At 73.2% G+C, this 114,886-nt stretch carries 104 protein-coding genes, 1 tRNA gene and 1 pseudogene (2 of these 106 only partly in view); 71 read left to right on the top strand and 35 right to left on the bottom strand.

The features are described from left to right. The 3 genes from QK442_RS00785 to QK442_RS00775 all read left to right on the top strand — a co-directional run. Positions 1-91: the 3' portion of an ABC transporter ATP-binding protein gene (locus tag QK442_RS00785; protein WP_282691769.1), read on the top strand. The gene continues 893 nt to the left of window position 1, outside the view; the window shows 91 of its 984 coding nt (coding positions 894-984); its start codon lies beyond the left edge, outside the window; its stop codon occupies positions 89-91. 97 nt (positions 92-188) lie between these two features. Next, entirely contained in the window at positions 189-989 is an 801-nt protein-coding gene (locus QK442_RS00780; protein WP_282692038.1) for an ABC transporter permease, read from the top strand. Between the two features lie 34 nt (positions 990-1,023). After that, complete coding sequence (locus QK442_RS00775; protein WP_282691768.1) at positions 1,024-1,638, top strand: DUF2567 domain-containing protein; 615 nt, start codon at positions 1,024-1,026, stop codon at positions 1,636-1,638. Between the two features lie 51 nt (positions 1,639-1,689). Here QK442_RS00775 and ybaK read toward each other — a convergent pair whose 3' ends face one another. From ybaK to QK442_RS00755, 4 genes are all read right to left on the bottom strand, one after another. Then, positions 1,690-2,187: a Cys-tRNA(Pro) deacylase gene (gene ybaK / locus QK442_RS00770; RefSeq protein WP_282691767.1), complete on the bottom strand. Its 498-nt coding sequence runs from the start codon at positions 2,185-2,187 to the stop codon at positions 1,690-1,692. Positions 2,188-2,248: 61 nt separating this feature from the next. Next, entirely contained in the window at positions 2,249-2,986 is a 738-nt protein-coding gene (locus QK442_RS00765) for an LON peptidase substrate-binding domain-containing protein (protein ID WP_282691766.1), read from the bottom strand. Positions 2,987-2,997: 11 nt separating this feature from the next. After that, positions 2,998-4,065, bottom strand: coding sequence for a hypothetical protein (locus tag QK442_RS00760; RefSeq protein ID WP_282691765.1), 1,068 nt, complete (start codon positions 4,063-4,065; stop codon positions 2,998-3,000). Between the two features lie 122 nt (positions 4,066-4,187). Next, positions 4,188-5,783: an oxidoreductase gene (locus QK442_RS00755; protein WP_282691764.1), complete on the bottom strand. Its 1,596-nt coding sequence runs from the start codon at positions 5,781-5,783 to the stop codon at positions 4,188-4,190. A gap of 216 nt (positions 5,784-5,999) precedes the next feature. Between QK442_RS00755 and hisD the strand changes: the two genes are divergently transcribed. From hisD to QK442_RS00700, 11 genes are all read left to right on the top strand, one after another. Further along, positions 6,000-7,343 carry a histidinol dehydrogenase gene (gene hisD / locus QK442_RS00750; RefSeq protein ID WP_282691763.1) on the top strand — a complete coding sequence of 448 codons (1,344 nt, stop codon included), beginning with the start codon at positions 6,000-6,002 and terminating at the stop codon, positions 7,341-7,343. After that, a complete protein-coding gene (locus QK442_RS00745; RefSeq protein WP_282691762.1) occupies positions 7,340-8,464 on the top strand; it encodes a histidinol-phosphate transaminase in 1,125 nt (374 codons plus the stop codon). The genes hisD and QK442_RS00745 overlap by 4 nt, the downstream gene beginning before the upstream one ends. Then, a complete protein-coding gene (gene hisB, locus QK442_RS00740; RefSeq protein WP_030492957.1) occupies positions 8,461-9,054 on the top strand; it encodes an imidazoleglycerol-phosphate dehydratase HisB in 594 nt (197 codons plus the stop codon). Before QK442_RS00745 ends, hisB begins: the two co-directional genes overlap by 4 nt. A 2-nt stretch (positions 9,055-9,056) precedes the next feature. Further along, positions 9,057-9,221: a hypothetical protein gene (locus QK442_RS00735; protein ID WP_282691761.1), complete on the top strand. Its 165-nt coding sequence runs from the start codon at positions 9,057-9,059 to the stop codon at positions 9,219-9,221. Continuing rightward, a complete protein-coding gene (gene hisH, locus QK442_RS00730; protein WP_282691760.1) occupies positions 9,218-9,877 on the top strand; it encodes an imidazole glycerol phosphate synthase subunit HisH in 660 nt (219 codons plus the stop codon). Before QK442_RS00735 ends, hisH begins: the two co-directional genes overlap by 4 nt. After that, entirely contained in the window at positions 9,874-10,602 is a 729-nt protein-coding gene (priA, locus tag QK442_RS00725) for a bifunctional 1-(5-phosphoribosyl)-5-((5-phosphoribosylamino)methylideneamino)imidazole-4-carboxamide isomerase/phosphoribosylanthranilate isomerase PriA (RefSeq protein ID WP_282691759.1), read from the top strand. Before hisH ends, priA begins: the two co-directional genes overlap by 4 nt. Then, positions 10,599-10,997, top strand: coding sequence for a RidA family protein (locus QK442_RS00720; RefSeq protein WP_282691758.1), 399 nt, complete (start codon positions 10,599-10,601; stop codon positions 10,995-10,997). The genes priA and QK442_RS00720 overlap by 4 nt, the downstream gene beginning before the upstream one ends. Beyond that, positions 10,994-11,749: an imidazole glycerol phosphate synthase subunit HisF gene (hisF, locus tag QK442_RS00715; RefSeq protein ID WP_282691757.1), complete on the top strand. Its 756-nt coding sequence runs from the start codon at positions 10,994-10,996 to the stop codon at positions 11,747-11,749. Before QK442_RS00720 ends, hisF begins: the two co-directional genes overlap by 4 nt. Positions 11,750-11,827: 78 nt before the next feature. Beyond that, complete coding sequence (locus QK442_RS00710) at positions 11,828-12,046, top strand: type II toxin-antitoxin system VapB family antitoxin (RefSeq protein ID WP_282691756.1); 219 nt, start codon at positions 11,828-11,830, stop codon at positions 12,044-12,046. Continuing rightward, positions 12,043-12,453 carry a PIN domain-containing protein gene (locus tag QK442_RS00705; protein ID WP_282691755.1) on the top strand — a complete coding sequence of 137 codons (411 nt, stop codon included), beginning with the start codon at positions 12,043-12,045 and terminating at the stop codon, positions 12,451-12,453. The genes QK442_RS00710 and QK442_RS00705 overlap by 4 nt, the downstream gene beginning before the upstream one ends. Further along, on the top strand, positions 12,450-13,688 hold the full coding sequence (locus QK442_RS00700) for an MFS transporter (protein WP_282691754.1): 1,239 nt from the start codon (positions 12,450-12,452) through the stop codon (positions 13,686-13,688). Before QK442_RS00705 ends, QK442_RS00700 begins: the two co-directional genes overlap by 4 nt. Here QK442_RS00700 and QK442_RS00695 read toward each other — a convergent pair. After that, positions 13,685-14,320, bottom strand: coding sequence for a TIGR03085 family metal-binding protein (locus tag QK442_RS00695; protein ID WP_282691753.1), 636 nt, complete (start codon positions 14,318-14,320; stop codon positions 13,685-13,687). The genes QK442_RS00700 and QK442_RS00695 overlap by 4 nt on opposite strands. A gap of 84 nt (positions 14,321-14,404) precedes the next feature. Here QK442_RS00695 and hisI point away from each other — a divergent pair, with 84 nt between their 5' ends. From hisI to lgt, 11 genes are all read left to right on the top strand, one after another. Then, positions 14,405-14,776, top strand: coding sequence for a phosphoribosyl-AMP cyclohydrolase (gene hisI, locus QK442_RS00690; RefSeq protein WP_282691752.1), 372 nt, complete (start codon positions 14,405-14,407; stop codon positions 14,774-14,776). A gap of 11 nt (positions 14,777-14,787) precedes the next feature. After that, complete coding sequence (locus QK442_RS00685; protein WP_282691751.1) at positions 14,788-16,278, top strand: anthranilate synthase component I; 1,491 nt, start codon at positions 14,788-14,790, stop codon at positions 16,276-16,278. A 14-nt stretch (positions 16,279-16,292) separates the two neighbouring features. After that, positions 16,293-16,943 (top strand): TIGR02234 family membrane protein, encoded by a 651-nt coding sequence (locus QK442_RS00680; RefSeq protein ID WP_282691750.1) that lies wholly within the window; start codon positions 16,293-16,295, stop codon positions 16,941-16,943. Between the two features lie 89 nt (positions 16,944-17,032). Further along, positions 17,033-17,287 (top strand): HGxxPAAW family protein, encoded by a 255-nt coding sequence (locus tag QK442_RS00675; RefSeq protein WP_282692037.1) that lies wholly within the window; start codon positions 17,033-17,035, stop codon positions 17,285-17,287. Between the two features lie 278 nt (positions 17,288-17,565). Next, entirely contained in the window at positions 17,566-17,946 is a 381-nt protein-coding gene (locus QK442_RS00670) for a DUF2752 domain-containing protein (protein ID WP_282692036.1), read from the top strand. Between the two features lie 110 nt (positions 17,947-18,056). Beyond that, positions 18,057-18,866 carry an indole-3-glycerol phosphate synthase TrpC gene (gene trpC, locus QK442_RS00665; protein WP_282691749.1) on the top strand — a complete coding sequence of 270 codons (810 nt, stop codon included), beginning with the start codon at positions 18,057-18,059 and terminating at the stop codon, positions 18,864-18,866. A gap of 7 nt (positions 18,867-18,873) precedes the next feature. After that, positions 18,874-19,107 (top strand): hypothetical protein, encoded by a 234-nt coding sequence (locus QK442_RS00660; RefSeq protein WP_282691748.1) that lies wholly within the window; start codon positions 18,874-18,876, stop codon positions 19,105-19,107. 385 nt (positions 19,108-19,492) lie between these two features. Further along, positions 19,493-20,731, top strand: a complete 1,239-nt coding sequence (gene trpB / locus QK442_RS00655; protein ID WP_282691747.1) for a tryptophan synthase subunit beta — start codon at positions 19,493-19,495, stop codon at positions 20,729-20,731. Continuing rightward, entirely contained in the window at positions 20,728-21,549 is an 822-nt protein-coding gene (trpA, locus tag QK442_RS00650) for a tryptophan synthase subunit alpha (protein WP_282691746.1), read from the top strand. The genes trpB and trpA overlap by 4 nt, the downstream gene beginning before the upstream one ends. Positions 21,550-21,623: 74 nt before the next feature. Then, a complete protein-coding gene (locus tag QK442_RS00645) occupies positions 21,624-22,442 on the top strand; it encodes a thioredoxin domain-containing protein (protein ID WP_282691745.1) in 819 nt (272 codons plus the stop codon). Positions 22,443-22,530: 88 nt separating this feature from the next. Then, on the top strand, positions 22,531-23,514 hold the full coding sequence (gene lgt, locus QK442_RS00640; protein ID WP_282691744.1) for a prolipoprotein diacylglyceryl transferase: 984 nt from the start codon (positions 22,531-22,533) through the stop codon (positions 23,512-23,514). A gap of 66 nt (positions 23,515-23,580) precedes the next feature. On the opposite strand, the gene rbsK is transcribed toward lgt, so the two are convergent. Further along, positions 23,581-24,504, bottom strand: a complete 924-nt coding sequence (gene rbsK, locus QK442_RS00635) for a ribokinase (RefSeq protein ID WP_282691743.1) — start codon at positions 24,502-24,504, stop codon at positions 23,581-23,583. Positions 24,505-24,802: 298 nt separating this feature from the next. On the opposite strand from rbsK, the gene QK442_RS00630 reads away from it, so the two are divergent. From QK442_RS00630 to QK442_RS00605, 6 genes are all read left to right on the top strand, one after another. After that, complete coding sequence (locus tag QK442_RS00630) at positions 24,803-25,531, top strand: VIT1/CCC1 transporter family protein (protein ID WP_282691742.1); 729 nt, start codon at positions 24,803-24,805, stop codon at positions 25,529-25,531. A gap of 523 nt (positions 25,532-26,054) precedes the next feature. Beyond that, positions 26,055-30,632: a glutamate synthase large subunit gene (gene gltB / locus QK442_RS00625; protein ID WP_282691741.1), complete on the top strand. Its 4,578-nt coding sequence runs from the start codon at positions 26,055-26,057 to the stop codon at positions 30,630-30,632. Then, positions 30,625-32,085 (top strand): glutamate synthase subunit beta, encoded by a 1,461-nt coding sequence (locus QK442_RS00620; protein WP_282691740.1) that lies wholly within the window; start codon positions 30,625-30,627, stop codon positions 32,083-32,085. The genes gltB and QK442_RS00620 overlap by 8 nt, the downstream gene beginning before the upstream one ends. Positions 32,086-32,249: 164 nt before the next feature. Beyond that, on the top strand, positions 32,250-32,627 hold the full coding sequence (locus QK442_RS00615; RefSeq protein WP_282691739.1) for a VOC family protein: 378 nt from the start codon (positions 32,250-32,252) through the stop codon (positions 32,625-32,627). Between the two features lie 74 nt (positions 32,628-32,701). Continuing rightward, positions 32,702-33,214: a pyridoxamine 5'-phosphate oxidase family protein gene (locus QK442_RS00610; protein WP_282691738.1), complete on the top strand. Its 513-nt coding sequence runs from the start codon at positions 32,702-32,704 to the stop codon at positions 33,212-33,214. A 53-nt stretch (positions 33,215-33,267) separates the two neighbouring features. After that, positions 33,268-33,885 (top strand): TetR/AcrR family transcriptional regulator, encoded by a 618-nt coding sequence (locus tag QK442_RS00605; RefSeq protein ID WP_282691737.1) that lies wholly within the window; start codon positions 33,268-33,270, stop codon positions 33,883-33,885. Positions 33,886-33,942: 57 nt separating this feature from the next. On the opposite strand, the gene QK442_RS00600 is transcribed toward QK442_RS00605, so the two are convergent. The 3 genes from QK442_RS00600 to QK442_RS00590 form a co-directional block, all read right to left on the bottom strand. Next, complete coding sequence (locus QK442_RS00600; protein ID WP_282691736.1) at positions 33,943-34,842, bottom strand: tyrosine-protein phosphatase; 900 nt, start codon at positions 34,840-34,842, stop codon at positions 33,943-33,945. A gap of 151 nt (positions 34,843-34,993) precedes the next feature. Next, positions 34,994-36,463 carry an ankyrin repeat domain-containing protein gene (locus QK442_RS00595; protein WP_282691735.1) on the bottom strand — a complete coding sequence of 490 codons (1,470 nt, stop codon included), beginning with the start codon at positions 36,461-36,463 and terminating at the stop codon, positions 34,994-34,996. A gap of 212 nt (positions 36,464-36,675) precedes the next feature. Beyond that, positions 36,676-37,581 (bottom strand): hypothetical protein, encoded by a 906-nt coding sequence (locus QK442_RS00590; protein ID WP_282691734.1) that lies wholly within the window; start codon positions 37,579-37,581, stop codon positions 36,676-36,678. A 188-nt stretch (positions 37,582-37,769) separates the two neighbouring features. On the opposite strand from QK442_RS00590, the gene QK442_RS00585 reads away from it, so the two are divergent. Further along, complete coding sequence (locus QK442_RS00585; protein WP_282691733.1) at positions 37,770-38,564, top strand: serine protease; 795 nt, start codon at positions 37,770-37,772, stop codon at positions 38,562-38,564. A gap of 53 nt (positions 38,565-38,617) precedes the next feature. Here the strand turns inward: QK442_RS00585 and QK442_RS00580 are convergent. Then, positions 38,618-39,271: pseudogene (locus QK442_RS00580) on the bottom strand (beta-galactosidase). Between the two features lie 117 nt (positions 39,272-39,388). On the opposite strand from QK442_RS00580, the gene QK442_RS00575 reads away from it, so the two are divergent. From QK442_RS00575 to QK442_RS00550, 6 genes are all read left to right on the top strand, one after another. After that, complete coding sequence (locus QK442_RS00575) at positions 39,389-40,282, top strand: AraC family transcriptional regulator (RefSeq protein WP_282691732.1); 894 nt, start codon at positions 39,389-39,391, stop codon at positions 40,280-40,282. A gap of 11 nt (positions 40,283-40,293) precedes the next feature. Next, positions 40,294-40,650 (top strand): chorismate mutase, encoded by a 357-nt coding sequence (locus QK442_RS00570; protein WP_282691731.1) that lies wholly within the window; start codon positions 40,294-40,296, stop codon positions 40,648-40,650. Then, positions 40,650-41,639: an asparaginase domain-containing protein gene (locus QK442_RS00565; protein ID WP_282691730.1), complete on the top strand. Its 990-nt coding sequence runs from the start codon at positions 40,650-40,652 to the stop codon at positions 41,637-41,639. Before QK442_RS00570 ends, QK442_RS00565 begins: the two co-directional genes overlap by 1 nt. Positions 41,640-41,703: 64 nt before the next feature. Beyond that, positions 41,704-44,199 carry an aminopeptidase N gene (gene pepN, locus QK442_RS00560; RefSeq protein ID WP_282691729.1) on the top strand — a complete coding sequence of 832 codons (2,496 nt, stop codon included), beginning with the start codon at positions 41,704-41,706 and terminating at the stop codon, positions 44,197-44,199. A 132-nt stretch (positions 44,200-44,331) separates the two neighbouring features. Then, positions 44,332-45,714 (top strand): aminotransferase class V-fold PLP-dependent enzyme, encoded by a 1,383-nt coding sequence (locus QK442_RS00555; protein ID WP_282691728.1) that lies wholly within the window; start codon positions 44,332-44,334, stop codon positions 45,712-45,714. Beyond that, positions 45,711-47,123, top strand: a complete 1,413-nt coding sequence (locus QK442_RS00550) for a SidA/IucD/PvdA family monooxygenase (protein ID WP_282691727.1) — start codon at positions 45,711-45,713, stop codon at positions 47,121-47,123. The genes QK442_RS00555 and QK442_RS00550 overlap by 4 nt, the downstream gene beginning before the upstream one ends. Before the next feature lie 3 nt (positions 47,124-47,126). Here QK442_RS00550 and QK442_RS00545 read toward each other — a convergent pair whose 3' ends face one another. Continuing rightward, entirely contained in the window at positions 47,127-48,926 is a 1,800-nt protein-coding gene (locus QK442_RS00545) for a 5'-nucleotidase C-terminal domain-containing protein (RefSeq protein ID WP_282691726.1), read from the bottom strand. A gap of 115 nt (positions 48,927-49,041) precedes the next feature. Here QK442_RS00545 and QK442_RS00540 point away from each other — a divergent pair, with 115 nt between their 5' ends. Next, on the top strand, positions 49,042-49,758 hold the full coding sequence (locus QK442_RS00540; protein WP_282691725.1) for an SIMPL domain-containing protein: 717 nt from the start codon (positions 49,042-49,044) through the stop codon (positions 49,756-49,758). Positions 49,759-49,906: 148 nt separating this feature from the next. Further along, positions 49,907-51,337: a pyruvate kinase gene (gene pyk, locus QK442_RS00535; protein ID WP_282691724.1), complete on the top strand. Its 1,431-nt coding sequence runs from the start codon at positions 49,907-49,909 to the stop codon at positions 51,335-51,337. Positions 51,338-51,420: 83 nt separating this feature from the next. Here pyk and QK442_RS00530 read toward each other — a convergent pair. Then, positions 51,421-51,494, bottom strand: a tRNA-Leu gene (locus QK442_RS00530). A 102-nt stretch (positions 51,495-51,596) separates the two neighbouring features. On the opposite strand from QK442_RS00530, the gene QK442_RS00525 reads away from it, so the two are divergent. Next, positions 51,597-52,256 carry a response regulator gene (locus QK442_RS00525; protein ID WP_282691723.1) on the top strand — a complete coding sequence of 220 codons (660 nt, stop codon included), beginning with the start codon at positions 51,597-51,599 and terminating at the stop codon, positions 52,254-52,256. 83 nt (positions 52,257-52,339) lie between these two features. Here QK442_RS00525 and QK442_RS00520 read toward each other — a convergent pair whose 3' ends face one another. The 7 genes from QK442_RS00520 to QK442_RS00490 form a co-directional block, all read right to left on the bottom strand. Continuing rightward, positions 52,340-53,056: an ABC transporter ATP-binding protein gene (locus tag QK442_RS00520; RefSeq protein WP_282691722.1), complete on the bottom strand. Its 717-nt coding sequence runs from the start codon at positions 53,054-53,056 to the stop codon at positions 52,340-52,342. Beyond that, positions 53,053-54,258, bottom strand: a complete 1,206-nt coding sequence (locus QK442_RS00515) for an ABC transporter ATP-binding protein (RefSeq protein ID WP_282691721.1) — start codon at positions 54,256-54,258, stop codon at positions 53,053-53,055. Before QK442_RS00515 ends, QK442_RS00520 begins: the two co-directional genes overlap by 4 nt. A 3-nt stretch (positions 54,259-54,261) precedes the next feature. After that, positions 54,262-56,103 (bottom strand): branched-chain amino acid ABC transporter permease, encoded by a 1,842-nt coding sequence (locus QK442_RS00510; protein ID WP_282692035.1) that lies wholly within the window; start codon positions 56,101-56,103, stop codon positions 54,262-54,264. A 5-nt stretch (positions 56,104-56,108) separates the two neighbouring features. Next, entirely contained in the window at positions 56,109-57,038 is a 930-nt protein-coding gene (locus QK442_RS00505) for a branched-chain amino acid ABC transporter permease (RefSeq protein ID WP_282691720.1), read from the bottom strand. A gap of 103 nt (positions 57,039-57,141) precedes the next feature. Continuing rightward, entirely contained in the window at positions 57,142-58,377 is a 1,236-nt protein-coding gene (locus QK442_RS00500; protein WP_282691719.1) for a branched-chain amino acid ABC transporter substrate-binding protein, read from the bottom strand. Positions 58,378-59,226: 849 nt separating this feature from the next. Continuing rightward, entirely contained in the window at positions 59,227-59,730 is a 504-nt protein-coding gene (locus QK442_RS00495; RefSeq protein ID WP_282691718.1) for a hotdog fold thioesterase, read from the bottom strand. A gap of 63 nt (positions 59,731-59,793) precedes the next feature. After that, positions 59,794-62,082: an FdhF/YdeP family oxidoreductase gene (locus QK442_RS00490; protein WP_282691717.1), complete on the bottom strand. Its 2,289-nt coding sequence runs from the start codon at positions 62,080-62,082 to the stop codon at positions 59,794-59,796. Positions 62,083-62,217: 135 nt separating this feature from the next. Between QK442_RS00490 and polA the strand changes: the two genes are divergently transcribed. Further along, entirely contained in the window at positions 62,218-64,929 is a 2,712-nt protein-coding gene (polA, locus tag QK442_RS00485) for a DNA polymerase I (RefSeq protein ID WP_282691716.1), read from the top strand. 81 nt (positions 64,930-65,010) lie between these two features. Here polA and QK442_RS00480 read toward each other — a convergent pair whose 3' ends face one another. Beyond that, a complete protein-coding gene (locus tag QK442_RS00480) occupies positions 65,011-65,925 on the bottom strand; it encodes a DUF4184 family protein (protein WP_282691715.1) in 915 nt (304 codons plus the stop codon). A gap of 253 nt (positions 65,926-66,178) precedes the next feature. On the opposite strand from QK442_RS00480, the gene QK442_RS00475 reads away from it, so the two are divergent. The 3 genes from QK442_RS00475 to QK442_RS00465 all read left to right on the top strand — a co-directional run bounded on the left by QK442_RS00475 (position 66,179) and on the right by QK442_RS00465 (position 69,387). Then, a complete protein-coding gene (locus tag QK442_RS00475) occupies positions 66,179-68,077 on the top strand; it encodes a lytic transglycosylase (RefSeq protein WP_282691714.1) in 1,899 nt (632 codons plus the stop codon). Positions 68,078-68,241: 164 nt separating this feature from the next. Continuing rightward, positions 68,242-68,382 (top strand): SPW_0924 family protein, encoded by a 141-nt coding sequence (locus tag QK442_RS00470; RefSeq protein WP_107063131.1) that lies wholly within the window; start codon positions 68,242-68,244, stop codon positions 68,380-68,382. A 9-nt stretch (positions 68,383-68,391) separates the two neighbouring features. Next, positions 68,392-69,387 (top strand): DUF3068 domain-containing protein, encoded by a 996-nt coding sequence (locus QK442_RS00465; protein WP_282691713.1) that lies wholly within the window; start codon positions 68,392-68,394, stop codon positions 69,385-69,387. On the opposite strand, the gene hrpB is transcribed toward QK442_RS00465, so the two are convergent. Continuing rightward, positions 69,371-71,959 (bottom strand): ATP-dependent helicase HrpB, encoded by a 2,589-nt coding sequence (hrpB, locus tag QK442_RS00460; protein ID WP_282691712.1) that lies wholly within the window; start codon positions 71,957-71,959, stop codon positions 69,371-69,373. The two genes, QK442_RS00465 and hrpB, sit on opposite strands and share 17 nt — an antisense overlap. 91 nt (positions 71,960-72,050) lie before the next feature. Further along, entirely contained in the window at positions 72,051-72,890 is an 840-nt protein-coding gene (locus QK442_RS00455) for a class I SAM-dependent methyltransferase (RefSeq protein ID WP_282691711.1), read from the bottom strand. A 350-nt stretch (positions 72,891-73,240) separates the two neighbouring features. On the opposite strand from QK442_RS00455, the gene rpsA reads away from it, so the two are divergent. The 4 genes from rpsA to QK442_RS00435 all read left to right on the top strand — a co-directional run bounded on the left by rpsA (position 73,241) and on the right by QK442_RS00435 (position 76,914). After that, entirely contained in the window at positions 73,241-74,734 is a 1,494-nt protein-coding gene (gene rpsA / locus QK442_RS00450; RefSeq protein ID WP_282691710.1) for a 30S ribosomal protein S1, read from the top strand. Between the two features lie 178 nt (positions 74,735-74,912). After that, entirely contained in the window at positions 74,913-75,851 is a 939-nt protein-coding gene (locus QK442_RS00445; RefSeq protein WP_282691709.1) for a PAC2 family protein, read from the top strand. Positions 75,852-75,882: 31 nt separating this feature from the next. Further along, positions 75,883-76,488, top strand: a complete 606-nt coding sequence (gene coaE, locus QK442_RS00440; protein ID WP_282691708.1) for a dephospho-CoA kinase — start codon at positions 75,883-75,885, stop codon at positions 76,486-76,488. Positions 76,489-76,545: 57 nt separating this feature from the next. Then, on the top strand, positions 76,546-76,914 hold the full coding sequence (locus QK442_RS00435; RefSeq protein ID WP_282691707.1) for a tetratricopeptide repeat protein: 369 nt from the start codon (positions 76,546-76,548) through the stop codon (positions 76,912-76,914). Positions 76,915-76,970: 56 nt separating this feature from the next. Here the strand turns inward: QK442_RS00435 and QK442_RS00430 are convergent, their stop codons facing one another. After that, positions 76,971-77,330: a DUF6343 family protein gene (locus QK442_RS00430; RefSeq protein ID WP_282691706.1), complete on the bottom strand. Its 360-nt coding sequence runs from the start codon at positions 77,328-77,330 to the stop codon at positions 76,971-76,973. A gap of 88 nt (positions 77,331-77,418) precedes the next feature. Beyond that, on the bottom strand, positions 77,419-77,751 hold the full coding sequence (locus QK442_RS00425; protein WP_282691705.1) for a hypothetical protein: 333 nt from the start codon (positions 77,749-77,751) through the stop codon (positions 77,419-77,421). Positions 77,752-77,976: 225 nt separating this feature from the next. Here QK442_RS00425 and QK442_RS00420 point away from each other — a divergent pair, with 225 nt between their 5' ends. From QK442_RS00420 to QK442_RS00400, 5 genes are all read left to right on the top strand, one after another. Further along, positions 77,977-80,817 (top strand): DEAD/DEAH box helicase, encoded by a 2,841-nt coding sequence (locus QK442_RS00420; RefSeq protein ID WP_282691704.1) that lies wholly within the window; start codon positions 77,977-77,979, stop codon positions 80,815-80,817. Beyond that, positions 80,814-82,097, top strand: coding sequence for an SWIM zinc finger family protein (locus QK442_RS00415; protein WP_282691703.1), 1,284 nt, complete (start codon positions 80,814-80,816; stop codon positions 82,095-82,097). The genes QK442_RS00420 and QK442_RS00415 overlap by 4 nt, the downstream gene beginning before the upstream one ends. Before the next feature lie 58 nt (positions 82,098-82,155). Further along, a complete protein-coding gene (locus QK442_RS00410) occupies positions 82,156-82,695 on the top strand; it encodes a winged helix-turn-helix domain-containing protein (RefSeq protein ID WP_282691702.1) in 540 nt (179 codons plus the stop codon). Next, entirely contained in the window at positions 82,692-83,231 is a 540-nt protein-coding gene (locus QK442_RS00405) for a transposase (RefSeq protein WP_282692034.1), read from the top strand. Before QK442_RS00410 ends, QK442_RS00405 begins: the two co-directional genes overlap by 4 nt. Positions 83,232-83,381: 150 nt before the next feature. Then, positions 83,382-84,194 (top strand): chaplin, encoded by an 813-nt coding sequence (locus QK442_RS00400; RefSeq protein ID WP_282691701.1) that lies wholly within the window; start codon positions 83,382-83,384, stop codon positions 84,192-84,194. A 43-nt stretch (positions 84,195-84,237) separates the two neighbouring features. On the opposite strand, the gene QK442_RS00395 is transcribed toward QK442_RS00400, so the two are convergent. From QK442_RS00395 to QK442_RS00385, 3 genes are all read right to left on the bottom strand, one after another. Then, positions 84,238-84,996 carry a DUF2293 domain-containing protein gene (locus QK442_RS00395; RefSeq protein ID WP_282691700.1) on the bottom strand — a complete coding sequence of 253 codons (759 nt, stop codon included), beginning with the start codon at positions 84,994-84,996 and terminating at the stop codon, positions 84,238-84,240. A gap of 179 nt (positions 84,997-85,175) precedes the next feature. Next, the gene (locus tag QK442_RS00390) at positions 85,176-85,553 is read right to left on the bottom strand and encodes a MerR family transcriptional regulator (protein ID WP_282691699.1); all 378 of its coding nucleotides are present in this window, start codon (positions 85,551-85,553) and stop codon (positions 85,176-85,178) included. 13 nt (positions 85,554-85,566) lie between these two features. Continuing rightward, positions 85,567-86,346, bottom strand: coding sequence for an SDR family oxidoreductase (locus QK442_RS00385; RefSeq protein WP_282691698.1), 780 nt, complete (start codon positions 86,344-86,346; stop codon positions 85,567-85,569). A gap of 44 nt (positions 86,347-86,390) precedes the next feature. Here QK442_RS00385 and QK442_RS00380 point away from each other — a divergent pair, with 44 nt between their 5' ends. Both QK442_RS00380 and QK442_RS00375 read left to right on the top strand, forming a co-directional pair. Next, the gene (locus QK442_RS00380; protein ID WP_282691697.1) at positions 86,391-86,870 is read left to right on the top strand and encodes a hypothetical protein; all 480 of its coding nucleotides are present in this window, start codon (positions 86,391-86,393) and stop codon (positions 86,868-86,870) included. 28 nt (positions 86,871-86,898) lie between these two features. After that, on the top strand, positions 86,899-87,546 hold the full coding sequence (locus QK442_RS00375) for a uridine kinase (protein WP_282691696.1): 648 nt from the start codon (positions 86,899-86,901) through the stop codon (positions 87,544-87,546). Here the strand turns inward: QK442_RS00375 and QK442_RS00370 are convergent. Then, positions 87,538-88,464 (bottom strand): PfkB family carbohydrate kinase, encoded by a 927-nt coding sequence (locus QK442_RS00370; protein WP_282691695.1) that lies wholly within the window; start codon positions 88,462-88,464, stop codon positions 87,538-87,540. The genes QK442_RS00375 and QK442_RS00370 overlap by 9 nt on opposite strands. Next, positions 88,461-89,381, bottom strand: coding sequence for a pseudouridine-5'-phosphate glycosidase (locus tag QK442_RS00365; protein WP_282691694.1), 921 nt, complete (start codon positions 89,379-89,381; stop codon positions 88,461-88,463). The genes QK442_RS00370 and QK442_RS00365 overlap by 4 nt, the downstream gene beginning before the upstream one ends. A 287-nt stretch (positions 89,382-89,668) precedes the next feature. On the opposite strand from QK442_RS00365, the gene QK442_RS00360 reads away from it, so the two are divergent. Beyond that, the gene (locus QK442_RS00360) at positions 89,669-90,028 is read left to right on the top strand and encodes a cupin domain-containing protein (protein WP_282691693.1); all 360 of its coding nucleotides are present in this window, start codon (positions 89,669-89,671) and stop codon (positions 90,026-90,028) included. A gap of 12 nt (positions 90,029-90,040) precedes the next feature. Here QK442_RS00360 and QK442_RS00355 read toward each other — a convergent pair whose 3' ends face one another. Both QK442_RS00355 and QK442_RS00350 read right to left on the bottom strand, forming a co-directional pair. After that, positions 90,041-91,342, bottom strand: coding sequence for an MFS transporter (locus QK442_RS00355; protein ID WP_282691692.1), 1,302 nt, complete (start codon positions 91,340-91,342; stop codon positions 90,041-90,043). Between the two features lie 111 nt (positions 91,343-91,453). Then, positions 91,454-92,008 (bottom strand): methylated-DNA--[protein]-cysteine S-methyltransferase, encoded by a 555-nt coding sequence (locus tag QK442_RS00350; RefSeq protein ID WP_282691691.1) that lies wholly within the window; start codon positions 92,006-92,008, stop codon positions 91,454-91,456. Between the two features lie 271 nt (positions 92,009-92,279). Here QK442_RS00350 and QK442_RS00345 point away from each other — a divergent pair, with 271 nt between their 5' ends. The 5 genes from QK442_RS00345 to QK442_RS00325 all read left to right on the top strand — a co-directional run bounded on the left by QK442_RS00345 (position 92,280) and on the right by QK442_RS00325 (position 99,291). Then, positions 92,280-93,158 (top strand): MHYT domain-containing protein, encoded by an 879-nt coding sequence (locus tag QK442_RS00345; RefSeq protein ID WP_282691690.1) that lies wholly within the window; start codon positions 92,280-92,282, stop codon positions 93,156-93,158. Positions 93,159-93,228: 70 nt separating this feature from the next. Then, positions 93,229-95,367, top strand: a complete 2,139-nt coding sequence (gene uvrB / locus QK442_RS00340; RefSeq protein ID WP_282691689.1) for an excinuclease ABC subunit UvrB — start codon at positions 93,229-93,231, stop codon at positions 95,365-95,367. 127 nt (positions 95,368-95,494) lie between these two features. Continuing rightward, positions 95,495-96,073, top strand: coding sequence for a TerD family protein (locus QK442_RS00335; protein WP_282691688.1), 579 nt, complete (start codon positions 95,495-95,497; stop codon positions 96,071-96,073). Positions 96,074-96,188: 115 nt separating this feature from the next. Then, the gene (locus QK442_RS00330; protein WP_282691687.1) at positions 96,189-98,069 is read left to right on the top strand and encodes a TerD family protein; all 1,881 of its coding nucleotides are present in this window, start codon (positions 96,189-96,191) and stop codon (positions 98,067-98,069) included. Positions 98,070-98,298: 229 nt separating this feature from the next. Further along, positions 98,299-99,291 carry a TerC family protein gene (locus QK442_RS00325; RefSeq protein ID WP_282691686.1) on the top strand — a complete coding sequence of 331 codons (993 nt, stop codon included), beginning with the start codon at positions 98,299-98,301 and terminating at the stop codon, positions 99,289-99,291. 27 nt (positions 99,292-99,318) lie between these two features. Here the strand turns inward: QK442_RS00325 and QK442_RS00320 are convergent, their stop codons facing one another. The 3 genes from QK442_RS00320 to QK442_RS00310 form a co-directional block, all read right to left on the bottom strand. Continuing rightward, complete coding sequence (locus QK442_RS00320) at positions 99,319-100,605, bottom strand: MFS transporter (RefSeq protein ID WP_282692033.1); 1,287 nt, start codon at positions 100,603-100,605, stop codon at positions 99,319-99,321. Positions 100,606-100,745: 140 nt separating this feature from the next. Beyond that, positions 100,746-101,402, bottom strand: a complete 657-nt coding sequence (locus QK442_RS00315) for an MBL fold metallo-hydrolase (RefSeq protein WP_282691685.1) — start codon at positions 101,400-101,402, stop codon at positions 100,746-100,748. A gap of 49 nt (positions 101,403-101,451) precedes the next feature. After that, entirely contained in the window at positions 101,452-102,141 is a 690-nt protein-coding gene (locus QK442_RS00310) for a maleylpyruvate isomerase family mycothiol-dependent enzyme (RefSeq protein WP_282691684.1), read from the bottom strand. A gap of 197 nt (positions 102,142-102,338) precedes the next feature. Here QK442_RS00310 and uvrA point away from each other — a divergent pair, with 197 nt between their 5' ends. Together uvrA and QK442_RS00300 are read left to right on the top strand one after the other, a co-directional pair. Next, positions 102,339-105,365 (top strand): excinuclease ABC subunit UvrA, encoded by a 3,027-nt coding sequence (uvrA, locus tag QK442_RS00305; protein WP_282691683.1) that lies wholly within the window; start codon positions 102,339-102,341, stop codon positions 105,363-105,365. Between the two features lie 717 nt (positions 105,366-106,082). After that, entirely contained in the window at positions 106,083-106,520 is a 438-nt protein-coding gene (locus tag QK442_RS00300; RefSeq protein WP_282691682.1) for a Rieske (2Fe-2S) protein, read from the top strand. Between the two features lie 24 nt (positions 106,521-106,544). Here QK442_RS00300 and QK442_RS00295 read toward each other — a convergent pair whose 3' ends face one another. Continuing rightward, positions 106,545-107,474 (bottom strand): hypothetical protein, encoded by a 930-nt coding sequence (locus tag QK442_RS00295; RefSeq protein WP_282691681.1) that lies wholly within the window; start codon positions 107,472-107,474, stop codon positions 106,545-106,547. Positions 107,475-107,763: 289 nt separating this feature from the next. On the opposite strand from QK442_RS00295, the gene QK442_RS00290 reads away from it, so the two are divergent. From QK442_RS00290 to gap, 7 genes are all read left to right on the top strand, one after another. Next, complete coding sequence (locus tag QK442_RS00290) at positions 107,764-108,384, top strand: papain-like cysteine protease family protein (protein WP_282691680.1); 621 nt, start codon at positions 107,764-107,766, stop codon at positions 108,382-108,384. Between the two features lie 2 nt (positions 108,385-108,386). Further along, a complete protein-coding gene (locus tag QK442_RS00285; protein WP_282691679.1) occupies positions 108,387-109,232 on the top strand; it encodes a hypothetical protein in 846 nt (281 codons plus the stop codon). A gap of 221 nt (positions 109,233-109,453) precedes the next feature. After that, positions 109,454-111,436 (top strand): excinuclease ABC subunit UvrC, encoded by a 1,983-nt coding sequence (gene uvrC / locus QK442_RS00280; protein ID WP_282691678.1) that lies wholly within the window; start codon positions 109,454-109,456, stop codon positions 111,434-111,436. Further along, a complete protein-coding gene (gene rapZ / locus QK442_RS00275; protein ID WP_282691677.1) occupies positions 111,433-112,413 on the top strand; it encodes an RNase adapter RapZ in 981 nt (326 codons plus the stop codon). Before uvrC ends, rapZ begins: the two co-directional genes overlap by 4 nt. Then, positions 112,410-113,450, top strand: coding sequence for a uridine diphosphate-N-acetylglucosamine-binding protein YvcK (gene yvcK, locus QK442_RS00270; protein ID WP_282691676.1), 1,041 nt, complete (start codon positions 112,410-112,412; stop codon positions 113,448-113,450). The genes rapZ and yvcK overlap by 4 nt, the downstream gene beginning before the upstream one ends. Then, positions 113,441-114,430 (top strand): DNA-binding protein WhiA, encoded by a 990-nt coding sequence (gene whiA, locus QK442_RS00265; protein ID WP_282691675.1) that lies wholly within the window; start codon positions 113,441-113,443, stop codon positions 114,428-114,430. The genes yvcK and whiA overlap by 10 nt, the downstream gene beginning before the upstream one ends. Positions 114,431-114,811: 381 nt before the next feature. Further along, positions 114,812-114,886, top strand: partial view of a type I glyceraldehyde-3-phosphate dehydrogenase gene (gap, locus tag QK442_RS00260; RefSeq protein WP_282691674.1) — the beginning only. Its footprint extends 936 nt past the window's final position; only the first 75 of its 1,011 coding nucleotides appear in the window; its start codon is at positions 114,812-114,814; its stop codon lies beyond the right edge, outside the window.

The raw sequence follows: 114,886 nt of genomic DNA, 5'->3' as shown, positions 1-114,886 counted from the left end.
CCTCGACGACTTCACCCTCGCCACGCCCAGCCTGGAGGACGTCTACCTCGCCCTCGGCGGCGCCGCCCGCGAAGGGCTGGTGAAGGCATGAGCCTCGCTCTTTCCCCTCTCGCCCCCGGCGTGACCCCCCACGTACCGCACGTCACCCCCAGGAGCTGTCCGCGTTGAGCACCCTGCCCGCCGAGGTCCTGCCGGCCGGCGTGCCGGCCGCCCCGGCCCGGGACACCGGGGAGGCCGCCCCCCTCGCCCCGGCCGCCTGGCTGCTGCCCTCCCTCGCCGCCGTCTACAAGGCGCAGCTCAGCCGGGCCCGGGTCGCCCGCATCCCGCTGCTCTTCGTCGCGACCTTCCAGTCCATCGGGATCATGATCCTGATGCGCGGGGTCGTCGACGGCGGCTCCGAGGCCCGCGCCGTCGTCGCCGGTTCCACCGTCCTCGTCGTCGCCTTCGTCGCCCTCAACCTGCTCGCCCAGTACTTCGGGCAGCTCCGCGCCACCGGCGGCCTCGACCACTACGCCACCCTGCCCGTGCCGCCCGCCGCCGTGGTGCTCGGCGCCGCCGGCGCGTACGCCTCCTTCACCGTCCCCGGCACGGTCGTCACCGCCGTCACCGGCGCCGTCCTCTTCGGCCTGCCGCTCGGCCACCTGTGGCTGCTCGCCGCCGTCGTCCCGCTCGCCGGCGCCGCCCTCTCCGGACTCGGCGCCGCCCTCGGCCTGCTCGCCCCCCGCCAGGAGCTGGCCACCCTCCTCGGCCAGCTCGGCATGTCCGCCGCGCTGCTCCTCGGCGTGCTGCCGGCCGAGCGGATGCCGGAGCCGGTCGGCTGGGTGCGCGACCTGCTGCCCTCCACGTACGGCGTCGAGGCCCTGGCCCGCGCCTTCGACCCGCGCCCCGACTGGGCGGCCGTCGCCCTCGATCTGGCCGTCTGCGGGGTCGTCGGCGTCCTCTCGCTGGCCGCCGCCACCTGGGCCTACCGCAGGGCCGCGGTCCGCTGAGGCGGGACACCGGCGCACCTGGCACGATGGCGGGGTGACCGCACCCCTGACGCCTCCCCAGCAGCCGCCGCACGACCCCTCATGGCCCCCGCCGCCCCCGCCGTACCAGGGCCCGGAGGGTGACCCGATCACCGCGGCCGAGGTCCTCCAGGGCCTGGTGGTGACGGCCGCCTCCGCGGTCGCCGGAGCCGTGCTCGGCGCGCTCTGGGTGTGGCTCGCGCCGACGGTCCGGCTGATCTCCGACGGCAAGGGCGTCTATCTGAAGGACTCCGAGGGGGAGGCCGCGATCGGTGCCGACGGCACCTTCGTCCTCCTCGCCCTCGCCTTCGGCGCGATCGCCGGACTCGTCGTCTTCCTCGCCCGCCGCAAGGGCGGCGTCCCGCTCGTCCTCGGGCTCGCCGTCGGCGGCGTCCTCGGCTCGCTCCTCGCCTGGTGGCTGGGGACCGAGCTGGGGCCGACCTCCGACGTGATCGCCCACGCCAAGGCCGTCGGCCCCGAGGTCGCCTTCGACGCGCCCCTGAAGCTCCAGATGGGGGCGGCGGCGATGCTGGCCTGGCCGCTCGCCGCGACCGTCGTCCACCTGGTCCTGACGGGGATCTTCGGCCCCCGCGACCCGGAGCCCGGCCCCTGGGACGCCTACAAGCACTGAACGCCGAACGGCCAGGGGGCCGTCAGCCGCTGCGGGCCGGAGGGGCTTTCGTCAGCCGCGGCCGATCGGGGCCAGGACCGCCGAGGTGAGCGCGGCCAGGTCGGCGGGGGAGAGCTCGACCTCCAGGCCCCGCCGGCCGGCCGAGACGCAGATCGTTCCGTGCGCCGACGCCGAGGAGTCGAGCACGGTACGCAGCCGCTTGCGCTGGCCCAGCGGCGAGATCCCGCCCCGGACGTACCCGGTCGTCCGCTCGGCCGCCGCCGGGTCCGCCATCACCGCCCGCTTCCCGCCGACCGCCGACGCCAGCGCCTTCAGGTCCAGCTGGCCCGCGACCGGCACCACCGCCACCGTCAGCTCCCCGTCGACCTCGGCCACCAGCGTCTTGAAGACCCGGTCGGGCGTGACGCCGAGCGCCTCCGCCGCCTCCTCGCCGTACGACGGGGTCGCCGGGTCGTGCTCGTACGCGTGCAGGGTGTACGGCGTGCCCGCCGCGGCCAGGGCCACCGTCGCCGGGGTGCCCCCGCCGTTCTTCTGCTTCTTCTTCGCCACGCCGACTTCCTGGGTTCGCTCGGTCCGTCAGTTCGCTCGGTCCGTCAGTTCGCTCGGTCCGTCAGTTCGGGTAGGTGGGCGCCTGGGTCAGCTCCACCGCGGGCAGCGACGGCAGGTGCCGCAGCACCGCCGTCTCCGCGCGCAGCAGCGCCAGCTCCTCGCGCAGCCGGGCCGTGGTGTCCGGGGCCTCCAGGAGCCGCTGCTTCGTCGGCACGTCGATCGTCGTCGCCGCCGCGACCAGGTACGACACCACCGACGGGTCGTCGGGCAGCTCGGCCGTCGTCAGCGACCGCTCCCGCGCCCCCGCCAGCCGCTTCTGGTAGGCGCGGAAGGCCCGCAGCACGCCCTCGGCCAGCGCCTCCGCCTCCTTGCCCGGCTCCTCGGGAAGCTCCTCGGTCTCGGCCGTCAGGAACGGGCCGCTCGCGTCCACCGAGAGCAGCCGCACCCGCGTGGTGCCGGTGACCATCACCTCGTACGAGCCGTCCGCCCGCTCCCGGATGCTCGCCGCGTCCGCGACGCACCCCACAGGATGGAAGCTGCGGATCGGGTCGGGTCCGAAGCCCGCCGCAGGGCCCTTCTCCGGCAGCGCCGTCGGGTCCGGCATGCCGGGCGCGGTCCTGGCGACCTCGTACCCGTCCCGGATCGCGACCACGACGAAGCGCCGCGGCTCCGAGGCGTTGGTGGAGAGCAGCGCGCGCATCATGGCGCGATATCGCTCCTCGAAGACGTTGAGCGGCAGCACGAGGCCCGGGAACAGCACCGCGTTGAGCGGGAAGAGGGGCAGGCGAGCGGTGGTCACAGCGGCCAAGCCTAACGGCCGTGCGGCCCGCCCCGTCCGGCGATCGGGCGAGCCCGCCCGTACAACGGGGTCCGGCGCCCCAGCTCCGCCCGTGTCCGGTCCCGGGTGGCCAGGAAGCGACGCAGCGGATCGTGCCCGCCGGCCGCCCACGGGAAGGAGGTGGCGTACGGTCCCGCCCGGCCGAACTCGGCCAGCGCGTCCTCCCACCGCCCCCGCTCCACCAGGACGTACGCCAGCAGGTTCCGCGCCTCCGCCGGCCACGGGTCGCCTGCCGCGAACCGCGCCGACAGCGCCCGGCCCCGGTCCGCCGCCCGGTCGATCCGCGCCCCGTCAGGACCGCCCGCATCCGGCCTGCCCGCATCCGGCCCCGCCGCTGCCCGCCCGGTGCCCGGCAGCGGACGCAGCGCCTCGTAGGCGGCGCGCACCGGCAGGATCCGCGCCAGCGAGTCCGGTGCCGCGTCGTCCGCCGCCTGCTCCGCGAAGTCGAAGGCCGCCCGGTCCGAGCCGTACCACTGAGCCGACAGGTACTTCAGCGCGGCGACATGGCAGCCGTAATGGTGCGGGGAGCGGAGCAGGGCCTGCTCCCACAGCCCCTCGAAGACCGTGTGCCCCGCGTGCGCCCCGCGCGCGTGGTCAAGGGCGAGCCGCCACGGCACCGGATCGCGCCCGGACCCCTCCACGAGCGGTCGCAGCAGCGGGTCCAGCTCCCGCAGCCGCTCCGCCCGCGCCGGCGACTCCCACGCCCGGCCCACCGCGAGCTGCGCCGACACCAGGAGGGCGTCGGGGTCTCCGGGCGCGGCCTCCCGCCACCGGTCCAGCCACTCGCCCCGGCTGTACGCGAAGGTGGCGAGCCGTCCGACGTAACGGTCCCGGTCCTCCCACTCCCCGGCGTCCCGGGTGGTGGCGAGCAGCTTCGCCGCGGGCTCCGGATCGCCGAGCGCGGCCGCCACCAGGGCCGGGGCGAGCCGCCCGTCGGGGGCGTCGAGCAACACGTCGTCGTCCGGTGTCAGCCCCTCGGCGAGACGCGGGGCGTGCCGGGCCGAACGGGCGGCGCCGAGCAGGGCGCGGAGGAAGGACATGGCAGGACGTATCTTCCCACCGGGGGGTGCTCCGGACCCTTCGCCTTTCCCAACCCTTCACCCGGAGCGCACCCGGTCTCCCCCCCCCGCCGCCCCGCCCCTGCCCTGCGCGGGGCCGCCCGTCAGCCCCGCCGCAGCAGCCGGGTCGCGCCCGCCGCCACCGTCGTCGCCAGGATCCAGCCGAGCAGGATCAGGGCCGTCGCCACCCACTGCCAGCCGCCCTCCAGACGCCAGTAGCCCTCCTGGCCGAGCGCGATCACCGGCAGCAGCAGGTCGAGCGCGTACAGCGTGCCGTTCCACGCCGGGCCCTCGTCCTCCTTGAGCGGCACCGGCTCGTACCGCGTGAAGACCAGCGTGCCCGCCGCCCACAGCACCGCCATCCACAGCGCAGCCCGGCCCGGCCGGTAGCCGTACGCCACCGTCCAGTCCTGGACGTACCCCCACAGCTTCCCGGCGAGCGGCAGCGTCTCCCGTCTGCGCCGCTGCTTGGCGAGCAGCACCTCCCGGGCGTCCGCGTCCTCCCCGCTGTTGCGGAGCACGGTCGCCAGCCGTTCGTACGGCTCCGGCGCGTACTCCGGCGTCGCCGCCGCCACCCACTCGATGCGCCGCGCCAGCGGGAAGTGCCCGTACGGCACCAGGTTCTCGTAGACGAAACCGCTCAGCGCCAGGCCGCCCGGGCCCGGCCAGCTCGTCGACAGGTCGATCAGCGTCACCACCTTCGCGCCGTTCAGCACCACCCGGCCCTCCTCCGGACGCTCCCCGTTGAACCGCAGCTCCGGGGTGACGATCCGGCGCAGCGACAGCTCCTCCCGGCGCGCCCCGCTCAGCAGGAAACGGGCGTGGTTCAGGTCCACCGCGTCGCCGAACCGGCCGTCGTCCAGCCGCACCCCGCCGTGGAACTCGGCCGACTTGCGCCGCGCGCCCTGGACCGACGCCACCCCGTACGGCGGGGTGGCCATGGACCGCCCGCCGCCCTCGTACACCCAGGCCGCGTTCAGGTACAGCGTGCGCTCCACCGTCAGCTGCGGCGCGTTCAGCGCGCGGCGCTGCCGGTCCGCGCGGAGCACACTGCCCCGCAGGCTGAGCGAGACCCCGACCTTCGCCCCGCGCAGACTGAACTCGCCGTGCGTCTCGATCAGCTCGGCCTGGAGGTCCTGCGCCACCACCAGGCCGTCCGCCGTGATCGCCCGGCCGCGGCCGTCCGGCCACACCTGGATCTGGTTGATCAGCAGGTCGGTGCCGATCTGCGCGTCCGTCAGCCGGATGCCCCGCCGCACCCGGCAGCGCGGCAGGTGCAGATCGCCCTCGGTGTGCAGCCGGGCCGCCTCAAGCCGGGGGAGGGCGCAGCCGACCATCCGCAGCGTCCCGAACCGGGCCTCGGGCAGCACCACCTCGCCGTCGAAGCGGCAGCCGTGCAGCTCCACGTACGGCGCTATGGAGCCTCCCGCCAGATACAGCACGCCGGTGATGCGCACCCCGCGCAGCTTCAGCGCGGCCACCCGGCCCGGCCTGGCCGGCGGCCCGTCGAGCAGCAGCGCCGCCAGCACCTCGGCCCGCACGCTCCGCTCCGGCCCCCAGGGCCACTCCCCGAACGGGTCGTCCCGCTCCGCCACCCCCTCCGTCAGATCGCAGGTCCTGCCGATCCGGAACGCCTGCCACATGGCCCTCTCCGGCCCCGTGAGACCGTCCGGCATCCCGTCCTCGTGCGGCTCGGTCACTGCCGCCCCCTCGCTCTCCCCGATGCGCTCCCACCACTCCGCTCACCGGGAGTCGTGGATTCGTACAGTCGTTCTTCCCGCACTGTGACGGGGTGAACGCTAACGGTCAGGAGTGGCGAGGAGACGCCACAGTGGCGTGTATCGACGGGTAGCAAGCCGTGTATCAGCCAGTGATACGGACGTCCGGCGTTGTGGGGCGTCTGCGAGAATTGAGCCGTGATCTCTCGAATCGATCTGCGCGGCGCGTCCCTCCCCGAGGGTTCCGCCCTGCGCGACCTGCTGCCCCGTGCCGAGTTCGACGTGGAAGCCGCCCTGGAGACGGTGCGGCCGATCTGCGAGGACGTCCGGCATCATGGCGCGGCCGCGGTGATCGACTACGGGGAGAAATTCGACGGCGTGCGCGTCGAGAGCCTGCGCGTCCCCGCCGAGGCGATCGCCCGCGCCCTCGACGAGCTCGACCCGGCCGTCCGCGCCGCCCTGGAGGAGTCCATCCGGCGCGCCCGCACGGTCCACCGCGAGCAGCGCCGCACCACCCACACCACCCAGGTCGTGCCCGGCGGCACGGTCACCGAGAAGTGGATCCCGGTCGAGCGCGTCGGCCTGTACGTGCCGGGCGGCCGCGCCGTCTACCCGTCCTCCGTCGTGATGAACGTGGTGCCCGCCCAGGAGGCCGGCGTCGAGGGCATCGCCGTCTCCTCCCCGCCGCAGAAGGAGCACGGCGGACTGCCGCACCCGACGATCCTCGCCGCCTGCGCCCTCCTCGGCGTCGACGAGGTGTACGCCGCCGGCGGCGCCCAGGCCGTCGCCATGTTCGCGTACGGCACCGAGGCCCCCGGCGACGAGCCCGGCTGCGCCCCGGTCAACCTGGTCACCGGCCCCGGCAACATCTACGTCGCCGCCGCCAAGCGCCTCCTCAAGGGCCGCATCGGCATCGACGCCGAGGCCGGCCCGACCGAGATCGCGGTCCTCGCGGACTCCACCGCCGACCCCGTGCACGTCGCCGCCGACCTCATCAGCCAGGCCGAGCACGACCCGATGGCCGCCTCCGTCCTCGTCACCGACTCCGAGGAGCTGGCCGACGCGGTCGAGGCCGAGCTGAAGACCCAGGTGGCCGCCTCCAAGCACGTCGACGACCGGATCGTCCCCGCCCTGACCGGCAAGCAGTCCGCGATCGTCCTCGTCACCGGCCTGGACGACGGCCTGAAGGTCGTCGACGCCTACGGCGCCGAGCACCTGGAGATCCAGACCGCCGACGCCGCCGCCGTCGCCGACCGGGTCCGCAACGCGGGCGCGATCTTCATCGGCCCCTGGGCGCCGGTCTCCCTCGGCGACTACTGCGCCGGCTCCAACCACGTCCTGCCCACCGGCGGCTGCGCCTGCCACTCCTCGGGCCTCTCCGTGCAGTCCTTCCTGCGCGGCGTGCACATCGTGGACTACACGCGCGACGCGCTCGCCGACGTGGCCCACCACGTGGTCACCCTCGCCGAGGCCGAGGACCTCCCGGCCCACGGCGCGGCGATCAAGGCAAGGTTCGGCTGGAAGGTGCCCGAGAGCAAGTGAGCGACAAGAACGACACCATCGGGATCGACGACCTGCCGATCCGCGAGGAGCTGAAGGGCCAGTCGCCCTACGGCGCCCCCCAGCTCGACGTGCCCGTCCAGCTGAACACCAACGAGAACCCCTACCCGCTGCCCGAGCCCCTGGTGGCCCGGATCGCGGAGCGGGTCGCCGAGGCCGCCCGCGGCCTCAACCGCTACCCCGACCGGGACGCGGTGGAGCTCCGCACCGAGCTGGCCCGCTATCTGACCCGTACCGGCAAGCACCCGGTGGCCGCGGAGAACGTGTGGGCCGCCAACGGCTCCAACGAGGTCCTCCAGCAGCTGCTCCAGACCTTCGGCGGCCCCGGCCGCACCGCGATCGGCTTCGAGCCCTCGTACTCGATGCACTCCCTGATCGCCCGCGGCACCGGCACCGGCTGGATCCCGGGACCGCGCCGCGAGGACTTCACCATCGACGTCGAGGCCGCCGAGGAGGCGATCGCCGAGCACCGCCCGGACGTCGTCTTCGTCACCTCGCCCAACAACCCCACGGGCACCGCCGTCGAGGCGCGGGTCGTGGAGCGGCTGTACGCGGCGGCCCAGGCCGCCAGGCCCTCCCTGGTCGTGGTGGACGAGGCGTACGTGGAGTTCAGCCACCGCGACTCGCTGCTGCCCCTCCTGGAGGGCCGGCCGCACCTGGTGATCTCCCGGACCATGTCCAAGGCCTTCGGCGCCGCCGGGCTCCGCCTCGGCTACCTCGCCGCCCACCCGGCCGTGGTCGACGCCGTCCAGCTGGTGAGACTGCCGTACCACCTCTCCGCCGTCACCCAGGCCACCGCGCTCGCCGCCCTGGAGCACACCGACACCCTCCTCGGGTACGTCGAGCAGCTCAAGGCCGAGCGCGACCGGCTCGTCGCCGAACTGCGGGCGATCGGCTACGAGGTCACCGAGTCCGACGCCAACTTCGTCCAGTTCGGCCGCTTCCCCGACGCGCACGAGGCCTGGAAGAGCATCCTCGACCGGGGCGTCCTGGTCCGGGACAACGGCGTACCGGGCCGACTGCGGGTCACCGCCGGCACCCCCGAAGAGAACGACGCGTTCCTCGACGCGGTTCGTGAGCTGAAGAAGGAGCAGAACGCATGAGCCGCGTAGGCCGCGTGGAGCGCACCACCAAGGAGACGTCCGTCGTCGTCGAGATAGACCTCGACGGCACCGGGAAGGTCGACGTGTCGACCGGGGTCGGCTTCTACGACCACATGCTCGACCAGCTCGGCCGCCACGGTCTGTTCGACCTCACGGTCAAGACCGACGGCGACCTCCACATCGACTCGCACCACACCATCGAGGACACCGCCCTCGCCCTCGGCGCCGCCTTCAAGCAGGCCCTCGGCGACAAGGTCGGCATCTACCGCTTCGGCAACTGCACGGTCCCGCTGGACGAGTCCCTCGCCCAGGTCACCGTCGACCTCTCCGGCCGCCCCTACCTCGTGCACACCGAGCCCGAGAACATGGCGCCGATGATCGGCTCGTACGACACCACCATGACGCGCCACATCCTGGAGTCCTTCGTGGCCCAGGCGCAGATCGCGCTCCACGTCCACGTGCCGTACGGGCGCAACGCCCACCACATCGTGGAATGCCAGTTCAAGGCGCTCGCCCGCGCCCTGCGCTACGCCTCCGAGCGCGACCCGCGCGCCGCCGGAATCCTCCCCTCCACGAAGGGCGCGCTGTAACCGTGACCGGTCTCTCCACCATCCTGATCGTCGTCGGGCTCTTCCAGCTCGGCGGCATCTACTCCTTCGTCAAGCAGCAGATGCCCAAGGGCCTCATCGTGCTGCTCTCCATCGGCGCCGCCATGTGCCTCACCGCCGGCGTGCTGCGACTGGACGTGTGGTCATGACGGCGAACACCCCCACCGGCACGGGCAAGAAGGTCGTCGTCTTCGACTACGGCTTCGGCAACGTCCGCTCCGCCGAGCGCGCCCTCGCCCGGGTCGGCGCCGACGTCGAGATCACCCGCGACTACGAGAAGGCGATGAACGCCGACGGGCTCCTCGTCCCCGGCGTCGGTGCCTTCTCCGCCTGCATGCAGGGGCTCAAGGAGGCCCGCGGTGACTGGATCGTCGGCCGCCGGCTCTCCGGCGGCCGCCCCGTCATGGGCATCTGCGTCGGCATGCAGATCCTCTTCGAGCGGGGCATCGAGCACGGCGTCGAGACCGAGGGCCTCGACGAGTGGCCCGGCACGGTCGAGCCGCTGAACGCCCCCGTCGTCCCCCACATGGGCTGGAACACCGTCGAGGCGCCCGGGGACAGCGAGCTCTTCGCCGGCCTCGACGCCGACGCCCGCTTCTACTTCGTGCACTCCTACGCGGTGCGCGAGTGGACCCTGGAGGTCGGCAACAAGAACATCCGCGCCCCCAAGGTCACCTGGGCCACCCACGGAGAGCCCTTCGTGGCGGCCGTGGAGAACGGCGCCCTGTGGGCCACCCAGTTCCACCCCGAGAAGTCCGGCGACGCCGGAGCCCAGCTCCTCACCAACTGGATCGGAACCCTGTGAGCACTCTCGAACTCCTCCCCGCCGTCGATGTCCGCGACGGTCAGGCCGTCCGGCTCGTCCACGGCGAGTCCGGCACCGAGACCTCCTACGGCTCCCCCCTGGAGGCCGCCCTCTCCTGGCAGCGCTCCGGCGCCGAGTGGCTCCACCTCGTCGACCTGGACGCCGCCTTCGGCACCGGCGACAACCGCGACCTCGTCCGCCAGGTCACCGAGGCGATGGACATCAAGGTCGAGCTCTCCGGCGGCATCCGCGACGACGCCTCCCTCGCCGCCGCCCTCGCCACCGGCTGCACCCGCGTCAACCTCGGCACCGCCGCCCTGGAGACCCCCGAGTGGGTCGCCAAGGTCATCGCCGAGCACGGCGAGAAGATCGCCGTCGGCCTCGACGTGCGCGGCACCACCCTGAAGGGCCGCGGCTGGACCCGCGACGGCGGCGACCTCTACGAGACCCTGGCCCGCCTCGACTCCGAGGGCTGCGCCCGGTACGTCGTCACCGACATCGCCAAGGACGGCACCCTCCAGGGCCCCAACCTGGAGCTCCTGAAGAACGTCTGCGAGGCCACCGACAAGCCCGTCGTCGCCTCCGGGGGCGTCTCCTCCCTGGACGACCTGCGCGCCCTCGCCGGCCTCGTGCCGCTGGGCGTCGAGGGCGCGATCGTCGGCAAGGCGCTCTACGCCAAGGCGTTCACCCTGGAGGAGGCCCTGCGGACGGTGGCGTCCGCATGACCGCCCCCCTGCGCAAGGTCGTCACCGGCGCCCCCTGGGAGGAGCAGTTCGGCTACTCCCGCGCGGTCGAGCTGCCGAACGGCACCGTCCTCGTCGCCGGCTGTACGTCGGTGGTCGACGGCCAGATCGCCGACGGCGGCCCGTACGAGCAGACCGTCAACGCCTTCGACGTCGCCTTCGGCGCGCTGAAGCAGCTGGGCCTCGGCGCCGAGCACGTCGTCCGCACCCGCATGTACATCACCCACGCGCGGGACGTGGACGAGGTCGGCCGCGCCCACAAGGAACTGTTCGACGCGGTCCGCCCGGCCGCCTCGATGATCATCGTCTCGGGCTTCGTCGACCCCCGCCTGGTGGTCGAGGTCGAGGTCGAGGCGTACAGGAGTGATGCGGAATGAGCCTCGCCGTACGGGTGATCCCCTGCCTGGACGTGGACAACGGCCGGGTCGTCAAGGGCGTCAACTTCCAGAACCTGCGGGACGCGGGCGACCCCGTCGAGATGGCCAAGCTGTACGACGCCGAGGGCGCCGACGAGCTGACCTTCCTCGACATCACCGCCTCCTCCGGCAACCGGGAGACCACCTACGACGTGGTGCGCCGCACCGCCGAGCAGGTCTTCATCCCGCTCACCGTCGGCGGCGGCGTCCGCTCGGCGGAGGACGTCGACCGGCTGCTGCGGGCCGGCGCGGACAAGGTGGGCGTCAACACGGCCGCCATCGCCCGCCCCGAGCTGATCCAGGAGATCGCGGAGCGCTTCGGCCGCCAGGTCCTCGTCCTGTCCGTGGACGCGCGCCGCACCGCCACCGGCTCCTTCGAGGTGACCACGCACGGCGGCCGCAAGGGCACCGGCATCGACGCCGTCGAGTGGGCACACCGGGCCGCGGAGCTGGGCGCGGGCGAGATCCTGCTCAACTCGATGGACGCGGACGGCACCAAGGACGGCTACGACACCGAGATGATCGCGGCCGTACGCAAGCACGTGACCGTCCCGGTGATCGCGTCGGGCGGCGCGGGCAGGCTCGCCGACTTCCCCCCGGCCGTCGAGGCCGGCGCGGACGCGGTCCTCGCCGCCTCCGTCTTCCACTTCGGCGACCTGCGGATCGGGCAGGTCAAGGAGGTGCTGCGGGAGGCGGGCCACGAGGTCCGCTGAGAACCCGGACACCGATGTGTGCGGTTCGATATCCTGATACCAGGTCGTATATCAAACCGCACCCATCGGGAGGCCGGCATGGCCAGGACCGTGATCGACGTGGACGACCGCATGCTGGCGTTCGCGCAGCAGCAGCTCGGTACGACGACGAAGCGGGACACCGTCAACCGCGCGCTGACGATAGCGGCCGCGCTCAGCGCGGACGACCGGGCGCGCGCCCTGCGCTGGCTCCAGGACAACGCCGACGACTTCCTCGACTTCGAGGTCCTGGAGGACCGGGAGCGGTCGGGTCAGTGACGTACCTCGCCGACACCTCCGCCGTGTGGCGACTGCTGCGCCGACAGATCGGCGACCCGTGGCCGCGGCACGTCGCCCAGGGGCTCGTGGCGATCTGCCCGCCCGTCGAGTCCGAGCTGATGCCAGGTCTGCGGGCCGACCGGGACCACGAGCCGTTCTTCGGCATGCTCGGCCAGACCTTCGGGTGGGTGCCCGCCGTCGACGATCCCTGGCCGAAGGTCATCGCCGTGCAGCGGGACCTCGTCTCCATCGGCCACCACCGGGGCCCCTCCCCGATGGACATCCTCATCGCCCTCACGGCCCAGCAGCACCGGCTGACCCTGCTGCACGTCGACGACGACTTCACCTCGATCGCCAAGGTGCGCCCGGGCATCGCGATGATCCGACTCCAGCCGACCGGCCGTTGACCACCACCCTCGACCCCACCGCCACACCGACCCCCGCCCACCGCGACCCCCAGGTCCTGCGCTGGCTCGGTGCCTACACCGCCTCCACCCTCGGCGACAGCGTCTACTACCTCGCCCTCTCCTGGGCCGCCGTCAGCAGCGGCAGCCCCGCTCAGGCCGGGCTCGTCATGACCGTCTCCGCCGTTCCCCGCGCCCTGCTGCTGCTCGTCGGGGGAGTGGTCGCCGACCGGCTCGGGCCGCGCCGGGTCGTCATCGCCTCCGACGCCGTCCGCTGCCTCGTCACCCTCGGCCTCGCCGCGGCCCTGTTCCTCGCCTCGCCCGGCCTGTGGGTGCTCGCCGCCGTCGCCCTGGTCTTCGGCACCGTCGACGCGCTCTTCCTGCCCGCCGTCGGCGCCCTGCCGCCCCGGATCGCCGAGCGCGACCAGCTCGCCCGCGTCCAGGGCATGCGCGGTCTCGCGTACCGCCTGGGCGCCGTCCTCGGTGCTCCGCTCGGCGGTCTCGCCGTCGCCCTCGGCGGGTCCGCGTCCGCCTTCACCGTCGCCGGTGTGCTCTTCGCGCTCTCCCTGCCCCTGCTGTGCACGCTCAAGCTCCGGCCGCTCCCCACCGAGGAGAAGGCGGACAGCACCGCTCTGCGCGATCTCGCCGACGGACTGCGCTACCTCCGCCGCCACCGCGTCCTCGGCCCGCTGATGATCGTCGTCCTGCTCGCCGACCTCGGCTTCGTCGGCCCGCTCAACGTCGGCCTCGCGCTCCTCGCCCAACAGCGAGGCTGGGGCGCCTCCGGCATCGGCTGGATCCTCTTCGGGTTCGGCGCGGGCGCGGGCGCCGCCTCACTGCTCCTCACGGTGCGCGGGCGGGTGCCCCGCGCGGGCGCCGTGATGGGCTGGAGCATGGCCCTCGGCGCCCTGTCGATCGGCGCGCTCGCCTTCGTGCCGCAGCTGCCCCTCGCCGTACTCGTCGCGGTCCTGGTCGGGCTGCTCGCCGGGCTCAACGGCGTGTTGTGCGGCGCCCTCGTCCAGACCGAGGCGGACCCCGCGTACCTCGGCCGGGTCAGCGCCGTCTCCAGCCTCGGCAGTCTCGGCCTCGCGCCGCTCAGCTTCCCGCTCACCGGCGCGGCCATCGGCCTGTGGGGGCCCGGCCCGGTCTTCGTCGCCAGCGCCGCGGTCTGTGCCGCCTCGGGCGGGTACGCGCTGCTGGTGCCGGCCCTCCGCCGCGCCGAACTCCCGAACGCCTAGAGCCCCAGCTGCTTCGTCGTGTTCAGCAGCTCGATCGCCTCCGGCTCGCCCTCCAGGCCCACCTTCGCCACCTCCGTACGCCCGTACAGGTACATCGTCAGCTCGCCCGGCTCCCCGGAGGCCGTCACCACCGGGGTGCCGCGGTGGGCGACCACCGTCTGGCCGTTCGGGCGGCGCAGGACCAGGCCCACCGGCGCCTTCCGGCCGAGCAGGCGGGCGGCCTTCTCCAGGCGGGACCAGAGGGCGTCCGCGAAGACCGGGTCCAGCTCCCGCGCCGACCAGCCGGGCTGCGCCCGCCGGACGTCCTCCGCGTGGACGTAGAACTCGACGACGTTCGCACCCTCGTCCACCTGCTTGATCGTGAACGGGGAGAAACGCGGCGGGCCCGTACGGATGAGCTGGATCAGCTCCTCGTACGGCTTCCCCGCGAACTCCTCCTGCACCCGTTCCATCCGCTCCTTCAACACCGGGACGAGCGTCCCGGCCGCCGCGTCCGGGCGCCGCTCCCGCACCACCACGTGCGCCGCGAGGTCCCGGGTCCGCCAGCCCTCGCACAGCGTCGGCGCGTCCGGGCCGGCCGCCTCCAACAGATCCGCGAGCAGAAGCCGTTCACGTTTGGCATGGGTCGACATGTCCGCCAGCGTACGGCCGCGGCGCGCCGTCCGCCCAGTGGACACCGCGCCGGACACGCCCCCGCGCCACGGCACAATGGCGCCATGAGCAGCACGCCCCGGACCCCCAGCGACCTCGACCCGGCCATCGCCGCCCGGCTCAAGCGCAGCCCCGACGGGCTCGTCCCCGCCATCGCCCAGCAGTACGACACCGGCGAGGTGCTGATGCTCGGCTGGATGGACGACGAGGCCCTGCACCGCACCCTCACCACCGGCCGCTGCACCTACTGGTCCCGCAGCCGGAACGAGTACTGGGTCAAGGGCGACACCTCCGGGCACGTCCAGCACGTCACGTCGGTCGCCCTCGACTGCGACGCCGACACGATCCTCGTCAAGGTGGACCAGGTCGGCGCCGCCTGCCACACCGGCACCCGCACCTGCTTCGACACCGACGTGCTCCTCCCCGCGGCCGAGTAGGGTCTGGCGCCATGGATCTCGAGACCTTCCGCAAGCTGGCGGCGGACCGCCGCGTCATCCCCGTCAGCCGCAGGCTCCTCGCGGACGGCGACACCCCGGTCGGGCTCTACCGCAAGCTCGCCGCCGAACGCCCCGGCACCTTCCTCCTCGAATCCGCGGAGAACGGCCGCAGCTGGTCCCGCTACTCCTTCATCGGCGTCCGCAGCGACGCCACCCTGACCGTGAAGGACGGCGAAGCCCACTGGCTCGGCACCCCGCCCGTCGGCGTCCCCGTCGACGGCGACCCGCTCGCCGCCCTCCGCGCCACCGTCGAGACCCTGCACACCCCCCGCGACCTCGCGGGCGGGCTGCCCCCGTTCACCGGCGGGATGGTCGGCTACCTCGGCTACGACATCGTCCGGCGCCTGGAGAAGATCGGGGACTCCACCCGCGACGACCTGGAGCTCCCCGAGCTCACCATGCTGCTCACCAGCGACCTCGCCGTCCTCGACCACTGGGACGGCTCGGTCCTCCTGATCGCCAACGCGATCAACCACAACGACCTGGAGACCGGCGTCGACGAGGCGTACGCCCACGCCGTCGCCCGCCTCGACTCGATGGAGGCCGACCTGGCCCGGCCCGTCGCCTCCACCCCCGCCGCCCTGCCCGCCTCCGAGCTCCCCGAGTACTCCGCCCTCTGGGGCGGCCCCGCCTACCAGGAGGCCGTCGAGGACATCAAGGAGCGCATCCGGGCGGGCGAGGCCTTCCAGGTCGTGCCCTCGCAGCGCTTCGAGACCCCCTGCACCGCCTCCGCGCTCGACGTCTACCGGGTCCTGCGGGCCACCAACCCGTCCCCGTACATGTACCTCTTCCGCTTCGAGAACGGCTTCGACGTCGTCGGCTCCAGCCCCGAGGCCCTCGTCAAGGTCGAGGACGGGCAGGCGATGCTCCACCCCATCGCCGGCACCCGGCACCGCGGCGCCACCCCGCAGGAGGACCACGACCTCGCCGAGGAACTCCTCGCCGACCCCAAGGAGCGCGCCGAGCACCTCATGCTCGTCGACCTCGGCCGCAACGACCTGGGCCGGGTCTGCGCCCCCGGCTCCGTCGAGGTGGTCGACTTCATGTCGATCGAGCGGTACTCCCACGTCATGCACATCGTCTCCACCGTCACCGGCCGGATCGCCGAGGGGAAGACCGCCTTCGACGTCCTCACCGCCTGCTTCCCGGCCGGCACCCTCTCCGGCGCGCCCAAGCCCCGGGCGATGCAGATCATCGAGGATCTTGAGCCCTCCCGGCGCGGCCTGTACGGCGGCTGCGTCGGCTACCTCGACTTCGCCGGCGACTCCGACACCGCCATCGCCATCCGTACCGCGCTGCTCCGCGACGGGACGGCGTACGTGCAGGCCGGCGCCGGTGTCGTCGCCGACTCCGACCCGGCCGCCGAGGACAACGAGTGCCGGAACAAGGCCGCGGCCGTCCTCCGGGCCGTGCACACCGCCAACCGGATGAACATGTCCTGAAGCGGTAGGGGATAGTGGGGTACGTGAGCGCCGTACCCGTACCCCAGCCCCGAGCCGCCCGCGCGGCCGTCACCTCCGGCGGTCGGCGGAGCCTCGCCGTCGCCCTGCTCCTCGGTGCCCTCGGGGCCACCGTCGTACTGCTCTCCGCCGGTCAGATCTGGGCCGAGGGCACCGCGTCGGTCGCCGGGGGCACCGTGCCCGTCGAGGCCGACGGCGGCGCCGTCACCGGCGTCCCGACCGCCCTCGCGGTCGTCGGCCTCGCCGCCCTCGTCGCCGTCTTCGCGGTCCGCCGCACCGGCCGCACCCTGGTCGCCGCGCTCCTCGCGCTCAGCGGCGCCGGCGCCGCCCTCGCCGCGCTCCTCGGCGCCTCCGACAGCGCCGCCCTCGACGCCGAGGCCGCCCGGATCAGCGGCGACACCGCCGCCGCCGTCGCGGGCCTCACCCATACGGCCTGGCCGTACGTCGCCGCCGCCGGCGCCCTCCTCATCCTCCTCGCCGGCCTCGTCGCCCTCCGCTTCGGCAAGAGCTGGCCCGCGATGGGCGGCCGGTACGAGCGCTCCGGCACGCCCCGGACGGCCCGCCGCCCGGCCGCCGGGGACCCCGACCGCCCCGAGGACCTGTGGAAGGCGCTCGACCGCGGCGAGGACCCGACGCACGACGCGTGATCGCCCGGGACCCCCCGAGTCACCTCGGCGGGGCCATGTGCGGAAGAATGACGCCGTCACCACCGCGCAACATCTACGAGGAGCAACTCATGGCGGGCAGCGCCCACGGACACACCCCGGCCGCCTGGACCGGTGTCATCATCTCCTTCATCGGCTTCTGCGTCGCCGGAGTCTTCATGGTGGCGGCGAACGTGCCCGGTTTCTGGGCCGGTGTCGGCGTCATCCTCCTCGGCGGTGTCGTCGGCGGCGTGATGAAGGTCGCCGGCCTCGGCATGCCGAAGGAATCCCAGGCCGTCATCCAGGCCCGCGAGAACGCCACCGCCGCGATCAGGACCCGCTCCTGACCCGAGGCCCCGAGCCTCTCGCGGCACGCGAGCACGTACACGAACGGCGCAGCCCGGCACCCCCGGGCTGCGCCGTCGCGCGTCCGGGGCTGCGCGACCGGCTGTTCTCGGCCGCGCCGCCGTGCGTCGGGGCTGCGCCGCCCGGCGCGCCGGGCGAGAATCGGCGCGTGACCGCTGAGCCGACACCCCGGACCGCCCCGCCCGCCCCGTACGCCGGGCCGTACGCCGCCGACCTGCGGGAGGCCGAGGAGTTCCGGCGGCGGGGGCTCGGGCGGCGGCTGGTCGCGCCGGTCGTCACGCTTGCCGGGGTGGGGGCGGCCTTCGCGTACGTGGGGGTCGTCGACCCCAATGAGCCCGGGCACTATCCCGTCTGCCCGCTGCTCCGCTTCACCGGGCTGTACTGCCCCGGCTGCGGAGGTCTGCGCAGCGCCCACGCCGTCGCCCACGGTGAGCTCGTGACGGCCCTCGGTGCCAACGCCCTCGCCGTCGCCGGGTACGCCGTCTGCGCGGTCCTTCTGGTCGTGTGGCTGGTTCGCGCCGTCCGCGCCACGCCGACCAGGATCACCGTGACACCCGCCTGGGGGTGGGCCCTCGGCGCGCTGACCGCCCTTTTCACGGTGATCCGGAACCTTCCGTTCGGCTCCGCGCTGGCTCCCTGAAGTCCCAGCAGATGGGACGCCGGGCCGGTCGATGCGGATCAGGAGCCCCGCTGCGGATACCATCGACGTGGCCGAAAGAACCGTCACCGTCCCGGAAGGGGGCCTCTCGCGTGAGTGTGCTCGACGAGATCATCGAAGGCGTGCGCGCCGACCTCGCAGAGCGGCAGGCGCGGGTCTCCCTCGACGAGCTCAAGGACCGGGCCGCCAAGGCCCCGCAGGCCAAGGACGGGGTCGCCGCACTGCGCGGCGACGGCGTCAAGGTGATCTGCGAGGTCAAGCGGTCCAGCCCGTCCAAGGGAGCCCTCGCGGCCATCGCCGACCCGGCGGGACTCGCCGCCGACTACGAGGCGGGCGGCGCAGCCGTCATCTCCGTCCTCACCGAGCAGCGCCGCTTCGGCGGCTCGCTCGCCGACCTGGAAGCCGTGCGCGCCCGGGTCGACATCCCGGTCCTGCGCAAGGACTTCATCGTCACCGCCTACCAGCTCTGGGAGGCCCGGGCGTACGGAGCGGACCTCGCACTCCTCATCGTCGCCGCCCTGGAGCAGGAGGCCCTCGTCTCCCTCATCGAGCGCGCCGAGTCCATCGGGCTCACCCCGCTCGTCGAGGTCCACGACGAGGAGGAGGTCGAGCGCGCGGTCGACGCCGGCGCCCGGATCATCGGCGTCAACGCCCGCGACCTCAAGACCCTCCAGGTCGACCGCTCCACCTTCGAGCGCGTCGCCCCGGAGATCCCGGCCGGCATCGTCAAGGTCGCCGAGTCCGGCGTCCGCGGCCCGCACGACCTCATCGCGTACGCCAACGCCGGCGCCGACGCGGTCCTGGTCGGCGAGTCCCTGGTCACCGGCCGCGACCCGAAGACCGCCGTCGCGGACCTCGTCGCCGCCGGCGCCCACCCCGCCCTCCGGCACGGCCGGAGCTGACCCCGCCATGACCCCGCACCGCGCCGCGCCGACCGCCCCGGGCTCCGCAGCCCGTGGGCCCGTCGGCCTGTGCGCGGTCGCCGTCCCGGCCCACGCCCGCCTGGCCCGGGGTTGCCGGCCCCGGGGCTGCCGGGCGCCGGCGCGGCGGGTCCACGGCCGCCGGGTCCGCCACTGCATCGGCTCCGAACCGGGCCAGGTCAACGGCATGCGATGGCGCCCCCGCACCTCACGCGCGCACTGATGGCCCCGCCGTCCCGTGTGGGCATACGTCCCGCTTGGGGGTCCCCCCTGGACGTAGTCCTTGGGGGAGGAACGGGTGGGCACACGGGACGGCGCCCTCTGCCGGGCCTAGGCTTTCCGCGCCTGAACCCGCACCCCGTGTGCGGTGCGTTTCGGGCGCGGGTCCAGGCACCGGTGCGGAGGCACCCGCAGAGGGTGCCGTTCCGTTGTGCCCACCCGTTCCTCCCCCAAGGACTACGTCCAGGGGGGACCCCCAAGCGGAACGATTGCCCACAACGAAACGGCGCGGCAGCCCACAACGGCACCGTCGCAACCGCCACGCGCGCGTACGAAGCGAGTCACGTCCCTACACACGACCGCATCGCCCCGCGAGGAGCAGCATCCGTATGACCAGCGAGTTCTTCATTCCGGACCCGGAGGGTCAGGTCCCGTCGCCCGAGGGTTACTTCGGCGCCTTCGGCGGCAAGTTCATCCCCGAGGCCCTTGTCGCCGCCGTCGACGAGGTCGCCGTCGAGTACGAGAAGGCCAAGAACGACCCCGAGTTCGCCCGCGAGCTCGGCGACCTCATGGCCAACTACACCGGCCGCCCCAGCGCTCTCACCGAGGTGCCCCGGTTCGCCGAGCACGCCGGCGGCGCCCGGGTCTTCCTCAAGCGCGAGGACCTCAACCACACCGGCTCGCACAAGATCAACAACGTGCTCGGGCAGGCCCTGCTCACCAAGCGCATGGGCAAGACCCGGGTCATCGCCGAGACCGGCGCCGGGCAGCACGGCGTTGCCACCGCCACCGCCTGCGCCCTCTTCGGCCTCGACTGCACCATCTACATGGGCGAGGTCGACACCCGGCGGCAGGCGCTCAACGTGGCCCGGATGCGGATGCTCGGCGCCGAGGTCGTCGCGGTGACCTCCGGCAGCCGTACCCTCAAGGACGCCATCAACGAGGCGTTCCGCGACTGGGTCGCCAACGTGGACCGCACCCACTACCTCTTCGGCACGGTCGCCGGACCGCACCCCTTCCCCGCCATGGTCCGCGACTTCCACCGGGTCATCGGCGTCGAGGCCCGCCGCCAGATCCTGGAGCGCGCCGGGCGCCTCCCCGACGCGGCCGTCGCCTGCGTCGGCGGCGGCTCCAATGCCATCGGCCTCTTCCACGCCTTCCTGCCCGACACCTCGGTCCGGCTCATCGGCTGCGAGCCGGCCGGCCACGGCGTCGAGACCGGCGAGCACGCCGCCACCCTCACCGCCGGCGAGCCCGGCATCCTGCACGGCTCCCGCTCGTACGTCCTCCAGGACGACGAGGGCCAGATCACCGAGCCGTACTCCATCTCGGCGGGCCTCGACTACCCCGGGATCGGCCCGGAGCACGCGTACCTGAAGGACAGCGGCCGGGGCGAGTACCGGGCCGTCACCGACGACCAGGCCATGCAGGCGCTGCGGCTGCTCTCCCGTACCGAGGGCATCATCCCGGCCATCGAGTCGGCGCACGCCCTCGCCGGGGCTCTGGAGGTCGGCAAGGAGCTCGGCAAGGACGCGCTCCTCGTCGTCAACCTCTCCGGCCGGGGCGACAAGGACATGGACACGGCCGCCCGCTACTTCGGGCTCTACGACGAGGAGGGGTCGAAGTGACCACCGGCAACATTCAGCTGCTCGCCGACACCCTGGAGCGCGCCAAGGCCGAGGACCGGGCCGCGCTCATCGCCTACCTCCCGGCCGGCTTCCCGACCGTCGACGGCGGCATCAAGGCGATCAAGGCGGCCTTCGACGGCGGCGCCGACGTCGTCGAGGTCGGCCTCCCGCACAGCGACCCGGTCCTGGACGGCCCCGTCATCCAGACCGCCGACGACATCGCCCTGCGTGGCGGCGTCCGGATCGCCGACGTCATGCGGACGGTGAAGGAGGCCCACGAGGCCACCGGCAAGCCGGTCCTCGTCATGACCTACTGGAACCCGATCGACCGGTACGGCGTCGAGCGCTTCGCCGAGGAGCTCGCGGCGGCGGGCGGCGCGGGCTGCATCCTGCCCGACCTGCCGGTCCAGGAGTCCGCGGCCTGGCGGGAGCACGCGGAGCGGCACGGCCTCGCCACCGTCTTCGTCGTCGCCCCCAGCAGCAAGGACGAGCGGCTCGCCACCATCACCGCGGCCGGTTCCGGCTTCGTCTACGCCGCCTCCCTCATGGGCGTCACCGGCACCCGCGAGTCCGTCGGCGAGCAGGCAGCGGACCTGGTCCGCCGCACCCGCGTCACCGCGAAGATCCCGGTCTGCGTCGGTCTCGGCGTCTCCAACGCCGCCCAGGCCCGCGAGGTCGCGGCCTTCGCCGACGGCGTCATCGTCGGCTCCGCCTTCGTCCAGCGGATCCTCGACGCCGACGGCGACGAGGCCGCCGGACTCGCCGCCGTAAAGGAACTGGCGGCCGAACTCGCCGAGGGCGTGCGCCGCACCTCCTAGCAGGGAGTAGCCCGTTCGGGTGGATATCGGACCGGGGCGGCGCGGACGTGCCTCCCCGGTTCGTTGCTGTGAGCGTGAGCGAGAACCGTGACGGTAGTAACAGGAGCGCGCGGGAGCGCCTCCAGCAGCAGCGCGAGCGCGAGCAGGCCCGCGAGAAGCAGCGGCGGGTCCTGATCGTGACGGCGGCGGTGGTCGGTGTCCTCGGCCTCGCCGCCGTCGTCGGCGTGATCGCCGCCAACAGCGGCAAGGACGACGACTCCGGCAAGGCAGGGCCCGTCGTCGCCCCCACCGGCGCGATCGAGGGCGACAAGCCGGCCATCCCCACCGGCAGGCCGGACGCCCCCTCCACCCTCCAGATCTGGGAGGACTTCCGCTGCCCCGCCTGCGCCCAGTTCGAGATCGTCATGCGGGACACCATCCACGAGCTGGAGGCGGCCGGCGCGCTCAAGAGCGAGTACCACCTCGCCACCCTCATCGACGGCAACATGGGCGGCAGCGGCTCGCTGCGCGCGGCGAACGCGGCGGCCTGCGCCCAGGACGCCGGCAAGTTCACCGCGTACCACGACACGCTCTACACCAACCAGCCGCAGGAGACCGACGACGCCTTCGGGAACAACGCCAGACTGATCGAGCTGGCCGCCAAGGTCCCCGGCCTCGACACGCCGTCGTTCCGCTCCTGCGTCCAGGACGGCACGCACGACAGCTGGGTCGAGAAGTCGCACGAGGCCTTCCGGAGCGGAAACTTCCGCGGCACCCCCTCCGTCCTGCTCAACGGAGAATCGATCTTCCCGACCAAGGACGGCGAACAGATCTCGCCGGAGAACCTGAAGAAGTGGGTCGCCGAGGCCAACCAGGGCGAGAAGACCGCCACGGCCACCCCCTCCGCCCCCTGAGCGGGCCGGTCGCGGCGGGATCAGTTATCCAGAAGTTGCCGGGCGGGCTGCCGTCCCGCCCGTCCGGCAGGGTAGCGTCGGACCTGCCATGGACCTTGCCTACATTCCCAGCCCGTCGACCGGCGTCCTCCACCTCGGACCGATCCCGCTGCGCGGCTATGCCTTCTGCATCATCCTCGGTGTCTTCGTCGCCGTCTGGCTCGGCAACAAGCGCTGGATCGCCCGCGGCGGCACCGCCGGCACCGTCGCCGACATCGCCGTCTGGGCGGTGCCCTTCGGCCTCGTCGGCGGACGCCTCTACCACGTGATCACCGACTACCAGCTGTACTTCAGCGAGGGTGAGAACTGGGTCGACGCGTTCAAGATCTGGGAGGGCGGCCTCGGCATCTGGGGCGCCATCGCCTTCGGTGCCGTCGGCGCCTGGATCGGCTGCCGCCGCCGGGGCATCCCGCTCCCCGCGTACGCGGACGCCATCGCCCCCGGCATCGCCCTCGCCCAGGCCATCGGCCGCTGGGGCAACTGGTTCAACCAGGAGCTGTACGGCAGGCCGACCGACCTCCCGTGGGCGCTGAAGATCACCGAGAGCGCCAACCGCGAGGCCGGCCTCTACCACCCGACCTTCCTCTACGAGTCGCTGTGGTGCATCGGCGTCGCCCTCCTCGTCATCTGGGCCGACCGCCGCTTCCAGCTCGGCCACGGCCGCGCCTTCGCCCTGTACGTGGCCGCCTACTGCGCGGGCCGCGGCTGGATCGAGTACATGCGCGTCGACGAGGCCCACCACATCCTGGGCCTGCGCCTCAACGTGTGGACCGCGATCGTCGTCTTCCTGCTCGCCGTGGTCTACATGGTCGTCTCGGCACGGGTCCGCCCGGGCCGCGAGGAGATCGTGGAGCCGCGCGCCCGGAAGAAGGCGGAGAAGACCACCGAGGAGTCCGCAGAGGAGTCCGCCGGGAACGAGGACGCGGACTCCGGGAAGCCGGTGGACTTCGAGAAGCCCACCGACGACTCAGGGGACGCCGACGACGTGGAGAACGGCGCCGGGAACGGTGCCGGGTCGGCCGCCAAGGGCTGACCCCGCAGCACGGACACGAGGGCCGCCGGGACCGAGAGGGTCCCGGCGGCCCTTTCGCGTGCCCGGTTACGAGCCGGCCGACGCGGCCCGGTCGGCCTCGGCGCCGAAGGCCGTATCGATCTCGGTGCGGTACGGCATCGAGGTCGAGGCGCCCTCGCGGCGGACGGAGAGCGCTGCGGCCGTGCCCGCCCAGGCCAGGGCCTCCGGCATGGGGCGGCCCTCGCCGACGGCGACCGCGAGCGCGCCGGCGAAGGTGTCGCCGGCCGCGGTGGTGTCGACGGCCCGCACCCGCGGGGCGGGCACGGTGAGGGGTTCCGCGCCGCGGGCCGCGTAGAGGCAGCCGGCCGCGCCGAGGGTGACGACCACCTCGGGGACGGAGTCGAGGAGGGCGAGCGCGGCGGCGCGCGGATCGGCGCGGCCGGTGAGCGCGGCGGCCTCGTGCTCGTTGGGCACCAGCAGGTCGGTGGCGTCGAGGAGCTCGGGCGGCAGTTGTCGGGCGGGGGCCGGGGTGAGGACCGTGCGCACCCCGCGCCGGCGGGCGTGGACGGCGCCCTCGGTGACGACGGAGAGGGGGAGTTCGAGCTGGAGGAGAAGCAGGTCGGCGGCGGCGATCAGGGCCTCGTCGCCGTGGCCGAGGGAGGTGACGGCGGCGTTGGCGCCGGGGACGACGACGATCGCGTTGCCGCCCTCGTCGTCGACGACGATGTGCGCCGTGCCGGAGGGACCCTCGACGGTGCGGAGCAGGTCGGTGCCGACGCCGCAGTCCTCCAGGACGGTGCGGAGCCGCGGGCCGAAGTCGTCGGAGCCGACCGCGCCGATCATGGCGACCCGGCCGCCCGCCCGCGCGGCGGCGACCGCCTGGTTGGCGCCCTTGCCGCCGGGGATCGTGCGGAAGGAGCGGCCGGTGACGGTCTCGCCGCGCGCGGGGGCCCGCTCCACGTAGGCCACGAGGTCCATGTTGGTGCTCCCGAGCACCACGATGCCGGTCATGGGCGTACCGCCTCCAGGTGGGTCGGATCGGTGAGATCGGCGCGGGCGTCGAAGCCTACGCGGTCGAAGGACGGCCGCGAGGCCGCGAGCCGCTGGTGACCCACCGGCGGGGCGCTTCCCTCACCCGTCTGTCAGCAGGGCGAAGGGTGCTGACGGTGCGTCAAGTAAGTGTCCCCACACTGAGGCGCACCTTAGTAAGTACGGCCTGCCTTGCTGGCGAGCCCCTTACATCGGGCGTATTTTCGAGGGTGTTGGGGGCGGCGGGTGCGACCCGGCCCGCCGGAACGAGGGGAGAGGCATGTCCATCATCGAAGCTCAGGCGCCACTGCACGAGGCCCACCGCGACAACCACACCCACCGTGACGTGAACGGCGGTTGGCTGCGGCCCGCGGTCTTCGGCGCGATGGACGGACTCGTCTCCAACCTGGCCCTGATGACCGGTGTCGCGGGCGGTGCGGTCTCCTCGCGGACCATCGTCATCGCGGGGCTCGCCGGACTCGCGGCCGGAGCCTTCTCCATGGCCGCCGGCGAGTACACCTCCGTCGCCTCGCAGCGCGAGCTCGTCCAGGCCGAACTGGACGTGGAGCGGCGCCAGTTGCGCAAGCATCCGGTCGACGAGATGGAGGAGCTGGCCGCCCTCTACGTCTCCCGCGGCGTCGAGCCCGCCCTCGCCCGCGAGGTCGCCATGCAGCTGTCGAAGGACCCCGAGCAGGCGCTGGAGATCCACGCCCGCGAGGAGTTGGGCATCGACCCCGACGACCTGCCGTCGCCGACCGTCGCCGCCGTCTCGTCCTTCGGCTCCTTCGCGCTCGGCGCGCTGCTGCCCGTGCTGCCGTACCTGCTCGGCGCCACCGCGCTCTGGCCGGCCGTGCTCCTCGCGCTCCTCGGCCTCTTCGCCTGTGGCGCGCTCGTCGCCCGGGTCACCGCCCGCAGCTGGTGGTTCAGCGGCCTGCGCCAGCTGGTGCTCGGCGGTGCCGCGGCGGCCCTCACGTACGGGCTCGGCATGGCCTTCGGCGCCGCGCTCTAGCCGCGCCCCGGCGGAGTCCGGGGCCTGCCGCTCCCGCGTAACCGTCGGAACGGAATCCGTACCACCGCAGAAGCCCGAGAGGTCCCCGCAAGGGACCTTTCTGGCTTTTCGGGGTGACTTTTCGCCGCAGAAGCCGCATTCTCGCTGTGACGAATATCCCTGGTCGGAACCCCTGCGGCGGTGAGACACTATGCACGACGCCACATATCTAGCCGGTTACCCAGCGGTTTCGAACCCGTGACCCCAGGGAATGAGGCAGGAGCGTCACGGGGCAATGAAGCCCTCCCCGGACGGACCGGTGCGGTCCCGTCCCCTGCGAGGCGGTCACGGTGTGGTCACCGCCCCCGCATCCCGAGAAAACAGGTGAACGCACACCTCCACTCCGTGTCGGAGGTGTCCGCATGCTGGAACGAGCTATCCGCTAGGCGAGAAGCCCGTCATCATGTAACCTGCACGAACTTTCGCGGAGGGCCAACGTCGTCCCTCGGCTGCTCTATATGCCACGACGACGACGGGAGAGCCGATGCGTTCCGACGCCTGGTCGCCCATGGACGGTCGCCCCGCCCCCCAGGGCATGTACGACCCCCGTAACGAGCACGACGCCTGTGGCGTCGGGTTCGTGGCCACCCTCACCGGTGTGGCCGGCCACGAGCTGGTCGAGCAGGCGCTGACCGTACTGCGCAATCTCGAACACCGCGGCGCCACCGGCTCCGAGCCGGACTCCGGCGACGGCGCCGGCATCCTGCTCCAGGTCCCGGACGCCTTCTTCCGCGAGGTCACCGGCTTCGCTCTGCCCGAGGCCGGCGCGTACGCCGTGGGCACCGCCTTCCTGCCGGTGGACACCGCCGACGAGACCGCCGCCGCGATCGAGGCCATCGCCGCCGACGAGGGCCTCACCGTCCTCGGCTGGCGCGAGGTCCCCGTCGCCCCCGAGCTGCTCGGCGCCACCGCCCGCTCCACCATGCCGGTCTTCCGCCAGCTCTTCGTGGCGGACACCGAGGGCGGGTCCACCGGCATCGCGCTCGACCGCAAGGCGTTCGTGCTGCGCAAGCGCGCCGAGCGCGAGGCGGCCACGTACTTCCCGTCGCTCTCCGCCCGCACCATCGTCTACAAGGGGATGCTGACCACCGGGCAGCTGGAGCCCTTCTTCCCGGACCTGTCGGACCGGCGCCTGGCCTCGGCCGTCGCCCTCGTCCACTCCCGGTTCTCCACCAACACCTTCCCGAGCTGGCCGCTCGCCCACCCGTACCGCTTCGTCGCCCACAACGGCGAGATCAACACGGTCAAGGGCAACCGCAACTGGATGACCGCCCGCGAGGCCCAGCTCGCCACCGACGTCTTCGGCGAGAGCCGGGACGGCAAGGGCCTGGACCGGATCTTCCCGATCTGCACCCCGGACGCCTCCGACACCGCCTCCTTCGACGAGGTCCTGGAGCTCCTGCACCTCGGCGGCCGCTCGCTGCCGCACGCCGTCCTGATGATGGTCCCCGAGGCGTGGGAGAACCACGACTCCATGGACCCCGCGCGGCACGCCTTCTACCAGTACCACTCCACGATGATGGAGCCCTGGGACGGCCCCGCCTGCGTCACCTTCACCGACGGCGTCCAGGTCGGCGCGGTCCTCGACCGCAACGGCCTGCGCCCCGGCCGCTACTGGGTCACCGACGACGGCCTCGTCGTCCTCTCCTCCGAGGTCGGCGTCCTCGACATCGACCCCGCCAAGGTCGTCCGCAAGGGCCGCCTCCAGCCCGGCAAGATGTTCCTCGTCGACACCGCCGAGCACCGCATCATCGAGGACGACGAGATCAAGGCCGGCCTCGCCGCCGAGCAGCCGTACGCGGAGTGGCTGGAGACCGGCGAGATCGAGCTCTCCGACCTCCCCGAGCGCGAGCACATCGTGCACACCCACGCCTCGGTCACCCGCCGCCAGCAGACCTTCGGCTACACCGAGGAAGAACTCCGCGTCATCCTCGCCCCGATGGCCCGCACCGGCGCCGAGCCGATCGGCTCCATGGGCACCGACTCGCCGATCGCCGCCCTCTCCGAGCGCCCCCGGCTCCTCTTCGACTACTTCACCCAGCTGTTCGCGCAGGTCACCAACCCGCCGCTGGACGCCATCCGGGAAGAGCTCGTCACCAGCCTGCGCTCCTCCCTCGGCCCCCAGGGCAACCTGCTCGACCCGACCGCGGCCTCCTGCCGCTCGGTCACCCTGCCCTTCCCGGTGATCGACAACGACGAGCTGGCCAAGCTCATCCACATCAACCACGACGGCGACATGCCCGGCATGAAGGCCGTCACCCTCTCCGGTCTCTACCGGGTCTCCGGCGGAGGCGAGGCCCTCGCCGCCCGCATCGACGCCATCTGCGCCGAGGCCGACGCGGCGATCGAGGGCGGCGCCCGCCTGATCGTCCTCTCCGACCGGCACTCCGACGCCGAGCACGCGCCGATCCCCTCGCTGCTGCTCACCGCCGCCGTCCACCACCACCTCATCCGCACCAAGCAGCGCACCAAGGTGGGCCTCCTGGTCGAGGCCGGTGACGTCCGCGAGGTCCATCACGTCGCCCTGCTCATCGGCTACGGCGCCGCGGCGGTCAACCCGTACCTCGCCATGGAGTCCGTCGAGGACCTGCTCCGCGCCGGCACCTTCCTGAACGGCATCGAGCCCGAGCAGGCCATCCGCAACCTGATCTACGCCCTCGGCAAGGGCGTCCTCAAGGTCATGTCCAAGATGGGCATCTCCACCGTCGCCTCCTACCGCGGCGCCCAGGTCTTCGAAGCCGTCGGCCTCGACGAGGAGTTCGTCGCCCGGTACTTCAACGGCACCGCCACCAAGATCGGCGGCGCCGGCCTCGACGTCGTCGCCCAGGAGGTCGCCGCCCGCCACGCCAAGGCGTACCCGGCCACCGGCATCGCCTCCGCGCACCGCGCCCTGGAGATCGGCGGCGAGTACCAGTGGCGCCGCGAGGGCGAGCCGCACCTCTTCGACCCGGAGACCGTCTTCCGCCTCCAGCACGCCACGCGGAACAAGCGGTACGACATCTTCAAGAAGTACACGGACCGGGTGAACGAGCAGTCCGAGCGCCTGATGACGCTCCGCGGCCTGTTCGGCTTCTCCTCCGACCGCCCGTCGATCCCCCTCGACGAGGTCGAGCCGGTCTCCGAGATCGTCAAGCGCTTCTCCACCGGCGCCATGTCGTACGGCTCCATCTCCCAGGAGGCGCACGAGACCCTCGCCATCGCCATGAACCGGCTCGGCGGCAAGTCGAACACCGGTGAGGGCGGCGAGGACCCGGACCGCCTGTACGACCCGGCGCGCCGCTCCGCGATCAAGCAGGTCGCCTCCGGGCGCTTCGGCGTCACCTCCGAGTACCTGGTCAACGCCGACGACATCCAGATCAAGATGGCCCAGGGCGCCAAGCCCGGCGAGGGCGGCCAGCTGCCCGGCCACAAGGTCTACCCGTGGGTCGCCAAGACGCGTCACTCGACGCCCGGCGTCGGCCTCATCTCGCCGCCGCCGCACCACGACATCTACTCCATCGAGGACCTGGCCCAGCTGATCCACGACCTCAAGAACGCCAACCCGCAGGCCCGCATCCACGTGAAGCTGGTCTCCGAGGTCGGCGTCGGAACGGTCGCGGCCGGCGTGTCGAAGGCCCACGCGGACGTCGTCCTCATCTCCGGCCACGACGGCGGCACCGGCGCCTCCCCGCTGACCTCGCTGAAGCACGCGGGCGGCCCCTGGGAGCTCGGCCTCGCCGAGACCCAGCAGACCCTGCTCCTCAACGGCCTGCGCGACCGGATCGTCGTCCAGACCGACGGCCAGCTGAAGACCGGCCGCGACGTCGTCATCGCCGCGCTCCTCGGCGCCGAGGAGTTCGGCTTCGCCACCGCGCCGCTCGTCGTCTCCGGCTGCGTCATGATGCGCGTCTGCCACCTCGACACCTGCCCGGTCGGCATCGCCACCCAGAACCCGGTCCTCCGCGACCGCTTCTCCGGCAAGGCCGAGTACATCGTCAACTTCTTCGAGTTCATCGCCGAAGAGGTCCGCGAGCTCCTCGCCGAACTGGGCTTCCGCACCCTGGAGGAGGCCGTCGGCCACGCCGAGCTCCTCGACACCAGCCGCGCCGTCTCCCACTGGAAGGCGCAGGGCCTGGACCTGGAGCCCCTCTTCCACGTGCCCGAGCTGCCCGAGGGCGCGGTCCGCCACGCCCTGGTCGAGCAGGACCACGGCCTGGAGAAGGCGCTCGACAACGAGCTGATCCAGCTCGCCGCAGAGGCGCTGGGCGCCGCCTCCGCGGAGGAGGCCCAGCCGGTCCGCGCCCAGGTCCCGATCCGCAACATCAACCGCACGGTCGGCACCATGCTCGGCCACGAGGTGACGAAGAAGTTCGGCGGCGCGGGACTCCCGGCCGACACCATCGACCTCACCTTCACCGGCTCCGCCGGCCAGTCCTTCGGCGCCTTCCTGCCGGCCGGTGTCACCCTCCGACTGGAGGGCGACGCCAACGACTTCGTCGGCAAGGGCCTCTCCGGCGGCCGCGTGATCGTCCGCCCCGACCGGGGCGCCGACCACCTGGCCGAGTACTCCACCATCGCGGGCAACACCATCGCGTACGGTGCCACCGGCGGCGAGCTGTTCCTGCGCGGCCGCACCGGCGAGCGCTTCTGCGTCCGCAACTCCGGCGCGCTCGTCGTCTCCGAGGGCGTGGGCGACCACGGCTGCGAGTACATGACCGGCGGCACGGCGGTCGTGCTCGGCGAGACCGGCCGCAACTTCGCGGCCGGCATGTCCGGCGGCGTCGCCTACGTGATCGACCTCGACCGGAGCAACGTCAACTCCGGCAACCACGGGGCGATCGAGACCCTGTCGGAGACCGACAAGGCGTGGCTGCACGACGTCGTGCGCCGCCACCAGGAGGAGACCGGCTCCACCGTGGCCGAGAAGCTCCTGGCCGACTGGGACGCGGCGGCGAGCCGCTTCAGCAAGATCATCCCGACTACGTACAAGGCCGTGCTCGCCGCCAAGGACGCCGCTGAGCTCGCCGGTCTCTCCGAGCAGGAGACCACCGAGAAGATGATGGAGGCGGCGACCCATGGCTGACCCCAAGGGCTTCCTGACCACCGGCCGCGAGGTCGCCGAGACCCGCCCCGTCGCGGAGCGCGTCCGCGACTGGAACGAGGTCTACGTCCCCGGCTCCCTGCTGCCGATCATCAGCAAGCAGGCCGGCCGCTGCATGGACTGCGGCATCCCGTTCTGCCACAACGGCTGCCCGCTCGGGAACCTGATCCCCGAGTGGAACGACTACGCCTACCGCGAGGACTGGTCGGCGGCGTCCGAGCGCCTCCACGCCACCAACAACTTCCCGGAGTTCACCGGCCGCCTGTGCCCGGCTCCGTGCGAGTCGGCGTGCGTGCTCGGCATCAACCAGCCGGCCGTCACCATCAAGAACGTCGAGGTCTCGATCATCGACAAGGCGTGGGACGGCGGCGACGTCACCCCGCAGATCCCCGAGCGCCTCTCCGGCAAGACCGTCGCCGTCATCGGCTCAGGACCGTCGGGTCTCGCCGCCGCCCAGCAGCTCACCCGGGCCGGCCACACCGTGGTCGTGTACGAGCGCGCCGACCGCATCGGCGGTCTGCTGCGCTACGGCATCCCCGAGTTCAAGATGGAGAAGCGGCACATCAACCGCCGCATCGAGCAGATGCGCGCGGAGGGCACCAAGTTCCGCACCGGCATCGAGGTCGGCCGCGACATCACCGCCACCGACCTGCGCAAGCGGTTCGACGCGGTCGTGGTCGCCGCCGGCGCCACCACCGCCCGCGACCTGCCCGTGCCGGGGCGCGAGCTCAAGGGCATCCACCAGGCGATGGAGTACCTGCCGCTCGCCAACAAGGTCGTCGAGGGCGACTTCGTGACCCCGCCGATCACCGCCGAGGGCAAGCACGTCGTCGTCATCGGCGGCGGCGACACCGGCGCCGACTGCGTCGGCACCGCCCACCGCCAGGGCGCGGCCTCCGTCACCCAGCTGGAGATCATGCCGAAGCCGGGCGAGGAGCGGAACGCCAACCAGCCCTGGCCGACCTTCCCCATGCTGTACAAGGTCACCTCGGCGCACGAGGAGGGCGGCGAGCGGGTCTACTCCGTCTCCACCACCCACTTCGAGGGCGACGAGGACGGCAACGTCCAGTTCCTGCACCTGGTCGAGGTCGAGTTCGTCGACGGCAGGCTGACCCAGAAGCCGGGCACCGAGCGGAAGATCCCCGCCCAGCTGGTCACCCTGGCGATGGGCTTCACCGGCACGGACCAGGAGAACGGCCTGGTCGCGCAGTTCGGCGTGGAGCTCGACGAGCGGGGCAACATCGCCCGCGACGCGGACTTCGCCACCAACGTCGACGGCGTCTTCGTCGCCGGTGACGCCGGCCGCGGTCAGTCGCTGATCGTCTGGGCCATCGCCGAGGGCCGTTCGGCCGCCCGAGGCGTCGACCGCTACCTCACCGGCGCCAGCTCCCTGCCGGCCCCGATCCGCCCGACGGACCGGGCCCTGATGGTCTGACGCCCCCGGATGTCCCGTACAACGGCGTACGGAACCACGCGACGCCCGCCCCGTCCCCGACCAAGGACACCTGGGGCGGGCGTCGCTGCGCGTCCGGGAACGCCGCCGTCGGCCGGGCGGTAATACGGTGGCCCGCTGTCACACCCGGGCGTAATCATGGGCACATGAGTTCTCTCGTACGCCACGTGACCATCGACTGCGCCGACGCCTACGCCCTCGCCGGGTTCTGGGCGAAGGCGCTGGACGGCAAGCTCTCCGACGACGACGAGCCCGGCGACCCCGAGGCCCTGGTCGAGTCGGCCGGCGCCGGCCTCCTCTTCATCCAGGTGCCGGAGCCGAAGGCGGTCAAGAACCGCGTCCACCTCGACCTCCAGCCGCAGGACCGCACCCGCGACGAGGAGGTCGACCGCCTGCTCGCCCTCGGCGCGACCCTCGTCGGCGACCGCCGCCGCCCGGACGGCACGGGCTGGGTGACCCTGGCCGACCCGGAGGGCAACGAATTCTGCGTGGAGCGCGGCAAGGCGGAGCGGGGCGAGTCCTAGCGGTTCCCGGGCCGCCACGGCCGTCCGGAGCAATCCGGACAGGAGGTGTCGGGTATCCAGGGTTCCCTGGAGTCATGCGAGACACCGGAACCCTCACCTGGCCCGCCTTCGAGGCCGCCGAACCCGAACTGGCCGCGACCGCGCGGAAACGCTTCGGGCGGTACACCCACCACACCCTCGCCACCCTGCGGAAGGACGGCTCGCCGCGGCTCAGCGGGATCGAGGCCGACTTCCGGGGCGGCGAGCTGTGGCTCGGCATGATGCCGAACTCGTACAAGGCCCTCGACCTGCGCCGCGACCCGCGCTTCTCGCTGTTCGCCAACCCGGGCGCGGGGACGGACATGGGCGGCGGAGACGTGCGGATCTCCGGGCGGGCCGTCGAGGTCACCGATACGGAGGAGGTGGCGCAGTACGCCGCCGGGGTCGGGGTCCCGCTGCCCTTCCACCTCTTCCGGGTGGAGCCGTCCGAGGTCGTACGGACCTGGGTGGAGGGCGACGAGATCTGCTTCACCACCTGGCGCCCGGGGCGCGCGCCCCGGACCCTGCGGCGCGGCAACGACGACACCCCGCCGCGCGAGGACGGCTGACCCGGCCGTCGGCCGCCGGTCGTCGGTCGCCACGGAGCGACGACAATGGGCGGGTGTCAGCGACCAAGAAGAAGAGCCAGGCGAACGCCGCCGCCCCCGAGCGGCGGCGTGAACTCCTCGAGACCGCCGCCGAGGTCTTCGCCGCCCAGGGGTACAACGCCACCACCGTCCGCCAGATCGCGGACGCCGCCGGGATGCTCGCGGGCAGTCTCTACTACCACTTCGACTCCAAGGAGTCGATGCTCGACGAGATCCTGTCCAGCTTCCTCACCGAGCTGTGGGAGGGGTACGACACCGTGCTCGCCGCCGGCCTCGGTCCCCGGGAGACCATCGAGGCCCTGGTCACCGAGTCCTTCCGGGAGATCGACCGGCACCGCGCCGCCGTCGCCATCTACCAGAAGGAGTCCCGGCACCTCACCGACCTGCCCCGCTTCCACTACCTCGCCGACTCGCAGCGCAGGTTCGAGAAGGCGTGGCTCGGCACGCTGGAACGGGGGGTCGCGGGCGGGGTGTTCCGCGCAGACCTCGACATCCGGCTCGCCTACCGCTTCGTCCGCGACACCGTCTGGGTCGCGGCCTCCTGGTACCGGCCGGGCGGCCGGCACCGCCCCGAGGAGATCGCCCGTCAGTACCTGTCGATGGTCCTGGACGGCATCGCCGTCCGTCCGTGATCAGGCGGGGGTGTACGGGGCGGGCGCCGGCCCCCGCACGGGCCGGCGCCCGCCCCGTCAGCCGACCAGCCGTTCCCGCAGCCCCGCCAGGGTGCGCGGGTCCACGCCCAGGCCGGCCGTCACATGGCGGTACAGGCTGCCGTAGCCGGCGCGGACCTCGGCGAGGGCCGCGTCCAGGTACTCCCGGCGGACCTCCTGGAGGGGCACGATCAGCTCCGGGTTCTGCATGAGGCCGCTCTGCTTCAGGCCCTCGCGGACGCGGGCGTCGTAGGCGGCGCGGAAGGTGTTGGAGGCCAGGTAGTCCTCGGTGGCGAAGTACTCCGGCACGCCGACGAGCTGCAGGAGCAGCCAACTCGTCCAGCCGGTGCGGTCCTTGCCCGAGGTGCAGTGGTAGAGCACCGGGCCGGAGCCGGGTTCGGCGAGCTCGCGCAGGGTCTGCCCGAAGGCCGCCCGGTTCGCGGCGTCGGTGACGAAGCTGCGGTACACCTCCGTCATGAAGGCCGCCGCCCGGCCGTTGCCCAGCATCTCCTCCTGCCGCACCGGGTCGCGGGAGCCGATCACGGTCATGAGCTGAGCGAAGAGACCGTGGTCGGTCACCGGCCGGGAGACGGACGCCACCCCGGCGGGCAGCCGGTCGGCTCCGTCGAACGCCACCTCCGACGGGATCCGGAAGTCGATCGCCCGGGCGAGCCCGAGCCCGCCGAGCGCGGTCACGTCGGCGTCGGTCAGCTTCCCCAGGTGGTCGCCCCGGTGGACGCGCCCGTACCGGACCCGCTCGCCGTCGTAGGTGGGGTATCCGCCCAGGTCGCGGACGTTGACCGCGCCCTGGAGCGGGAGGTGCCGGATCAGGGTGGTGGCGGAGGTCCGGGGCCGGGCCGCCGCGGCGGTGGACGGGGTGAGCGCCGCCACTGCGGCGGCTCCGGCGGTGCTCAGCAGTGCGCGTCTCGACAGGGGCATGGCTGTCTCCTCACGGATGCGTCTCACGGGTGCCGGGGCGGAGCGGGCCCCACTCTGCCAAACGTTTGTTAGGTAGCGGTCGGTCGGGGAGGAAGGTAGCAGCCGGGGCCGCAGGACGGGAGAGCCGTGCGCACCCCGCGTCCTCGGTCCGTCAGCGACGGCGCGGGGGCGTCCACTCCAGCCGGGTCCTGACCCGGGGGTCGCGTACGAACTCCAGGGCGTCGAGCGCCGTCTGCCGGGGCGCGCCGTCCGGGTCGCCGTCCGCGAGGAGCGCCGCCAGCGCGTCCACCGCCCGCGGGTCCTGACGGATCGCCAGGCCCCGGGCCGCCTCCGCCGCCGTCTCCGGATCGGGGTCGGACAGCCGCTCCGCCAGCGCCTCCCGTACGAGCGGGGTGTCGTCGGGCAGCTCGGCCAGGGCCAGCACCGCCCAGTCCCGCACCCGCGCGTCCCCGTCCCGGCTCAGCCCGAGCAGCACCCCCAGCGCCTCCATGTCCCCGGCCGGTACGAGCCCCGCGAGCGCGCCCGCCGCCGCCCGCCGCACCTCCGCGTCCGGATGGCCCGCCGCCGCCAGCAGCTCCGGCACCGCCGCCGGGTCCGCGCACGCCCCGAGCGCCGTCACCACCGACAGGGCCGGCTCCCGCGCGGGACCCGCCGCCTCCCCGGCCAGCCGCCGCAGCACCGGCACCGCGCTCGCCGCGAACCCCGGCAGCGCCCCGAGGACCCGCGCCCCGAACGCCCGCCGCAGCGGATCGCGGTAGGCGCACAAGCCCGCCGCCGCCACGAAGGTCTCCTCGTCCGCCCGCCCGGCGAGTTCGGCCACCGCGGTCGTCCAGTCGTCGAGCTCCGGGTCCCCGCAGCGCAGCGCCCGCGCCGCCAGCTCCTCGGCCGGGACGCACCGGCCGAGCGCCGCCTCAAGGAGGGTCGCGACGGCCGCGTGCCCGGTCTGCCGCTCGTCGCCGCGCCCGGGCCGGCCGTCCTCCCGCAGCAGCTCGACGACCACGGTCACCCCGCCGTCCTCCCGGACCCGCCGCACCACCGCCTCGTACGTCTCCCCGCCGGCGTTCCCGGCGACCAGCCCCCGCCGCAGCTCCGCCGCCATGTCCACCCCGATCCACCGCCGCGCCTCCCGCAGCGCCGGCCCCGCGCCCCGCGCGCCGTGGTCGAGCAGCGCCCGTACGCAGGCGGTGGAGCCGCGCCGGGCGGCGGCGGTCAGCGGGGGCAGCCCGTCGGGCCCCGGCCGGTCGGGATCGGCACCGTGTTCGAGCAGGGCCCGTACGGTCTCCGCGTGGCCGAGCCGCACCGCCCAGGCGAGCGCCGTGAACCCGAACCCCTCCTCCTGGTCCGGCGGCGCGCCCGCCGCGAGCAGCGCCCGTACCGTCCCCGCGTGCCCGCCGCAGGCCGCCCCGCACAGCGGCAGGTCCCCGCCGTCCGGACCGCTCGCCCGGCCGGGATCGGCCCCGGCGGCGAGCAGCAGCCGCACGATCCCCGGCTCGTCGGCGACCGCCGCCCGGTAGAGGACGGTCTCACCCCCGTCGACGGCCTCCGGATCGGCGCCGGCGCGCAGGGCCCGGACGACCGCGTCCTCGTCCCCGCCGGCGACGGCCTCGAACAGCGTGCTCATGCACCGACCCTGACCCCTCGTCCAGCCCCGAAGCAAATCCGCCCCCGCGCGGGCTGCGCCGCCGTCCCTGTGGGCAGGTATCCCTCCCCCAAGGACGAAGTCCTTGGGGGAGGAACGATTGCCCACAACGAAACGGCGGTGCGCCCACGACGGAACGGCGGCGCATCGCCCGGCGGAACTCGCGCCCGCAACGGCGCGGCGGTGATGCGGGCTCAGGTCGTGCAGTCGAGGACCGTTCCGCACAGGCGGCAGCGGGCCCGCAGGCCGCGGCCGGCCGGGACGCGCAGCCGCTGGCGGCAGACCGGGCAGGGGAAGGTGACGCCGGTCGCCGGGGCGCCGCCGTCGAAGGCGTACGGGGCGCCGGGCGCGGCCCGGCCCAGGCGCCGTTCCCGGGCGTAGCGGTGCCGGGCGGTCCAGCCCGCGCCGGCCAGCGGCGGCAGTCGCCGCTCCCGCTCGGCCTCGGCCCGGCCCCGCCGCCATGCCTCGTACGCGACCGCGCTGGTGAACCACGGCGACGGGTCCTCGCCGAAGAGCCCGGCCCGCTGGGCGAGCACCCAGCCGAACTCCTCCGGCGTGAGGTAGCCGAGCTTCTGGCTCTCGACGCCGTCCTGCCGGAAGGCGTCGAGGAGCAGCCAGCCCGCACCCAGGTAGGCGGTGGTCACGTCGGTGAGGATCTCGTTCCGCCCGGCGTCGGGGAAGCGGAGGTCGAGCCGGTGCAGCAGGACGTGGGTGATCTCGTGGGCGAGGGCCGCGCCGATGTCCCGGGTCCGGGTCCGGAAGCGCTCGTTGAGCTCGACGAAGTACTCGGGCCCCGCGGTGAGTTCGACGGTGGCGGCGTGCTCCATCGCCCGGAACGACACCACCACCCGGGCCTCCGGCAGCCGCAGGTGGCGCACCAGGGCACCGGCCGCCCGGGTGGCACCGAGGAGCGGGTCCTCGGTGGGGGAGAGGGCCACATCGGCGGCGGCCACGCTGGTCGCGTACCGGCCGACCCCGGTGGGGCCGAGGCGCCGGTAGAGCGCGGTGAGCGAGGCCCGTACGGCCTCCCGGTGGGGGAAACCGTGCTCCACCCCGTGGGCGTCCTCGCCGACCCGGTCGGCCCAGCGGCGGTCCGTCATCCGCGTTCACCCCCGCCGTCCACTGTACGGTCCGGGCGTGGCGACTGGCCTGAAGGGCTTTCTTGTGGCGGTAGTTGGGGGCTGTCGACCATCCGGACAGATCCTGGCGGGCCGGTCACGCGACCGTGCGGTCGTACGACCGGTCCGCCAGGGCCCCTGCGCGCCCCCCCCACGAGAAAAGGCAGACCGTGCAGAACAACCGACTCGTCCGCGCCCTGCGGAAACTCGCCGCGGCCGGTGCCGTCGCCCTCGCCCCCCTCAGCCTCCAGCCCGTCTCCGCCGCCACCGCTGCCACCGCCGCCCCCGCGCCGATCGTCGGCGGCACCCGCGCCGTCCAGGGCGAGTTCCCCTGGATGGTCAAGCTCTCCGTGGGCTGCGGAGGCTCCCTGATCACCCCGCAGATCGTCCTCACCGCGGCCCACTGCGTCAGCGGCTCCGGCGACAACACCCGCATCACCGTCACCGCCGGCGTCGTGGACCTCCGTTCCCCCGACGCCGTCAAGGTCCGCTCCACCAAGGTCCTCCGGGCCCCCGGCTACTACGGCAGGGGCAAGGACTGGGCCCTCGTCAAGCTCGCGAGCCCCCTCGCCTCGCTGCCCACCCTGAAGATCGCCGACACCCCCGCGTACGACGAGGGCGTCTTCACCGTGGCCGGGTGGGGCGCGGCCCGCGAGGGCGGCGCCCAGCAGCGTCACCTCCTCAAGGCGGAGGTCCCCTTCGTCCCGGACGCCGCCTGCCGGGCCGCGTACGGCAGCGCCCTCGTCCCGTCCGAGGAGATCTGCGCCGGCTACGGCCAGGGCGGGATCGACGCCTGCCAGGGCGACTCCGGCGGCCCGATGTTCCGCAAGGACGACGACGGCGCCTGGATCCAGGTCGGCATCGTGAGCTGGGGCGAGGGCTGCGCGCGGCCCGGCTACCCCGGCGTCTACACGGAGGTCTCGGCCTTCGCCGCCGCCATCAAGGCGGCCGCCGCCACGCTGTAGGGCGATGCGCGGGGTGGTGCCCGGGGGCGCCACCCCGCACGTACGCCTCCGGGTCAGCCCAGCTCCACCCGCACGGGGCCGGCCCCCTCCGCCGGCTCCAGCTCCAGCACCCACACCTCGTTCGCGCCCTCCCGCAGCACCGGGCCCGGCACGAACAGCCCCTCCTGCGGGCCCGCCGCCGGCCAGTACCGGCCCAGGCAGAAGCCGTTGACCCAGACGAAGCCCCGGCCCGCGCCCGGCAGCCGCAGCTCCGCGTCCCCGGCGCCCGCCACTTCCACCGAGGCCCGGTACAGGCCCCGCTCCCCGCCCCCCGGCACCTCCTCGAACGGCACCCGGCCCACCGTCTCCGCCGTGAACGCGTCCAGGCGCAGGCCCCGGGCCCGTACCCCGTGCACGTACTGGCGCTCGTGCAGCAGCCCGCCGGTGATCCCCTTCGGCTCGGCGAGCCGCGGCCCGTAGTTCACCCGGCCCAGCGACTCCACTCACAGCTCCACCGCCGCCGGGCCCGCCACCGGCTCCGGCAGCACCGCGTCCTCCTCCGTGAGCACCCCGGCGAAGACGCCGTCCAGGCCCATCGCGCGCAGCATCCCGAGCCGGTGCTCCCAGTGCCCCTCGTGCACCCGGAAGTAGTGCAGCGCCCCCGACAGCAGCCGCACCGGCCGCCCGTCGAGCAGAAAGTCCTCGTCACCCACCGCGAACGTGCTCATGGCCCCACCCTCGCCCCCTGGCGGCGGGCCGGTCCATGGACAAAGATCGTCACAGTTTGGACCTTGGAGGCCCGGACCCGAGAAGGCCGGGAGGACCCGGGAGGAGCGGCCCACGGGATGTACCACACCTGGATGCGCTACTTCACGCCCGCGCCCGTCCACCACGGCCTCGGCCTGGTCTGCCTCGGCGTCGGGCTCCAGCACGGCAGGCTGCCCGTCGTCGGCCCCCGCACCCTCGACCACCACGTCGCCGTCGTCGTCTCCGCCGGCGGCGGCTGGTACCGCTCCGCCGACGGCCGCCGCACCCCCGTCACCGCCCCCGCCCTGCTCTGGCTCACCCCCGGCGTCCCCCACCACTACGGCGCCGACCCCGTCACCGGCTGGGACGAGTCCTTCGCCGACTTCACCGGACCCGCCACCGCCACCTACACCGAACTCGGCCTCATCGAACCCGACCGGCCCGTCGTCCCCCTCTCCGACGCCGCCCCCGCCCGCGCCGCCGTCGGCCGCATCGCCCGCGCCGCCCGCCCCGGCAACCCGCTCCTGGAGGTCGAGACCGCCGCCGCCGTCCACGAACTCCTCGTCGCCCTGCGCCGCGCCCGCGCCGACACCGGCACCGGCACCGGCGGCGACCCCGTCCTCACCGCCCTCGCCCGCGACGCCTTCCAGCCGCTCTCCGTCGCCGAGCACGCCGCCCGGCACGGCATGACCCCCGCCGAGCTGCGCACCGCCGTCCGCCGCGCCGCGGGACGCAGCCCCAAGGACTACCTGCTCACCGTCCGGCTCGACCGTGCCAAGGAACTCCTCGCCGCCACCGAGCTGCCCGTCGCCGCCGTCGCCCGCCGCGTCGGCTACGACGACCCCGCCTACTTCTCCCGCCTCTTCACCCGAAGGGTCGGACTCGCCCCCGTCCGCTTCCGCGAGCAGCAGGGCCGCGCCGTCCACGGCGGCTGGAGCGACCGCGTTCCGGATCCCGAACACCCGCCGACCCTGACCGGGGACTCGGTCTAAGCTCGCTGACCATGAGCGACACCAGGAACGACTCCAGCGGGACCGGCGCCGACGAGACCGGTGCCGGCGCGATCGACCCGTCCGTCCGCGCCGAGCTGACCCGGCTGCGCGAGTCGATCGACAACATCGACGCCGCCGTCGTCCACATGCTCGCCGAACGCTTCAAGTGCACCCAGCAGGTCGGCGTCCTCAAGGCCGAGCACCAGCTGCCGCCCGCCGACCCCGCCCGCGAGGCCCGCCAGATCGCCCGGCTGCGGGAGCTCGCCGAGAACGCCAAGCTGGACCCGGCGTTCGCGGAGAAGCTGCTGAACTTCATCATCGCGGAGGTCATCCGCCACCACGAGACGATCGCGGACGGAACCCGCTGATGGCCCGCGTCACCGTCTTCACCCTCGGCGGCACCATCTCCGCGCGCGGCGGTGACGCGGCCCGCATGACCGGACCCGAGGTCCTCGCCGCCCTCGGCGCCCCCGAGGACGTCGAGCTCCGCGACTTCCGCCGGCTCCCCTCCTCCACCCTCGCGCCCGAGGACCTCGCCGCCCTCGCGGGCGAGGTGAACGAGGCCGTCGCCGCCGGCTCCGGTGTCGTCGTCGTCCAGGGCACCGACACCCTGGAGGAGACCGCCTTCCTCCTCGACCTGCTCTGCCCCACCGAGCGGGCCCCCATCGCCGTCACCGGCGCCATGCGCCGCGCCGACCTGCCCGGCGCCGACGGCCCCGCCAACCTCGCCGCGGCCCTCGCCGTCGCCGCCGACCCCGCCTGCCGCGGTCTCGGCGTCCTCGTCGTCCTCGCCGACGAGATCCACGCCGCCCGGCACGCCCGCAAGACCCACACCACCTCGGTCGCCACCTTCGCCTCGCCCGGCGCGGGCCCCCTCGGCACCGTCGTCGAGGGCACCCCGCGGATCCTGCTCCGGCCCGCCGTCCCCACCGCGCCCTGCCGGCTCTCCTACGACCCGGCCGTACGGATCGCCCTGGTCACCCTGAGCCTCGGCGACCGCGGCGAACTCCTCTCCGCCGTCGACGACCGCTTCCAGGGCCTCGTCGTCGCCGCCTTCGGCGCGGGACACGCCCCCGCCTGGCTCGTCGAACCCCTCGCCGCGCTCGCCCGCCGCATCCCGGTCGTCCTCGCCTCCCGTACGGGAGCGGGCACCGGCCTCCGCGACACCTACCGAGGCCCCGGCTCCGAGTACGACCTCCTCCACCACGGCCTCGTCCCGGCCGGACCGCTCGACCCCGCCAAGGCCCGCCTCCTCCTCGCCGCCCTCGTCTCCAGCGGCGCCGCGGGCCCCGGCGGATACGACCGCCCCCGCATCACCGCCGCCTTCGCCCACCTCGACGGCACCGGCCTCGCGTAGGGTCTCCCGGCGGATATCCGCACCCCCGTACCCTCACGGAGGCCCATCAGGCAGCATGGGCCCCATGTCCGTACTGACGCGCGACGAAGCGCAGACCCGTGCCCAGTTGCTCGACGTCCACCACTACACCGTGGACCTCGACCTCACCACCGGCGACGAGACCTTCGGGTCCACCACCCTCATCCGGTTCACCGCCCGCACCGCCGCCGACACCTTCGTCGAAGTCAAGCCGGACACCCTGCACTCCGCCGTCCTCGACGGCACCCCCCTCGACCCCGCCGAGCTCGACGGCAACCGGCTCCCGCTGAGCCTCACCGAGGGCGAGCACGAACTCCGCCTCACCGCCACCATGCGCTACTCGCACACCGGCGAGGGCATGCACCGCTTCCTCGACCCCACCGACGGCGAGTCCTACGTCTACACCCAGCTCTTCATGGAGGACGTCCAGCGCGTCTTCGCCGCCTTCGACCAGCCCGACCTCAAGGCCGTCTTCGAGCTGACCGTCACCGCCCCCGACGGCTGGACCGTCCTCACCAACACCGTCACCGAACGGCAGGACGACGGCCGCTGGAAGGCCGCCCCCACCCAGCCGCTCTCCACCTACCTCGTCTGCGTCGCCGCCGGCCCCTGGCACTCGATCCGCACCGAACACGCCGGACTCCCCTTCGGCATCCACTGCCGGCGCTCCCTCGCCCCCCACCTCGACGCCGACGCCGACGAGATCATCGACGTCACCAGGGCCTGCTTCGACCGCTTCCACGAGAAGTTCGACGAGCCCTACCCCTTCGACTCCTACGACCAGGCCTTCGTCCCCGAGTTCAACGCCGGCGCCATGGAGAACCCCGGCCTCGTCACCTTCCGCGACGAGTTCGTCTTCCGCTCCGCCGTCACCGCCACCGAGCGGATGACCCGCGCCATGGTCATCGCCCACGAGATGGCCCACATGTGGTTCGGCGACCTCGTCACCCTCCGCTGGTGGGACGACATCTGGCTGAACGAGTCCTTCGCCGAGTACATGGGCTACCAGACCCTCAACGAAGCCTGCCCCGGCCTCTTCTCCGACACCTGGATCGACTTCGGCGTCGCCCGCAAGGCCTGGGGGTACGACGCCGACCAGCGGCCCTCCACCCACCCCGTCGCCCCGGACCCCGACGCCGTCCCCGACACCGCCTCCGCCCTCCTCAACTTCGACGGCATCTCCTACGCCAAGGGCGCCTCCGCCCTGCGCCAGCTCGTGACCTGGCTCGGCGAGGACGACTTCCTCGCCGGCATCAACATCCACTTCAAGCGGCACAAGTTCGGCAACGCCACCCTCGCCGACTTCGTCGACAACCTCGCCGCCGCCACCGACCGCGACGTCCACGCCTGGGCCGAGCGGTGGCTGCGCACCACCGGCGCCGACACCCTCACCCCCCGCCTCACCGGCGAGGGCAACCGCTGGGACCTCGCCGTCGACCACCGGGGCGACCGCCCCCACCGCATCGAGGCCGGACTCTACGACCGCCGCCCCGACGGCGAACTCGCCCTGCGCGAGCGGATCGCCCTCGACGTGCCGCAGGCCGAACCCGTCCGGCTCTCCGGCCCCCGCCCCGACCTCGTCGTCCTCAACGACGGCGACCTCACCTACGCCAAGCTCCGCTTCGACGCCGTCTCCGAGGAGTCCGCCCTCCGCGGCCTCTCCCGCATCCCCGACCCGCTCGCCCGCGCCGTCGTCTGGAACGCCCTGCGCGACATGGTCCGCGACGGCGAACTGGAGCCCGCCGCCTACCTGGAGACCGCCCGCGCCCACCTCCCCGAGGAGTCCGAACTCGGCATCGTCCAGGGCGTCCTCGCCTTCGCCCGCCAGTACGTCGCCGACCGGTACGTCCCCGAGGAGGACCGCCCCGCCGCCCTCGCCGGCCTCCGCGAGATCGCCCGCGCCCTGCTCCGCCGCACCGAGGACGGCGAGGACCCCGGCCTGCGCCTCACCGCCGTCCGCGCCCTCGTCGACAGCGCCACCACCCCCGACCAGATCGCCTCCTGGCTCGACGAGGGCACCGTCCACGGCGGCCCCGAACTCGACCCCGAGCTGCGCTGGCGCATCCTCGCCCGGCTCGCCGTCCTCGGCGCCACCGACGAGGCCGCCATCGCCGCCGAACTGGAACGCGACCCCAGCGCCACCGGCCAGGAGGGCGCCGCCCGCTGCCGCGCCTCCCTCCCGGACCCGGCGGCCAAGGCGGCGGCCTGGGCGGCCATGTTCGACACCGACGACCTGACCGACCTGTCGAACTATCTCTTCACCGCAACCGCCCTGGGCTTCTGGCAGCCCGAACAGGCCGAGCTCGTACGGGAGTACGTGGACCGCTTCTACGACGCGGCCGTCGCCCTCGCCGACCGCCGGGGCCCCGCGATGGCCGAGGCCGCGGGCCGCCACGCCTTTCCCGCGTACGCGGTCGACGCCGACGCCCTCGCCCTCGGCGAGCGCCGCCTCGCCGACGGCACCATGATCCCGGCCCTCCACCGCAAGCTCGTCGACCAGCTCGACGACCTCGCCCGCGCCCTCCGGGTGCGCCGGGCCTGACCCCCCGGGCGGCCCCCGACAGGGGGCCGCCCACCCGGCCACCGCCCCGGGACACGACCCGCCGTCCCTCGTTCGGGTCACAAGACCGCGGTCACCGGACAGACCCCGCCCGCCCCCGGCACCCTGTCGTCCATGCGTGCCGCACCCCCGCCACCCCTCGCCGCCCAGCACACCCCGCTCAGCCGCCTCCTCGGCATCACCCTGGACGCCCTGCGCACCGGCACGGAGGAACGCGGCGGGCCGCTGCCGGCCGGCGGCCCTGACGCCGTCACCGCGCGGGTGCGGGACGCCCTCGGAGCCGTACTCCCCGACGACGGCACCGGGCAGGACGAGGCCCTGCGCACCCTGGTGCACCTGCTGGCCGCGGGCGCCGCCGACCCCGCGCACCCGCTGTGCGCCGCCCATCTGCACACCCCGCCGCTGGCGCTCGCCGCCGCCGCCGACCTGGCGGCCACCGCCCTCAACCCCTCCCTGGACTCCTGGGACCAGGCCCCGGCCGCCTCCGCCCTGGAGGCGGAGGTCACCGCCGCGCTCGCCGCCGAGGTCTTCCCGGCCGCCGACCGCCCCGACGCGCTCGTCACCACCGGCGGCACCGAGTCCAACCAACTGGCCCTCCTCCTCGCCCGGGAGCGGTACGGCCCCGGTCTCACCGTCCTCACCGGAGCCGACGCCCACCACTCCTTCCGCCGTGCCGCCTGGCTCCTCGGCCTCCCCGCGCCGGTCGTCCTCCCCACCCCCCGGGGCGTCCTCGACCCGGAGACCGTGGCCGGGGCCCTCGCCGACCGGCGGGGACAGGGGCCCGTCCTCCTCGCCGCCACCGCCGGCACCACCGGGGAAGGCCTGATCGACCCGCTGCCGGCCCTCGCCGACGCCTGCGCGGCCCACGGCGCCGAGCTCCACGTGGACGCCGCCTACGGCGGCCCGCTCCTGTTCAGCCGTACCCACCGCCCCCTCCTGGAGGGCCTGCACCGGGCCCGTACCGTCACCCTCGACCTGCACAAGCTCGGCTGGCAGCCGGTCGCCGCCGGACTCCTCGCCGTCCGCGACCCCGCCGACCTCGCCGCCCTCGCCCACACCGCCGACTACCTCAACGCCGACGACGACACCGACGCCGGCCTCCCCGACCTCCTCGGCCGCTCCCCGCGCACCACCCGCCGCCCCGACGTCTTCAAGGCCGCCGTCACCCTGCGCGCCCTGGGCCGCTCCGGACTCGGCGCCCTGGTCGACCTCTGCATGGAACGCGCCCAGGACCTGGCCGACCTGGTGGAGAAGGCCCCGGAGCTCGAACTGCGGGCCCGCCCCACCCTGACCACCGTCCTCTTCCGCCCCACCGGGGCCGAGGACACGGCCGTGGCCGGGATCCGGCGGCGGCTCCTCACCGAGGGGCGGGCCGTCCTCGGCCGCGCCGAGGCCGACGGACGGCTCTGGCTCAAGGCCACCCTGCTCAACCCCCACACCACCCCCGACGACCTGGCCCAGCTCATCACCCTCGTGGAAGGCGGCACCGACCGATGACCGGCAGCACCCCCCAGCAGGACCTCGACCGCCCGCACGATCTGGTCGGCGTCGGCATCGGCCCCTTCAACCTCTCGCTCGCCGCCCTCGCCCACGGCGTCCCCGGCGGCCTCGCCGCGACCTTCTTCGAGCAGCGGCCCGCCTTCCACTGGCACCCCGGCCTCCTCATCGAGGGCACCACCCTCCAAGTCCCCTTCCTCGCCGACCTGGTGACCCTCGCCGACCCCGCCAGCCCCTGGACCTTCCTCAACTACCTCAAGAGCCGCGAGCGCCTCTTCCCCTTCTACTTCGCGGAGAAGTTCCACATCCAGCGGGCCGAGTACGACGCCTACTGCCGCTGGGTCAGCGAACGGCTCCCCGGCCTCCACTTCGGCCACCAGGTCGACTCGGTCCGCTGGAACCCCGAGCGGAAGCTCTTCGAGGTCGACTTCACCCAGCTCGACCAGGACGGTGAGGCCGCCGCCCTCGGCCGCGCCTACACCCGGAACGTGGTCCTCGGCGTCGGCACCGAACCGTACGTCCCCGAGCCGCTGCGCCCGCTCGCCGACGCCCCCGGCGTACCGGTGATCCACTCGGCCGACTACCTCGCCCACCGGGAGTCGCTGCTCGCCGCCGGGCACGTCACCGTCATCGGCTCCGGCCAGTCCGGCGCCGAGGTCTTCCTCGACCTGCTGCGGGCCCGCCCGGCCGGTGCCGAGCGGATCAGCTGGCTCTCCCGCACCGAGGCGTTCCGGCCGATGGAGTACTCCAAGCTGGGCCTGGAGCACTTCACCCCCGACTACACCCGCTACTTCCACGCCCTCCCGGAACCCGTGCGCGGCGAACTGCTGCCCCGCCAGGGCCAGTTGTACAAGGGCATCGACGAGGGCACCATCGCCGCCATCCACGACGAGCTCTACCGCCGCACCCTGCACGGCGGCTGGCCCGACACCGTCCTCACCCCCGGCGTCCGGGTCCGCACCGCCGGACGGGTCGCCACCACCCAGGTCGAACTGCACCTGGAACACGTCCAGCAGGGCACCCGCTCCCGGCTCACCACCGACGCCGTCGTCCTCGCCACCGGCTACCGGGAGCGCTCCGTCGACCGGATGACGGCCGGCCTCGATCCGTACGTGCGGCACGACGCGGCGGGCCGGCCGAGGATCGACGAGCGGTACCGGCTGGTGCTCGACCCCTCCGTCACCGGCGCGGTGTACGTGCAGAACGCCGAGCGCCACACCCACGGCGTCGGCGCCCCCGACCTGGGCCTGGCCGCCTGGCGCAGCGCGGTCATCCTCAACACGGTCACGGGCAAGGAGCCGTACCCGCTGCCGCGCCGCACCGCCTTCACCAGCTTCGGCCTCGACGCGCGAGAGGCGCCGAGCATCCCGGCCCAGGACCGGAAGCTGACGCCCCTCGTGCAGAACTGACGGTCACGGGAAGACCGGCACGCCGTCCCGGGTCAGCTTCCAGTCCACCGACGCGAACCGCCCCGGGTCGACCGTCCCCTTGGCCCGCACCCACTGGATGATCGTGTTGCGGATCTCGTCCGAGTTCGCCCACAGCTGCTCGGCGTTGGCGACGTGCGGGAAGGCGCCGCCGCCGCTGGCACGGTAGTTGTTGACGGCCAGGACGAACCGCGCGGCCGGGTCGAGCGGCGCGCCCTCGAAGGTCAGGTTCACGATCCGGGAGCCGACCGGCCGGGCGATGTCGATCTCGTAGGACAGCCCGGACACGGCGTCGTAGTTGTAGTCCGGGGTGCCGTCCGCGTTGGTGAGCCGTGCGGTGTCGACGGGGGCGCCGGCCGGCGTCCGCACGTAGTACTTCGCCGAGTACTCCAGGTACTCCTTCAGCTGGGCGCCCGTCATCAGACGGGCCTCCAGGGTGTTCTCGAAGGGGTAGAGCCCGGCGGCGTCCTTGATGGTGATCTCGCCGGCCGGGATGCGGGCGGTCCGGGAGAAGCAGGACGCCTGCGAGAGCACCGGCAGGGACGCGTACGCGCCGCCCGCGAGGGCCTCCTTCACCGTCTCGGCCTGCACGACGTTGATCAGGTCGATGATCGGCTCGTCCTTCCACGGCGCCTCGACCGTGGTCATGGCGGCGGTGGAGGTGCCGATGACCTGGTTGACGTAGGCCACGACCTTCTTGTGCTCGTCGGCGAGCAGACCGGTGATCTCCGGGTCCTCCTCGACGGTGTTGGAGTTGAGGACCTGCGCGGCCACCTTCTCCACCGTCCAGCGGCCCTTCTCCCACACCAGGTCGAAGTCGAAGAGGGTGAGGCGCTGGCCCCACTTCAGCGGCTCGGAGAGGACGACCTCCTTGCCGGTCTCCTTGTTCGCGATCCGGTACTCGGGGATCTCGGTGTGGGCGTGGCCGACGAGGATCGCGTCGATGCCGGGGACCTGCTCGGCGACGAGCCCGGCCGCGTTCTCGACGTACGGGAGCTGGTCGCCGTACGAGGAGGTGCCGCTGGAGCCGGAGTGCGCGGAGACGACGACCACGTCGGCGCCCATGGAGCGCAGCTTCGGCACCCACTTCGCGGCCTGCTCCTCCAGGCCGGGGAAGACCATCTTGCCGTTGACGTTGGCCTTGTCCCAGATGGCGATGCCGGGGTTGGTCAGACCGAGCACCGCGACCCGGACGTCCCGGCCGTGCGGGGTGCGCAGCCGGTGGATGCTGTACGGGGGGAAGGCCGGGCGCAGCGTCTTCGCGTCGAGCGCGTTGGCGCCGAGCAGCGGGAAGTCGCACTGCTCCTCGAACTTCCGCAGGACCGGGATGCCGTAGTTGAACTCGTGGTTGCCGAGCGCGGCGGCGTCGTAGCCGATGGCGTTCATGGCCTGGGCCATCGGGTGGACCGGGCCGCCGGCCTGCGTGATCGGGTCGACCTTGGCGTAGTAGTACGAGAGCTGGGTGCCCTGGATGGTGTCGCCGGCATCGATGAGGAGGGTGTTGCCGCGGCCCTTGGCCTCGCGGACCCGGTTCACCAGGGTGGAGATCTTGGCGAGGCCGACGTCGTTGTGGGCCTTGTCGTCGAACTCCCTGTCCGTGAAGTAGTCCCAGTTGAAGACGTTGCCGTGCAGGTCGGTGGTGCCCATGACGGTGAAGGAGTACCGCTTGGCCGGCTTGGGACGGGCCTCCCGGGCCTCGGCGGGGGCGGCGACGCCGGCGGCGAGGGCGGCCCCGGCTCCGATGGCGGCGGAGCTCTCCAGGAAGGTCCGGCGGTTCAGCGGCATGTGTGTACTCCTCGGTGTTCGTGGCGCTGCCTCAGGTGCACAACGCGCGTAGATTCTGGCTCAGACGCCTCTTGCGCAACACCCCTTGCGGGTTACGGAGTGGGAAAGTGTTCGCATGTCATCGATTCCCGGCCCGGAGGAGCCCGCCGTGACGCACACCCACCCCACCCCCCAGGCGCCGCAGGTGACGGTCCGTGGCGAGGGCCGCCTGGAGGTCGACCCGGAGCTGGCCCGGATCTGGCTGACCGTCTCCGCCCGGGGCACCGACCGGGCCGCCGTCCTCGCCGACCTCACCCGCCGCAACGCCGAGGTGCTCGACCTGGTCAAGGCGCGCGGGGCGGCGGTGGCGAAACTGGAGACGGGCAGCTTCTCCATCGCGCCCGAGCAGCCCCGCCGGGGGAGGGGCGAGCAGGTGCGGGCCTACCGGGGGCGGGTGCGGATCGCCGCCGAGCTGACCGACTTCACCGTCCTCGGCGAGCTGGTGCCCGAACTCGCGGACCGGGCGCAGACGGAGGTGGACGGGCCGTGGTGGGAGCTGCGCCCGGACTCGGAGGCGTACGCGGAGGCGCGCCGGCTCGCGGTGACGGAGGCCGTGCGCCGGGCGCGGGCCTACGCGCGGGCGCTGGGCACCTCGCTCGGCTCACTCCTCGAACTGTCGGACGCCGGACTGCCCGAGCCCGGTATGCCGACGTACCGCGGCTTCGCCCCGATGGCGGCCGGCTACGCGGCGGAGGAGCCGGGCACGGCCCCCTCCCTCGACCTCGAACCGCAGCGTCAGACGGTGACCGCCGAGGTCGTCGCGCGGTTCACGATGCTGCCGCCCGCACTCTGAGACGACCCCCCCCGGGGGCGCCGAAAACGCTCATCGGAGCACGCCGGCGCACAGATTCAAGACTTGTCAACAACGTTTCATGGAAAGGTCGTTGAGTAGTCATGCCGCACCCACCGGCTACTGATGGGTAAGGCCCTAGGCTCGACCCATGCGCCGAGCCAAAATCGTTTGCACCCTTGGACCCGCCACCGAAACATACGACCAGATCAAGGCGTTGGTCGAGGCCGGAATGGACGTGGCCCGCCTCAACCTCAGCCACGGCACCTACGCCGAGCACGAGGAGCGCTACCAGCGGGTCCGCAAGGCGGCCGACGAGACCGGCCGCAGCGTCGGGGTCCTCGCCGACCTTCAAGGCCCGAAGATCCGCCTCGGCCGCTTCCGCGAGGGCCCCGTACTCCTTGAACGCGGCGACGCGTTCACCATCACCGTCGAGCAGGTGGAGGGCGACCGCCACGCCTGCGGCACCACCTACTCCGGCCTCGCCGGGGACGTCACCCCCGGTGAGCGGATCCTCGTCGACGACGGCCGGGTCACCCTGGAGGTCACCTCCGTCGACGGCCCCCGGGTCCACACCCGGGTCGTCGAGGGCGGCATGGTCTCCGACCACAAGGGCCTCAACCTGCCGGGCGTCGCCGTCTCCGTCCCCGCCCTCTCCGAGAAGGACGTCGAGGACCTCCGCTGGGCGCTGCGCACCGGCGCCGACGTCATCGCCCTCTCCTTCGTCCGCTCCGGCCGGGACGTCGAGGACGTCCACCGGATCATGGACGAGGAGGGCCGCCGCCTCCCGGTCATCGCCAAGATCGAGAAGCCCCAGGCCGTCGAGAACATCGACGAGATCGTCGCCGCCTTCGACGGCATCATGGTCGCCCGCGGCGACCTCGGCGTCGAAATGCCCCTGGAACAGGTCCCCATCGTCCAGAAGCGCGCGATCAAGCTCGCCAAGCGCAACGCCAAGCCGGTCATCGTCGCCACCCAGATGCTCGACTCGATGATCGATAACTCCCGCCCCACCCGCGCCGAGGCCTCCGACGTGGCCAACGCGGTCATCGACGGCACCGACGCGGTGATGCTCTCCGGCGAGACCAGCGTCGGCCGCTTCCCGGTCGAGACGGTCCGCACCATGAGCCGGATCGTCGAGGCCGCCGAGGAGGACATCCTCGCCAAGGGCCTGCCCCCGCTGACCGAACGCAACAAGCCCCGCACCCAGGGCGGCGCCGTCGCCCGCGCGGCCGCCGAGATGGGCGACTTCCTCGGCGCCAGGTTCCTCGTCGCCTTCACCCAGTCCGGCGACACCGTCCGCCGCCTCTCCCGCTACCGCTCCCCGATCCCCCTCCTCGCCTTCACCCCCGACCCGGCCACCCGCTCCCAGCTCAACCTCACCTGGGGCGTCGAGACCTTCCTCGGCCCCCACGTGGACTCCACGGACGCGATGGTCGCCCAGGTCGACGAGGAACTGCTCCGTATCGGCCGCTGCCGGAAGGGCGACACCGTGATCATCACGGCCGGCTCCCCGCCAGGGGTGGCGGGCTCGACGAACCTGGTCCGCGTCCATCACATCGGGGACCCGGTGACGGGGTGAGGGTCGTCGGCGCGCAGGAGCGTCCGTCACGCGTGTGGGTGACGGACGCTCAGTTGGCTGCGACCATGGAATAAGAGGGAAAGTACCCCGGGTGGGATTCGAACCCACGCTGGATGGTGTTTGAGACCATTGCCTCTAACCGCTGGGCTACCGGGGCTTCCTTCGAAACGAAGGTTGGCGGTGACCCGCCGTGCTCCTACCTTACAGGAGGTGGGTAGGCTCATGGGGAGCAGTAGTTGCCCCGCAACGAGGAGCCCCCGTGACCGCGCCCGAGTCGCCCCAGCCCGCCGACGCCGCCGACGACGCGTCGCACGTCCCGCCGCTGACGACCCGCGTCGTCATCGCCGAGGACGAGGCCCTGATCCGTCTCGACCTCAAGGAGATGCTGGAGGAGGAGGGCTACACGGTCGTCGGTGAGGCCGGGGACGGCGCCACCGCCGTCGAGCTCGCCCGCGAGCACCGTCCCGACCTCGTCATCCTCGACGTGAAGATGCCCGTCCTCGACGGCATCTCCGCCGCCGAGAAGATCGCCGGCGAGTCCATCGCCCCGGTCCTCATGCTCACCGCCTTCTCCCAGCGCGACCTCGTCGAGCGGGCCCGGGACGCCGGCGCCATGGCCTACCTGGTGAAGCCCTTCAGCAAGAGCGACGTCGTCCCCGCCATCGAGATGGCCGTCTCCCGCTTCGCCGAGCTGCGTGCCCTGGAGCAGGAGGTCGCCGACCTCACCCAGCGCCTGGAGACCCGCAAGCTGGTCGACCGCGCCAAGTCGATCCTCCAGACCCAGTACGGCCTGAGCGAGCCGGCGGCCTTTCGCTGGATCCAGAAGACCTCCATGGACCGCCGCATGTCCATGCAGCAGGTCGCCGAGGCCGTCATCGAGGACGCCGAGGAGAAGAAGGCGGCGAAGGGGCAGCAGTAGCCCCGTACGCGGTCCCCGTACGCAGGATGTGAGAAGGCCCGCCCCACGGCGTTGTGGGGCGGGCCTTCCGTCGTGGTGCGGGCTCAGTCCTCGCCGAGGTACGCCTTGCGGACGGACTCGTCGTGGAGCAGGTTCTCCCCCGTGCCGGAGAGCACGATCTTGCCGATCTCCATCACGTGACCGTGGTCCGCGAGCGCCAGCGCGGCCTGGGCGTTCTGCTCGACGAGCAGGATCGTGGTGCCCTGGGACTTCAGCTCGGCGATGGTCGCCATGATCTTCTGCATCATGATCGGCGAGAGGCCCATGGAGGGCTCGTCGAGCATGAGCAGCTTGGGCTGGGACATCAGCGCCCTGCCCATGGCGAGCATCTGCTGCTCACCGCCGGAGAGCGTGCCGGCCGCCTGCTTGCGACGCTCGCCCAGGATCGGGAAGAGGTCGTAGGCGCGCTGCACGTCCTTGGCGATGCCGGCGGTGTCCTTCCGGAGGAAGGCACCGAGGAGCAGGTTCTCCTCGATGGTCATGCGCGGGAAGATGTGCCGGCCCTCGGGGGAGTGGGCCAGACCCAGCGAGACGATCTTGTGCGCGGGGATCTTGCGGAGGGACTTGCCCTCGAACTTGATCTGGCCGCCGACCGGCTTGAGGAGCCCGGAGAGGGTCCGCAGGGTGGTGGTCTTGCCGGCGCCGTTGGTGCCGATGAGGGTGACGACCTCGCCCGCCTCCACGGAGAAGGAGATGCCCTTGACGGCCTCGATCTTTCCGTAGGCGACGCGCAGGTCCTCGACTTCGAGCAGTGCGGTCATGCGTCGTTCTCCTTGCCCGGAGCGGCGTCCTTCGCGGCCTCCGCCGTGTCCGCCGGGGTGTCGTCCTCGGCCGGGGTCCCGTCGCCCGCGGGGGCCTTGTCGGCCGGGGCGGCGTCGTCCGAGGGGGCGTCGTCGGCCGGCTCCTCGTCCTCGGCAGGCGTCTCGTCCTTGACGGAGGTCTCCCCCGCCGGGGCCTCGTCCGCCGGGGTGGCGTCGTCCGTCGGGGCGTCGTCGGCCGGAGCGGCCTTGTCCTCGGCGGGAGTCTCGTCCTTGGCGGGTGCCTCCTCCGCCGAGGCGTCGTCGGCCGCCGGGGCCTCGCCCGAAGTGGCCTCGCCCGAAGGGGCGTCGGCCGGAGCCGCGTCGTCCGAGGGAGCCTCGTCCGCCGGGGTCTCGTCGATCGGTTCGCCGAGGTACGCGGCGATGACCCGCTCGTCGCTCTGGACGGTCTGGCTGTCGCCCTCGATCAGCTTCTGGCCCTGCACGAGCACGGCGACCCGGTCGCACAGGTTGAAGATGAAGCGCATGTCGTGCTCGATGACGAGCACGGCGATGCCCATGTCCCGGATGGCGAAGATGAGTTCCTCGGCCGCCCGGGTCTCCTGCGGGTTCATGCCCGCCGTCGGCTCGTCGAGCAGGATCAGGCCCGGGTCGCTCGCCAGCGCGCGGGCGATCTCCAGCTTGCGCTGCTCGCCGTACGGCAGGTTCTTGGCGAGGTGCTGCGCCTTCTTCTCCAGGCCGACGAACTCCAGGAGCTCCATCGCGCGCTTCTCGGAGGCCGCCTCGGCCCTCTTGAAGCCCGGGCCGCGCAGCAGGGCGGACCAGAGGCCCTCCTTGGTGCGGGTGTGCCGGCCGACGAGCACGTTCTCCAGGACCGTCATGTTGTTGAAGAGACGGATGTTCTGGAAGGTACGGGCGATGCCGGCCGCGGTGACCTTGAAGGACTTCGGCGGCAGGACCTGGCCCTTGTAGCGGACCTCGCCCTCGGTGGGCACGTACAGACCGGTCAGGCAGTTGAAGAAGGTGGTCTTGCCGGCGCCGTTCGGGCCGATCAGACCGACGATCTCGCCGCTGTTGACGGTGAGGTTCACATCGCGGACGGCGGTCAGGCCGCCGAACCGCATGGTGACTCCGCGCGCGTCCAGGACGGTCTCGCGAGCGGCCGGTTCCGTGGTGGCGTCGGCCTTGGTGGTGGTCGTCGTCATGGTTCAGGCACCTGCCTTGGCGGGCGTAGCGGCCGGCTTCTCGTCGTGCTCGTGGAACTCGAGCTGCCTGCGCTTGTCCGCGATGATGCCCTCCGGACGGAAGCGCATGATCAGCACGAGCGCGAGGCCGAAGGCGAAGAGCTGGTACTCGCCCATGAACTGGAGCTTGTTCGGGATGAGGAACAGCAGGGCCGCGCCGACCAGCGGACCGCTCATCGTGCCCATGCCGCCGAGGACGACGGCCGCGAGCAGGAAGGCGGAGTTGGGCGGGATGGGACCGGCGAAGAGGTACTGCTCCGGGGTCACGGTGTAGGTGACGTGGGCCTGCACCGTGCCGGCCAGGCCGGCGAGGGCGGCGCCGAGGGCGAAGGCGATCAGCTTCACGCGGAAGCCGTTGATGCCCATCGCGAGCGCGGCGGTCTCGTCCTCGCGGATCGCCACCCAGGCGCGGCCGATGCGGGAGTCGCCGGAGCGCCGGAAGACCAGCACGACGACCGCCGTGATCAGCAGCATCAGGAAGAAGTAGTTGGCGAAGCGGCCGATGGTGAAGCCGGCGATGGTGTGCGGCTGGCCGAAGTCGAACCCGAAGAAGTTCAGGTTCGGGATGGAGGCGATGCCGTTGGAGCCGTTGGTGATGTCGGGACCGGAGGTGCCGTCGGTGTTCATCACCGCGATGCGGAAGATCTCACCGAAGCCGAGGGTCACGATGGCGAGGTAGTCGCCGCGCAGCCGCAGGGTCGGGGCGCCGATCAGGACGCCGAAGACCAGCGAGGCCGCGGCGCCGACCAGGACCGCCGCCCAGAAGGGGAAGTGCACGCCGAACGGCGAGGTCGGGGCGCCCGAGACGAGGGCCGCCGCGTAGGCGCCGACGCCGAGGAAGGCGACGTAACCGAGGTCGAGCAGACCGGCGAGGCCGACGACGATGTTCAGGCCCAGGGCGACCGTGGCGAAGATCAGGATGTAGACGCCGATCGTCGCGTACTGGTCGTCGGTCTGGGTGAAGGGGAAGAGCGCGGCGGCGATGAACGCGCCCGCGATCGACAGGTTCTGGTGCTTCGCGGTGAGCTGCGTGGCCTGCTTGAGGAGGCCGGAGGCGCTGACGGCGGCGAAGCCGAGGCCGGCCGTGATCAGGAAGCCGAGGAACAGCTCGTCGTACTCGGTGCCGATGCCGTACGTGAAGACGCCGAGCGCCACGGCGAGGACGGCCGCGATGATCAGGATCTCGACGGCGGAGGAGAGCGGCGGGAGCTTCTTCACCGGGTGGGGGGCGGCGAAGGCGGCCTTGACGGAGGCCCAGCCGTTTCCGGCACGGTGCTTGAACTGGTCCCAGCCGGTGTCCTCCGGGTCGACCGGCAGCACGGCCGGACGCGTGAAGGGCAGGTCCAGGGCGGCGAGCAGGGTGACCAGGGTGGCGACCGCGAGGATCGCGCCGCCGGGCTCCAGGTTGACCGGGCCGCCGAGCTCGACGCTGATCGCGACGATGGTGAACCAGGCGGTGCCGAAGGAGGCCAGCGCGCCGAACTTGACCGCGCCGTCGGCGCCGGCCGGCGTCAGCCAGCCGAGGCCCTTGACGCCGTACGAGGAGAGGGCGAAGAGGACGGTGAGCGCGCCGGTCACCAGGACCTGGAGCTGGAGCCCGCCCGGGTAGCCGTACACGGTGAGGTTGCCCGGGAAGCGGGGGGTCCACGTCCACGAGAGGAAGCAGCTCGCGACGGTCAGGAGGGCGCCGCCGAGGACGAGGGCGCGGGCGGTCCGCTCGGGCAGGACGCCGATGAGGCCGCGGTCGGCGGTCTTCACGGCCTCCGCGGCGGCGGGGGCCTGGGGGTTCTCGGAGATGGTGGTCATGGTGCTCACGCCCTGTCCGCGACGCGCTCGCCGAGCAGGCCCTGGGGCCTGGCGAGGAGGACGACGATGAGGAGTACGAAGGCCCAGACGTTGGCCCAGGACTGGCCGCCCAGCTGGGACATACCGGGGATTTCGTCGATGTAGGCGGTGGCCATGGTCTCGGCGACGCCGAGGACGAGGCCGCCGATCATGGCGCCGTAGATGTTGCCGATGCCGCCGAGGACGGCGGCGGTGAACGCCTTGAGTCCGAGGAGGAAGCCCATCTTGTAGTCGACGACGCCGTACTTGAGGCCGTACGCGACGGCACCGACGGCGGCGAACGCGGCGCCGAGGGCGAACGCGATCACGATGATCCGGTCGGTGTTGACGCCCATGAGCTTCGCGGTGTCCGGGTCCTGCGCGGTGGCCTGCATGCCGCGGCCGGTGCGGGTGCGCATGACGAAGAAGGCGAGGAAGGCCATGCAGAGAGGGGCCGCGATGACGAGGAAGACGTCACCGGTCTGGATGGTGACCGGGCCGAGCTCGATCGGGCCGCCGGGTATCTGCGGGAAGGTCCGGGCGGACTTGGCCTCCGGGTACCAGACCCAGACGGCGTACTGCAGGGCGAGCGAGAGGCCGATGGCCGTGATGAGCGGGGCGAGGCGCGGGCCGCCGCGGAGCGGACGGTAGGCGAAACGTTCCGCTCCGACGGCCACGGCCGTCGAGACGATCACGGCGCCGATGATCATGAGGGGCAGGGCGACCCACATGCTGGTGCCGCCGGGCAGGACGAGCCAGACCGTCAGGGCCCCGAAGCCGCCGGTCATGAAGATCTCGCCGTGGGCGAAGTTGATGAGCTGGACGATGCCGTAGACCATCGTGTAGCCGACGGCGACGAGCCCGTACATGGATCCCAGTAGCAGGCCGTTGACCAGCTGCTGCGGCAGTTCGTTCACCGCATTGTCCTCCGAGACTTTCGACGGATATGACACCGCGCGGGGCGCCGAGTGTGTGCGGCCCCCCGCGCGGTGAAAGTGGTGCTGGAGTGGAAGCGGCGGATCAGCCGCCGAAGGTGCCGGACTTGACCGGCTTGAAGGCGCCGCCCTGGACCTGGTAGACGGTCAGCTGCTTGTTGGTGGTGTCACCGAACTCGTCGAAGGCGACGGAGCCGGTCACGCCCTCGAAGGAGACACCCTGCAGGGCCTCGACGACCTTGGCGCGGGCGTCCTCGGGGAGCTTGCCGCCGTTGCCGTCCACGACCTTCTTGACGGCCTCGATGATCGACCAGGTCGAGTCGTAGGAGTAGCCGCCGTAGGCCTCGAAGGCCTCCTTGTAGTTCGCGGCCTTGTAGTTGTCCAGGAACTCCTTGGCGGAGGCGAGGGACTCGATCGGGGCGCCGACGGAGGTGGCGATGTCGCCCTCGGCCGCGGTGGCACCGGCCAGCTTGACGTACTCGGGGCTGAAGAGCGCGTCACCGCCGACGACGGTGACCTTGGCGCCGGCCTCCTTGATCTGCTTGGCCAGCGGGCCGGCGGCCGGGTACTCGCCACCGTAGTAGACGACGTCCGCGCCGGAGCTCTTGACCTGGGTGGCGACCGCGGAGAAGTCCTTGGTCTCCGGGTCGATGTGCTGGGTGCCGACGACCTTGCCGCCGAGCTTCTCCCACTCGCCCTTGAAGGTGCCCGCGAGACCGGCGCCGTAGGTCTTCTTGTCGTCGATGATGAACGCCTTGGTCTTCTTGGCGTCGTTGAAGACGTACTGGGCCGCGAACGGGCCCTGGATGGCGTCGGTGGTGGCGGTGCGGAAGTACGACTTGTAGCCGCGCTTCTTGTCGCCGGAGGACCAGTTCGGGCCCTGGGAGAGCGCCGGGTTGGTGTTGGCCGGGGAGACCTGCGCCAGCTTCGCGTCGTCGAAGACCTTCTGCATGGACTCGGCGACGCCGGAGTTCAGCGGGCCGACCACACCGAGGACGGTCTTGTCGGCGACCAGCTTGGTGGCGTTCTGCTGGCCGGCGGACGGCTGGGCCTGGTCGTCCAGGGAGACCAGCTTGAAGGTGACGCCCTTGACGTACTCCTTCTTGTTGGCCGTGTTGACCGCGAGGTCGGCCGAGTTCTTGATGCCGAGGCCGAGGGCCGAGAGCTCACCGGTGAGCGGGGCGTCCAGACCGATGGTGACGGTGACGCCGCCTCCGCCGGTGTTGTCGCCGCCCTTGTCGTCGCGCGAACCGCAGGCGGTGAGGGTGAGTGCTCCCGCGGTGACCGCGGTGGTGATGACGAGCAACGAACGGTTTCGCACGAAGGGTCCTTTCCCTGGCGCGGCCCCCTCTGCCGAGGCGGTGCCGTGGAACTGCGAAGCAAGAGGTGCCGTTGGTGATTGCCGGGCCGTACTGAGTGCTGATACGAGGCCGTGCAGTAGGCCGCGCCCAGCGGCGCGGTGACTGGCGGTGACTCTAAGCGCAGGTGGGGAGGGTCGGGGAGCGGCGAGGGAAGGATGTGACTGTCTTGTTATGCCGACGGCTGGAGCGGGGCTGAGAGGTCCGTCCAAATACGGTCATAGCGACCTGTAACGCGGTGTTCACATCGTGAGAACGCGCAGTTCCGCTAAGGGGCTTGAGTGAATCTTGGTCCTGACGGAGCACTTCGCCGCCTCTCCGGATATCGGACGCGACGCCCGAACTGAGCGGACGGATGTCAAGCCCTGCCCCTCGCGGGCGCTCCCGGGGCGGGGTCACGGAGCGTGACGAAGGGCGGGATCGGATCTTTGACCGGTCGACCTGGCGGACGGCCGGAATCCACCGCTCTCGAACGTACCTCCGAGGCCCGGGGGTTGGGAGGTGCTGGCGTGAAAACGACATGTGGGTGCGGGAGTTGGGGCGCGGATGGTGACTGCGGGTGGATCGAGTGAAGCGCGTGTGAGGAGAGTCCGGGTGCGCCGAAGGGCGGTGCGGGGGGCTGGACGTGCTGGAGGGGGTGCGGGCTCGGGCGCGCAGAAGGGGGCGTGAGGGTTCGGGCGCGCAGAAGGGGGCGTGAGGGTTCGGGCGCGCAGAAAGGGGGTGCGGGGAGTCCGGACGCGCCGAAGGGGGCGGTACGTCTCCGCGTACCGCCCCCTTCGGCGAAACGGCCGGCGACCGGCCGACCGGCCCCGTCAGGCGCCGTCGAGCTGGCCCTCCCGCGGCAGGTCCGCCGCGTCCTTCGGGCCGATCTCCCGCAGCATGCAGGTCAGGCGCGCCGAGCAGACCCGGCGCCCCTCCTCGTCGCTGATGACGATCTCGTACGTCGCGGTGGACCGCCCGCGGTGCACCGGGGTCGCCACCCCGGTCACCAGACCGCTGCGCACCCCCCGGTGATGGGTGCAGTTCAGATCCACGCCCACAGCGATCCGCGACACCCCGCCGTGCAGCATCGAGCCCACCGAGCCCAGGGTCTCCGCCAGCACCGCCGAGGCGCCGCCGTGCAGCAGCCCGTACGGCTGGGTGTTGCCCTCCACCGGCATGGTGCCGACGACCCGCTCGGCCGACGCCTCCACGATCTGCACACCCATCCGGTTCCCCAGGTGTCCGGCCGAGAAGAGCGCCGGCAGATCCACGCCGAGCGCGGCGTACTCGTCGATGACCTCCTGCGGGAACTTCACGTGCTGCTGCTCACCCATGGCCCGGCTCCGTTCGTCCTCGTACGGCTGATCCTGTCGCCCGCCGACTTGCTGAGCAAGCGCTTAGGCGGTCGGTGCCGGTGATTCTTCCAGACGCACGATCACGGACTTGCTCGCGGGGGTGTTGCTGATGTCCGCCGTCGACTCCAGCGGGACCAGCACGTTCGTCTCCGGGTAGTACGCCGCCGCGCACCCCCGGGCCGTCGGATAGTGCACCACCCGGAAACCGGGCGCCCGCCGCTCGCTGCCGTCCGTCCACTCGCTCACCAGATCCGCGTACGCCCCGTCGGCCAGGCCCAGCGCCGCCGCGTCCTCGGGGTGCACGAGCACCACCCGGCGGCCGCCGCGGATCCCCCGGTAGCGGTCGTCGAGACCGTAGATCGTGGTGTTGTACTGGTCGTGCGAGCGGAGCGTCTGGAGCAGCAGCCGGCCTTCCGGGACCCTCGGGTACTCCACCGGCGCCGCCGTGAAGTTCGCCTTCCCCGTCTTCGTGGGGAAGCGGCGCTCGTCCCGCGGCGCGTGCGGCAGCGCGAAGCCGCCCGGGTCCGCCGCCAGACGGGCGTTGAAGTCCTCGAAACCGGGCACCACGCGCGCGATCCGGTCCCGGATCGCCGCGTAGTCCGCCTCGAACGCCTCCCACGGCGTGCCCGAACCGGCGCCCAGCACGGCCCGGGCCATCCGGGCCACGATCGCCGGCTCGGAGAGCAGGTGCGGGCTCGCCGGCGCCAGATTGCCGCGCGAGGCGTGCACCAGGCCCATCGAGTCCTCGACCGTCACGAACTGGCGTCCGCTCTTCTGCACGTCCTTGTCGGTCCGGCCCAGCGTCGGCAGGATCAGCGCCCGCCGGCCGGTCACCACGTGCGAGCGGTTCAGCTTGGTCGACACCTGCACCGTCAGCCGGGCCCGCCGCATCGCGGCCTCGGTGACCTCGGTGTCCGGGGTCGCGCCGACGAAGTTCCCGCCCATCGCGAAGAAGACCTTCGCCTCGCCGTCCCGCAGCGCCTGGATCGACCGCACCACGTCGAAGCCGTGGTGGCGCGGCGAGACGATCCCGAACTCCTTGTCCAGCGCGTCCAGGAAGGCCGGCGCCGGGCGCTCGAAGATGCCCATCGTCCGGTCGCCCTGCACGTTCGAATGCCCGCGCACCGGGCACACGCCCGCGCCCGGCCTGCCGATGTTCCCCCGGAGCAGCAGCAGGTTGACCACCTCGCGGATGGTCGGCACGGAGTGCTTGTGCTGGGTCAGGCCCATCGCCCAGCAGACGATCGTCCGCTCCGAGGCCAGCACCATCTCCAGGGCCCGCTCGACCTCGGGCCGGGAGAGCCCCGTCGCCGCCAGGGTCTCCTCCCAGTCGGCCTCCCCGGCCGCCGCCGCGAACTCCTCGAAGCCGTGGGTGTGCTCCCGTACGAACTCCTCGTCGACCGCCCCGGGCGTCTCCAGGACCAGCTTGTTCAGGAGCCGGAAGAGGGCCTGGTCGCCGCCGATCCGGATCTGGAGGAAGAGGTCGGTGAGCGCCGCCCCCTTCAGCATCCCCTGCGGGGTCTGCGGGTTCTTGAACCGCTCCAGACCGGCCTCCGGCAGCGGGTTCACCGAGATGATCCGCGCCCCGGCCGCCTTCGCCTTCTCCAGGGCCGACAGCATCCGCGGATGGTTGGTGCCCGGGTTCTGCCCGGCGACGACGATCAGGTCCGCCCGGTGCAGGTCCTCCAGGGAGACGCTGCCCTTGCCGATGCCGATCGTCTCGGTCAGCGCCGAGCCCGAGGACTCGTGGCACATGTTCGAACAGTCCGGCAGGTTGTTGGTGCCGAACTCGCGCGCGAAGAGCTGGAGCAGGAACGCGGCCTCGTTGCTGGTCCGGCCCGAGGTGTAGAAGAGCGCCTCGTCGGGGGAGGAGAGCGCGGTCAGCTCCTCCGCGATGATCGCGAAGGCCCGCTCCCAGGTCACCGGCTCGTAGTGGTCGCCATCCTCCGGCAGGAGCATGGGACTTGTGATCCGGCCCTGCTGCCCCAGCCAGTAGCCGCTGCGCTCCGCCAGCTCCGCCACCGGGTGCGCGGCGAAGAACGCGGGCGTCACCCGCCGCAGCGTCGCCTCCTCGGCGACCGCCTTCGCCCCGTTCTCGCAGAACTCCGCCAGGTGCCGCTTGTCGCCCTCCGGCCAGGCGCAGCCGGGACAGTCGAAGCCGTCCTTCTGATTGACCTTGAGCAGCGTCCGGGCCGTGCGCACGGCCCCCATCTGCTCCTGGGCGATCCGCAGGGTGTGCCCGATGGCGGGCAGGCCCGCGGCGGCGTGCTGCGGCGGCGTGACCTGCGGTGCGTCCTGGACCGGGTCACCGGCCGGCGGCTTGCTGACCATCGCGCTCTCCCTTGAGCGGTAAACCTGCGGCGTACGTCTCCGATCCTGTCACGCGGCACCGACAGCCCGGCACCCGACCGGGGCGGACGGGCCGGTGTGGACGGGATTGTCAGCGGGCCGTGGCAGGATCGTCCCGTGGCCGAGACAGCATCGAAGAACACCGCAGACACCCGCCCCCGCCTGCTCCTCATGGACGGGCACTCGCTCGCGTACCGGGCCTTCTTCGCGCTGCCCGCGGAGAACTTCACCACGGTGACCGGGCAGCCGACGAACGCGATCTACGGCTTCGCGTCGATGCTGGCGAACACCCTGCGCGACGAGGCGCCCACGCACTTCGCCGTCGCCTTCGACGTGTCCCGCAAGACCTGGCGCTCGCAGGAGTTCCCCGAGTACAAGGCGAACCGCTCCAAGACCCCCGACGAGTTCAAGGGACAGGTCGAGCTGATCGGCGAACTCCTCGACGCCATGAACGCGCCGCGGTTCGCCGTCGACGGCTTCGAGGCCGACGACATCATCGCCACCCTCGCCACCCAGGCCGAGGCCGAGGGCTTCGACGTCCTCATCGTCACCGGCGACCGGGACTCCTTCCAGCTGGTCACCGACCGCACCACCGTGCTCTACCCCACCAAGGGCGTCTCCGAGCTGACCCGCTTCACCCCGGAGAAGGTCCAGGAGAAGTACGGCCTCAGCCCCTCCCAGTACCCCGACTTCGCGGCCCTGCGCGGCGACCCGTCCGACAACCTCCCGGGCATCCCCGGCGTCGGCGAGAAGACCGCAGCCAAGTGGATCAACCAGTTCGGCTCCTTCGCCGAGCTGGTCGAGCGCGCCGACGAGGTCAAGGGCAAGGCCGGGCAGAACTTCCGGGACCACCTGGAGTCCGTCAAGCTCAACCGCGTCCTCACCGAGATGGTCCGGGACGTCGAGCTGCCGAGGACCGTCGCGGAGCTGGCCCGCGAGCCGTACGACCGCAAGGCCGTCGCGCTGCTCCTCGACACCCTGGAGATCCGCAACCCCTCGCTGCGCGAGCGGCTCCTCGCCGTCGACCCCGGCAGCGCCGAGGAGACCGAGCCCGCCCCCGGCCCCGCCGTCGAACTGGACTTCACCGTCCTCGGCTCCGGCGAGCTCGCCCCCTGGCTCGCCGCCCACGGCGAGCAGCCCCTCGGCGTCGCCACCGTCGACGCCTGGGCGCTGGGCACCGGCAGCGTCTCCGAGATCGCCCTGGCCGGCGCCGACGGCGAGGCCGCCTGGTTCGACCCCAGCGAGCTCGACGAGGCCGACGAGCGGGCCTGGGCCGCCTGGATCTCCGACCCGGACCGCCCCAAGGTCCTGCACAACGCCAAGGGCGCGATGCGGGTCTTCCCCGAGCACGGCTGGAGCGTCGCCGGCGTCACCATGGACACCGCGCTCGCCGCGTACCTGGTCAAGCCCGGCCGCCGCTCCTTCGCCCTGGACGCCCTCTCCCTGGAGTACCTCGGCCGGGAGCTGGCCCCCGCCGCCGCCACCGAGGGCCAGCTCGCCTTCGGCGCCGACGACCACGCGGAGGCCGAGGCGCTGATGACCCAGGCCCGCGCCGTCCTCGACCTCGGCACCGCCTTCGAGACCAGGCTCGACGAAGTCGGCGCCCGCGACCTGCTGTACCAGGTGGAGCTGCCGACCTCCACCCTCCTCGCCCGCCTGGAGCGGCACGGCATCGCCGCCGACCGCGACCACCTGGAGGCGATGGAGCAGCAGTTCGCCGGGGCCGTGCAGCAGGCCGTCAAGGAGGCCCACGCCTCCGTCGGCCACGAGTTCAACCTCGGCTCGCCCAAGCAGCTCCAGGAGGTCTTCTTCGGCGAGCTCAACCTCCCGAAGACCAAGAAGACCAAGACCGGCTACACCACCGACGCCGACGCGCTCGCCTGGCTGGCCGGCCAGACCGAGCACGAGCTGCCGGTCATCATGCTCCGCCACCGTGAGCAGGCCCGGCTCCGCTCCACCGTCGAGGGCCTGATCAAGACGATCGCCTCCGACGGCCGCATCCACACCACCTTCAGCCAGACCGTCGCCGCCACCGGCCGCCTCTCCTCCACCGACCCCAACCTGCAGAACGTGCCGGTGCGGACGGACGAGGGCCGCGCCATCCGGCACGGCTTCGTCGTCGGCGAGGGCTTCGAGTCCCTGATGACCGCCGACTACAGCCAGATCGAGCTGCGCGTCATGGCCCACCTCTCCGAGGACGAGGGCCTCATCGAGGCCTTCACCTCCGGCGAGGACCTGCACACCACCGTCGCCTCCCAGGTCTTCGGCGTCGAGCGGTCCGCCGTCGACGCCGAGATGCGCCGCAAGATCAAGGCCATGTCGTACGGCCTCGCCTACGGCCTCTCCGCCTTCGGCCTCGCCCAGCAGCTGAACATCGACCCGGGCGAGGCCCGGGTCCTGATGGACACCTACTTCGAGCGCTTCGGCGGGGTGCGGGACTATCTGCACCGGGTCGTCGACGAGGCCCGCGCCACCGGCTACACCGAGACCATGCTCGGCCGCCGCCGCTACCTGCCGGACCTCAACAGCGACAACCGCCAGCGCCGCGAGGCCGCCGAGCGGATGGCGCTCAACGCCCCCATCCAGGGCACCGCCGCCGACATCGTCAAGGTCGCCATGCTCAAGGTCGACCGGGCCCTCACCGAGGCCGGCCTCGCCTCCCGGATGCTCCTCCAGGTCCACGACGAAATCGTCCTGGAGATCGCCCCCGGCGAGCGCGAGCGGGTCGAGGCCCTCGTCCGCGAGCAGATGTCCGCCGCCGCCGACCTCCGCGCCCCGCTCGACGTCTCCGTCGGCGTCGGCCCGGACTGGGACTCGGCCGCGCACTGACCCGTGTGCCGGATCACCGGTGGCCGCGCCCCTCTCCCGGGGTACGGCCGCCGGTGTCCGCGCCGGACGGACCGGCCCGGGTCAGCGCACGCCCGGCCGGGAGTGCGCCGCCCGGACGGCCGGGTCCCCTTCCGCGACCGCTCCCGCGCCGGGCGCCGGGACCGCTCCCGCGCCGGGCGCCGGTACCGCTCCCGGCCCCCGCAGCCGGGCCACCGCCCCGTACAGCAGGAGCCCGGCGAAGAGCCCCGCGCCCGCCCCGAAACAGGCGGTCGGAATGATGTCGAGCGGGTTCTCGATCCTGTCCCAGCCCCAGTACGCCGCCCAGCGCAGCACCCGGTGCGCGATCCCGGCCAGGACGCAGCCCCCGATCAGCAGCAGTGCCGCCCACCGCCCCCGCCGACTCGGCACCGGCACCGCGGCGGGCGCCTCCGACCCGGCCGGCACGGACCGCAGCGCACGGACCGCGAACCAGCCGAGCAGCCCGATGGCCAGTGCCGAACCGCCGTACTGCGCGTACTGGTAGACCGGGAACCCGGCCACCACCTCCGCCAGGAAGGGAAACTTCCGCGTCCCCCAGCGGTCGATGTGCGTGAAGGCGTCCCAGACGACATGGGTGGTGGCGCCGAGCGCCGCCGAGACGGCGAACCAGAAGGCGAGCGCGACCGGCCGCCGTTCCCGCCACGGCCGCCCGCGCACCACCCCGTACACCCGCCCCCGCCACCGCGCCGGCAGCAGCCCCACCAGCGGCTCACGGACCGTCAGCCACAGCCCCACCAGGGCGGCGGCGATGAGCACGTCGACGGTGACGAGCCCGACGGGGGAGTGGGTCACGTCCCCGAACTCCATGGCCCCGGGCACCGCCGTCGCCGCGAAGTAGGTGAGGTCGGGGGAGAAGCTGCCGGCGACGAGGGCGGAGGCGACGAGCGGGCCGCGCGCGGTCCCGTCCCGCCGCAGCCCCGGCAGGACCGCCGCGGCATGGCTCAGGGTGAAGGGCACGGAAGGAACCTCCCGGTCGTACGGATGATCGGCCCGAGTGCAAGAGGCGCCCCACCCCGTCGACGGTTCCCGGCCAGACCCCGCGCCTCCGGAGTGCGGACCTCCGTGTCCGGCCACCGGGGGATCAAGGGGTGACGAAAGCGTGAAACCCGGGCGGCCCGTGGTGTCCCGTGATACGGACATCGCATAGGGTCGCCTGTGGCCACCCGCGGGGAGCGTGCGGCCACAGCCGAATGGGGAGGGGAACACGGGTATGGCAGCGCAATTCGGCCGCCGACTGCGCAGGAGCGCCACGAGCGGAGCGATCGTGGCCGCCACGGTCGCAGCGCTGGCCGCCTCGCAGGGACCGGGGGCGATACCCCCGCCGACCGACAACCTCAGCGGCGACCGCGCCATCGGCGCCGGCGACGCCACGACCCCGCACGGAGGGAACGACGGCTCGGCGACCGGCGACTCGCCGTACTACACGGACCTGCCGCCGCTGAACACCCCGAACAAGCCCGGGGCGCCCACCGCCCCCCTGGTGCCGGTCGTCACCGGCCCCGCCGAGGCCGGCATACCCGCGACCGTCCTCGACGCCTACCGCCGCGCCGAACTCTCGGTCCGCGCCTCCGACCCCTCCTGCAACCTGCCGTGGCAGCTCCTCGCCGGCATCGGCAAGGTCGAGTCCGGTCAGGCCCGCGGCGGCCGCGTGGACGGCAACGGCACCACCCTCTCCCCGATCCTCGGCCCGGCCCTCAACGGCGTCGGCTTCGCCAACATCTCGGACACCGACGGCGGCGCCTTCGACGGCGACACCACCCACGACCGCGCCGTCGGCCCCATGCAGTTCATCCCGTCCACCTGGGCCGTCTGGGGCCAGGACGCCAACGGCGACGGGAAGAAGGACCCCAACAACATCTACGACGCCGCCCAGGCCGCGGGCATGTACCTGTGCGCCGGCGACCGGAACCTGGCCATGAAGGCCGACCTCGACCGGGCGATCCTCAGCTACAACCGTTCCACCGAATACCTCCACACCGTCCTCTCCTGGTTCGCCTACTACCAGCGCGGCACCCACACCGTCCCGGACGGCACGGGCCCGCTCCCGGTGGACCGCAGCGACCGGACCGTCCCCGGCACCCCGCCGCGCCCGACGGCCCCGACGGGCTCGCCCTCCCCGGGCTCCACCCCGGCGCCGGACAAGCCGTCGCCGAAGCCCACCTCCCCGGCTCCGTCCCCGTCCCCGACCACGCCGTCGAAGCCGCCGACCCCGCCGACGACCGACCCGACCCCGCCCGACCCCAAGCCCGTCGAGATCCCGCCGACCCTCAAGGTGGCGCGCCTCAAGGCCGGTACGGCGGTGCTGACCGCGGTCACCGAGAGCACCTTCGCCGAGGCCGCCTCCGTCACCGCCGTGGACTCCGCGGGCCGCCCCGTCGCCGGCGTCAGCGTCCGCTTCGAGCTCCCCGCCACCACCGACGCCCGCTTCCCCGCCGGCGCCACCACGGTCACCGTCACCTCGGACGCGAAGGGCGTCGCCAAGGCCCCCGCCCTCCGCGCGGGCCAGAAGGCCGAGGCCTTCACCATCCGCGCCACCGTCCCCGGCCGCAGCCTGCCGGCCGCCGAGCTGAAGGCGACCGTCGAGGTGCGCAAGGCCGACGCCCTCGCCCGCGTCGGCGACACGGCCGACCTGACCGCCGAGACCGGTGCCGGCTACGGCCCCGTCACGGTCGAGGCCCGTCTCGACGGCGCGCTCGCCCCCGGCGTGAGCGTCACCGCCGTGGTCGCCGACTCGACGGACACCCCGGAGAAGAGCGCCGACGGTCCGTCCTTCGGCAAGGACGCCGCCGGGAACCCGGTCCGCACCAAGGTCCTGAAGACCGGCGCGGACGGCCGCCTGACGATCCGGGACCTCGTCGCGGGCGAGAAGGCCGGCAGCTACGTGCTGTGGCTCACCGCGCCCGGCGGTGGCACCGTGAAGCTGACGCTCACCGTCACCACCCCGGCCACCACTCCGCCCCCGACCGCCGACCCGACCCCGACCCCGACCCCGGATCCGACCACCGACCCGGAGCCGACCCCCGCGCCGGAACCGACCGGCTCCGGGACCGAGTCCCCCTCGCCCACGGCCTCCACCTCGCCCACCGCGAGCGCGTCGCCCTCCGCCTGACCCGCACCTCCCCTTCTCCGCGCCGCCCCCGCCGCCCCCTCCCGGGACGCCGGGGGCGGCGCGCGTTTCCTCCCGTCCCGCCACGGGCTGTTCTCATCTCACGGCCGCGTTGCTACGGTGCCCCCGCCCTGACGCCCCATCAGATCACCTGCCGGGAGGTCGACATGCGCGCCCTCGTCGCCGCCGCCATCGGACTCGTACCCGTCCTGCTCTTCGTCCTCCTCGTCTCCCTGGTCGATCTGCCGCCCGACGGCCCGACCTCGCCCAGACCCCTGCTCACCGCCGACCCCGGCCCGAAGAAGTAGGGAGCCCCCGTGCGCCGCCGAGCCAGCCTCGTCCTCCTCTCCTGCGCGGTCTTCCTCGCCGCCATGGCCCCCACCCTGCGCTGGTACGCCTTCCCCCGGCTGGCCAAGATCCCGCCGAACCAGTACCAGGAGATGGTCCTGGAGGCCCGCCCCGCGACCCTCCTCGACTACAACACCCTCAAGTCCCGCGAGGTCGAGAAGATCACGATCGTCCAGACCCTCAAGGGCAACGTGGAGGAGTCGAAGCGGATCGAGCGCGACACCGACCGCGACGTCGTCGTCTGGGACGGCCTCTCCTACGTCATGGGGCCCGACGGGCAGATGGTGTCCAAGATCCCCGAGCGGTACATCTTCGACGCCCACAGCCAGGAACCCGTGAACGCGCCCGGCGAGATGGTCGACGGCGACCCGGTCAGACGCGAGGGCATCGAGTTCAAATGGCCCTTCCTCACCGAGAAGCGCGACTACCTCTACTTCGACGCCCAGACCCGCACCTCGTCCCCCATCCACTACGCGGGCACCCGCACCTTCCGCGGCCTGGAGGTCTACTACTACGAGCAGACCATCCCCTGGACCCAGGTGCCCATGCCCAAGATCATGCCGGTCGAGGGCATCACCCCCGAACTCATCGCCAGTACCGGCCTCACCCGCTGGTACACCACCAAGCGGATGTTCTGGGTCGAACCCGTCACCGGGGCCCCCGTCAACGGCGAGGAGATCCACAAGGAGGAACTCCGCGGCGCCAAGGCCCTGATGGGCACCGACACCCTCACCGTCTTCGCCGGCCACGTGAAGATGCGCGAGGACTACATCGTCGACACCGTCGATCTTGTCTCCTCCAACCGCACCACCGTCCTCCTCCTCGTCTCGTACCTCCCCTGGACCTTCACCGTCCTCGCCCTCCTCCTGCTCGCCCTCGCGCTCCTGCTGGAGTCCCGCTCCCGCCGCACCACCCCCGAGGCCGCACCGAGGACCGCCCCCGAGGCCGTCACCCCTCCCGTCTGAGCCGCGCGCTCGTGTGCCGCGTCGGCTCCGCCGACGAGGGGTCCTCCGGCCACGGATGCTTCGGGTACCGCCCCCGCAGCTCCGCCCGCACCACCCGGTATCCGTCCCGCCAGAACGAGGCCAGATCGGCGGTCACGGCCGCCGGCCGCCCGGCGGGGGAGAGCAGGTGCACCAGGACCGGCACCCCCGCCACCCTCGGCGTCTCGGCCAGCCCGAACATCTCCTGGAGCTTCACCGCCAGCACCGGCCGCCCCTCCCCGTACGCCACCCGGATCCGCGACCCGCTCGGCACCTCGATCCGTTCCGGCGCCAGCTCGTCGAGCCGCCCCGCCTCGCCCGAGGCCCACGGCAACAGCCGCCGCAGCGCCTCCCCGGCGTCGATCCGCCCCAGATCCGCCCGCCGCCTCGCCCGGGACAGCTCGGGCTCCAGCCACTCCTCGGCCCGCTCCACCAGCGCCTCCTCCGCCATGTCCGGCCACGCCCCGCCGACCGCCCCGTGCAGGAACGCCAGCCGCTCCCGCAGCTCCACGGCCTCCCGCCCCCACCGCAGCAGCCCCGTACCCTCCCGCCGGAGCCCGTCGAGCAGCGCCTCCCGCACCAGCACCGGATCGGCCGCCGCCCCCAGCGGACGGACCGTCAGCTCCACCGCCCCCAGCCACTCCACGGAACGCGCCACCACATCGCCGTCCTCCCAGCGCACCTCCTCGCCCGAACGGAACAGATGTCCCGCGGCCCGCCGCGCCACCTCCTCGTCCACCACCGCCGCCAGCCGCACCCGGGCCGTCGCGTCCCGCGCCGTCCGGTCCGCCACCGCCACCGCGAGCCACGGGGCCGACCGCAGCCCCGAGCCCTCCGCGAGCCGCGCCCCGCTCCCCGACACCATCAGATGCCCGCCCTGCTCCCGCACCCGCGCCACCCGCTCCGGAAACGCCAGCGCCGTCACCACCCCCGCCACTCGATCGTCCCCGCCCCCGGACCCACCTACGGAAACACCTGCAGAACCGCCCTCGGCACCGATCCCGGGAGCACCCTGGAAACCCGCCACCGACGCCACCGCCCGTTCCAGACGCCGCACCTCCGCCCTCCAGCGCGCCCCGTACCCGTCCCCGCCCCGACGGGCCTCGCGCCAGGCGACCGCCAGATCGTCCCCGTACTCCCGGGGCGGCTCCTCGCCCAGCAGCGCCACCACCTCCGCGGCCCGCCGCGCCCCCACCTCGGCCGCCCCGTCGAGCAGCGCCCGCCCCAGCCGCGGGTGCACCCCGAGCCGGGCCATCCGCACCCCCCGCTCGGTGGCCTTCCCCGCCTCGTCCACCGCCCCGATCGCCGTCAGCACCGAACGGGCCGCCGCCATCGCCCCGGCCGGCGGCGCGTCGAGCAGTGCCAGACCCTCCGCCGTCGGATCCCCCCAGCAGGCGGCCCGCAGCGCGAACCCGGCCAGGTCCGCGATCCGGATCTCCGGCGCCGGGAACCGCGCCCGGCCGCTCTCCTCCGCCTCCGCCCAGCACCGGTACACCGTGCCCGGCGCCTCGCGCCCCGAGCGCCCCGCCCGCTGGGTCGCCGCCGCGGCCGAGACCGGCACCGTCGCCAGCGATCCAAGGCCGCGCGCATGGTCCATCCGCGGCTCCCGGGCGAGTCCCGCGTCCACCACGACCCGCACCCCCGGCACCGTGAGGCTCGACTCCGCCACCGACGTCGACAGCACCACCCGTCGCCGCCCGCCCGGCCCCGCGCCCCGCAGCACCGCGTCCTGCACCGCCGCCGGAGCCCGCCCGTGCAGCTGGAGCACCTCGGCGTCCACCCCGTCGAGCAGCCCCGCCGTCCGCGCGATCTCCCCCGTCCCCGGCAGGAAGCAGAGGACGTCGCCCTCGTGCCGCGCCAGCGCCTGCCGCACCGTCGCCGCCACGTGCCGCAGCAGCGCCGGGTCCACCCAGGTGCCGTGCGCCGGCCGGATCCCCGCCGGCGGCGGCGCGTGGACCACCGCGAACCCGTGCCCCTCGCCCTCGCCGCGCACCACCGGCGCGGGCCCGCCGCCCTCCTGGACGGTCAGCAGCCGCGCCCACGCCTCCGCGTCACTGGTCGCCGAGGCCGCGACGACCCCCAGCTCCGGCCGCAGCGCGGCCCGTACGTCCACCAGGAACGCGAGGGCCGTGTCGGCGTCCAGATGCCGCTCGTGACACTCGTCGAGCAGCACCACGTCCACCCCCGCGAGCTCCGGATCCCGCTGGAGCCGCTGGAGGAGGAGGCCCGTGGTCACCACCTCCACCCGGGTCGCGGGACCGGCCCGCCGCTCCCCGCGCACCGCGAAGCCGACCGTCCCGCCGACCTCCTCGCCCAGCAGCCAGGCCATCCGCCCGGCCGCCGCCCGCACCGCCATCCGGCGCGGCTCGGCCACCAGCACCCGCCGCTCCGGCCCGTCCCCTATGAGCCCCGCGAGCGCCAGCGGCACCATCGTGGTCTTGCCGGTGCCGGGCGGCGCGTGCAGCACCGCGGTGCCGCGCCCGTCGAGCGCGGCGAGCAGCTCGGGAACGGCATGGCGGACGGGAAGCAGGTCGAGTACGTCGTTTCGGATCACGCACTCAGTCTCGTACGCGAGAGAAAAAGAGCGGGCCTGGTTATCCACAGGCCCGCCCATAAGTAGTTCTAGTAGGAGTATTCGGGGTGGCTCAGTCCTCGCGCTCGCACACGAAGATCGCCGTGCCGGGGATCAGATTCCCGCGCAGCGGCGACCAGCCGCCCCACTCCTGGCTGTTCCACTCCGGCCACTCGGGCTCGACCAGGTCCACCAGCCGGAAGCCGCCGGCCACCACGTCCCGCACCCGGTCGCCGAGCGTCCGGTGGTGCTCCACGTACACCGCCCGCCCCGACCCGTCCTGCTCGACATAGGGCGTGCGGTCGAAGTAGGAGGCCGCGACCGACAGGCCCTCCGGCCCCGGCTCGTCGGGGAAGGCCCAGCGGATCGGGTGCGTCACCGAGAAGACCCAGCGGCCGCCCGGCCGCAGCACCCGGCGCACCTCGCGGAAGACCCGCACCGGATCGGCCACGAACGGCACCGCCCCGTACGCCGAGCACGCCAGGTCGAAGGAGCCGTCGCGGAACGGCAGCGCCCCCGCGTCCGCCTCCACCAGCGGTACCTCCCCGCCGATCCGCAGCGCGTGCTGGAGCTGCCGGTGCGACAGGTCGAGCGCCACCGGCCGGGCCCCCTGCGCCGCCAGCCAGCGCGAGCACTGCGCCGCACCCGCGCCGATCTCCAGGACGTCGAGCCCCTTCAGCCCCTCCGCCGGCCCCAGCAGCCCCGCCTCGGCCTCGTCCAGGCCCTCCGGACCCCACACGAAACGGTCGTCGCCGAGGAAGGTGCCGTGCTCCAGCTGGTACTCGTCCGCGTTCCGGTCCCACCAGCCCCGGCTGGCCCGGCTGCTCTCCGCGTCGCCCGCGTCACGCCGGGTCGCCTCCGCCTCTTCGCCGTCCGTCTCGAAGCGGTCATCCTGCTCGTACTCTTGGTTCATCTCGTCCGTCGATGTAGTTTGCGGTCAGTGCCGCGGAACGGCGGAGACCCGCCGATGGCGTGCGGGCGGACATGAACGGTGCCGGGTGTGCGTGGATCTGTCCCGGCTGCGCGCTTCGCGCATTGACCCTGTCCGGCCGCCCCCGTATGCTAAAGGTTGCGCTGCGGGCCTGCGCGCCTCAGACGGAGCAGGCCGCGCTCGCATCTGTTGTATGTCCCCTCGGTTTTCGAGGCGCTCCCCGTTCGTCGGGAGAGGTGCTTCCTTGGCTGTCCGGCTTCTTCAGCTGCGATACGGGCTCTCGGCGTAGCAGTACCTACGACTTCAATGTCCGTACCGGAGCCCTTTCCCACATGACGAGCAGCACCGAGACCACCGCCACCACCCCGCAGGTTGCGGTCAACGACATCGGTAACGAGGAAGCCTTCCTCGCCGCGATCGACGAGACGATCAAGTACTTCAACGACGGCGACATCGTCGACGGCGTCATCGTGAAGGTCGACCGGGACGAGGTCCTGCTCGACATCGGTTACAAGACCGAAGGTGTCATCCCGAGCCGCGAGCTCTCGATCAAGCACGACGTCGACCCGAACGAGGTCGTCAAGGTCGGCGACGAGATCGAGGCCCTGGTTCTCCAGAAGGAGGACAAGGAAGGCCGCCTGATCCTCTCGAAGAAGCGCGCCCAGTACGAGCGTGCCTGGGGCACCATCGAGAAGATCAAGGAAGAGGACGGCATCGTCACCGGTACCGTCATCGAGGTCGTCAAGGGTGGTCTCATCCTCGACATCGGCCTCCGCGGCTTCCTCCCGGCCTCCCTGGTCGAGATGCGTCGTGTCCGCGACCTCCAGCCCTACGTGGGCAAGGAGCTCGAGGCGAAGATCATCGAGCTGGACAAGAACCGCAACAACGTGGTCCTGTCCCGCCGCGCCTGGCTGGAGCAGACCCAGTCCGAGGTCCGCCAGACCTTCCTCACGACCCTCCAGAAGGGTCAGGTCCGCTCCGGCGTCGTGTCCTCGATCGTCAACTTCGGTGCCTTCGTGGACCTGGGTGGCGTCGACGGTCTCGTCCACGTCTCCGAGCTGTCCTGGAAGCACATCGACCACCCGTCCGAGGTTGTCGAGGTCGGCCAGGAGGTCACCGTCGAGGTTCTCGACGTGGACATGGACCGCGAGCGTGTCTCCCTGTCGCTGAAGGCGACGCAGGAGGACCCGTGGCAGCAGTTCGCCCGCACCCACCAGATCGGCCAGGTCGTCCCCGGCAAGGTCACCAAGCTGGTTCCGTTCGGTGCGTTCGTCCGCGTCGACGAGGGCATCGAGGGTCTGGTCCACATCTCCGAGCTGGCCGAGCGCCACGTGGAGATCCCGGAGCAGGTCGTCCAGGTCAACGACGAGATCTTCGTCAAGGTCATCGACATCGACCTCGAGCGTCGCCGGATCTCGCTGTCCCTGAAGCAGGCCAACGAGTCCTTCGGTGCCGACCCGGCGTCGGTCGAGTTCGACCCGACCCTGTACGGCATGGCCGCGTCCTACGACGACCAGGGCAACTACATCTACCCCGAGGGCTTCGACCCCGAGACCAACGACTGGCTGCCGGGCTACGAGGCCCAGCGCGAGGCGTGGGAGGCCCAGTACGCCGAGGCGCAGGCGCGCTTCGAGCAGCACCAGGCCCAGGTCATCAAGTCCCGCGAGGCCGACGAGGCCGCCGCTGCCGAGGGTGGCTCCGCTGCTCCGGCCGCCGCGCCGACCGGTGGCTCCTACTCCTCGGAGTCGGACGACAACGCCGGCGCCCTGGCGTCGGACGAGGCCCTCGCCGCCCTGCGCGAGAAGCTGGCCGGCGGCCAGAGCTGAACAGGCTCTCCGCTGAGCAGCGCTAGCCGCTAGCACAACCGGGGCCCGCTCCCTCCCGGGGGAGCGGGCCCCGGTCGCGTTCCGGCACCCGGCGAAGCCCGCTGCCGAAACGGCTCCGCCGGGAATGACCTTGCGTCCTGAGGCGTTCTTCCCAAGGACGCGAGGAGGAGCGGTAACCGTGCTTGATCCCCAGGATTTGTACGAGTGGGACGCCAAGGGCCTGGCCGTGGTCGACCTGGCCCTGGCACAGGAGTCGGCCGGACTGGTCATGCTGTACCACTTCGACGGCTACATCGACGCGGGGGAGACCGGCGAACAGATCGTCGACCAGGTCCTCGACACCCTGCCCAACCAGGTGGTCGCCCGCTTCGACCACGACCGGCTGGTGGACTACCGCGCCCGCCGTCCCCTGCTGACCTTCCGACGCGACCGCTGGACCGGGTACGAGACCCCGGCCATCGAGGTCCGCCTCGTCCAGGACGCCACCGGTGCCCCCTTCCTCGTCCTCTCCGGCCCCGAGCCGGACGTCGAGTGGGAGCGGTTCGCCGCCGCCGTCGCCCAGATCGTCGAACGGCTCGGCGTACGGCTCGCGGTCAACTTCCACGGCATCCCCATGGGCGTGCCGCACACCCGGCCCGTCGGGCTCACTCCGCACGGCAGCCGCACCGACCTCATGCCCGGCCACCGCAGCCCCTTCGACGAGGCCCAGGTGCCCGGCAGCGCCGAGTCCCTGATCGAGTTCCGGCTCAGCGAGGCCGGCTTCGACACCCTCGGCGTCGCCGCCCACGTGCCGCACTACGTGGCCCGCTCCCCCTACCCGGACGCGGCGCTCACCGTCCTGGAGGCCGTCACCGCCGCCACCGGCCTCGTCCTCCCCGGCGTCGCCCACGCGCTGCGCACCCAGGCCCGCCGCACCCAGACCGAGATCGACCGCCAGATCGGTGAGGGCGACGAGGAGCTGGTCACCCTCGTCCAGGGCCTTGAGCACCAGTACGACGCGATGGCCGGCGCGGAGACCCGCGGCAGCCTGGTCGCCGAGCCCGTCGACCTGCCCTCGGCCGACGAACTGGGCCGCGAGTTCGAACGTTTCCTCGCCGAACGGGAGGGCGACGCCTAGCCCCGCGGGGCCAGGGCCTAAGCTGCCGCCCATGCTGAAGGTGGGCCTGACCGGCGGTATCGGCGCCGGCAAGAGTGAGGTGTCGCGGCTGCTCGTCTCGTACGGGGCCGTGCTGATCGACGCGGATCGGATCGCCCGCGAGGTCGTCGAACCCGGCACACCGGGACTCGCGGCGGTCGTGGCCGCCTTCGGGGAGGACGTGCTCTCCGCGGACGGCACCCTGGACCGGCCCAAGCTCGGCTCCCTCGTCTTCGCCGACCCCGAGCGGCTGGCCACGCTCAACGCGATCGTGCACCCGCTCGTCGGGGCCCGGTCGGCCGAGCTGGAGAGCATGGCGGGCCCCCGGGACGTGGTCATCCACGACGTACCCCTCCTCACCGAGAACGGCCTCGCCCCCCTCTACGACCTCGTGGTCGTCGTCGACGCCTCCACCGAGACCCGCCTCGACCGGCTGGTACGGCTCCGGGGCATGGCCGAGGAGGAGGCGATGGCCCGGATGGCGGCCCAGGCCACGCGCGAGGCCCGGCTGGAGATCGCGGACCTCGTGATCGACAACGACGGCCCGCTGGACGCGCTGGAACCGCAGGTGCGGAAGGTGTGGGAAGAGCTGGAGCGCCGGGCGGCCAAGACCGCCTAGGCACCCGGAGGTCCCGGGACGGTGTTCGGAACCCGGATCGTGGGAAGGATGCAGTGCATGGCCGAGAGAAATCCGGAGACGCACGTCATCGACTTCCGTGCCGCCGAGCAGCTGCTCGCCGCACGGGATCCGCGTGGCGCCGTGAAGCTGCTGGACTCGGTCATCGCCGAGCACCCGGAGAACACGGCGGCCCGCCTCCTGCGGGCCCGGGCCTTCTTCGCCGCCGCCCAGCTGCGCCCCGCACAGCTGGAGTTCGAGCTCGTCCTGGAGCGCGAGCCGGACAACGCCTTCGCCCACTTCGCCCTCGCCCGCACCCTCCAGCGCTCAGGACAGGAAGCGCGGGCCACCCGCCACTTCCGGCTGGCCGCCGCGCTCGACCCGAAGCCCGAGTACGTACGGGCCGCCGGTTTCGGCGCCGAGGACTGACCGCCCGGTGAGGACCGACCGCCCGGGGCGCCGAGGACCGACCGCCCGGCCGGGCCTCAGCGGTCCCGACCGCCTTGCTCCGGCCCTTCCCGCCCCCACTCCTCCGGCTTCCGGCCATCGCGCTCCGGGCCGCCCCGCGCGGGGCCGACGGGCCCCCGTCCGCCGTGGTCCGGTTCGTACGGGGGCACGTCCCGGCCCGGCTGCCAGTGGGGGCCCTGCCGCAGATGGCGCAGGACCAGCGACATGTCGACCGCGACCACCAGGAACAGCACCCCGCAGGCCACCGCCCAGCCGGTGCGGCCCAGCAGCGCGAAGACCACCGTGCCGAAGACGGCCCACACCATTCCCCACGCACTCAGCCAGAACCGCAGCCGCAGCGCGCTGCGCGCGGTGACCGGCTCGCTACCGGTACGCATGACGCTGCCATCTCCCCTCGGATCCCTGTGGGCACTTCCAGCCTCTACCCGTCCGGGGACGAAGGGAACGACGACCGCCTGCGGCGGCTCAGTGCACGATGGTGTAGCTGCGCCAGGGCAGAGTGCCCGGCACGATCGAGTCGGCGGTGTTGGTCGGCAGGTAGATCGGCTCCTCGCCCTTGCAGTCCCGGGTCCGGTAGAGGATCAGGTCCACCAGCGTGCCGTTCTCGACGCGCTTCGCGCCGAGCGGAAGCCGGTGGCAGCCCTTCACCGGCGGGCTCGTCACCCGCACCACCGCGTCCCCGCGCGTCTCGTACGCGACGGGGCCGACGGCGGTGCGGCCGAGGCCCGAGCAGCCCGCGACCGTGAGCGTGAGCAGCACGGCCCCGGAGGCGGTCGTGAGACGCCGGCGAACGGACATGGCGGATCCCCTTCGATCGGGCGGGCGAGGCGGTCGGCGGAAGGCCCGGGGCGAAAGCCCTGGTCGTCGTCACCCTGCCGCCCCCGGGGGCCGCTGTCATCCGCAGCTGGGCCGGTCGGGGGACCCGGGGTGGCGGTCGTTGTCAGACCCCGCCCGTAAGGTCGGGAGGACCGGCGCGGAGACTCCGCGCAGGACCGGTGAAGCCCGGGGGAGGAGGACGGCACCATGACGGAGCGCTGGACGGCCCGTGCCGCGGTCTTCCTGCCGGCCGCGTTGCCCCGCGAGGGCCGGATCGCCCTGTGGGACCCCGACGGGGCGGCCCTGCCCGAGCCCGACGGCCTCGCCGGGGCGGAGCCCACCCGCATCACCGTCGCCCGCCGGCACGGCACCGGCGCCCGCGGCCGGGAGGTCCCCGCCGTCACCCTGCCCGTCGCCACCGCCCTGCCGCTGCTGGTCGCCGCCCGTCACAGCCCCGCCGCCCACCCCGCCACCGCCTGCTGGGGCGCGGCCGCCCTGCACGCCCTGCACCTCGTCGCCCGCGGCCGACTTCTGCCCGGGCTCACCGCCGAGGACCTGGACGCCTGGCGGGCCGGTCCGCTCGACGCCGAGGACATCGCCCATCTGCGGGCCGTCGCCGCCGCCATGCCGTACGAGGCGCACGCCGTGCCCGTCGCCGGTTCCGGCCCGCTCGGACTGCCCGACCCGGAGGCCCTGGTGCGGGCCTTCCTGGACGCGGTCGCCGACACCCTGCCCCGTAGCCCCGCCGCCGCGCACGCGGTCGGGGCGCCCTTCGCCGCCACCGCGCCGCAGCACCTCCCCCGGGCCCGGACCTGGGCGGCCGAGGCTGCCGCCGGCATGGACGCCGGGGTGCGGATCTCGCTCCGCCTCGACCTCTCCGCCGCCGAACTCTTCGACACCGGGGACGAGGTCGAGGGCGGGCCGGAGCGGCAGGCCGCGGCCGCGATCCTCCAGGTGCACAGCCTCGCCGACCCGACCCTCGTCATCGACGCCGCCGCCCTGTGGGCGGGCGAGGGCGAGCACTTCGGCCCCCGCGCCCGGATCGACGCCCTCCTCGCCCTGCGCCGGGCCGCCCGGATCTGGCCCCCGCTCGGCCGCCTCCTGGAGCGGGACACGCCCGACGTCCTCGCCGTCACCGAGGCCGAGCTGTACGACCTCCTCGGCCCCGCCGCGGCCCGGCTCGCCGACGCAGGGGTCACCCTGCACTGGCCCCGTGACCTGGCCCGCTCGCTCAGCGCCTCCGCCGTCGTCCGCCCCGCCCGCTCCGCGCCCGGCTCCGCCACCGACGGCACCAGCTTCTTCGACAGCACCGAACTGCTCCGCTTCGACTGGCAGCTCGCCCTTGACGGCGACCCCCTCACTCAAGGCGAGATGGACCTCCTCGCCGAGGCCCACCGGCCCGTCGTCCGGCTCCGCGACCGCTGGGTCGTCGTCGACCCCGACCTCGTCCGCAAGGCCCGCAAGCGGGAACTGGGCCTGCTCGAACCGGTCGACGCCCTGGCCGCCGCCCTCACCGGCAGCGCCGAGGTCGACGGCGAGACCGTCCCCGCCGTGCCCGTCGGCGCCCTCGCCGACCTGCGTGACCGGCTCCTCGCCGGACCCGGGACCGCCGTGCCCCCGCCCGGACTCACCGCCACCCTGCGGGACTACCAGCTCCGCGGCCTCGCCTGGCTCGACCTGATGACCTCGCTCGGCCTCGGCGGCTGCCTCGCCGACGACATGGGCCTCGGCAAGACCGTCACCCTCCTCGCCCTCCACCTGCGCCGGGCCCGCCGCGAACCCACCCTCGTCGTCTGCCCCGCCTCCCTCCTCGGCAACTGGCAGCGGGAAGCCGCCAGGTTCGCCCCCGGCGTGCCCGTCCGCCGCTTCCACGGCACCGCGCGCGAACTCGGCGGCCCCGACGGCGGGATCGTCCTCACCACCTACGGCACCCTGCGCACCCGCGCCGCCCAGCTCGCCGCGCGGGAATGGGGCATGGTCGTCGCCGACGAGGCCCAGCACGTGAAGAACCCCCTCTCCGCGACCGCCAAGGCACTGCGCACCGTCCCCGCGCCCGCACGGGTCGCCCTCACCGGCACCCCCGTGGAGAACAACCTCTCCGAACTGTGGGCCCTCCTCGACTGGACCACGCCCGGACTCCTCGGCCCGCTCAAGGCCTTCCGCTCCCGCCACGCCCGCGCCGCGGAGAACCACGAGGAGCTGGAGAACGGGGAGGCGGTGGAGCGGCTCGCCCGCCTCGTCCGCCCCTTCCTGCTGCGCCGCCGCAAGTCCGACCCCGGCATCGTCCCCGAACTGCCGCCCAAGACCGAGTCCGACCACCCCGTGCCGCTCACCCGTGAACAGGCCTCGCTGTACGAGGCGGTGGTCCGCGAGACCCTGGGCCGGATCGAGGCCGCCGAGGGGATGGCCCGGCGCGGCCTGGTGATGAAGCTGCTGACCTCGCTCAAGCAGATCTGCAACCACCCCGCGCAGTACCTCAAGGAGGACGCCCCGCGCGGCGGCACCGCCCGCCTCGCCGGCCGCTCCGGCAAGCTCGTCCTCCTCGACGAACTCCTCGACACCATCCTCGCCGAGGACGGCTCCGTGCTCGTCTTCACCCAGTACGTGACGATGGCCCGGCTCCTCGCCGACCACCTCACCGCCCGCGGGATCACCGGCCAACTCCTGCACGGTGGCACGCCCGTGGCCGAGCGGGAGCGGATGGTCGACCGCTTCCAGTCCGGCGAGGTCCCCGTCTTCCTGCTCTCCCTCAAGGCCGCCGGCACCGGCCTCAACCTCACCCGCGCGGGACACGTCGTCCACTACGACCGCTGGTGGAACCCGGCGGTCGAGGAGCAGGCCACCGACCGTGCCTACCGGATCGGCCAGACCCAGCCCGTGCAGGTCCACCGGCTCGTCACCGAGGGCACCGTCGAGGACCGGATCGCCGAACTGCTCCGCTCCAAGAAGGCCCTGGCCGAGGCCGTCCTCGGCTCCGGCGAGGCCGCCTTCACCGAACTCACCGACCGCGAACTGGCCGACCTGGTCTCCCTGAGGAGGTCCGCGTGAACCGCCCCGGAGCCCGGACCGCCCGCCCCGCGCGCGGTGCCGCACCCCGCCACGACGACCGCCGCCGCACCTTCCCGGCCGTCCCGCCCCGCACGACCGCCGACGGGAGCTTCGCCGCCACCTGGTGGGGCAACGCCTGGGTGGGCGCCCTGGAGCGCACCGCGCTCGACCCGGCCCGCCTCGCCCGCGGCCGGTCCTACGCGGAGCGCGGCCACGTCGACGCCGTCACCGTCACCCCCGGTCGGGTCGTCGCCTATGTGCACGGCAGCCGGATCCGCCCGTACCGCACCGAGATCCGGATGAGGACCCTCGGCGACGACGGCTGGGAGCTGTTCCTCGACCAGGCCGCCGCCCGCCCCGCGCACATGGCCGCCCTCCTCGACAAGGAGGTCCCGCACGCCCTGCAGGTGGTCGAGGGGCTGCTGCCCGCCCCCGGCGACCTGCTGCCCGACTGCTCCTGCCCCGATGACGGCTTCCCCTGCAAGCACGCCGCCGCCCTCTGCTACCAGGCGGCCCGCCTCCTCGACGAGGACCCCTTCGTCCTCTTCCTGATGCGCGGCCGCGGCGAGGGCGAACTCCTCGCCGAGCTCTCCCGGCGCAACGCGGCCCGGTCCGCCGCCGAGTCCACCCCCACCGCGCCCGCCCTCCCCGCCGTGCCCGCCCGGGACGTGCTTGCCGCCGCAGGGCCCGTCCTGCCGCTGCCCCCGCCGCTTCCACTCCCGGACCGGCCGGGACGCCCCGCCGTCTTCCCGCCGGACCCGTACGCCCCCGACCCTCTCGCCCTCGACCTCCTGGCCGGTGAGGCAGCCGCCCGCGCCCATACCTTCCTCGCCACCGGGCACGACCCGGTCGCCGCCCTCACCCCCTGGCAGGACGCGGTCCGGCTCGCCGCCGCCCACCCCGGCTTCGGCCTCACCGCCTCGACCCGCGCGCTCTACCGGGACCTGGCGCATGCCCTCGACCGGACCCCCACCGACCTCGCCCGCGCCGTCGCCGCCTGGCGCCAGGGCGGCGCGGAGGGTCTCGCGGTCCTGGAGGAGCCCTGGGACCCGCCCGCCGGACCGTTCGACCGGGCGAGACCCGCCCTCCTCGCCGCCGACTTCCCCTCCTTCCGTCCCTGGCGCAACCGGCTCTCCACCCCCTCGCGCCAACTCCGGCTCGGCAAGGACGGCCTGTGGTACGCGTACGAATCGGATTACGGCCGCGAGGACTGGTGGCCGCGCGGCGCCCCCGACGCCGACCCGGTCGGAGCCCTCACCGCGCTCCTCGGCCGTTACTGAGGTTTTCGGGTTGTCGTCGGGTGGTGACGGTTGATGATCCCTGCGGTATGCCGGTGGTGTGAGGTATCCGGAGGGTGGGGGCCTGACTGCTGAGCGTCGGGCATTTCGTGAGGGGATCCGGCTCCAGGCCGGCGTGCGGTTCGCGGCGGGCGACAAGACCGCAGTGATCGCGAAAGAACTGCGGGTGAGCGTGCGGTCGGTGGAACGGTGGCGCCGTGCCTGGCGCGAGGGCGGCCTGGAGGCTTTGCGCTCGGTCGGTCCTGCGAACTCCCCGGTCGTCACTGATGCCCAGTTCGCCGTGCTCGAGGAGGAACTCGGCAAAGGGCCGTCGGCGCACGGCTTCGACGACGAGCGCTGGACCCTGGCCCGGGTCCAGACCGTGATTCGCCGGCGGCTGCGGGTGAATGTGTCGGTGGCGACGGTGTGGCGGTTGCTGAAACGGCACGGCTGGTCCTGGCAGGCGCCCGCCCGGCGGGCGCTGGAGCGGGACGAGCACGCGGTGGAGCTGTGGAAGAAGGAGGTGTGGCCCCGGGTAAAAGGACCGCGGCGGCAGCCGGGGCCTGGATCGTCTTCGAGGACGAGGCCGGATTCTCGATGACGCCGCCCCGGGCCCGTACCTGGGGCCGGCGCGGGCACACCCCTGTGATCCGGGTGAGGGGTAGGTCCCGCCGCCGGACCTCCATCGCTGCACTGTGCTGCTACAAGCCCGGCGAGAAGAGTCGCCTGGTCTACCGGCCCCGTACACATCTCCTCTTCAAGGGCGCGCGCAAGAGCTTCTCCTGGCAGGACTACCGCGACCTGCTGGTCCGCGCGCACATCCAGCTCGGCGGGCCAATCGTGGTGGTCTGGGACAATCTCAATACCCACCTGGCCGCCGGGCTGAAGCGGTACGAGGCCGAGCACGACTGGCTCACCACCGTCCGGCTCCCGTCGTATTATGCACCCGACCTGAACCCCGTCGAGGCCGCCTGGTCACTCGTCCGCAGGGCGATGGCCAACACCGCCTTCGAAACTCCCGAGCACCTCGACCGCACACTCCGCAGAGAGTTGCGCAGGATCCAGCTCCGGCCCCACTTGATCGATGGCTGCCTCACCGCCACCGGCCTGAGCCTCACACCACCGACCCCACCCTGAAAACCTCAGTAGAAGGCAGCGAGGACGCTCACTCGAACGGCGCTTCCCTCGAAGGGGTGAAACCCCACAACGGCCGGATCCGGCAAACGTGTTCGTCGCGTTTATTTCGGTACGGGCACTCGCCCGTGCAAATCCGGAAGGCAGGAAGCCATGAGGCAGATGCGCCGAAGTGGTCTGGCCACACTGATGGTCACGGGTGGTGCGCTCGCGCTGTCGGCGGGCGCCGCCCACGCGGACTCCGGTGCCGAGGGCGCCGCGGTCGGCTCGCCGGGAGTCATCTCCGGCAACACGCTCCAGCTACCGGTCCACGTACCGGTCAACCTCTGCGGGAACACGGTCAACGTGGTCGGGCTGCTGAACCCGGCCGCGGGCAACACCTGCGCCAACACCTCTGCCCCGACGGGGGAGCCCGGCGACACCGGTCCCGGCCACACCCACAAGGACGAGGCCGTGACCCCGCGCGGTGGCGAGCAGACCGACACCGCCGACGGCTCCTCCGACGGCGGGGCGGTCAACGGCGGCGGCTCCACCGCCGAGAGCCACACCGAGGGCTCCCCGGGCGTGCTGTCCGGCAACGGCATCCAGCTCCCGATCGACCTGCCGGTGAACGTGGTCGGCAACTCGGTGAACGTGGTCGGCATCGGCAACCCGGCCGTCGGCAACACCGGTGTCAACGCCCCGAGCACCCCCGAGGAGCCGCAGGCCGAGGTTCCCACCCCGCGCCCGCAGACCCCGGTGCGCCACCTGCCGCCGAAGCCGGTCGCCGAACAGGAGAAGCCCTCGGTCCCCGCGCCGATGGCGCCCGCGCCGGCGCCCGCGCCGCAGGGCGGGAGCCACCCCGTGTCGCTCGCCGCCACCGGCGGCGGCGAGAGCATCGGCTACGCTGCCGCGGGCAGCGCCGCGCTCCTCCTCGGTGGCGCACTGGTGTACCGCCGCGCCCGTCGCGCGGCCGACCAGGTCTGATCCGGACCTCCACGCCGGGGCCGCCCCGCTGAGGCCCGAGCCGTCAGCGGTCCGCCCGGCCCGGCGTCCCCTCCGCGCCCGTCGTGCCCGTCACGCCGGGCGCGTCCGGGTGTCCGGGAGCTTCCCGGGGTCGCGGTGGGGCGGGCCGTTCCCGCCAGGCCCGGAGCACCGTCTCGATGGTGGGGGAGACCCGGGTGCGGGCCTGGTGCCGGGGGACGCCGCGCATCAGCAACGAGTCGTAGGGCGTGTCCACGTGCCGTATCGAGGCACGGACCGCGGCCGTCACGGCGCCCTCGTCGAGGGCGCGCCCGGCGGCCGTCCGCCCCACCCGCCCGCTGCCCTTCGCCGAGGCGTGGGTGGCGATCTCGTCCGCCCGCTCCGGCGGCATCGCGGGGAACAGCCGCAGGATCTCCACCCGCAGGGCCTCGGTGATCTCCGCGTCCCGCACCGCGCGCCGCTCCGCGTCCCGGGCTCGCCGCCGGGCCCGGGCCTCCGCGTCGGCGAGGCAGGACTCCTCCGCCGCGGCGAGGGCCGCCTCCTCGACGAGCAGCCCCTGCCGCTCGTACCGGGTACGGCGCCGGTTGTGCCGTACCACCACCGCCCACAGGGTGCTCCGCTCCCGGGCACGCCGGGTGAGCGCGGTGTCGCCGCGGCGCAGGAAGACCAGATGGCCGAGGTCGGCGCAGTCCAGGCAGACCGGACGGCCGTACTCGACGATCATCCGCTCCAGAGGGCCCTGCCGGCACTCGGCGCAGCGGCGGCGGCGCAGCGGCTCGACGACGACGGGGGCGACGAGGTCCACGGCGGCCTCCCTCAGCGGGGCCCGGGCGCGGCCGTGCGCAAGGTCGCCCGTCCCCGGAAGCAGGGGGCGGCGATCACGCCGAGGAGTGTGCCCGCCACCGCTGTCGGCGTCACGTCCATGCCCGGCCGTCCCTCCCGTACCGCCGTACCGACCGCCCGAAGATTCTTCGGACCGTCAGATCATGGCAGTTCCGGGGCGGTTCCGTCACTGCCCGACCGGTCGGTGAGCGCCGCCGCCAGACGGTCCCGGGCCGCCGTCTGCGCGGCGATCCGCGCGTCGAGGACCGCGAGCCGCTCACGGGCGATCTCCAGGCCGCGCGCGGAGGGACGCACCGACGGCAGGTCCCCGTCGAGGCAGGACCGGAAGGCCGACACGTCCTCCAGGGTGAGGCCGGCGTCGAGGAGGTAGCGGATGTTGGCGACGCGGACGGCCGCACCCTCCTCGTACACCCGGTAGCCGTTGGCCGCGCGGACCGAGGAGATGAGCCCCACCTGCTCGTAGTGGCGCAGGGCCCGTGCCGACGTGCCCGTCCTGCGGGCCAGTTCACCGATGCGCATCCGTCCAGTCGTATCACGCCACCAGCGCGCCCCCGTCGACGGGAAGCACGGTCCCGGTGAGGAAGGCGGCGTCGGGCGCGGCCAGTGCGGTGATCGCCCAGGCGACCTCCTCGGGCCGGCCGATCCGGCCGAGCGGGGTGTGCGCGAGCTGCCAGGCCCGTACCGCCTGCCGCTGCTGCGGCGTCAGGCCCGTGTGGTCGGCGATCGGCGTCTCGATCGCGCCGGGGGCGACCGCCACCACCCGGACGTCGGGGGCGAGTTCGACCGCCCAGCAGCGGGTGAGGGTCTCCAGGGCGCTCTTGGTCGCCGGATAGACGGAGCTGTTCGGCCAGCCGCGCTGCCCGATCGTCGTCGTCACGTTCACCACCGTGCCTCCCGAGGAGCGCAGCGCGGGCACGACGGCCTGGGTGAGCAGCACCGGCGCGATCAGGTTGGTCTCCAGAAGGGGCGTGATCCGGGCCCGGTCGAGAGTGCCGAGCGGCCCGCCGCCGGCGATCCCGGCGTTGTTGACCAGGACGTCGAGGCGACCGTGGGCGGCGAGCACGGCCCGGACCAGTTCCTCGGGCGCGCCCTCGGCGGTGATGTCGGCGGGGTGGGGGTGGATCGAGTCGGGGGCCTCGGCGGCCGTCTCCCGCAGTGGCCCCGGCCGGCGGCCCACGGCGACGACGGTCGCGCCCTGCCGGGCGAAGGCCCGCGCGGTGGCCCGACCGATGCCGGTCCCGGCGCCGGTGACGAGAACGACCCTGGGGGAGTCGAGGGCGGTGGTGGGCGGAGTGGTGGCGGTGGTGTCCATGAATCCGATGGTGGAACCGTGACGCCAGTGACAAGGTCAAGTCCATGGCACACGACGACCGGTACCTCGCTCCCCACGCGCTGTGGGCCGCCCTGCCGTGGGAGGTACGGGAGCGGATGGACGCCCATGTGGTGCGGCGGAGGCGGCTCATGGCGGCCCGGGAGGTCCTGGACGCCGGGCTCCTGCCACGCCCGGGGCTGTACGCGTGCCTCGACCTCGTCCACGTACGGGAGGAGATCCTGGCCGACCGGCTCGTACCGCTGCCGGACCGTGACGCGGACACGCTCACGGAGCGGGCGGCGGCGCTCGGGCGGCCGGTCGTCGCCCTGGAACTGGAGTGGGACGGGGACAGCTGGGGCTGGATCCTGGGCCTGGACGCCGTGGGCGGGGCGGGGGAGCGGGCCCCGCTCGCCCGGTGGCAGGAGACCGCCTGGGACGGGCCGCTCGCGGTCGCGGCGGAGGTCGCCGGGCGGCTCGGGGCGGAGCTGCGCGGCCCCGGGGAGGACGGACCGGACCGGCCGTGAGCGGCGGGCGCAGGGCAGAATGGGCGGGATGCGATACGAGGCGATCACCTGGGGCCGGATGGCCGGGCGGCTGGCGAAGCACCTGGACCGGCTCGTGCCCGGCGACGGCGGCGACCGGCTGAAGGTCGCCGTCGACGGGGCGCCCGCCGCCCGCGGCGAGGAGTTGGTCGCGCTGCTCGCGGAACAGCTCAGGGACCGCGGACGTCCCGTGCACGTCGTCGCCGCCCAAGGATTCCTGCGGCCCGCGTCGCTGCGGTACGAGCACGGCAGGCAGGATCCCGACGCGTACTACGGCGACTGGACCGACATCGGCGCCCTGTGGCGCGAGGTGTTCACCCCGCTGGAGCCCGGCGGCACCGGCCGGGTCCTGCCCGATCTGTGGGACCCGGTCAAGGACCGGGCGACCCGCAGCCCGTACGTCACCCTGCCGCCCGGCGGGGTCCTCCTGCTCCACGGTCCGTTCCTCCTCGGGCACTGGTTCCCCTTCGATCTGAGCGTCCATCTGCGCCTCTCGCCCGCGGCCCTCGCCCGGCGCACCGAGGAGTCCTGGACGCTGCCCGCCTTCGCCCGGTACGAGACGGAGGTCGACCCGGCCGGGACCGCCGACGTCGTCGTACGGGCCGATGATCCGCGCCACCCCGCCTGGACCGGGCTCGGCGCGCTCGGCTCAGACTGACGGCGGCCGGCCGCCCACCACCGTCACCGCCTCGGCGCCCGCGGCACACCCCGCCCGGGCTGCCTCGGCGAGGTCCGCGCCCGCGAGCCGCGCCGCGAGGAACGCCCCGGTGAACGCGTCCCCCGCGCCCGTCGAGTCCACCCGCCGCTCCGGTGCCACGGGCGGGGCGGCCACCCGCGCCGTGACCGTCCCGCCCTCGGCGACCAGCGCGCCGGCGGCACCCAGCGTCACCACGGCCGACGGCCCGCGCCGGCTCAGCACCCGGGCCGCCGCCTCCGGGTCCGGCTCGCCGGTGAGCAGCCGGGCCTCGTCGGCGTTGGGCAGCAGGAGGGACGCGCCCTCGACGGCCCCGAGGAACCGCTCAGGGCCCAGCTCCGCCAGGAAACCGGCCGAGGCCGGGTCCACGCTCACCGGTATCCCGGCCGCCCGGGCGTCCCGCAGGGCGAGGAGCGCCGCCGCCTGGCTCGGCGGGGCGAAGAACAGATAGCCGGAGAGGTGGAGCGCGGCCACGCCGTCCAGCAGTCCGGCCGACCAGTCGGCGGGACTCAGGCGCAGCACCGCCCCACTGTCCGTCAGGAAGGTGCGCTCCGCCGCCGCGTCCACCAGGGCGATCACGGTGGCCGTCGGGACCTCCGGGTCCGGCACCAGCAGCGGGCGGACGCCCGCCGCGAGCAGCGCCCGCTCGTGCCAGCCGACCGACTCCGTGCCGACCCGGCCGAGCAGCCGCACGTCCCGGTGGCCCCGACGGGCCGCCCAGCAGGCCGCGTTGGCCCCCGCGCCGCCCGGCAGGGTGCGGATCGAGGCCGTCGTGTCCGTCGCGGGGGCGAGCGGCGTCCGGTGCCGGGCCACCACGTCGGTGACGACGTCCCCGACGACCAGCAGCGCGCCGCCCGGTGCCGGTGCCGCGGCCTCCGTCACCGCTCGCCCGCGGCGTACGCGCCCGCGATCTCCGCCGCGAGCCGCACATTGCCCCGTACCGCCGCCAGGTTGGCCTCCAGGGACGCGCCGTCCGTGTGCGTGGTCAGGTACTCCAGGAGGAAGGGCGTCACCGCCTGCCCGGTGATCCCCTTCTCCTTCAGCTCGGCGAGCCCTTGGGCCAGGACCCGGTCGTGCAGCGCGGGGTCCAACTGCTCCGCCTCCGGCACCGGATTGGCCACGACCAGTGCGGACCACGGCCGGCCGAGCGCCTCCCGGGCCCGTATGACCGCGGCGACCTCGGCGGGACTGCGCAGCGTCCAGTCGACGGGCTCCCCGGAGGAGGAGAGGTAGAAGCCGGGGAAGGTCTCCGTGCCGTACCCGGCGACCGTGACGCCCAGGGTCTCCAGGCGCTGGAGCGTCGCGGGGACGTCGAGGATCGACTTCACGCCCGCGCACACCACCGTGACGCCCACCTCGGCGAGCAGCCGCAGGTCGGCGGACTCGTCCTGGGTCTCGCGCCACTCGCGGTGCACCCCGCCGAGGCCGCCGGTCGCGAAGACGCGTATGCCCGCCGCGTCGGCGAGCCTGGCCGTCGCCGACACCGTGGTCGCCCCGGTGGCGCCGGTGGCGAGCGCCGGGGCCAGGTCCCGGTGGCCGAGCTTCCGCACCGACGGGTCCTCCGCGATCCGGGTCAGCCCCGCCCGGTCGAGGCCGATCCGCGCCACGCCGTCGAGCACGGCGATGGTGGCGGGCACGGCGCCGCGGGCCCGTACCGACTCCTCCAGCTCCACGGCCACGGCCAGGTTCCGCGGGCGCGGCAGGCCGTGGGCGATGATCGTCGATTCGAGGGCGACGACGGGCCGGCCCTCGCGGAGCGCCTCCCGTACCTCTTCGGACACCAGTGTGGTCGTGGTCATGGTCCATTTCTGGCGCGACCGCCCGCCCCGCAAACACCTCTGGCGATCTCCCGCCACCCCCCTTTCGCACGAGGGCGCGAGTGGGGTACGGATTCGGTTCTCCCGCGACCGGTGTGCCGGGGCGGACCGGCCCGCCGGCCGCCCGGGAGGCGGGCAAGACCCCGGTACGGAATCCGTCGCCCCGACGCGAGAGAGGAACGTGCCTGGTCGGAGCGGTGAACGGAAGCATCTGTTCCGCCGGTCCCGGCCTCACCTGCCGCCCCGGAGTCCGGCTACAGTCACCGCCCATGACGACACATGACCTCCCCTCCTTCGCCGTCCACATCCCCGACGCCGAGCTCGAGACCGAACCGCTCGACCCCGGTCAGATCGTGTCCGGCAGCCCCGAGGTGACCGGCAAGGTGCTGTGGGAGTCCGCCGACGGCAAGCAGCTGCGCGGCATCTGGCAGATCACCCCCGGCGTCGTCACCGACACCGAGGCGAACGAGCTCTTCGTCGTCGTCAGCGGGCGGGCCACCGTCGCCGTCGAGAGGGGCGCCACGATGGAGATCGGGCCCGGCGACGCCTGCGTCCTGCGCGAGGGCGACCGCACCACCTGGACCGTCCACGAGACGCTGCGCAAGGCGTACCACATCACCCTGCCCTGACCCCGGGCGCGCTCAGGCCCTGCGGAGCGAGCCCCGCAGGGCCAGCGCCGCCATCGGCAGCAGCAGACAGGCCGCGAGGGCGTTGAGCGGCCCGTAACCCGCCTGGGAGACGATCACACCGGCCACCAGGCCGCCGATGCCCGCCGCCGTGTTCATCACCGTGTCCGACAGGCCCTGGACGGCCGCCCGCGCCGCCTGCGGCACCGAGTCCGTCAGCAGCGCCGAGCCCGACACGAGCCCCGCCGACCACCCGAGCCCCAGGACGAAGAGACCGGCCGCGACCCGGGTGTGGCTCGCCCCGGCGGTACCCGCCAGGAGCGCCGCCGCCCCCAGCAGCCCGACCGCGAGGCCGATCACCGCCAGCCGGCCGAGCCGGTCCGACAGCCAGCCCATGACGGGCGAGAACGCGTACATGCCCGCGATGTGCACGCTGATCACGAGCCCGATCAGCTCGATGCCGGCCCCGTGGTGGGTGAGCGCCACCGGCGTCATCGACATGATCGACACCATCACGGTCTGCGAGGCGGCCACCGTGACCAGCGCGATCCTGGCCCGGGACGACTCGCGGACCGCCCGCAGCCCGGCCCGCAGGGACCGGCCCTCCGGCAGGTCCGCCGACCCGCCCTCGTCCGCGGCGGCCAGCGCCCGCGCCGTCAGCAGCGGGTCGGGCCGCAGCAGCACCGCCACCACCAGCGCCGAGACGACGAACACCCCGGCGGCCCACACGAACGGCCCCGCCGCCACGGGTATCCCCAGGCCCGCGACGCTCCGCCCGGCAGGTGCCGCGATGTTCGGGCCGAGGACGGCACCGATCGTCGTCGCCCACACCACCGTCGAGATGGCCCGCGCCCGGCGGTCCGGCTCCGCCAGGTCGGCGGCGGCGAACCGGGCCGCGAGATTGGCCGAGGACCCCGCCCCGAAGCCCACCAGACCCACGAGCAGCACCGGGAAGCTGCCGACGGCCGCGCCGAGCACCGCGACCCCGGCGCCGACCGCCCCCAGCAGATAGGCGAGCACCAGACCGGCCCGCCGCCCCCGCCGCGCCATCAGCGCCGCCAGCGGCATCGCGAGCAGCGCGGGCCCCGCGACCGTCGCCGTCGAGGCGAGCCCGGCCAGCGCGTCCGTGCCGCTCACCTCCGTGGCGAGGACGGCGGCGAGCGCGACGCCGGTGGCGATCCCGAGACCGCCGAGGATCTGGGTGGCGACGAGCACGGCCTGGACCCGGCGGCGCAGAGCCGGCAGGGACGCGGGAGCGACCGGGACGGTCGTCCCCCCGGAGAGGAGGGCGTCAGGAGCGTCGGGCGTTTTGGTCACTACCGGAGTGTGCCAGCCCTCACCCCCGGGGGAAACAGCCGGGGACAAGGCCCCGGGCGGGCACCGCCCACACGGCCGGGCCCCGCCGCTCGGCGCAGCGGTTCGAGCACCTCAGAACAGCGGTTCCGGCAGCACCCCTTCGAGGGCCAGCAGTCTCCGCTTGGTCTCCAGACCGCCGCCGAAGCCCCCGAGGCCGCCGTCGCTCTCCACCACGCGGTGACAGGGCACCACCACCGGCAGCGGATTGGCGCCCATCGCCGCGCCCACCGCCTGCGCCGCCCCCGGCTGCCCGACGCGTCGCGCCAGCTCCCCGTACCCGACCACCGTCCCGTACGGGACGGTGGCGTCCAGCTCACGGAGCACCTGGCGGTTGAAGCCGGTCGTCAGCGACCAGTCCAGCGGCAGGTCGAACGCGCGCAGCGCGCCCGCGAAGTACCGGTCCAGCTGCCGCACCGGCTCCGCGAGCAGCCCCGTGGAGCGCTCCACGACCACGGCGCCCAGCTGCTCGGCGAGCCGCTCCGGCATCCGCTCCCGGCGCCCCGCGCCCGCGTGGAACTCGACCCGCACCAGCCCCCGCGCGGTGGCCGCCAGGAAGAGCGGGCCGATACCGCTCTCCACGACCGCCCACTCGGCGGTCACGCCCCCCGGTCCGTCCTCGATGTCCATGCCCTCACCGTACGACCCGGCACCGACAGCCCCGGCCCGGCCGCGGACGGGGTGACACCCACCGGCCGGACCCGTCGTACGGCGACGATCCGGCGGCGCGACCCCGCCCGGAGGTCACGGACCGGTCTCGCTCCGGTCTCGCGACCGGGAAAAACCCCGGTCAGGTGCCCGCCGCACCCCTCACGGGCCATAATCTCGCCCCGGTAGCACTACCCAGCGGTACCGACTGTTTTCGGACGTCCATGCGCCAGGGGTGGGAGGGCACACGCTCATGCAGGGCACGGTCGACGGATTCAGCTACGGGATCGTCACACCGGTGGCGGCCTTCCTCATGGCCTGTCTCGGCGGCGCCCTGGGGCTGAGATGCACGACCCGCTCGCTACGCCACCGGGACTCCTTCAAGGCCGGCTGGCTCGCCCTCGGCTCCACCTCCATCGGCACCGGCATCTGGACCATGCACTTCATCGCCATGATGGGCTTCACGGTCGAGCAGGCGCCCATCGACTACGACCGGCCGATCACCTTCGCCAGCCTCGCCGTCGCCGTCGTCATGGTCGGCATCGGGATCTTCATCGTCGGCTACCGGGGCGCCACCGCGCTCACCCTCGTCACCGGCGGCACCATCACCGGCCTCGGCGTCGCCACCATGCACTACCTCGGCATGGCCGGAATGCGCCTGCCGGGCCGGATCGAGTACGACACCCTCACCGTGGCCCTCTCCGTGATCATCGCCGTCGTCGCCGCGACCACCGCCCTCTGGGCGGCCGTCTCCGTCCACGGCTTCCTCGCCAGCCTCGGCGCCAGCCTGGTCATGGGCGTCGCCGTCAGCGGCATGCACTACACCGCCATGGCGGCCGTCAGCGTCCACCTGCACGGCCTCCCGGCAGCCGGCACCGGAACCGCGGGTTCGCTGCTGCCCCTGCTGGTCGGCCCCGCCGTCTTCCTCCTCCTCGCCGCCGTCGTCGTCATGTTCGACCCGCTGCTCGTCATGGGCGAGCCCGACCGGCAGCCGCACCCCTACCGCCCCGGCATCCCCGCTCCGCGCCATCTCCCCGGCTACGGCGAGCCCGTGAACTGGACCGCCCGCCCCGCCGGACGCGGCTCCCGGCGCTCCACCCCGTACGGCGGACACCGCTCCCAGGACTGGTGACACCGCCCGCCGCACCCCGCCGTGCGGCGTTCACCGCCCGACTGTCAGTGGCGGGTCGTACGGTGGTCCCATGCGGCCCGTTTCAAAGATCGAACGTTCGGTGGCGCCCTTCGAGGTCGTCTCCCCCTACCAGCCGAGCGGCGACCAGCCGGCGGCCATCGCCGAGCTGGACCGGCGCATCCGCGCGGGCGAGAAGGACGTCGTCCTGCTCGGCGCCACCGGCACCGGCAAATCGGCCACCACGGCCTGGATGATCGAGAAGCTCCAGCGCCCCACCCTGGTGATGGCGCCGAACAAGACCCTGGCCGCCCAGCTGGCGAACGAGTTCCGCGAGCTCCTGCCCCACAACGCGGTCGAGTACTTCGTCTCGTACTACGACTACTACCAGCCCGAGGCGTACGTCCCGCAGTCGGACACCTACATCGAGAAGGACTCCTCGATCAACGAGGAGGTGGAGCGACTGCGCCACTCCGCCACCAACTCCCTGCTCACCCGCAGGGACGTGGTCGTGGTCGCCTCCGTCTCCTGCATCTACGGCCTCGGCACCCCGCAGGAGTACGTGGACCGCATGGTCCCCCTCAAGGTCGGCGACGAGATCGACCGGGACCAGCTGCTCCGCCGCTTCGTCGACATCCAGTACACGCGCAACGACCTCGCCTTCACCCGCGGCACCTTCCGGGTCCGCGGCGACACCATCGAGATCTTCCCCGTGTACGAGGAGCTCGCCGTCCGCATCGAGATGTTCGGCGACGAGATCGAGGCGCTCTCCACCCTCCACCCGCTCACCGGCGAGGTCATCAGCGACGACGAGCAGCTGTACGTCTTCCCCGCCAGCCACTACGTCGCCGGCCCCGAGCGCATGGAGCGGGCCGTCAACGACATCGAGCGCGAGCTCGACCAGCGCCTGAAGGAGCTGGAGAAGCAGGGGAAGGCGCTGGAGGCCCAGCGGCTCCGGATGCGTACCACCTACGACATCGAGATGATGCGCCAGATCGGCTCCTGCTCCGGCATCGAGAACTACTCGATGCACTTCGACGGCCGCGAGCCCGGCTCCCCGCCGAACACCCTCCTCGACTACTTCCCCGAGGACTTCCTCCTCGTCATCGACGAGTCGCACGTCACCGTGCCGCAGATCGGTGCCATGTACGAGGGCGACGCCTCCCGCAAGCGGACCCTCGTCGACCACGGCTTCCGGCTCCCCTCCGCCCTCGACAACCGTCCCCTGAAGTGGGAGGAGTTCCAGGAGCGGATCGGTCAGACCGTCTACCTCTCCGCCACCCCCGGCACCTACGAGCTGTCCCGCTCCGACGGCTTCGTCGAGCAGATCATCCGCCCCACCGGCCTGGTGGACCCCGAGGTCGTCGTCAAGCCCACCGAGGGCCAGATCGACGACCTCGTGCACGAGATCCGGGTCCGCACCGAGCGTGACGAGCGCGTCCTCGTCACCACCCTCACCAAGAAGATGGCCGAGGACCTCACCGACTACTTCCTGGAGCTCGGCATCCAGGTGCGCTACCTCCACAGCGACGTGGACACCCTGCGCCGCATCGAGCTGCTGCGCGAGCTGCGCGCCGGCGAGTACGACGTCCTGGTCGGCATCAACCTGCTCCGCGAGGGCCTCGACCTGCCCGAGGTCTCCCTCGTCGCCATCCTCGACGCCGACAAGCAGGGCTTCCTGCGCTCCGGCACCTCCCTCATCCAGACCATCGGCCGCGCCGCGCGGAACGTCTCCGGCCAGGTCCACATGTACGCCGACACCATCACCCCGGCGATGGCCCAGGCCATCGACGAGACCAACCGGCGCCGGGAGAAGCAGGTCGCCTACAACAAGGAGCATGGGATCGACCCCCAGCCGCTCCGCAAGAAGATCAACGACATCGTCGCCACCATCGCGCGCGAGGAGGTCGACACCGAGCAGCTGCTCGGCACCGGCTACCGGCAGGCGAAGGACGGCAAGGGCGCCAAGTCCCCGGTGCCCTCGCTCGCCGCGCACGCCCCGAAGGCCGGCAAGGCGGGCGCCAAGGGCGGCGCGCCGCTGGAGCTCGGCGACCGGCCGGCCGCCGAACTGGCCGGGGTCATCGAGGAGATGACGGAGCGGATGCGCGCCGCGGCGGCCGAGCTGCAGTTCGAGGTGGCGGCCCGGCTCCGCGACGAGGTCGCCGAACTCAAGAAGGAGCTGCGCCAGATGAAGGAGGCGGGACTGGCGTGAACGGAGGGGGCCCGGGGTGCCGGAGGGGGCGCGGTGTGTTGCAAGACCGACACAAAACCGGGCCGCACCCGGCACGTTGTCGGTGGCTCTGCGTAGGGTGCTGGCACAACGACGAGAGGGGCAGCGCGTGACGGTCAACATGACCAAGGGGCAGGCCATCAGCCTGGAGAAGCAGGGCGGGGGCAGCCTCACCCAGGTGAGGATGGGGCTCGGCTGGCAGGCGGCGCCGCGCCGCGGGCTCTTCGGCTCGCGCACCCGTGAGATCGACCTGGACGCCTCCGCGGTGCTCTTCGCCGAGAAGCAGCCGGTGGACGTGGTCTTCTTCCGCCACCTGGTCAGCGACGACGGCTCCGTCCGCCACACCGGCGACAACCTCGTGGGCGGCGTGGGCCAGGGCGGCGACGACGAGGCCATCCTCGTCGACCTCCAGCGGGTGCCCGTCCACATCGACCAGATCGTCTTCACGGTGAACTCCTTCACCGGGCAGACCTTCCAGGAGGTGCAGAACGCCTTCTGCCGACTCGTCGACGAGACGAACGGCCAGGAGCTGGCGCGCTACACCCTCGACGGCGGCGGCCAGTACACCGCGCAGATCATGGCGAAGGTGCACCGGGCCGGCTCCGGCTGGCAGATGACCGCCCTGGGCACCCCGGCCAACGGCCGCACCTTCCAGGACCTGATGCCGGCGATCCTGCCGCACCTGTAGGCGGACCCGCGCCGCAGCACCGCAGCTCCCGACGGGCACCGGCCCGCCGGGAGCTGTCCCGCATGACCGCATCACCGCCTGACCGAGCCGAAACGCCGAGGGGAACAGAGTCCAGATGACGGCCGAGCTGGTCCGGGGGCAGAACCACCCCCTGCCCGACACCCGACTCGAACTCAGGGTCTCCGCCGGGCACCCGGTCGTCGCCGGAGCCACCCTCGGCGACGAGCAGGGCCGCGTCGCCGACGCCGAGTGGATCGCCCACCCCGGCGCCCCCGCGCGGCCCGGGGTCGAGGTGCCGGGCGAGGCCGCCGCCGAGCACCGCATCGCCGTGGACCTCGCGGCCCTCCCGGACACCGTCCACCGGCTCTCCCTTCTCCTCGCCCTGCCGCCGGGCCCGGCCGGACCGGTCCGCTTCGGCACCGCCGCCGCCCCCTTCGTCTCCGTCGCCGACCCGGCGGGCGCCGCCGTCGTCACGTACACCATCACCGGCCTCGACCGGGAGTCCGCCCTCGTCGCCCTGGAGCTCTACCGCCGCCAGGGCACCTGGAAGGTCCGTGCCGTCGGGCAGGGGTACGAGGGCGGGCTCGCCGACCTCCTCGCCGACCAGGGCGCACCGGCCGCCGCCGAGCTCGCCGCCGCCGTCCTCGACGCGGCCGCCCCCGCCGGCCTCCCGGCGCCGCCGCCCCTGGTCCCCGAGACCGCCCCGGCCGACCCCGCGCCCTCTTCCTCGTCCGCCACCACCATCAGCTACGCCCACCCCGGCCGCCGCACGGGCCCGCCGCCCGCCGCGTCCGCGCCCACTCCGGCCGCCGGCACCGGAGCCGCACCGCCTCCGCCGTCGGCGACGGACCCCGAGGCGCGTCCGGCGCCCGTCGCCGGGGACGCCACCGGCTGGACCATGGACGAGCGGCTCTACAACCAGGTGTGGGGCATGTTCGAGGACCTGGCCCGGAGCGCCGCCGCCTACCGCAGCGCCCGCGACTTCGCCGACCACCGCCTCGACCGCGCGATCGACCAGGTGCTCGCCGACCCGGCCACCCGCTCCGGCACCTCCGGCGACGCAGCCCGGGCCGCCGCCCACGCCCACCACGAGGAGCTGATGTCCCGCGCCCAGGAGGTCTTCGACCGGGACCTCGCGCAGCTCACCGCCGAGTCCGAGGTCGTCGAACCCGCCCTGCCCCCCGCCTACGCCCGCTGGGACAACCCCGTCTGGCACGCCCACCGGGCCCCGGAGGAGCCCCCGATGGCGGTCCGCCTCGGCGACCTCCACCTCCCCGAGCGGCCCGGCCTCAGGATCCCCTTCCTCGTCCGGCTCCCGCTGGAGCGGGGCCTGTGGGTGGACTCGGGGCGCGGCCGGGCCTCGGCGGCCGGACTGCTCGACGAGGCCGAGCTGCGCCGACTCGCCCTGGACAGCGCCGTCGCGCACACCGCCCGGCTGCTCGCCACCCACCCCGCCGGGACCCTCGCCGTCCACGTCCTCGACCCGGCCGACAGCGGGGCCGCCGCCTTCGCGCCGCTCGTCGAGACCGGTGTCCTGGCCACCCCGCCGGCCCGGGGCGCGGCCGGTGTCACCGCCGCCCTCACCCAGCTCACCGAGCGGGTGGACCTGCTCCAGATGGCGCTGCGCGGTGACGCCTCCGAGGACCTGCCGCCCGGTTTCGACCCGGCCCGGCAGCTGCTCGTCGTCCACGACTTCCCGCACGGCTTCGACGACCGGGCCGTCAACCGGCTCCGCTACCTCGCCGACGAGGGCCCCTCCGTCGGCGTTCACCTCCTGATGGTCGCGGACCGGGCGGACGCCGCCGCGTACGGGCCGGTGCTGGACCCGCTGTGGCGCTCGCTGCTCCGGCTCACGCCCGTCCCCGACGACCACCTCGCCGACCCCTGGGTCGGCCACGCATGGACCTACGAGCCGCCGACGGTGCCGCCGGGCAGCGCGGTGCTGTGGCAGGTCCTCGGACAGGTCGCGGAGGCCCGTCGGCGAAACCTCGGCTGACCTGGTCTTTTGATCTTTCTTTGCCTTTTTCTTTACCTGCCCTTGGTTCTTCGGGTAGGGTTTCCGGCACGGAGGGGAGTACTCCCGTGCGCGGCGTACCCGTCAATACGGACGGATCAAGGACATCCGGTCCCGGGGCGTCGGCCCGTCGGCCGTGTGCGCGGCCCGGGTGGAAGAGACCTCCGGCAGTGACGAGGCTGATCAGCAGCCGTACGACGCCGGAGGCGCAGTGGACGTATCGATGACCCTGTGGGTGCTGACCGTTCTCGGTCTGTGCGCCCTGATCGGGGCCGACTTCCTCATCGGGCGCAAGCCCCACGACGTGTCGGTCAAGGAGGCCGGGATCTGGACCGTCGTCTGGATCGTCCTCGCCGTGCTCTTCGGCGTCGGCCTGATGGTCTTCGGTGAGGGCCGGGCGGCGGGCGAGTTCTTCGCCGGCTACCTCACCGAGAAGTCGCTCAGTGTCGACAACCTCTTCGTCTTCGTCCTGATCATGGCGAAGTTCGCGGTCCCCTCCCACCTGCAGCAGCGCGTGCTGCTCATCGGCGTCCTCATCGCCCTGGTGCTCCGCGCGGTCTTCATCGCCGCCGGCGCCGCGATCATCGCCAGCTTCTCCTGGGTCTTCTACCTCTTCGGCGCGTTCCTGATCTACACGGCCTGGAAGCTCATCCAGGAGGCGCGCTCCGGCGAGGAGGAGGACGAGTTCGAGGAGAACCGCCTCCTCAGGTCCGTCGAGAAGAAGTTCGGCGTCGCCGACCGCTACCACGGCACCAAGCTCTTCATCCGGGCCGGCGGGAAGCGCGTCATGACGCCGCTGATGGTCGTCATGCTCGCCATCGGCACCACCGACATCCTCTTCGCCCTCGACTCCATCCCGGCGATCTTCGGCCTCACCCAGGACCCGTACATCGTCTTCACCGCCAACGCCTTCGCCCTCATGGGCCTGCGCCAGCTGTACTTCCTCATCGGCGGCCTGCTCAAGAAGCTGGTCCACCTCAGCTACGGCCTGTCGGTGATCCTCGGCTTCATCGGCGTCAAGCTGGTGCTGCACGCCCTCCACGAGTCCGGGGTCCACGTCCCCGAGATCTCCATCCTGTTCTCCCTCTCGGTCATCTGCGGTGTCCTGGTCGTCACCACCGTCACCAGCCTGATCGCCTCCAGGAAGCAGGCCGCCGGGGAACAGCCGGAGAAGGCCGCCGAGAAGGCCGGCGTCGAGGGCTGAACCCCCGAGTGGCGGCGGGCGCGCCGGTCAGGCGGGCGCGCCCTCGACCGCCTTCTCGGGGCGGTGGTCCGGAAGGGTCTCCGGGAGGAGGGCGAAGCAGCCCAGGCTCACCAGGGCCACCACGGTCAGATAGGCGGCGACGCCCCAGGGCGGGCCCGAGCCGCCGTCCGAGAGCGCCGTGGCCACGATGGGCGTCAGCGCCCCGCCGAGCACCCCCGCCAGGTTGTAGCCGACCGCCGCGCCGGTGCAGCGGACCCGGGGCTCGTACAGCTCCGGCAGGTACGCGGCGACCACCGCGAACATGGTGATGAAGGCGAGCATCGCCCCCAGGAAGCCCAGGAACATCAGCAGCGGCTGCCCGGTGTGCAGCAGCGCCACCATCGGGAACATCCACAGCGCGGCCCCCGCGCAGCCGGCCAGGCAGAGCGGCCGCCGTCCCCAGCGGTCGCCCAAGAGGGCCACGAAGGGCGTCGCGGCGCCCTTCACCGCCACCGCCGCCATCACGCAGACCAGCATCACCGTGCTGCTCAGCCCGAGCCGTTCGGTGCCGTAGGCCAGTGCCCAGGTGGAGACCGTGTAGAAGATCGCGTACCCCACCGCGAGCGCCCCGGCGGTCAGGAGCACGAGCCGCCAGTGGTCGCGCGCGACCTCGGCGAGCGGGGCGCTCGCCCGCCGCCCGGTGGCGGACAGCTCCTCGAACTGCGGGGTCTCCGCGAGCGAGGAGCGCAGCAGCAGTCCGACGGCGGCGAGCAGACCCGCTGCCCAGAACGGCACCCGCCAGCCCCAGGACCGGAAGGCGGCGTCGCTCAGGCCTGCGGTGAGCGCCAGCATCACCCCGTTCGCGAGGAGGAAGCCGACCGCCGGGCCGATCTGCGGGAAGCTCGCCCACAGCGCCCGGCGGTGCGGCGGGGCGTGCTCGGCGGTCAGCAGGACGGCCCCGCCCCACTCGCCGCCGAGGCCGAGCCCCTGGAGGAAGCGCAGCAGGAGCAGCAGCAGGGGAGCGGCGACGCCGATCGCGTCGTACGTGGGGACGCAGCCGACGGCGACGGTGGCGCAGCCGGTCAGCAGCAGGGAGGCGAAGAGCACCGGCCGGCGCCCGTGCCGGTCCCCGATGTGCCCGAAGAGGACCGAGCCCATGGGGCGGGAGAGGAAGCCGATCGCGAAGGTGCCGAAGGCGGCGAGGGTTCCGGCGAGCGGGGAGAAGGTCGGGAAGAAGAGCGGCCCGAGGACGAGGGCGGCGGCCGTCCCGTAGACGAAGAAGTCGAAGAACTCGATGGCGGTGCCGACGAGCGAGGCGGCGGCGAGCCGGGGCATGGAGGGCCCGGGACCGGCCGCCGTCGGCGACGGAGTGTGACTGGGGTGCATGTGCCGCCAACTACCCGTCCGCCCTCCGGGTTACGGGGGCGTACGGGAGCGTCCCCGGAGTCACCGGGGGCGCTTCGGCACCGGGCGGCTCACCAGCCGCGCTCGCGCCACTCCGGAAGGTGGGGGCGCTCGTCACCGAGCGTGGTGTCCTTGCCGTGGCCGGGGTAGACCCAGGTCTCGTCCGGCAGTGCGGCGAAGAGCTTGGTCTCCACGTCCCTCAGGAGGCTCGCGAAGGCCTCCGGGTCCTTCCAGGTGTTGCCGATGCCGCCGGGGAAGAGGCAGTCGCCGGTGAAGAGGTGGGGGTGGCCGTGCGGGTCGTCGTAGACCAGGGCGATCGAGCCCGGGGTGTGGCCGACGAGGTGTCGGGCGGTGAGCTCGACCTCGCCCACGCGGATCGTGTCGCCGTCCTCCACGAGGACGTCGGTGGCGACCGGGATGCCCTCCGCGTCGTACGCGCCCGCGTACGTGGTGGCGCCGGTGGCGGCGACCACCTCGGCCAGGGCCTGCCAGTGGTCGCCGTGCCGGTGGGTGGTGACGACGGCGGCGATGCCGTCGTCACCGATCAGCGTGAGCAGGGTCTCCGCGTCGTTGGCCGCGTCGATCAGCAGCTGCTCGCCGGTGGCCCGGCAGCGCAGCAGATACGCGTTGTTGTCCATCGGGCCGACGGCGACCTTGGAGATCATCAGGTCCTTCAGCTCGTGGACGTCGGCCGGACCGCCCACCCTCACCGCTCCGCTGTACGTCATGGCCTCAGCCTAGCCCCGCACACCGACAGCGGTCCCGGGGAAGCCCGGCCTACAGCGGCGGGAGCTGGGGGAGCGGGCCGCCCTCGGCCTTCAGGGCCGAACCGTCGCGGCGGCCGGCCAGCCAGCCGAGCAGCTCGGGGGCCGGTCCGGAGACGGTCACGGGCCCGCCCTCGGCGCCGCCGCCGGTCGTCCACACCCCGCCGTCGTCGGCGCGGACGGCGGTCGCGGGGACGTCCCGGTGACCGGCGAACCGCTCGGTGAGGAAGTCGATCTCGCGCTGGACGAACTCCTCGGGGAGGTCCTCGAGCTCGTAGCCGCAGCCGAGGTCCACGTGGTGCAGGGCCACCTCGACCCAGCGGCGGAAGGGGATCCGGGAGGCGCTGTCGGTGACGCCGTTGCGCAGCTCGACGGTGCGGCTCCAGTCGGCGGGCGCGGCGGTCGCCTCCTGGAAGCGGTCGGCCGTCGCGCGCACGTCGGCGAGCTGGACGTCGAGGGGGCGGGGGGCGTCGCGCTCGATGTCCGCGTCGCGCGTCTCGGCGCTCGCGTACATCGGGCGGCCTTCGAGGACGTTCACCAGGGCGTCGGCGTTCCGGGCCAGGTGGGCGAGGACGTGGCCGCGGGTCCAGCCGGGAAGCCGTGACGGCTCGGCGACGGAGGCGTTGTCCCAGGAGGCGGCGTCGGTCAGCAGCCGCTCGGTCGCCTCGCGCAGGGAGGCGAGGTCACGCTCGTGATCGATCATGGCGCCGACCCTAGCGCCGACCACTCGTTCGGGTGAAGCAGACGGGCGAGCCCCGAAAATCGAATGTACGTGCTATAGGCTCGGTGGTGGCGACCGACGGACGAGGAAGCATCGGGCATCCTTGGTTGTTGAGCGCCTGTCGGGTGTTCAGGCACATCCGCTCTCCATCCGCTCTCTCAAGAAAGGTGCGGACCGGCGTGGCCGACCGTCTCATCGTCCGTGGCGCGCGCGAGCACAACCTCAAGAACGTCTCGCTCGACCTCCCCCGTGACGCCCTCATCGTCTTCACCGGACTCTCGGGGTCGGGCAAGTCCTCCCTCGCGTTCGACACGATCTTCGCCGAGGGGCAGCGCCGGTACGTCGAGTCGCTCTCCTCGTACGCCCGGCAGTTCCTCGGCCAGATGGACAAGCCGGACGTGGACTTCATCGAGGGGCTCTCGCCCGCCGTCTCCATCGACCAGAAGTCGACCTCGCGCAACCCGCGCTCCACGGTCGGCACCATCACCGAGGTCTACGACTACCTCCGCCTCCTCTTCGCCCGCATCGGCAAGCCGCACTGTCCCGAGTGCCGTCGGCCGATCTCCCGCCAGTCGCCGCAGGCCATCGTCGACAAGGTCCTGGAGCTCCCCGAGGGCAGCCGCTTCCAGGTGCTCTCCCCGCTGGTGCGCGAGCGCAAGGGCGAGTTCGTCGACCTCTTCGCCGACCTTCAGACCAAGGGCTACAGCCGTGCCCGGGTCGACGGGAAGACGATCCAGCTCAGCGAGCCGCCGACGCTGAAGAAGCAGGAGAAGCACACCATCGAGGTGGTCGTCGACCGCCTCACCGTGAAGGACAGCGCCAAGCGCCGCCTCACCGACTCCGTCGAGACCGCCCTCGGCCTCTCCGGCGGCATGGTCGTGCTCGACTTCGTCGACCTCCCCGAGGACGACCCCGAGCGCGAGCGGATGTACTCGGAGCACCTCTACTGCCCCTACGACGACCTCTCCTTCGAGGAGCTGGAGCCCCGCTCCTTCTCCTTCAACTCGCCCTTCGGCGCCTGCCCCGACTGCACCGGCATCGGCACCCGCATGGAGGTCGACCCCGAGCTGGTCGTCCCCGACGAGGAGAAGTCCCTCGACGAGGGCGCCATCCACCCCTGGTCCCACGGCCACACCAAGGAGTACTTCGGCCGGATGATCGACGGCCTCTCCCAGGCCCTCGGCTTCCGCACCGACATCCCCTACGCGGGCCTCCCGCAGCGGGCCAAGAAGGCCCTCATGCACGGCCACAAGACCCAGATCGAGGTGCGCTACCGCAACCGGTACGGGCGCGAGCGCGCCTGGACCAGCCCCGCCTTCGAGGGTGCCGTCTCCTTCGTGAAGCGGCGGCACAGCGAGGCCGAGAGCGACTCCAGCCGGGAGCGCTTCGAGGGCTACATGCGCGAGGTGCCCTGCCCCACCTGCCACGGCACCCGGCTCAAGCCGATCGTGCTCGCGGTCACCGTGATGGACAAGTCCATCGCCGAGGTCTCCGCCATGTCCATCAGCGACTGCGCCGAGTTCCTCTCCCGCCTGACGCTCAGCGCCCGCGACAAGCGGATCGCCGAACGTGTCCTCAAGGAGGTCAACGAGCGACTGCGCTTCCTCGTCGACGTCGGCCTCGACTACCTCTCGCTCAACCGCGCGGCCGGCACCCTCTCCGGCGGCGAGGCCCAGCGCATCCGGCTCGCCACCCAGATCGGCTCCGGTCTCGTCGGCGTGCTCTATGTGCTCGACGAGCCGTCCATCGGCCTCCACCAGCGCGACAACCACCGCCTGATCGAGACCCTCGTCCGCCTCCGCGACATGGGCAACACGCTCATCGTCGTCGAGCACGACGAGGACACCATCAAGGTCGCCGACTGGGTCGTCGACATCGGCCCCGGCGCCGGAGAGCACGGCGGCAAGGTCGTCCACTCCGGCACCTTGACGGAGCTCCTGGCCAACGAGGAGTCGATGACCGGGCAGTACCTGTCCGGCCGGAAGGCGATCACCACCCCGGAGGTCCGCCGCCCCGTCGACCCCGGCCGGCTGCTCACCGTGCACGGCGCCCGGGAGAACAACCTGCGGGACATCGACGTCTCCTTCCCGCTGGGCGTCCTCACCGCCGTCACCGGTGTCTCCGGATCCGGAAAGTCGACGCTGGTCAACGACATCCTCTACACCCACCTGGCACGCGAGCTGAACGGCGCCAAGACCGTTCCCGGCCGCCACACGCGCGTGGCGGGCGACGACCTCGTCGACAAGGTCGTGCACGTCGACCAGTCGCCGATCGGCCGCACCCCGCGCTCCAACCCGGCGACGTACACCGGCGTCTTCGACCACGTCCGCAAGCTCTTCGCGGAGACGATGGAGGCGAAGGTACGGGGCTACCTGCCCGGCCGCTTCTCCTTCAACGTCAAGGGCGGCCGCTGCGAGAACTGCTCCGGCGACGGCACGATCAAGATCGAGATGAACTTCCTCCCGGACGTCTACGTGCCGTGCGAGGTCTGCCACGGGGCCCGGTACAACCGGGAGACCCTGGAGGTCCACTACAAGGGCAAGTCCATCGCCGAGGTCCTGGACATGCCGATCGAGGAGGCCCTCGACTTCTTCGAGGCCGTCCCCACGATCGCCCGCCACCTGCGGACGCTCAACGAGGTCGGGCTCGGGTACGTCCGGCTCGGCCAGTCGGCGCCGACGCTCTCCGGCGGCGAGGCGCAGCGCGTCAAGCTCGCGTCCGAGCTCCAGAAGCGGTCGACCGGTCGCACGGTCTACGTCCTGGACGAGCCGACCACCGGTCTGCACTTCGAGGACATCTCGAAGCTGATCAAGGTGCTGTCCGGCCTCGTCGACAAGGGCAACTCGGTGATCGTCATCGAGCACAACCTGGACGTCATCAAGACCGCGGACTGGATCATCGACATGGGCCCGGAGGGCGGCAGTGGCGGCGGCATGGTCGTCGCCGAGGGCACCCCCGAGGAGGTCGCCTCGGAGCCGGCCAGCCACACCGGCAAGTTCCTCCGCGAGATCCTCGGCCCCGACCGGATCAGCGACGCGGGGGTGTCTGCGGCACGCGGGACGGCGAAGAAGGCGGCCGTGGTGAAGAAGACGGCCGCGGTCAAGAAGACGGCGGCGGTCGCGAAGAAGACGGCCGCCGCCAAGACCGCCAAGTCCGCCAAGGCGGCGCCGGCCAAGAAGACGACGGCCCGCACCCGCAAGGCATGACGCCGGCGCCGGGCCGTCCGGCGGGTCCCGAGGGGCCCGGACGGCCCGGCGTGCCGTCGGCCGCGTGGGCGTCAGTCGCCCCCGCAGGGGGCCGACTGCCTCCGGCCGGTCGACGCGGCACCCTGCCGGATGCTCCGGCCTCGGCCCCGGTATCCGACGAGGTGGGGCCGTGCCCCGCGCGGCGGGGCCGGTGGTGTGGGGGGCGCGTAGGGGTTCGGCTCCCCGGCCTCGGCCCCGTCCCCGGCCCCGGTGCTCGGCGGGCTGAGGCCGTGTCCCGTACGGCGGGGCCGGTGGCGTGGGACATCGCATACGGGCTCGGCCTCTGAGCGCCCGGCCCTGGCCGCCCGGCGGGCGGGGCCAGAGGGTGTCGTGCACGGGGCCGGCTCCCGGATTCGTACCGGGGCGGCGGGGGCGCATGGTCCGGGCGCTCGCCTCCGCACAAACATCCCGCCCCGGCCGGGTATCCCGTCCGACGTCCGTGGAGGCGGTGGGGCGTCGGGTACGGGGGCGGTGCACGGGTCCGTGGTGCGCGGCGTGCGGCGAGCCGGTACGGGGTGGCGGGGGGGCGCCCGCCTCCGCACGGGCCTCCTGCCCGCCCGGCATCCCGGTCCGCCCCGCAGCCGTTCCGTCCGGCGCCAGGGGCGGGCGGAACCGGGCAGAACGGCGCGGGTATCGTCGGGGGCGACCACCCTTCCTCCGTCACCACGTGGAGCGACCATGTCCGGCCAGTCCACCCGCCGCACCGTTCTGAAGGGCGCCGCTCTCGCCGGTGCCGCCGGGCTGGGAGTCGCCGCCTGCTCCACCGATTCCAAGCTGGGGCACGCCCAGGTGCCGACCCCGACCGCGCCGGTCCCGCTCGGGTCGCCGGACGAGGTGCCGGTCGGCGGGGCCAAGCTCTACCGTGAGCAGCGGGTGCTCGTGAGCTGCCCGGCCAAGGGGCAGTACAAGGCGTTCAGCGCCCAGTGCACCCACGCCGGCTGTGTCCTCGACAAGATCGAGGACAACGAGGGCAACTGCCCCTGCCACGGCAGCCGCTTCGACTGCACCACCGGCAAGGCCCTCAAGGGACCCGCCACCGTCCCGCTCCCCGAGGTCGAGGTCCGGGTCGAGAACGGCACGCTGGTCGCCGGTCCGAAGGCCGCGCCCAGCGCCTGAGCCGGGCCGCCCCGAGGGGTCCGCTCACTCCCAGTCCCAGTCGATCCCCAGGATCCCGGGGCGCACCCCCTGCTCCACGAGGTGCACCGTGCGGTGCCGGCCGTTGAGGGTCAGCTCCGTACGGCCACCGCGCGGCGCGCCCGCCGAGGCCTGGGTGAAGCGCCGGCACCGTACCGGCAGCGCCGCCTCGTCGAAGGCCACCTGGAGCACGTACTGCCCGCCCGCGAAGTTGAAGCCGCGGAGGTACTCGCCGCTCGGCCCGGCCGTCCCGTCCTCGAAGCCGTACGAGAACAGATGGGTGTCCCCGGCCCGCAGCCGCGCGTCGAAGAGCAGCTCGGCGACCAGCACCCCCGTACCGGCGTGCCAGCGCACCCGCCCCGTGCGGCAGTTCTCCACCGCCCGCACCCGCACCCGCGCCGGGTCGCACCCCGGGTCGCCGTGGTGGATCGCGAGGTAGCGGTCGACGCCGTCCCGGTGCGCCCGCACCACGTGCTCCGAGGTGCGCCCCACCAGCTCCCTGGCCGGCCCTATCCGCACCCGTTCGTGGTGGCCCACCGTGTGCAGCCCGCCGTCCGTCGGTGACTCCAGCTCCGCGAAGAGCTCCTCCACCGCCCCCGACGCCTCCACCAGCGAGCGGTACGAGCGGACCATCGGCCGTTCCGTTCCCTCCCGGGCCGCCGCGTCCTCCGCCAGCAGCCGCAGCAGTGAGTTCCCCGGCAGCTGGAGCACCTCCTCAAGGGCCCGGACGGCCTTCAGGGACTCCGGCCGCTGCGGCCGCCGGGCGCCCTGCTGCCAGTAACTCAGCGAGGTCACCCCGACCTTGACCCCCCGATGGGCGAGATGGTGCTGCACCCGCTGGAGCGGCAGACCGCGCACGGCGAGCGCGGTGCGCAGGGCCAGGTGGAAGGGGCCGGTGTGCAGCAGCTGCACCAGATCGGCCTCGGTGTGGCTCACACGGCCTCCTCGGTGTCCTCGGCGTACGGGATGTCCCCGGCGTACGCGGTGTGCGCGGTCTGCGGGGTGAACGTTCACGCCCGGGGCACGGACCGACGCGGTCCGGACGGCGGACGGGCTGGTGGACGGTGTGGCGCGTTCACACGCGCGCCACACCGTTCACAGCCCGATGTCACCCCGCATTGAAGCGTGTTGACCCGCTCCCGACAACGACCGATGCTCCAAGCGGTGTCCGGACGCCACCTCCACCCCCCACTCATCCCCACCCCCCGCACTGGGAGGAACCCCCATGCGCAGACCATCCCAGAACAGGAAGAGAAGCCTCGTGGCGTGCGCCGCCGCCGCACTCCTCCTCCTCGTCCCCACCGCGGCCTCGGCGTCCGCCGCGCCGGCCCCCGCCCCGGTGGCGGGCGAGACCGCCTCCGTCCTCGCCGCCAAGCGCCTGAACATCACCATGCAGGCCCAGCAGAAGACCAACTGGTGCTGGGCGGCCTCCGGGAACACCATCGCCACCTGGTACGGCCGCAACTACAGCCAGAACCAGTTCTGCAACGCCGCCTTCCAGCGGCAGCAGGGCTACGACTGCCCCAACTGGCAGGCCACCCTCGGCAACGTCCAGACCGGCCTGCGCTGGGCGGGCATCAGCCCCGGCTGGTACGTCGACGGCTGGCTGCGCTACTCCACCGTCCAGGCCGAGATCGAGGCCGGCCGGCCGGTCGAGACCCGCATCCAGTGGTCGGGCGGCGGCGGTCACATGCACGTCCTGTACGGCTACGACGACGCGAACAGCTGGGTGTACTGGGGCGACCCCTGGCCCTCCAGCAACCGCTACAACTGGGCCTCCCACGCGTGGTACGTGAACAACGCCTCCTTCTCCTGGACCCACTCGCTCTACCGGATCGGGGCGTGATCATGACCACTCGGGCACTCGTGACCGGAGCCGCCGCCGCGCTCCTCGCCCTCGGCGCCGCCTCCCCGGCCGCCGCCGAGCCCCTGCCGGCCACGCCGGTCGCGCCGACCGCCGAGCAGGCCGCCGCCGCGCCGGAGACCCTGGCCACCCTCGGCCGCTTCTTCGCCCGGGACGGGGCGCTCTCCCGTACCGCCGCCGCACCCCGGATATCCGGGGCTTCCGTCCCGGTACGGATCCTCTCCGCGGAGTTCGTCGCCGGTACGGCGGGCGCGCCCGTGGCCCGCGAGGAGTACCGGGCCAGCCTCGCCGTCGCCGCCGACGGGCAGAAGGCGTCCCTGTGGACGGTGAAGCGCCCCGGCGGCTGGCAGGTGGTGAACATCGCCACCGGCGACGACGAGATCCGCTACGCGCGCGAAGGCGCCCGGCGGCTCCCCGGCGGGCTCGTCTTCCGCGAGCCGCAGATCGACGCCTGGTACGTCCAGAAGGGCGGCAAGGTGCTGCCGCTGGACGAGGACGCGGTGGCGGCCGTCGGACGCGACGGGACGACCCTCGCCGCCTACCGCGACCGCGTCACGCGCGCGTACGCCGACAAACTCCCCGGCTCCGCCTACGCCCGCAAGGGCGCGGCCGGCGGCTACGCCCCCGAGGCCGCGGTCCCCGGGGCCGTCGCCCCCGGAGCCGTAGCCCCCGAGCGGTCGGCCGTGGCGGCGGGTGAACCCCGCCACCAGCCCGCCGCGGCCACCGCCGCCTCCACGGTCGCCGCCCTCGGCGCCGTGACGGCCCTGGCCCTGACCGGCGCCGCCGCCCTCCGCCGCCGCACCACCGCGCGCCACGTCCGGCAGTCCTGACCCTCCGGACCGTCCGGACCGGGGCGGGAACCGGCTCACGAGGCCGCTAACGGCACGCACGGCTCGGGCCGCCCGCAAGGCGGCCCGGGCCCGCACCCGACGCGGGACCCCCGGGGACACCCCCGCCCCGGCCCCGTACCCCCGCACCGGCCCCTCCCCGCCCGCCCGGAGCGCCCGCGCGACAACCCTCCGTGTCGGTCGCCGCCAGTAGGGTGGGGAGCATGGCCGACCCCTCCAGCTACCGCCCCGCGCCGGGGCAGATCCCCGACTCGCCGGGGGTCTACAAGTTCCGGGACGAGCACCGGCGAGTGATCTACGTCGGGAAGGCGAAGTCCCTCAAACAGCGGCTGGCGAACTACTTCCAGCCGCTCGTGAACCTGCACCCGCGGACCGCCACCATGGTGACCACGGCCGCCTCCGTGGAGTGGACCGTCGTCTCCACCGAGGTGGAGGCGCTTCAGCTGGAGTACTCCTGGATCAAGGAGTACGACCCCCGGTTCAACGTGAAGTACCGGGACGACAAGAGCTACCCCTACCTCGCGGTCACGCTGAACGAGGAGTTCCCCCGCGTCCAGGTCATGCGCGGGCACAAGAAGAAGGGCGTGCGGTACTTCGGGCCGTACGCGCACGCGTGGGCGATCCGCGAGACCGTCGACCTGATGCTGCGGGTCTTCCCCGTACGGACCTGCTCGGCGGGCGTGTTCCGGAACGCAGCCTCGGCCGGACGGCCCTGCCTGCTCGGCTACATCGGCAAGTGCTCGGCGCCCTGCGTCGGCCGGGTCACGCCCGAGGAGCACCGCGAACTCGCCGAGGAGTTCTGCGACTTCATGGCCGGCCGCACCGGCACCTACCTCCGCCGCCTGGAGAAGCGGATGACGGAGGCGGCCGAGGAGATGGAGTACGAGAGGGCCGCCCGGCTCCGCGACGACATGGAGGCCCTGCGCCGGGCCATGGAGAAGAACGCCGTCGTCCTCGCCGACGCCACCGACGCCGACCTCATCGCCCTCGCCGAGGACGAACTGGAGGCCGCCGTCCAGATCTTCCACGTCCGCGGCGGCCGGGTCCGCGGCCAGCGCGGCTGGGTCACCGACAAGGTCGAGGCCGTCGACACCGCCGGACTCGTCGAGCACGCCCTCCAGCAGCTGTACGGCGAGGAGAGCGGCGACGCCGTCCCCAAGGAGGTCCTGGTCCCCGCCCTGCCGGACGACGCCGAGGCCGTCACCGCCTGGCTCACCGGCCGCCGCGGGGCGAACGTCTCCCTGCGGATCCCGCAGCGCGGCGACAAGAAGGACCTGATGGCGACCGTCGCGCGCAACGCCCAGCAGGCCCTCGCGCTGCACAAGACCAAGCGGGCCGGTGACCTCACCACCCGCTCCCGGGCCCTGGAGGAGATCGCCGAGGCCCTGGACCTGGACTCGGCGCCGCTGCGCATCGAGTGCTTCGACATCTCCCACCTCCAGGGCGAGGACGTCGTCGCCTCCATGGTCGTCTTCGAGGACGGGCTGCCCCGCAAGAGCGAGTACCGCCGCTTCCAGATCAAGACCTTCGAGGGACAGGACGACGTCCGGTCCATGCACGAGGTGATCAGCCGCCGCTTCCGGCGCTACCTCGCCGAGAAGGAGAGGACGGGGGAGTGGGGCGAGGCCGGCGAGGTCCCCGTGGACGAGTCCGGCGAGGAAGGCCGGCCCAAGCGCTTCGCCTACCCGCCGCAGCTCGTCGTCGTCGACGGCGGACAGCCGCAGGTCGCCGCCGCCCGCCGCGCCCTCGACGAGCTCGGCATCGACGACATCGCCGTCTGCGGGCTCGCCAAGCGCCTGGAGGAGGTCTGGCTGCCCGGTGAGGACGACCCCGTGGTGCTGCCCCGCTCCAGCGAGGGCCTGTACCTCCTCCAGCGGGTCCGTGACACGGCTCACGACTTCGCCATCCGCTACCAGCGGTCCAAGCGGACCAAACGGCTGCGGAGCAGCCCCCTCGACGCCGTCCCCGGCCTCGGCGACACGCGCAAGCAGGCCCTGATCAAGCATTTCGGCTCGGTGAAGCGGCTGAAGCAGGCGACAATCGAGCAGATCTGTGAGGTCCCCGGCTTCGGCCGGAAGACCGCGGAGGCGGTCGCCGTGGCCCTGGCCCGGGCGGCCCCCGCCGCACCCGCCGTGAACACGGCCACAGGAGAGATCATGGAAGACGACGGGGGCACCACCGCATGACCGAGCGCCACCCCGGCGACGGGCACCACACGCACGACGGGCACCACCGAGAAGACGGAGCAGGACACGTGAGTACGGGCACGAAGGAGACCGCGGGCGACAACGGCGCCGAGGCGGCCATCCCCGAGCTGGTGATCATCTCCGGCATGTCCGGCGCCGGCCGGTCCACCGCGGCGAAGTGCCTGGAGGACCTGGGCTGGTTCGTCGTCGACAACCTGCCGCCCGCGCTGATCCCCACCATGGTGGAGCTCGGCGCCCGCTCCCAGGGCAACGTCGCCCGGATCGCGGTCGTCGTCGACGTCCGCGGCCGGCAGTTCTTCGACGCCCTGCGGGAGTCCCTCGCCGACCTCGAAGCCAAGCAGGTCACCCGCCGGATCGTCTTCCTGGAGTCCTCCGACGAGGCCCTGGTCCGCCGCTTCGAGTCGGTCCGCCGCCCCCACCCCCTCCAGGGCGACGGCCGCATCGTCGACGGCATCGCCGCCGAGCGCGACCTGCTGCGCGAGCTGCGCGGCGACGCCGACCTGGTCATCGACACCTCCAGCCTCAACGTCCACGAACTGCGCGCCAAGATGGACGCCCAGTTCGCCGGCGAGGAGGAGCCCGAGCTGCGGGCCACCGTCATGTCCTTCGGCTTCAAGTACGGCCTGCCGGTCGACGCCGACCTCGTCGTCGACATGCGCTTCCTGCCCAACCCGCACTGGGTCCCCGAGCTGCGCCCGTACACCGGCCTCAACGAGGAGGTCGCGAACTACGTCTACAACCAGCCCGGCGCCAAGGAGTTCCTGGACCGCTACACCGAGCTGCTCCAGCTGATCGCCGCCGGCTACCGCCGCGAGGGCAAGCGGTACGTGACCATCGCCGTCGGCTGCACCGGAGGCAAGCACCGCTCCGTCGCCACCGCAGAGAAGCTCGCCGCCCGCCTCGCCGCCGAGGGCGTCGAGACCGTGGTCGTCCACCGCGACATGGGGCGCGAGTGAAGCCGTACCGCCGGCGTACCTCCTCCACCCTCTCGGTGCGGCGGACGCTCCGCAGGCGCGGCGCCCAGCCGAAGGTCGTCGCCCTCGGCGGCGGCATGGGACTCTCCGCCTCCCTCGCCTCCCTCCGGCGGATCACCGGCGACCTCACCGCCGTCGTCACCGTCGCCGACGACGGGGGCTCCAGCGGCCGGCTCCGCGAGGAGCTGGGCGTGCTGCCCCCCGGCGACCTGCGCAAGGCGCTCGCCGCGCTCTGCGGCGACGACGACTGGGGCCAGACCTGGGCCCGGGTCATCCAGCACCGCTTCCGGTCCAAGGGCGAGATGGGCGGCCACGCCGTCGGCAACCTGCTGATCGTCGCCCTCTGGGAGCAGCTGGGCGGCGACCCCGTGCAGGCCCTGGACCTGGTCGGCCGGCTGCTCGGCGCCCAGGGCCGGGTGCTGCCCATGTCCGCCGTGCCGCTGGAGCTCCAGGCCCTGGTCAAGGGGCACGACCCGGAGCGCCCGGAGGACGTGGACACCGTGCGCGGCCAGGCCACCGTGGCGCTCACCCCCGGCGAGGTGCAGTCCGTGCACCTGGTGCCGCACGACCCGCCGGCCGTCCCGGAGGCCGTCGCGGCGGTCCTCGACGCCGACTGGGTGGTGCTCGGCCCCGGCTCCTGGTTCTCCTCGGTGATCCCGCACCTGCTCGTGCCCGAACTCCTCGACGCCCTGATCGAGACCAAGGCCCGCAAGGTGCTCTCGCTGAACCTCGCGCCCCAGCCAGGAGAAACCGACGGCTTCTCCCCGCAGCGTCATTTGGAGGTTTTGGGACGACACGCCCCTAAACTCGCCCTGGACGTGGTGCTGGCCGACGAGGCCGCCGTGCCCGACGTGTCAGCCAGGGAGCCCCTCGTCGACGCCGCCAAGCGGCTCGGCGCCGCGCTGGAGCTGGCACCGGTGGCCCGCGCCGACGGCGCTCCGAAGCACGACCCGGAGCGGTTGGCCGCCGCGTACGACCGTATTTTTCGGATGCATGGAAGGATCGGCCCATGGCGATGACGGCAGCGGTGAAGGACGAGATCTCCCGGCTTCCCGTCACCCGGACCTGCTGCAGGAAGTCGGAGGTCTCGTCGATCCTGCGGTTCGCGGGCGGTCTGCACCTGGTCAGCGGCCGGATCGTGATCGAGGCGGAGCTCGACACGGCGATGGCGGCCCGGCGGCTGAAGCGGGACGTCCTGGAGATCTTCGGGCACAGCTCGGAGCTGATCGTGATGGCCCCCGGCGGGCTGCGCCGCGGCTCCCGCTTCGTGGTGCGGGTGGTCGCCGGCGGCGACCAGCTGGCCCGCCAGACGGGCCTGGTCGACGGCCGGGGCCGCCCCATCCGGGGCCTCCCGCCGCAGGTGGTCTCCGGGGCCACCTGTGACGCCGAGGCGGCCTGGCGCGGGGCCTTCCTCGCCCACGGCTCGCTGACCGAGCCCGGCCGCTCCTCCTCCCTGGAGGTCACCTGCCCGGGACCGGAGGCCGCGCTCGCCCTCGTCGGCGCCGCCCGTCGGCTCTCCATCGCCGCCAAGGCCCGCGAGGTCCGCGGCGTGGACCGGGTCGTGGTCCGCGACGGCGACGCGATCGGCGCCCTGCTGACCCGGCTCGGCGCGCACGAGTCGGTGCTGGCCTGGGAGGAGCGGCGGATGCGCCGCGAGGTCCGCGCCACCGCCAACCGCCTGGCCAACTTCGACGACGCCAACCTGCGCCGCTCGGCCCGCGCCGCCGTCGCCGCCGGCGCCCGGGTGCAGCGCGCCCTGGAGATCCTGGGCGAGGAGGTCCCCGAGCACCTCGCCGCCGCAGGCCGGCTCCGCATGGAGCACAAGCAGGCCTCCCTGGAGGAGCTGGGCGCCCTCGCCGACCCGCCGCTCACCAAGGACGCGGTGGCCGGCCGGATCCGCCGGCTGCTCGCCATGGCCGACAAGCGGGCGCAGGACCTGGGCATCCCCGGCACCGAGTCGAACCTGACGGAGGAGCTGGACGAGAGCCTGGCCGGCTGAGCCCGCCGCCGCGCGGGACGCCCCCTGCGGACCGACCGAACTCCGGCCTGCCGGTGCCTTTCTGAGGCACCGGCAGTTCCGTTCGTACGCCCGACCGTGCCCCGCGAGAAGGGCCACCGCCTCCCTCGGCCGGTCCCCCGCCGCTGACGGAGCGTGACGGGGGTGAAACTCCCCTGGCGGCCCGTACCTGTCGACAGGTGCGGGCCATCGGCCTTTTCGGGTCTTTTCCGTCCTTGCTCTCCGGGCTCGAACGGCTGCGCTCGATGTCACTCCGGCCTTCCCGGAGAGGTAGGGTCATAAGCGGTCGGGGACATCCCAAAAAAATCAAGAGCTCGCCGGTGTGACATTTCACCCGGCGTTTCCTAACGAGGAGATCGGTTCGTGACGATCCGCGTAGGCATCAACGGCTTCGGCCGCATCGGCCGCAACTACTTCCGCGCGCTTCTCGAGCAGGGT

It is taken from the genome of Streptomyces sp. CC208A (assembly GCF_030010625.1).
GTDB lineage: Bacteria > Actinomycetota > Actinomycetes > Streptomycetales > Streptomycetaceae > Streptomyces.
The sequence above is the reverse complement of the archived record's forward strand: the minus strand, read 5'-3'. Positions and strand labels throughout refer to the sequence as shown.

Bases quoted from the DNA above. Each gene is read 5' to 3' on its own strand.
- QK442_RS00405 (WP_282692034.1), top strand. From the start codon at position 82,692: ATGACGCCGCCCCGGGCCCGTACCTGGGGCCGGCGCGGGCACACCCCT.
- trpB (WP_282691747.1), top strand. From the start codon at position 19,493: ATGACCAGCGAGTTCTTCATTCCGGACCCGGAGGGTCAGGTCCCGTCG.
- QK442_RS00435 (WP_282691707.1), top strand. From the start codon at position 76,546: ATGGCCGAGAGAAATCCGGAGACGCACGTCATCGACTTCCGTGCCGCC.
- QK442_RS00575 (WP_282691732.1), top strand. From the start codon at position 39,389: ATGTACCACACCTGGATGCGCTACTTCACGCCCGCGCCCGTCCACCAC.
- QK442_RS00630 (WP_282691742.1), top strand. From the start codon at position 24,803: ATGTCCATCATCGAAGCTCAGGCGCCACTGCACGAGGCCCACCGCGAC.
- QK442_RS00545 (WP_282691726.1), bottom strand. From the start codon at position 48,926: ATGCCGCTGAACCGCCGGACCTTCCTGGAGAGCTCCGCCGCCATCGGA.
- whiA (WP_282691675.1), top strand. From the start codon at position 113,441: ATGGCGATGACGGCAGCGGTGAAGGACGAGATCTCCCGGCTTCCCGTC.
- QK442_RS00400 (WP_282691701.1), top strand. From the start codon at position 83,382: ATGAGGCAGATGCGCCGAAGTGGTCTGGCCACACTGATGGTCACGGGT.
- QK442_RS00425 (WP_282691705.1), bottom strand. From the start codon at position 77,751: ATGTCCGTTCGCCGGCGTCTCACGACCGCCTCCGGGGCCGTGCTGCTC.
- QK442_RS00430 (WP_282691706.1), bottom strand. From the start codon at position 77,330: ATGCGTACCGGTAGCGAGCCGGTCACCGCGCGCAGCGCGCTGCGGCTG.
- QK442_RS00610 (WP_282691738.1), top strand. From the start codon at position 32,702: ATGCGAGACACCGGAACCCTCACCTGGCCCGCCTTCGAGGCCGCCGAA.
- rpsA (WP_282691710.1), top strand. From the start codon at position 73,241: ATGACGAGCAGCACCGAGACCACCGCCACCACCCCGCAGGTTGCGGTC.
- QK442_RS00285 (WP_282691679.1), top strand. From the start codon at position 108,387: ATGACCACTCGGGCACTCGTGACCGGAGCCGCCGCCGCGCTCCTCGCC.
- QK442_RS00550 (WP_282691727.1), top strand. From the start codon at position 45,711: ATGACCGGCAGCACCCCCCAGCAGGACCTCGACCGCCCGCACGATCTG.
- QK442_RS00330 (WP_282691687.1), top strand. From the start codon at position 96,189: ATGACGGCCGAGCTGGTCCGGGGGCAGAACCACCCCCTGCCCGACACC.
- rapZ (WP_282691677.1), top strand. From the start codon at position 111,433: ATGACCGAGCGCCACCCCGGCGACGGGCACCACACGCACGACGGGCAC.
- hisF (WP_282691757.1), top strand. From the start codon at position 10,994: ATGAGCCTCGCCGTACGGGTGATCCCCTGCCTGGACGTGGACAACGGC.
- QK442_RS00380 (WP_282691697.1), top strand. From the start codon at position 86,391: ATGGCACACGACGACCGGTACCTCGCTCCCCACGCGCTGTGGGCCGCC.
- QK442_RS00565 (WP_282691730.1), top strand. From the start codon at position 40,650: ATGGCCCGCGTCACCGTCTTCACCCTCGGCGGCACCATCTCCGCGCGC.
- uvrC (WP_282691678.1), top strand. From the start codon at position 109,454: ATGGCCGACCCCTCCAGCTACCGCCCCGCGCCGGGGCAGATCCCCGAC.
- QK442_RS00470 (WP_107063131.1), top strand. From the start codon at position 68,242: ATGCGCGCCCTCGTCGCCGCCGCCATCGGACTCGTACCCGTCCTGCTC.
- QK442_RS00510 (WP_282692035.1), bottom strand. From the start codon at position 56,103: ATGACCACCATCTCCGAGAACCCCCAGGCCCCCGCCGCCGCGGAGGCC.
- QK442_RS00540 (WP_282691725.1), top strand. From the start codon at position 49,042: ATGTCATCGATTCCCGGCCCGGAGGAGCCCGCCGTGACGCACACCCAC.
- QK442_RS00515 (WP_282691721.1), bottom strand. From the start codon at position 54,258: ATGACGACGACCACCACCAAGGCCGACGCCACCACGGAACCGGCCGCT.
- QK442_RS00360 (WP_282691693.1), top strand. From the start codon at position 89,669: ATGACGACACATGACCTCCCCTCCTTCGCCGTCCACATCCCCGACGCC.
- QK442_RS00290 (WP_282691680.1), top strand. From the start codon at position 107,764: ATGCGCAGACCATCCCAGAACAGGAAGAGAAGCCTCGTGGCGTGCGCC.
- QK442_RS00385 (WP_282691698.1), bottom strand. From the start codon at position 86,346: ATGGACACCACCGCCACCACTCCGCCCACCACCGCCCTCGACTCCCCC.
- QK442_RS00710 (WP_282691756.1), top strand. From the start codon at position 11,828: ATGGCCAGGACCGTGATCGACGTGGACGACCGCATGCTGGCGTTCGCG.
- QK442_RS00615 (WP_282691739.1), top strand. From the start codon at position 32,250: ATGAGTTCTCTCGTACGCCACGTGACCATCGACTGCGCCGACGCCTAC.
- QK442_RS00760 (WP_282691765.1), bottom strand. From the start codon at position 4,065: ATGTCCTTCCTCCGCGCCCTGCTCGGCGCCGCCCGTTCGGCCCGGCAC.
- QK442_RS00555 (WP_282691728.1), top strand. From the start codon at position 44,332: ATGCGTGCCGCACCCCCGCCACCCCTCGCCGCCCAGCACACCCCGCTC.
- QK442_RS00310 (WP_282691684.1), bottom strand. From the start codon at position 102,141: ATGATCGATCACGAGCGTGACCTCGCCTCCCTGCGCGAGGCGACCGAG.
- QK442_RS00320 (WP_282692033.1), bottom strand. From the start codon at position 100,605: ATGCCCCGGCTCGCCGCCGCCTCGCTCGTCGGCACCGCCATCGAGTTC.
- QK442_RS00375 (WP_282691696.1), top strand. From the start codon at position 86,899: ATGCGATACGAGGCGATCACCTGGGGCCGGATGGCCGGGCGGCTGGCG.
- QK442_RS00495 (WP_282691718.1), bottom strand. From the start codon at position 59,730: ATGGGTGAGCAGCAGCACGTGAAGTTCCCGCAGGAGGTCATCGACGAG.
- QK442_RS00570 (WP_282691731.1), top strand. From the start codon at position 40,294: ATGAGCGACACCAGGAACGACTCCAGCGGGACCGGCGCCGACGAGACC.
- hisH (WP_282691760.1), top strand. From the start codon at position 9,218: ATGACGGCGAACACCCCCACCGGCACGGGCAAGAAGGTCGTCGTCTTC.
- hisI (WP_282691752.1), top strand. From the start codon at position 14,405: ATGAGCAGCACGCCCCGGACCCCCAGCGACCTCGACCCGGCCATCGCC.
- QK442_RS00675 (WP_282692037.1), top strand. From the start codon at position 17,033: ATGGCGGGCAGCGCCCACGGACACACCCCGGCCGCCTGGACCGGTGTC.
- pyk (WP_282691724.1), top strand. From the start codon at position 49,907: ATGCGCCGAGCCAAAATCGTTTGCACCCTTGGACCCGCCACCGAAACA.
- QK442_RS00520 (WP_282691722.1), bottom strand. From the start codon at position 53,056: ATGACCGCACTGCTCGAAGTCGAGGACCTGCGCGTCGCCTACGGAAAG.
- lgt (WP_282691744.1), top strand. From the start codon at position 22,531: ATGGACCTTGCCTACATTCCCAGCCCGTCGACCGGCGTCCTCCACCTC.
- QK442_RS00420 (WP_282691704.1), top strand. From the start codon at position 77,977: ATGACGGAGCGCTGGACGGCCCGTGCCGCGGTCTTCCTGCCGGCCGCG.
- QK442_RS00660 (WP_282691748.1), top strand. From the start codon at position 18,874: ATGACCCCGCACCGCGCCGCGCCGACCGCCCCGGGCTCCGCAGCCCGT.
- QK442_RS00315 (WP_282691685.1), bottom strand. From the start codon at position 101,402: ATGACGTACAGCGGAGCGGTGAGGGTGGGCGGTCCGGCCGACGTCCAC.
- QK442_RS00455 (WP_282691711.1), bottom strand. From the start codon at position 72,890: ATGAACCAAGAGTACGAGCAGGATGACCGCTTCGAGACGGACGGCGAA.
- QK442_RS00300 (WP_282691682.1), top strand. From the start codon at position 106,083: ATGTCCGGCCAGTCCACCCGCCGCACCGTTCTGAAGGGCGCCGCTCTC.
- hisB (WP_030492957.1), top strand. From the start codon at position 8,461: ATGAGCCGCGTAGGCCGCGTGGAGCGCACCACCAAGGAGACGTCCGTC.
- QK442_RS00695 (WP_282691753.1), bottom strand. From the start codon at position 14,320: ATGTCGACCCATGCCAAACGTGAACGGCTTCTGCTCGCGGATCTGTTG.
- pepN (WP_282691729.1), top strand. From the start codon at position 41,704: ATGTCCGTACTGACGCGCGACGAAGCGCAGACCCGTGCCCAGTTGCTC.
- QK442_RS00685 (WP_282691751.1), top strand. From the start codon at position 14,788: ATGGATCTCGAGACCTTCCGCAAGCTGGCGGCGGACCGCCGCGTCATC.
- QK442_RS00390 (WP_282691699.1), bottom strand. From the start codon at position 85,553: ATGCGCATCGGTGAACTGGCCCGCAGGACGGGCACGTCGGCACGGGCC.
- QK442_RS00490 (WP_282691717.1), bottom strand. From the start codon at position 62,082: ATGGTCAGCAAGCCGCCGGCCGGTGACCCGGTCCAGGACGCACCGCAG.
- QK442_RS00475 (WP_282691714.1), top strand. From the start codon at position 66,179: ATGGCAGCGCAATTCGGCCGCCGACTGCGCAGGAGCGCCACGAGCGGA.
- QK442_RS00345 (WP_282691690.1), top strand. From the start codon at position 92,280: ATGCAGGGCACGGTCGACGGATTCAGCTACGGGATCGTCACACCGGTG.
- QK442_RS00720 (WP_282691758.1), top strand. From the start codon at position 10,599: ATGACCGCCCCCCTGCGCAAGGTCGTCACCGGCGCCCCCTGGGAGGAG.
- coaE (WP_282691708.1), top strand. From the start codon at position 75,883: ATGCTGAAGGTGGGCCTGACCGGCGGTATCGGCGCCGGCAAGAGTGAG.
- QK442_RS00620 (WP_282691740.1), top strand. From the start codon at position 30,625: ATGGCTGACCCCAAGGGCTTCCTGACCACCGGCCGCGAGGTCGCCGAG.
- QK442_RS00365 (WP_282691694.1), bottom strand. From the start codon at position 89,381: ATGACCACGACCACACTGGTGTCCGAAGAGGTACGGGAGGCGCTCCGC.
- rbsK (WP_282691743.1), bottom strand. From the start codon at position 24,504: ATGACCGGCATCGTGGTGCTCGGGAGCACCAACATGGACCTCGTGGCC.
- QK442_RS00600 (WP_282691736.1), bottom strand. From the start codon at position 34,842: ATGCCCCTGTCGAGACGCGCACTGCTGAGCACCGCCGGAGCCGCCGCA.
- uvrB (WP_282691689.1), top strand. From the start codon at position 93,229: ATGCGGCCCGTTTCAAAGATCGAACGTTCGGTGGCGCCCTTCGAGGTC.
- gltB (WP_282691741.1), top strand. From the start codon at position 26,055: ATGCGTTCCGACGCCTGGTCGCCCATGGACGGTCGCCCCGCCCCCCAG.
- QK442_RS00590 (WP_282691734.1), bottom strand. From the start codon at position 37,581: ATGACGGACCGCCGCTGGGCCGACCGGGTCGGCGAGGACGCCCACGGG.
- QK442_RS00595 (WP_282691735.1), bottom strand. From the start codon at position 36,463: ATGAGCACGCTGTTCGAGGCCGTCGCCGGCGGGGACGAGGACGCGGTC.
- QK442_RS00350 (WP_282691691.1), bottom strand. From the start codon at position 92,008: ATGGACATCGAGGACGGACCGGGGGGCGTGACCGCCGAGTGGGCGGTC.